This is a genomic window from Williamsia herbipolensis, assembly GCF_036153515.1.
GTDB classification, from domain to species: Bacteria; Actinomycetota; Actinomycetes; order Mycobacteriales; family Mycobacteriaceae; genus Williamsia_A; species Williamsia_A herbipolensis.
On the sequence record NZ_CP108021.1, the window covers coordinates 1,843,515 to 1,958,857 of the forward strand.

At 67.0% G+C, this 115,343-nt stretch carries 98 protein-coding genes (2 of these 98 cut by a window edge); 38 read left to right on the top strand and 60 right to left on the bottom strand.

The window, feature by feature from the left end; translation table 11 throughout:
• Positions 1-616, top strand: the 3' portion of a protein-coding gene (locus OG579_RS08285) for a helix-turn-helix transcriptional regulator (protein ID WP_328858739.1). The gene continues 233 nt to the left of window position 1, outside the view; the window shows 616 of its 849 coding nt (coding positions 234-849); its start codon lies off the left edge, out of view; the stop codon is at positions 614-616.
• Between the two features lie 55 nt (positions 617-671).
• Here the strand turns inward: OG579_RS08285 and OG579_RS08290 are convergent, their stop codons facing one another.
• The 4 genes from OG579_RS08290 to OG579_RS08305 all read right to left on the bottom strand — a co-directional run bounded on the left by OG579_RS08290 (position 672) and on the right by OG579_RS08305 (position 2,706).
• Positions 672-1,319, bottom strand: a complete 648-nt coding sequence (locus OG579_RS08290) for a cytochrome b/b6 domain-containing protein (protein ID WP_328858740.1) — start codon at positions 1,317-1,319, stop codon at positions 672-674.
• Positions 1,291-1,992 (bottom strand): molybdopterin-dependent oxidoreductase, encoded by a 702-nt coding sequence (locus OG579_RS08295; RefSeq protein ID WP_328858741.1) that lies wholly within the window; start codon positions 1,990-1,992, stop codon positions 1,291-1,293. The genes OG579_RS08290 and OG579_RS08295 overlap by 29 nt, the downstream gene beginning before the upstream one ends.
• 7 nt (positions 1,993-1,999) lie before the next feature.
• Positions 2,000-2,191: a hypothetical protein gene (locus tag OG579_RS08300; protein WP_045823869.1), complete on the bottom strand. Its 192-nt coding sequence runs from the start codon at positions 2,189-2,191 to the stop codon at positions 2,000-2,002.
• Positions 2,192-2,268: 77 nt separating this feature from the next.
• The gene (locus tag OG579_RS08305; protein WP_045823870.1) at positions 2,269-2,706 is read right to left on the bottom strand and encodes a MarR family winged helix-turn-helix transcriptional regulator; all 438 of its coding nucleotides are present in this window, start codon (positions 2,704-2,706) and stop codon (positions 2,269-2,271) included.
• A gap of 78 nt (positions 2,707-2,784) precedes the next feature.
• On the opposite strand from OG579_RS08305, the gene OG579_RS08310 reads away from it, so the two are divergent.
• Both OG579_RS08310 and OG579_RS08315 read left to right on the top strand, forming a co-directional pair.
• Positions 2,785-3,933 (top strand): AbrB family transcriptional regulator, encoded by a 1,149-nt coding sequence (locus OG579_RS08310; protein WP_328859193.1) that lies wholly within the window; start codon positions 2,785-2,787, stop codon positions 3,931-3,933.
• On the top strand, positions 3,930-5,186 hold the full coding sequence (locus OG579_RS08315) for a saccharopine dehydrogenase family protein (RefSeq protein ID WP_328858742.1): 1,257 nt from the start codon (positions 3,930-3,932) through the stop codon (positions 5,184-5,186). Before OG579_RS08310 ends, OG579_RS08315 begins: the two co-directional genes overlap by 4 nt.
• A gap of 15 nt (positions 5,187-5,201) precedes the next feature.
• On the opposite strand, the gene OG579_RS08320 is transcribed toward OG579_RS08315, so the two are convergent.
• Together OG579_RS08320 and OG579_RS08325 are read right to left on the bottom strand one after the other, a co-directional pair.
• On the bottom strand, positions 5,202-6,647 hold the full coding sequence (locus tag OG579_RS08320; RefSeq protein WP_408068813.1) for a sugar transferase: 1,446 nt from the start codon (positions 6,645-6,647) through the stop codon (positions 5,202-5,204).
• 191 nt (positions 6,648-6,838) lie between these two features.
• The gene (locus OG579_RS08325; RefSeq protein ID WP_328858744.1) at positions 6,839-7,456 is read right to left on the bottom strand and encodes a PaaI family thioesterase; all 618 of its coding nucleotides are present in this window, start codon (positions 7,454-7,456) and stop codon (positions 6,839-6,841) included.
• A 63-nt stretch (positions 7,457-7,519) separates the two neighbouring features.
• Between OG579_RS08325 and OG579_RS08330 the strand changes: the two genes are divergently transcribed.
• Positions 7,520-8,455, top strand: coding sequence for a 1,4-dihydroxy-2-naphthoyl-CoA synthase (locus OG579_RS08330; RefSeq protein WP_328858745.1), 936 nt, complete (start codon positions 7,520-7,522; stop codon positions 8,453-8,455).
• A 295-nt stretch (positions 8,456-8,750) separates the two neighbouring features.
• Positions 8,751-10,265, top strand: a complete 1,515-nt coding sequence (locus OG579_RS08335) for an HNH endonuclease signature motif containing protein (protein WP_328858746.1) — start codon at positions 8,751-8,753, stop codon at positions 10,263-10,265.
• A gap of 113 nt (positions 10,266-10,378) precedes the next feature.
• Here the strand turns inward: OG579_RS08335 and OG579_RS08340 are convergent, their stop codons facing one another.
• From OG579_RS08340 to OG579_RS08355, 4 genes are all read right to left on the bottom strand, one after another.
• A complete protein-coding gene (locus OG579_RS08340) occupies positions 10,379-10,897 on the bottom strand; it encodes an arsenate-mycothiol transferase ArsC (protein WP_328858747.1) in 519 nt (172 codons plus the stop codon).
• Positions 10,898-10,925: 28 nt separating this feature from the next.
• Positions 10,926-12,320 (bottom strand): sugar transferase, encoded by a 1,395-nt coding sequence (locus OG579_RS08345; RefSeq protein ID WP_408068814.1) that lies wholly within the window; start codon positions 12,318-12,320, stop codon positions 10,926-10,928.
• Between the two features lie 231 nt (positions 12,321-12,551).
• Positions 12,552-13,388: an ABC transporter permease gene (locus tag OG579_RS08350; protein ID WP_328858749.1), complete on the bottom strand. Its 837-nt coding sequence runs from the start codon at positions 13,386-13,388 to the stop codon at positions 12,552-12,554.
• Positions 13,385-14,290: an ATP-binding cassette domain-containing protein gene (locus OG579_RS08355; RefSeq protein WP_328859194.1), complete on the bottom strand. Its 906-nt coding sequence runs from the start codon at positions 14,288-14,290 to the stop codon at positions 13,385-13,387. The genes OG579_RS08350 and OG579_RS08355 overlap by 4 nt, the downstream gene beginning before the upstream one ends.
• Positions 14,291-14,415: 125 nt before the next feature.
• On the opposite strand from OG579_RS08355, the gene OG579_RS08360 reads away from it, so the two are divergent.
• Positions 14,416-14,958, top strand: coding sequence for a YdcF family protein (locus OG579_RS08360; RefSeq protein ID WP_328858750.1), 543 nt, complete (start codon positions 14,416-14,418; stop codon positions 14,956-14,958).
• Positions 14,959-14,996: 38 nt separating this feature from the next.
• Here the strand turns inward: OG579_RS08360 and OG579_RS08365 are convergent, their stop codons facing one another.
• The 7 genes from OG579_RS08365 to OG579_RS08395 form a co-directional block, all read right to left on the bottom strand.
• Positions 14,997-16,781, bottom strand: a complete 1,785-nt coding sequence (locus tag OG579_RS08365) for a DUF4012 domain-containing protein (protein WP_328858751.1) — start codon at positions 16,779-16,781, stop codon at positions 14,997-14,999.
• Positions 16,778-34,666, bottom strand: a complete 17,889-nt coding sequence (locus OG579_RS08370) for a non-ribosomal peptide synthetase (protein ID WP_328858752.1) — start codon at positions 34,664-34,666, stop codon at positions 16,778-16,780. Before OG579_RS08370 ends, OG579_RS08365 begins: the two co-directional genes overlap by 4 nt.
• A gap of 11 nt (positions 34,667-34,677) precedes the next feature.
• Complete coding sequence (locus OG579_RS08375) at positions 34,678-36,114, bottom strand: polysaccharide biosynthesis tyrosine autokinase (protein WP_328858753.1); 1,437 nt, start codon at positions 36,112-36,114, stop codon at positions 34,678-34,680.
• Between the two features lie 118 nt (positions 36,115-36,232).
• The gene (locus tag OG579_RS08380) at positions 36,233-37,297 is read right to left on the bottom strand and encodes a glycosyltransferase family 4 protein (RefSeq protein ID WP_328858754.1); all 1,065 of its coding nucleotides are present in this window, start codon (positions 37,295-37,297) and stop codon (positions 36,233-36,235) included.
• Positions 37,298-38,709: 1,412 nt separating this feature from the next.
• Positions 38,710-39,735 (bottom strand): CgeB family protein, encoded by a 1,026-nt coding sequence (locus OG579_RS08385; RefSeq protein ID WP_328858755.1) that lies wholly within the window; start codon positions 39,733-39,735, stop codon positions 38,710-38,712.
• Positions 39,736-41,011: 1,276 nt separating this feature from the next.
• Positions 41,012-41,932 carry a glycosyltransferase gene (locus tag OG579_RS08390; protein ID WP_328858756.1) on the bottom strand — a complete coding sequence of 307 codons (921 nt, stop codon included), beginning with the start codon at positions 41,930-41,932 and terminating at the stop codon, positions 41,012-41,014.
• A 217-nt stretch (positions 41,933-42,149) separates the two neighbouring features.
• Entirely contained in the window at positions 42,150-43,424 is a 1,275-nt protein-coding gene (locus tag OG579_RS08395; RefSeq protein ID WP_328858757.1) for a glycosyltransferase, read from the bottom strand.
• 1,104 nt (positions 43,425-44,528) lie between these two features.
• Between OG579_RS08395 and OG579_RS08400 the strand changes: the two genes are divergently transcribed.
• Positions 44,529-45,500, top strand: coding sequence for a GDP-L-fucose synthase family protein (locus tag OG579_RS08400; protein WP_328858758.1), 972 nt, complete (start codon positions 44,529-44,531; stop codon positions 45,498-45,500).
• A 7-nt stretch (positions 45,501-45,507) separates the two neighbouring features.
• Positions 45,508-46,713, top strand: a complete 1,206-nt coding sequence (locus OG579_RS08405; protein WP_328858759.1) for a glycosyltransferase family 4 protein — start codon at positions 45,508-45,510, stop codon at positions 46,711-46,713.
• On the opposite strand, the gene OG579_RS08410 is transcribed toward OG579_RS08405, so the two are convergent.
• Positions 46,679-47,506: a class I SAM-dependent methyltransferase gene (locus OG579_RS08410; protein ID WP_328859195.1), complete on the bottom strand. Its 828-nt coding sequence runs from the start codon at positions 47,504-47,506 to the stop codon at positions 46,679-46,681. The genes OG579_RS08405 and OG579_RS08410 overlap by 35 nt on opposite strands.
• A gap of 52 nt (positions 47,507-47,558) precedes the next feature.
• Here OG579_RS08410 and OG579_RS08415 point away from each other — a divergent pair, with 52 nt between their 5' ends.
• Complete coding sequence (locus OG579_RS08415; RefSeq protein WP_328858760.1) at positions 47,559-48,428, top strand: glycosyltransferase family 2 protein; 870 nt, start codon at positions 47,559-47,561, stop codon at positions 48,426-48,428.
• Here the strand turns inward: OG579_RS08415 and OG579_RS08420 are convergent.
• The 4 genes from OG579_RS08420 to OG579_RS08435 form a co-directional block, all read right to left on the bottom strand.
• Positions 48,354-49,154, bottom strand: a complete 801-nt coding sequence (locus OG579_RS08420) for a WecB/TagA/CpsF family glycosyltransferase (RefSeq protein ID WP_328858761.1) — start codon at positions 49,152-49,154, stop codon at positions 48,354-48,356. The two genes, OG579_RS08415 and OG579_RS08420, sit on opposite strands and share 75 nt — an antisense overlap.
• Positions 49,151-50,407: a polysaccharide biosynthesis protein gene (locus OG579_RS08425; protein ID WP_328858762.1), complete on the bottom strand. Its 1,257-nt coding sequence runs from the start codon at positions 50,405-50,407 to the stop codon at positions 49,151-49,153. Before OG579_RS08425 ends, OG579_RS08420 begins: the two co-directional genes overlap by 4 nt.
• A gap of 73 nt (positions 50,408-50,480) precedes the next feature.
• Entirely contained in the window at positions 50,481-50,927 is a 447-nt protein-coding gene (locus OG579_RS08430) for a serine O-acetyltransferase (RefSeq protein ID WP_328858763.1), read from the bottom strand.
• 83 nt (positions 50,928-51,010) lie between these two features.
• A complete protein-coding gene (locus OG579_RS08435; protein WP_328858764.1) occupies positions 51,011-51,823 on the bottom strand; it encodes a glycosyltransferase in 813 nt (270 codons plus the stop codon).
• Positions 51,824-51,913: 90 nt separating this feature from the next.
• Here OG579_RS08435 and OG579_RS08440 point away from each other — a divergent pair, with 90 nt between their 5' ends.
• Positions 51,914-53,236, top strand: coding sequence for a hypothetical protein (locus OG579_RS08440; RefSeq protein WP_328858765.1), 1,323 nt, complete (start codon positions 51,914-51,916; stop codon positions 53,234-53,236).
• 35 nt (positions 53,237-53,271) lie between these two features.
• Here the strand turns inward: OG579_RS08440 and OG579_RS08445 are convergent, their stop codons facing one another.
• The gene (locus OG579_RS08445) at positions 53,272-53,790 is read right to left on the bottom strand and encodes an acyltransferase (RefSeq protein ID WP_328858766.1); all 519 of its coding nucleotides are present in this window, start codon (positions 53,788-53,790) and stop codon (positions 53,272-53,274) included.
• Positions 53,791-53,855: 65 nt separating this feature from the next.
• Here OG579_RS08445 and OG579_RS08450 point away from each other — a divergent pair, with 65 nt between their 5' ends.
• Positions 53,856-55,157 carry an AAA family ATPase gene (locus OG579_RS08450; protein WP_328858767.1) on the top strand — a complete coding sequence of 434 codons (1,302 nt, stop codon included), beginning with the start codon at positions 53,856-53,858 and terminating at the stop codon, positions 55,155-55,157.
• On the opposite strand, the gene OG579_RS08455 is transcribed toward OG579_RS08450, so the two are convergent.
• Positions 55,121-55,819, bottom strand: a complete 699-nt coding sequence (locus OG579_RS08455; protein ID WP_328858768.1) for a class I SAM-dependent methyltransferase — start codon at positions 55,817-55,819, stop codon at positions 55,121-55,123. The genes OG579_RS08450 and OG579_RS08455 overlap by 37 nt on opposite strands.
• A gap of 322 nt (positions 55,820-56,141) precedes the next feature.
• On the opposite strand from OG579_RS08455, the gene OG579_RS08460 reads away from it, so the two are divergent.
• Complete coding sequence (locus OG579_RS08460) at positions 56,142-56,816, top strand: SGNH/GDSL hydrolase family protein (protein ID WP_328858769.1); 675 nt, start codon at positions 56,142-56,144, stop codon at positions 56,814-56,816.
• 32 nt (positions 56,817-56,848) lie between these two features.
• Here the strand turns inward: OG579_RS08460 and OG579_RS08465 are convergent, their stop codons facing one another.
• The 3 genes from OG579_RS08465 to OG579_RS08475 form a co-directional block, all read right to left on the bottom strand.
• On the bottom strand, positions 56,849-57,658 hold the full coding sequence (locus tag OG579_RS08465; RefSeq protein WP_328858770.1) for a class I SAM-dependent methyltransferase: 810 nt from the start codon (positions 57,656-57,658) through the stop codon (positions 56,849-56,851).
• Between the two features lie 68 nt (positions 57,659-57,726).
• Entirely contained in the window at positions 57,727-58,641 is a 915-nt protein-coding gene (locus tag OG579_RS08470; RefSeq protein ID WP_328858771.1) for a sialate O-acetylesterase, read from the bottom strand.
• Positions 58,642-58,675: 34 nt separating this feature from the next.
• Positions 58,676-59,728, bottom strand: coding sequence for an LLM class F420-dependent oxidoreductase (locus OG579_RS08475; protein WP_328858772.1), 1,053 nt, complete (start codon positions 59,726-59,728; stop codon positions 58,676-58,678).
• A 123-nt stretch (positions 59,729-59,851) separates the two neighbouring features.
• Between OG579_RS08475 and OG579_RS08480 the strand changes: the two genes are divergently transcribed.
• From OG579_RS08480 to OG579_RS21970, 3 genes are all read left to right on the top strand, one after another.
• A complete protein-coding gene (locus tag OG579_RS08480) occupies positions 59,852-60,259 on the top strand; it encodes a VOC family protein (protein ID WP_328858773.1) in 408 nt (135 codons plus the stop codon).
• Between the two features lie 153 nt (positions 60,260-60,412).
• A complete protein-coding gene (locus OG579_RS08485; protein ID WP_328858774.1) occupies positions 60,413-60,580 on the top strand; it encodes a hypothetical protein in 168 nt (55 codons plus the stop codon).
• 29 nt (positions 60,581-60,609) lie between these two features.
• Entirely contained in the window at positions 60,610-61,242 is a 633-nt protein-coding gene (locus OG579_RS21970) for an SGNH/GDSL hydrolase family protein (RefSeq protein ID WP_408068815.1), read from the top strand.
• A gap of 13 nt (positions 61,243-61,255) precedes the next feature.
• On the opposite strand, the gene OG579_RS08490 is transcribed toward OG579_RS21970, so the two are convergent.
• A complete protein-coding gene (locus OG579_RS08490) occupies positions 61,256-62,791 on the bottom strand; it encodes a hypothetical protein (RefSeq protein WP_328858775.1) in 1,536 nt (511 codons plus the stop codon).
• A 1-nt stretch (position 62,792) separates the two neighbouring features.
• A complete protein-coding gene (locus OG579_RS08495) occupies positions 62,793-63,080 on the bottom strand; it encodes a hypothetical protein (RefSeq protein WP_328858776.1) in 288 nt (95 codons plus the stop codon).
• A 227-nt stretch (positions 63,081-63,307) separates the two neighbouring features.
• Here OG579_RS08495 and OG579_RS08500 point away from each other — a divergent pair, with 227 nt between their 5' ends.
• Positions 63,308-64,486 carry an NADH:flavin oxidoreductase/NADH oxidase gene (locus OG579_RS08500; protein WP_328858777.1) on the top strand — a complete coding sequence of 393 codons (1,179 nt, stop codon included), beginning with the start codon at positions 63,308-63,310 and terminating at the stop codon, positions 64,484-64,486.
• A gap of 37 nt (positions 64,487-64,523) precedes the next feature.
• On the opposite strand, the gene OG579_RS08505 is transcribed toward OG579_RS08500, so the two are convergent.
• Entirely contained in the window at positions 64,524-65,234 is a 711-nt protein-coding gene (locus OG579_RS08505; RefSeq protein ID WP_328858778.1) for a cutinase family protein, read from the bottom strand.
• A gap of 618 nt (positions 65,235-65,852) precedes the next feature.
• Here OG579_RS08505 and OG579_RS08510 point away from each other — a divergent pair.
• Genes OG579_RS08510 through OG579_RS08520 form a run of 3 tightly spaced genes read left to right on the top strand, consistent with a single transcriptional unit; the run spans position 65,853 to position 67,719 of the window.
• On the top strand, positions 65,853-67,088 hold the full coding sequence (locus tag OG579_RS08510) for an inorganic phosphate transporter (RefSeq protein ID WP_045823954.1): 1,236 nt from the start codon (positions 65,853-65,855) through the stop codon (positions 67,086-67,088).
• Between the two features lie 33 nt (positions 67,089-67,121).
• Positions 67,122-67,406 (top strand): hypothetical protein, encoded by a 285-nt coding sequence (locus tag OG579_RS08515; protein WP_328858779.1) that lies wholly within the window; start codon positions 67,122-67,124, stop codon positions 67,404-67,406.
• Positions 67,407-67,413: 7 nt separating this feature from the next.
• Positions 67,414-67,719, top strand: coding sequence for a DUF3349 domain-containing protein (locus OG579_RS08520; protein ID WP_328858780.1), 306 nt, complete (start codon positions 67,414-67,416; stop codon positions 67,717-67,719).
• A gap of 3 nt (positions 67,720-67,722) precedes the next feature.
• On the opposite strand, the gene OG579_RS08525 is transcribed toward OG579_RS08520, so the two are convergent.
• The 3 genes from OG579_RS08525 to OG579_RS08535 are packed head-to-tail and all read right to left on the bottom strand — an operon-like array spanning position 67,723 to position 70,408.
• Complete coding sequence (locus tag OG579_RS08525; protein ID WP_328858781.1) at positions 67,723-68,553, bottom strand: sulfate ABC transporter permease; 831 nt, start codon at positions 68,551-68,553, stop codon at positions 67,723-67,725.
• Positions 68,534-69,388, bottom strand: coding sequence for a sulfate ABC transporter permease subunit CysT (cysT, locus tag OG579_RS08530; protein ID WP_328858782.1), 855 nt, complete (start codon positions 69,386-69,388; stop codon positions 68,534-68,536). Before cysT ends, OG579_RS08525 begins: the two co-directional genes overlap by 20 nt.
• Complete coding sequence (locus tag OG579_RS08535; protein ID WP_408068767.1) at positions 69,389-70,408, bottom strand: sulfate ABC transporter substrate-binding protein; 1,020 nt, start codon at positions 70,406-70,408, stop codon at positions 69,389-69,391. It abuts the gene before it with no gap.
• Positions 70,409-70,894: 486 nt separating this feature from the next.
• Between OG579_RS08535 and OG579_RS08540 the strand changes: the two genes are divergently transcribed.
• From OG579_RS08540 to menE, 3 genes are all read left to right on the top strand, one after another.
• Complete coding sequence (locus tag OG579_RS08540) at positions 70,895-71,242, top strand: hypothetical protein (protein WP_328858783.1); 348 nt, start codon at positions 70,895-70,897, stop codon at positions 71,240-71,242.
• A gap of 112 nt (positions 71,243-71,354) precedes the next feature.
• Positions 71,355-71,690 carry a DUF3349 domain-containing protein gene (locus OG579_RS08545; RefSeq protein ID WP_328858784.1) on the top strand — a complete coding sequence of 112 codons (336 nt, stop codon included), beginning with the start codon at positions 71,355-71,357 and terminating at the stop codon, positions 71,688-71,690.
• Entirely contained in the window at positions 71,687-72,844 is a 1,158-nt protein-coding gene (gene menE / locus OG579_RS08550) for an o-succinylbenzoate--CoA ligase (RefSeq protein WP_408068816.1), read from the top strand. Before OG579_RS08545 ends, menE begins: the two co-directional genes overlap by 4 nt.
• Before the next feature lie 2 nt (positions 72,845-72,846).
• Here the strand turns inward: menE and OG579_RS08555 are convergent, their stop codons facing one another.
• Positions 72,847-73,044: a hypothetical protein gene (locus OG579_RS08555; RefSeq protein ID WP_328858786.1), complete on the bottom strand. Its 198-nt coding sequence runs from the start codon at positions 73,042-73,044 to the stop codon at positions 72,847-72,849.
• Positions 73,045-73,157: 113 nt separating this feature from the next.
• Between OG579_RS08555 and OG579_RS08560 the strand changes: the two genes are divergently transcribed.
• Both OG579_RS08560 and OG579_RS08565 read left to right on the top strand, forming a co-directional pair.
• A complete protein-coding gene (locus tag OG579_RS08560) occupies positions 73,158-73,430 on the top strand; it encodes a hypothetical protein (protein ID WP_328858787.1) in 273 nt (90 codons plus the stop codon).
• 286 nt (positions 73,431-73,716) lie between these two features.
• Entirely contained in the window at positions 73,717-74,109 is a 393-nt protein-coding gene (locus tag OG579_RS08565; RefSeq protein WP_328858788.1) for a hypothetical protein, read from the top strand.
• Between the two features lie 6 nt (positions 74,110-74,115).
• On the opposite strand, the gene OG579_RS08570 is transcribed toward OG579_RS08565, so the two are convergent.
• Entirely contained in the window at positions 74,116-74,763 is a 648-nt protein-coding gene (locus OG579_RS08570; RefSeq protein WP_328858789.1) for a nitroreductase family protein, read from the bottom strand.
• Between the two features lie 320 nt (positions 74,764-75,083).
• Here OG579_RS08570 and OG579_RS08575 point away from each other — a divergent pair, with 320 nt between their 5' ends.
• The 4 genes from OG579_RS08575 (at position 75,084) to OG579_RS08590 (ending at position 78,421) form a co-directional block, all read left to right on the top strand.
• Positions 75,084-75,761 (top strand): response regulator transcription factor, encoded by a 678-nt coding sequence (locus OG579_RS08575; protein WP_055793055.1) that lies wholly within the window; start codon positions 75,084-75,086, stop codon positions 75,759-75,761.
• On the top strand, positions 75,728-76,951 hold the full coding sequence (locus OG579_RS08580; protein WP_328858790.1) for a sensor histidine kinase: 1,224 nt from the start codon (positions 75,728-75,730) through the stop codon (positions 76,949-76,951). The genes OG579_RS08575 and OG579_RS08580 overlap by 34 nt, the downstream gene beginning before the upstream one ends.
• Entirely contained in the window at positions 76,948-78,021 is a 1,074-nt protein-coding gene (locus OG579_RS08585; protein ID WP_328858791.1) for a hypothetical protein, read from the top strand. Before OG579_RS08580 ends, OG579_RS08585 begins: the two co-directional genes overlap by 4 nt.
• A 133-nt stretch (positions 78,022-78,154) precedes the next feature.
• A complete protein-coding gene (locus OG579_RS08590) occupies positions 78,155-78,421 on the top strand; it encodes a LuxR C-terminal-related transcriptional regulator (protein ID WP_055793850.1) in 267 nt (88 codons plus the stop codon).
• 3 nt (positions 78,422-78,424) lie between these two features.
• On the opposite strand, the gene OG579_RS08595 is transcribed toward OG579_RS08590, so the two are convergent.
• Positions 78,425-79,765, bottom strand: coding sequence for an LCP family protein (locus OG579_RS08595; RefSeq protein ID WP_328858792.1), 1,341 nt, complete (start codon positions 79,763-79,765; stop codon positions 78,425-78,427).
• Positions 79,766-80,444: 679 nt separating this feature from the next.
• Entirely contained in the window at positions 80,445-80,660 is a 216-nt protein-coding gene (locus OG579_RS08600; RefSeq protein WP_328858793.1) for a hypothetical protein, read from the bottom strand.
• A gap of 214 nt (positions 80,661-80,874) precedes the next feature.
• On the opposite strand from OG579_RS08600, the gene OG579_RS08605 reads away from it, so the two are divergent.
• The 3 genes from OG579_RS08605 to OG579_RS08615 all read left to right on the top strand — a co-directional run bounded on the left by OG579_RS08605 (position 80,875) and on the right by OG579_RS08615 (position 83,401).
• Positions 80,875-81,435, top strand: coding sequence for an HNH endonuclease signature motif containing protein (locus tag OG579_RS08605; protein WP_328858794.1), 561 nt, complete (start codon positions 80,875-80,877; stop codon positions 81,433-81,435).
• Between the two features lie 140 nt (positions 81,436-81,575).
• The gene (locus tag OG579_RS08610) at positions 81,576-82,580 is read left to right on the top strand and encodes an ATP-binding cassette domain-containing protein (protein WP_328858795.1); all 1,005 of its coding nucleotides are present in this window, start codon (positions 81,576-81,578) and stop codon (positions 82,578-82,580) included.
• On the top strand, positions 82,577-83,401 hold the full coding sequence (locus OG579_RS08615; protein ID WP_328858796.1) for an ABC transporter permease: 825 nt from the start codon (positions 82,577-82,579) through the stop codon (positions 83,399-83,401). The genes OG579_RS08610 and OG579_RS08615 overlap by 4 nt, the downstream gene beginning before the upstream one ends.
• Here the strand turns inward: OG579_RS08615 and OG579_RS08620 are convergent.
• Positions 83,398-86,679 carry a BTAD domain-containing putative transcriptional regulator gene (locus OG579_RS08620; RefSeq protein ID WP_328858797.1) on the bottom strand — a complete coding sequence of 1,094 codons (3,282 nt, stop codon included), beginning with the start codon at positions 86,677-86,679 and terminating at the stop codon, positions 83,398-83,400. The two genes, OG579_RS08615 and OG579_RS08620, sit on opposite strands and share 4 nt — an antisense overlap.
• 182 nt (positions 86,680-86,861) lie before the next feature.
• On the opposite strand from OG579_RS08620, the gene OG579_RS08625 reads away from it, so the two are divergent.
• Positions 86,862-87,731 (top strand): 1,4-dihydroxy-2-naphthoate polyprenyltransferase, encoded by an 870-nt coding sequence (locus OG579_RS08625; RefSeq protein ID WP_328858798.1) that lies wholly within the window; start codon positions 86,862-86,864, stop codon positions 87,729-87,731.
• Between the two features lie 60 nt (positions 87,732-87,791).
• Here OG579_RS08625 and OG579_RS08630 read toward each other — a convergent pair whose 3' ends face one another.
• From OG579_RS08630 to OG579_RS08655, 6 genes are all read right to left on the bottom strand, one after another.
• Complete coding sequence (locus OG579_RS08630; protein ID WP_328858799.1) at positions 87,792-88,619, bottom strand: Clp protease N-terminal domain-containing protein; 828 nt, start codon at positions 88,617-88,619, stop codon at positions 87,792-87,794.
• A gap of 36 nt (positions 88,620-88,655) precedes the next feature.
• Positions 88,656-88,895 (bottom strand): hypothetical protein, encoded by a 240-nt coding sequence (locus OG579_RS08635; protein ID WP_045823907.1) that lies wholly within the window; start codon positions 88,893-88,895, stop codon positions 88,656-88,658.
• Between the two features lie 72 nt (positions 88,896-88,967).
• Positions 88,968-91,535, bottom strand: coding sequence for an FtsX-like permease family protein (locus tag OG579_RS08640; RefSeq protein ID WP_328858800.1), 2,568 nt, complete (start codon positions 91,533-91,535; stop codon positions 88,968-88,970).
• Positions 91,536-92,216, bottom strand: coding sequence for an ABC transporter ATP-binding protein (locus tag OG579_RS08645; protein WP_328858801.1), 681 nt, complete (start codon positions 92,214-92,216; stop codon positions 91,536-91,538).
• Positions 92,213-93,340 (bottom strand): L-cysteine desulfhydrase Cds1, encoded by a 1,128-nt coding sequence (cds1, locus tag OG579_RS08650; RefSeq protein ID WP_328858802.1) that lies wholly within the window; start codon positions 93,338-93,340, stop codon positions 92,213-92,215. The genes OG579_RS08645 and cds1 overlap by 4 nt, the downstream gene beginning before the upstream one ends.
• A complete protein-coding gene (locus OG579_RS08655) occupies positions 93,337-93,717 on the bottom strand; it encodes a DUF4229 domain-containing protein (RefSeq protein WP_408068768.1) in 381 nt (126 codons plus the stop codon). The genes cds1 and OG579_RS08655 overlap by 4 nt, the downstream gene beginning before the upstream one ends.
• A gap of 212 nt (positions 93,718-93,929) precedes the next feature.
• Here OG579_RS08655 and OG579_RS08660 point away from each other — a divergent pair, with 212 nt between their 5' ends.
• The 3 genes from OG579_RS08660 (at position 93,930) to OG579_RS08670 (ending at position 95,206) form a co-directional block, all read left to right on the top strand.
• Entirely contained in the window at positions 93,930-94,172 is a 243-nt protein-coding gene (locus tag OG579_RS08660) for a BldC family transcriptional regulator (RefSeq protein ID WP_328858803.1), read from the top strand.
• Positions 94,173-94,328: 156 nt separating this feature from the next.
• Positions 94,329-94,619: a hypothetical protein gene (locus OG579_RS08665; RefSeq protein WP_328858804.1), complete on the top strand. Its 291-nt coding sequence runs from the start codon at positions 94,329-94,331 to the stop codon at positions 94,617-94,619.
• A gap of 155 nt (positions 94,620-94,774) precedes the next feature.
• Positions 94,775-95,206: a helix-turn-helix domain-containing protein gene (locus tag OG579_RS08670; RefSeq protein WP_045823913.1), complete on the top strand. Its 432-nt coding sequence runs from the start codon at positions 94,775-94,777 to the stop codon at positions 95,204-95,206.
• Between the two features lie 87 nt (positions 95,207-95,293).
• Here the strand turns inward: OG579_RS08670 and ccsB are convergent, their stop codons facing one another.
• From ccsB to hemL, 6 genes are read right to left on the bottom strand one after another with little or no spacing between them, the layout of a single operon-like run.
• Positions 95,294-96,292, bottom strand: a complete 999-nt coding sequence (gene ccsB / locus OG579_RS08675) for a c-type cytochrome biogenesis protein CcsB (protein WP_328858805.1) — start codon at positions 96,290-96,292, stop codon at positions 95,294-95,296.
• A gap of 5 nt (positions 96,293-96,297) precedes the next feature.
• A complete protein-coding gene (gene resB / locus OG579_RS08680; RefSeq protein WP_328858806.1) occupies positions 96,298-98,001 on the bottom strand; it encodes a cytochrome c biogenesis protein ResB in 1,704 nt (567 codons plus the stop codon).
• Positions 97,998-98,804: a cytochrome c biogenesis CcdA family protein gene (locus OG579_RS08685; RefSeq protein WP_328858807.1), complete on the bottom strand. Its 807-nt coding sequence runs from the start codon at positions 98,802-98,804 to the stop codon at positions 97,998-98,000. Before OG579_RS08685 ends, resB begins: the two co-directional genes overlap by 4 nt.
• Positions 98,801-99,439 carry a TlpA family protein disulfide reductase gene (locus OG579_RS08690; protein ID WP_328858808.1) on the bottom strand — a complete coding sequence of 213 codons (639 nt, stop codon included), beginning with the start codon at positions 99,437-99,439 and terminating at the stop codon, positions 98,801-98,803. Before OG579_RS08690 ends, OG579_RS08685 begins: the two co-directional genes overlap by 4 nt.
• The gene (locus OG579_RS08695) at positions 99,436-100,065 is read right to left on the bottom strand and encodes a histidine phosphatase family protein (protein WP_045823918.1); all 630 of its coding nucleotides are present in this window, start codon (positions 100,063-100,065) and stop codon (positions 99,436-99,438) included. The genes OG579_RS08690 and OG579_RS08695 overlap by 4 nt, the downstream gene beginning before the upstream one ends.
• Positions 100,065-101,435: a glutamate-1-semialdehyde 2,1-aminomutase gene (hemL, locus tag OG579_RS08700; RefSeq protein WP_328858809.1), complete on the bottom strand. Its 1,371-nt coding sequence runs from the start codon at positions 101,433-101,435 to the stop codon at positions 100,065-100,067. Before hemL ends, OG579_RS08695 begins: the two co-directional genes overlap by 1 nt.
• 195 nt (positions 101,436-101,630) lie before the next feature.
• Between hemL and OG579_RS08705 the strand changes: the two genes are divergently transcribed.
• Positions 101,631-102,899 carry an EAL domain-containing protein gene (locus OG579_RS08705; protein WP_328858810.1) on the top strand — a complete coding sequence of 423 codons (1,269 nt, stop codon included), beginning with the start codon at positions 101,631-101,633 and terminating at the stop codon, positions 102,897-102,899.
• A gap of 6 nt (positions 102,900-102,905) precedes the next feature.
• Here OG579_RS08705 and OG579_RS08710 read toward each other — a convergent pair whose 3' ends face one another.
• The 9 genes from OG579_RS08710 to OG579_RS08750 all read right to left on the bottom strand — a co-directional run bounded on the left by OG579_RS08710 (position 102,906) and on the right by OG579_RS08750 (position 111,582).
• The gene (locus OG579_RS08710; RefSeq protein WP_408068769.1) at positions 102,906-103,409 is read right to left on the bottom strand and encodes a GNAT family N-acetyltransferase; all 504 of its coding nucleotides are present in this window, start codon (positions 103,407-103,409) and stop codon (positions 102,906-102,908) included.
• Position 103,410: 1 nt separating this feature from the next.
• Positions 103,411-104,382, bottom strand: a complete 972-nt coding sequence (locus tag OG579_RS08715) for an ABC transporter substrate-binding protein (RefSeq protein WP_328858812.1) — start codon at positions 104,380-104,382, stop codon at positions 103,411-103,413.
• Positions 104,383-104,421: 39 nt separating this feature from the next.
• On the bottom strand, positions 104,422-105,222 hold the full coding sequence (locus tag OG579_RS08720) for an amino acid ABC transporter ATP-binding protein (protein ID WP_045823921.1): 801 nt from the start codon (positions 105,220-105,222) through the stop codon (positions 104,422-104,424).
• Positions 105,219-106,115: an amino acid ABC transporter permease gene (locus OG579_RS08725; protein ID WP_328859198.1), complete on the bottom strand. Its 897-nt coding sequence runs from the start codon at positions 106,113-106,115 to the stop codon at positions 105,219-105,221. Before OG579_RS08725 ends, OG579_RS08720 begins: the two co-directional genes overlap by 4 nt.
• Before the next feature lie 191 nt (positions 106,116-106,306).
• On the bottom strand, positions 106,307-107,104 hold the full coding sequence (locus OG579_RS08730; RefSeq protein ID WP_328858813.1) for an SDR family oxidoreductase: 798 nt from the start codon (positions 107,102-107,104) through the stop codon (positions 106,307-106,309).
• A 74-nt stretch (positions 107,105-107,178) separates the two neighbouring features.
• A complete protein-coding gene (locus tag OG579_RS08735) occupies positions 107,179-108,483 on the bottom strand; it encodes an HNH endonuclease signature motif containing protein (RefSeq protein ID WP_328858814.1) in 1,305 nt (434 codons plus the stop codon).
• 202 nt (positions 108,484-108,685) lie between these two features.
• The gene (locus OG579_RS08740; RefSeq protein WP_328858815.1) at positions 108,686-109,066 is read right to left on the bottom strand and encodes an HIT domain-containing protein; all 381 of its coding nucleotides are present in this window, start codon (positions 109,064-109,066) and stop codon (positions 108,686-108,688) included.
• 184 nt (positions 109,067-109,250) lie between these two features.
• Positions 109,251-109,985, bottom strand: coding sequence for a GNAT family N-acetyltransferase (locus OG579_RS08745; protein WP_328858816.1), 735 nt, complete (start codon positions 109,983-109,985; stop codon positions 109,251-109,253).
• A 64-nt stretch (positions 109,986-110,049) separates the two neighbouring features.
• The gene (locus OG579_RS08750) at positions 110,050-111,582 is read right to left on the bottom strand and encodes a PucR family transcriptional regulator (RefSeq protein WP_328858817.1); all 1,533 of its coding nucleotides are present in this window, start codon (positions 111,580-111,582) and stop codon (positions 110,050-110,052) included.
• Positions 111,583-111,741: 159 nt separating this feature from the next.
• Between OG579_RS08750 and OG579_RS08755 the strand changes: the two genes are divergently transcribed.
• Together OG579_RS08755 and OG579_RS08760 are read left to right on the top strand one after the other, a co-directional pair.
• A complete protein-coding gene (locus OG579_RS08755) occupies positions 111,742-113,145 on the top strand; it encodes an aminobutyraldehyde dehydrogenase (protein WP_328858818.1) in 1,404 nt (467 codons plus the stop codon).
• An 80-nt stretch (positions 113,146-113,225) separates the two neighbouring features.
• Complete coding sequence (locus OG579_RS08760) at positions 113,226-115,157, top strand: primary-amine oxidase (RefSeq protein WP_328858819.1); 1,932 nt, start codon at positions 113,226-113,228, stop codon at positions 115,155-115,157.
• Positions 115,158-115,190: 33 nt separating this feature from the next.
• Here the strand turns inward: OG579_RS08760 and OG579_RS08765 are convergent, their stop codons facing one another.
• Positions 115,191-115,343: the 3' portion of a zinc-binding dehydrogenase gene (locus OG579_RS08765; protein WP_328858820.1), read on the bottom strand. 882 nt of this gene lie beyond the right edge of the window; 153 of the gene's 1,035 nt are visible here — the last part of the coding sequence; its start codon lies off the right edge, out of view; it ends in the stop codon at positions 115,191-115,193.

The window sequence follows — 115,343 nt, forward strand, 5'->3', positions numbered from 1 at the left end:
TCCCGAGTCCGAGCACCTCCATCTTCTTGCCGGCACCGCCCCGAACCGACCAAATCTGCACTCTCGAGAGGTGCGACCGAGCATCGTGGAACTCCTGCATCGCATTCCGGCGACCGCGGGGTTCGTGATGTCCGCGGCATTCGACGTACTCGCCTGGAACGATCTCGCCGCGGCGCTGATGGAGAACTTCGCCGCCCGGCGCCCAGACGACCGGAACCTGGCCCGAAACGCCTTCGTGCCGCGTGCGAGCGAGGACGAGCCGCTCTACGGCATATCCGACGCAGCCGAATTCCGACAGAGCGCTGTGATGGAACTGCGCACTGCGTCGGCTCGCTATCCCGACGACCCCTCGATCCGAGCGCTGGTCGACGAACTACGCAGCGGCAGTGACGAATTCGCGCGTCTCTGGGACCGCAACGACGTGCAACCACCATCGATGCTCACCAAGACTTTTCGTCACCCCGTCGTCGGCGAGGTCACCCTCGACTGCAATGTCCTGCACCTCGCCGACTGCGACCAGCGCCTGGTGCTCTACACAGCGCCCGTCGGATCTGCCGCCGCCGAGAGCCTTGCGTTCCTCGGAGCGCTCGGCGCAGACAGTGTCGCAGCCCGCTGACCCACGGTGACGACACCACGTGGCGCCGAATGCGCACCGGCGATCTACGCCCTACTCATGAGGGGTCGGAGTCGGGCGTGCTGCGACCGACACCCATCTCCCGCGCCCACTCGCCGTGTTCCTTGCGGGCCCAGCTCGCCGAGACGCGACCGGTGCGCATGCCACGACGCGCCTCGGGGTCACCGAAGGCGAAGGCCATGTGTCCGAGGACGAGCAGTCCGACACCGAACGCGAACCAGTCGTGGGCGAAGGTCGCCCCGGTGCGATACGAGAGACCCACCAGCGACGGGAAGTACATCAGCACCCCGGTCACGAAAAGCACGATGATCGACCCGGCCGACAGGGCACCGTTGAGCTTCTGTCCGGCGTTGAACTTCCCCACCGGGATGGTGCCGTCGCGACGCGTCTTCGACCGCAACCACCGACGGTCGGTCGGCGCGAAACGGTTCAGCCGACGCAGGTCGTCGCGATACGACGACGACGCCAAGCCCACCAGGATCGGCACCGGAAGCGCGAAACCCGCGTACACGTGCACGATCTCGACGATCTGTCGGTGCCCGACGAGCACCGCCAACGACGAGACGTACAGGATGGCCGCGGTCACGATGCACGCGATCATCAGCACTGCGACCGTGCGGTGCACCCAGCGGGCGGTCGGGCCGAAGCGGGGGACGTCAGTCGTCGATGGTGCCGTCGAGGTCATACCCGCGCCTTTCCCAATAGCCGGGGATCTCCTGGGTCGTCAGCTCGATACCCGACAACCACTTCGTGCTCTTGTAGCCGTACTGCCCGCCGACGTACATCCGCACCGGGCCGCCGTGGTCGTGCGTGACGGGGGCGTCGAGCATCCGCAGCGCGACGATCACGTCGTCGCCTCGCGCCTTGTCCATTGGCAGGCTCTCGGTGTACGTCCCGTCGAACGAGCGGAAGCGCACCGCGGTCGCCGTCCGCTTCGGGTCGGCGCGGTCGAGCAGCGTCGACAGCCGCACGCCACTCCAGGCGACGTCGGGCACGGTCCAACCGGTCACGCAGTGGAAGGTCTGGGTGAACGCCGTCTGCGGCAGCTGCGCGAGCTGCGCCATCGTGTACTCGGCCGGTGTCGCCACCTCGCCACCGACGCTCAGCCGATAGTCGGTCGCCGACTTCTCCCGCACCGATCCGACGACGGAGTAGAAGCGGAAGTTGTTGCCCAGCGGCAGCAGCGCGAGAAGGCCGGTGGGGTCGCGAACCTGTGCCGGCGCAAGCAGTTTCGAGAGTCCGTCCTGGGCGGCGGGTCCGGCGACGATGCCGAGTCCGCCGAGTCCGATCAGCCCGAGGATCACCCGGCGACCCACCGGCGTGCCGGTGGTGCGGGTGTCCCGATCGGGCGAGTCCACGAGGTCGCTACCGGAGCTTGCCGCGCACACCGACCACCACGAGCGCGAGACCCACGATCACGATGATCGGCCCGAGCACCGACCACAGCACGGTGTCGCTCATGGCGCTGCCCTCGAGCACGCCGAAGCCCTGCAGGGCGAACACGAGTCCGAAGAGCGCGAGGACCACTCCGACGACGGCGACGATGGGTTTGCGCATGTCGTCGAGGGTACGCGTGCGCCGCAGGGGCTCAACCGATGTGAACGACGGCCCAACTGGCGGGGTGGGGTCGGGCGTCAGCGACCGCGGTCGCTGGCGAGGCGTTCGAAGAGGGGGACGCAGAGCATCATCAGCCCGCGTTCGGTGTCGTCGAAGTTGTCGGCGAACGATTGCGCGAGCCAGGCGTCGCGCTGGGCGCGGTCGTCGAGGATGAGGGCGCGGCCTGCCTCGGTGAGTTCGACGAGCTGCCGCCGACGGTCGACAGGATCGGTGCGACGGACGATGAGACCGCCGTCGTCGAGCTTGTTCATGCTCACCGTGAGCGACTGCACGCGGACGTGCATCCGGTCGGCGAGTTCGGCGACGGTGGTGGTGCCCGATCGATCGAGATAGCCCAGCACGGTGATCTGTGTAAGTGGGAGGCCGTGGTCGGGTCGATGGGTTCGCGCGGCGCGCGCAACGGACATGATCGCCTCGCGCAGACGGGTCGCCGCGGCGACGTCGATCGTGGTCATGGCAAGACAATAGTTGACATTTACCGGCCAGTCACGGGTTTACATCGCGGTATTACCAAGCATAGTCTTGGCATCATGGTGTGGCGCTGGCTCGGACTGATCGTGGTGACCGCGGCGGCGACCGTGGTTCTGGACGAACTGTCGGTGCCGTCGGCGGCCCTGTTCGCGGGGCTCGTGGTGGCCGCCGCCCTCGCGCTCGCGGGTCTCGCCCCGCGCGAACGGCACCTCTCCGACGGCGCGGGGACGAAGCCACCGCTCCCCCGTCCGATCGGCATCGCCGGGCAGGGCGTGCTCGGCGTCTACATCGGCACGATGGTGCAGCCGTCGGTGCTGGCCGGCCTCGCCGACTCATGGCTCCCGGTGATCGTGATCGCACTCGGGACGCTGGTGTTGTCGGTCGCGGGCGGGGCGCTGCTCGGCCTGCACCGGCGCGTCGACCCGCTCACCGGGTCGCTGGCCCTCGTCGCGGGCGGCGCATCCGGTCTGGTCGCGCTCACCCGCGAACTCGGCGGCGACGAACGGATGGTCGCCGTCGTGCAGTACGTCCGCGTCGGTCTGGTCACCGTGAGCCTGCCGATCGTGGCGACCACCGTGTTCGGGGCGCACACCGGTTCGGCGACGTCCACGCACTCGGCGTCGGCAGGCGATCAACTCTGGGGCCTGCTCCTCTGCGCCGGCGCGATAGCCGTCGGTATCACCGTGGGTCGCCTGATCCGACTCCCGGCCGCCGGCCTGCTCGGACCGCTGATCGTCACCGTCGTCGCCGAGCTGACCGGCGTCGCGGGCAGCGCGGCGGTCCCCGTCGTGCTCGTGACGGCCGGATACGCGGTCATCGGGTGGCAGGCCGGTCTCGGCTTCACCCAGGAGAGCCTGCGCGCGATCGGTCGCGTCCTCCCCCACGCCGTCGTCCTCATCGTCCTCATCGGCGTCGGCAGCGCGGGACTCGGTGCGGCACTGAGCGTCTGGACGGGTGAGTCGATGTTCGACGGGTACCTCGCGACGACACCCGGTGGCATCTACGCCGTGCTGGCCGCGGCCGCGGCGTCGGGATCCAACATCACCTTCGTGCTCGCATCGCAGATCGTGCGCGTGCTGCTGATGTTGTTCGTCGCCCCGTTCGCCGCGCGGCTGTACAACCGCTGGCGGCTCCGCCGCGACAACCGCAGGGCCGGGCAGCCCGCGCTGGTGTCTGCGGCCGACGAGCCGGTCTACCCTCATGTGTCATGACCGATTCCTCTCGTGAGTTCGATGTCGTCGTGTTCGGGGCCACCGGTTTCGTGGGCGTCCTCACCGCCGATTACCTGGCCCGGCACGCTCCCGCAGGCACCCGCATCGCGCTGGCCGGTCGCAGCCAGGACAAGTTGACGAAGGCACGCAGCACCCTGCCCGCCTCGGCGCAGGACTGGCCACTCATCGTCGCCGACGCCGATTCCGCATCGTCGCTCGATGCGATGGCCGCCCGCACCCGCGTCGTCTGCACCACCGTCGGCCCCTACCTGAAGTACGGCGAGCTGGTGCTGGCCGCCACGGTGAACGCCGGATCCGATTACGTCGACCTCACCGGCGAGGTGCCGTTCGTGCGGTACTCCATCGACAAGTTCGGCGAGCAGGCCGAGGCGAACGGTGCGCGCATCGTGCACTCGTGCGGGTTCGATTCGGTGCCGTCCGACATCGGCGTCTACCTGCTCCACAAGGCGGTGTCCGAGGCCGGCGAGGGCGAGCTCACCGACACCACCCTGGTCGTCAGCTCGTTCGCGGGCGGCGTCTCCGGCGGCACCGTCGACTCCATGCGCGTCATCGCCACCGAGGCCCGCAACCCCGAGACGCGCCGCATCCTGCTCGATCCCCAGGCCCTGTCGACCGGCCCGGGCGAGCACCGGCTGCGCACCGCGGTCAAGCAGCCCAGCGACGCCATGATCGTCAAGGGTTCGAGCATCGACCCGTCGATCAAGGGCACGCTGGCGCCGTTCGTGATGGCCGCACACAACACCCGCATCGTGCGCCGCACCAACGCGCTGCTCGGCAACGCCTACGGAGCGAACTTCCGCTACGGCGAGGCGATGGCCGTCGGTAAGAACCCGGTGCTGTCCGCTGCGACCGCGGGTCTGGTCAGCGTCGGGCTCGGCGGGTTCCTCGGCCTCATGGCGATGGCTCCGACCCGCAAGGTCCTCGATCGCATCCTGCCCAAGGCGGGCGACGGACCGAGCGAGAAGACCCGCGAGAACGGCCATTTCACCGTCGACGTCTACACCCGCACCACCACCGGCAAGCGCTTCAAGTCCCGCGTCAAGGCTCAGGGCGACCCCGGCTACAAGGCGACCGCGGTCATGCTCGGCGAGAGCGCACTCACCCTGGCCCTCGACCGCGACAAGCTGCCGAACCGCACCGGCGTGCTCACCCCGGCAGCGGCCATGGGCGACGCCCTCGTCGACCGCCTCCGCAGCGCGGGTCTCACCCTCGAGGCCGGTCCGCTCGCCTGAGACGGCGCGCGGTGGTCAGTACGCGCCCGAGCGACCGATCACCGCGCGCACGGTCCGCCACACGATCATCGCGTCGGTCATGGCCGACCAGTTCTCGACGTAGGTGAGATCGAGCCGTACCGACTCCTCCCACGACAGGTCCGATCGTCCCGACACCTGCCAGAGCCCGGTGATCCCGGGTTTCACCAGCATGCGGCGCACCACCGGCCCCTCGTACCTCTCCACCTCGGCGGGCAGCGGCGGGCGCGGGCCGACCAGGCTCATCGATCCGCCGAGCACGTTGAACAGCTGCGGCAGCTCGTCGAGGCTGAAGCGCCGGATCACCTTGCCGACGCGGGTCACCCGCGGGTCGTCGCGGATCTTGAACAGCAGCCCCTCGCCCTCGTTGAGCACCGAGAGGTCGGCGAGGCGTGTGTCGGCACCCACCTCCATCGACCGGAACTTCCACATGCGGAACGGCACGTTGTTGATGCCGATGCGCTCGGCCTTGTAGAACACCGGCCCTCGGGAATCGAGCTTCACCGCCACCGCGCACGCCACCATCACCGGCGCGGCGAGCACCAGGGCCGTGAGCGCACCGGCCTTGTCGACGAGGACCTTGGCCAGTCGGTTCGCGCCGTGATAGCTGGGCTTGTCGACGTGGAGCAGCGGCAGTCCGGCGACCGGACGCACCAGCATCCGCGGTCCGGCGACGTCCATCACGCCCGGGTCGACCAGCATGTCGACGTGGAGACCCTCGAGTTCCCAGGACAGTTCGCGCATCGCCGAGTGTCCGAGCACCTCGGCCGAGGTGACCGCGACGGTGGTGGCACGCGACTCCAGCACTGCGCGGCGCGCCTCGGTGAACTCGCCGAGCACCGGCACGCTGCGCGCGCCCACGTCGACGGTCTCGTACCGCGAGGTCTCCTCGGGTGACACACACACTCCGACCACCTCGAACCCCAGGGACGGATTCCGGTCGAGGTGGGCGATCAGCGGGCGCGCCGAGACGGCACTGCCGACCACCACCACGTGGCTCATGCACTTGCGGTGGCGACGCTCGCGCATCAGCACGACACGCAACAGGAGGTGGGTCAGCAGCAGCAGACAGGTGCCGAGCGGGAACGCGATGGCAATGAACCCGCGGGCGATGTTGAGCTTGAAGAGCAGGTCGATGATCGCCAGCACCCCGAACACCAGGAAGCTGGCCTTGATCACGCGACTGAACTCCGCGGGCCCGGATCCGAGGATGCGGAGGTCGGCGACACGGCACACGTTGAGCGTGGCGATCCAGAGGAAGCTCACCAGTCCCGAGACCATGAACACCGGCGCCTGCGTCGATGCGACGGGCACGGTTGGGCTGATCCCGAAGCGGATCACCTGGGCGGCCACCACCGCGATCACGACGACGACGGCGTCGGCCCACAGCAGGCGGGTCCGGTGCCGATCGGCCCATGTCTGCATCCGTTGACGGGTCTGCATCCGCTCGCGGGAACCGATGTGCGCCGTCGACCGGGCTCGTTCGGATCCCGTCTTCACGTCTGACGTCACTTGGCTCCCCCCAGACACCCGCTCGCGCGAATCGCTCGTCCCACGCAATTCACTGATGACGGTATTTCACCGAGGCGCCCGTGTCGCGCCGACGACCGTCGATTGGAACGATCGGATGAAGGTCAGGGTTGTCCGGGGTTCAGTGCGATGAACAGTCCGTCGGCCTCGGCGCAGAGCCGGTCACCGTCGCGCATCTGGGCGGCGACGAAGATCTTGCGGCCGTCGACCTTCGTCACCTGCGTGGTCACCGAGAGATCGGTGTAGAGCGGCGTGATCGACCGGTAGTTGACCGTGAGATACGCGGTACGGGTGACCTTTCCGGTCGCCAGGGCACCGGTCATGCCGAGCAGGTCGTCGAAGGCGGTGCCGATGTAGCCGCCGTGCGCCGCGTTGTTGCCGCCGAGGTGGAACCGCGTGAACCGCAGTGTCGCATCGACTCCCGTCGCGTCGGCACGGTTCACCAGGTACGGCGGCAGCGTGATGTTACCGCGCGCCGGCAGGTCGATCCTGGTGCCCGACGGCGAGTTCCACTCGTCGATGGCTACCGCCTCGAGCTTGGCGTTGATCGTCGCCAACTCGTCGATGAGGTCGTCGACCAGCTCCTCGGTCGGCATCGCCGCCCGTACCCGGTCCATGAACAGACGCGCCGACTCCACGAACTCGCCGTAGCGCGGGCCGCCCTTGTCGACGCTGATCGCCATGTCGGTGCGGAAACCGCCCTCGTGCTGCTCATCGGTCATCTGCGCAACGTTATCGACCCAGGTGAGAGAGCCGGACAGGGGCCACCACTACGGTGGGAAACCATGAGTGACGACTCCGGGAACCCCTTCACCGCTGAGCACTGGAGCGCGGTGAGCGGCTTCGACGACCTCACCGACATCACCTATCACCGCCATGTCGGTCCGGGTCGCGAGAACGGCATCGTGCGAATCGCTTTCGACCGCCCCGAGGTGCGCAACGCGTTCCGGCCGCATTCGGTCGACGAGCTGTACCGCACCCTCGATCACGCCCGCCGCAGCCCCGACGTGGGCACCATCCTGCTCACCGGCAACGGCCCGAGCGCCAAGGACGGCGGATGGGCGTTCTGCAGCGGCGGCGATCAGCGCATCCGGGGCCGGTCGGGCTATCAGTACGCCGGGGGCGAGACCACCGACACCGTCGACACCGCCCGCGTGCAGGCCGAGGGCGGTCGGCTGCACATCCTCGAGGTGCAGCGGCTCATCCGCACCATGCCGAAGGTCGTCATCGCCGTGGTCAACGGCTGGGCCGCCGGTGGCGGGCACTCGCTGCACGTGGTGTGCGACCTCACCATCGCCTCGCGCCAGCACGCTCGGTTCAAGCAGACCGATGCCGACGTCGGCTCGTTCGACGCCGGCTACGGCAGCGCCTACCTCGCCAAGCAGGTCGGTCAGAAGTTCGCGCGTGAGATCTTCTTCCTCGGTCGCGCCTACGACGCCGAGACGATGCAGCGCATGGGTGCGGTGAACGAGGTCGTCGACCACGCCGATCTCGAGGACACCGCCATCGAGTTCGCCCGGGCGATCAACGCCAAATCACCGACGGCACAGCGCATGCTGAAGTTCGCGTTCAACCTCACCGACGACGGGCTGATGGGCCAGCAGGTGTTCGCCGGCGAGGCCACCCGCCTCGCCTACATGACCGACGAGGCCGTCGAGGGCCGCGACGCCTTCCTCGAGAAGCGCGACCCGAACTGGGACCCGTTCCCCTACTACTACTGACCGGTGGCTGACTGTCCGGCGGCTGTGCTGACTGTGCGGAAACGGCCGTCGAGTGTGTGACCCGCGGTTGCTGACTGTGTGGAAACGGTCGTCGAGTGTGCTGACAGCTCACCGTGAGCCGACGACGAGACAACGCACACTCGGCGTCCGGCTTCCGCACCGTCAGCGGCAGTAGAACGCAACCACCCACCCGAAATACACTCACGTTCAACACTATTCACGATAATCAATCATCCACACCTCGAACACGCGTGCTAGAATAAACGTACAGTCACACCTGGGGAGGGGGCAGTCAGTGAGCGATCTCGTGGCGAAATACGCTGCCCTGCAAGCCCTGGTGAAGGAGATCGCGAGAGAGACCTCAGACGCCCACGACGACGAGACCGTCGCACAATTGGCGATCGACCACCACACCGTTGTCCGCCAATTCGAATCCATCGGCAACCAGCGAATTCTCGAGGTCTCCGACCGCGACGCCCACCGCGCCGTCGGATGCGTGACCGTCACCGAGTTCCTGCAGACCAAGCTGCGCATCACCCACCCCAAGAAACGGCTACAGGCGGTGCAGGCGTTGGAACCCATGCACGCGATGACCGGTGAGAAACTGCCACCCGTCTGCCCGAACACCGCTCGCGAGTTGGCCGCCGGCACGATCGGCCCCGATCACGTACACGCGGTGTTGGACGTGTTGAAGAAGATCCCCTCGGCCGTCGATGTGGAACAGCGGGCGCGGGCCGAGGAAGTCCTGGCCGAATTCGCGACAACGTTGACGCCCAAAGAGATCACCGCCGCCGGTGTCCGGATCCTGGCGCACCTCGATCCCGACGGAACCCTCACCGACGACCGCGACCGCGCACGGAACCGGAAACTGAACCTCGGCTGCCAAGACAGCCAGTTGATGTCGAAACTCACCGCCACACTCGATCCGATCACGCGGGCCCTGTTCGATGTGGTGCTCGCCAAGTGGGCGGCGCCGGGGATGAACAACCCCGATGACGAGCTGTCCCCGATCGGTGACGGCAGTGACATCGACTCCAACCTCCTCCGCGAAGCTGCGGATCGGGACCATCGATCGCAGAGCCAACGGAACCACGACGCGTTCAAGGCCCTCTTGCATGCCGCGGTCAACGGTGGCCTGCTCGGCGGCTCGCATCGTGGATTGCCGCCACAGATCATCGTCTCCATCACCGACGCACAGCTCCGGGAGCACGCAGGCGTCGCACGCACCGCCACCGGTTCCGACCTCCCGATCAGCGACGTCGTGAAACTCGCTGCCGACGCCCAGCCGCATCTCGCTGTGTTCAGTGACGTCACGAACGAACCGCTGTTCTTCGGCCGCAATCGTCGCCTCGCCTCACAGGCGCAACGGTTGATGGCCTTCGCGCAGTACAAGGGATGCAGCAAAGACGACTGCACGACGCCGTTCGCACACACCGAAATGCACCACGCCGAAGCCGACTGGGCCGACGGCGGAAACACCGACTCTCCGCACCTGGCACCCGCCTGTGGTCGACACAACCGGGCCGTCGGCAGCGAACCGTATCAGTGGAGCACCGAAAAGATCGCCGACGGCCCCGACCGCGGCCGCTACGGCTGGCGCCGCAACGCCGACCCACCCGAGACCCTTCGCGCCAACCAGCTCCACCGCATCGACGAACTGCTACAACAGCATTCGCCCGACATCGTCGAACCGCGACCGCCAGTCAGCGACATCGAACACCAGCTCGCCCAAGTCGCAGCCGAGCGGTTACCGCGTGCCCCGCGCAACGACATCACCTGGCCACAGGACATGGGCTTCGACGCAGCGTGAACGCGGGGTGATCCGGCGAACGCGGGTTCCCCGGCGCCCGCGTCCACCGATTCGCCCCGCGAACGCTGCCATCGAGGTCGGGAGACCGATGGGCGCGGCGCACCCGACGCCGTTCAGCCGCGCAACCACCCCGCCAACCGGTCGATGAGTGGATCGAGTTCGGCGGCGAGGGTGTCGAAGGCGACGGGCGGTTGATGCATGGGGTCGGCGATGTCGAGATCGTCGCGGTTGCGGTCGGCGGCGATCTGCGGGGTGGAGGTGAGCGCTCCCCCACCGGCGATGTAGGTGTCGAGTTCACGCAGGGTCACCACGCGGCGCCACGACATCGGCGCCGAGGCCGTCGCGTGGTCGCGATGTTCACGCGACAACCCGATCACGAGGTCGGCGCCGGCCACGAGGTCGGCGGTGAGATAGCGGGCACGGAAGTCGTCGACCGATCCGATGCCGCGCTCGCGCAACACGCGCTCGGTCTGGACGTGCATCGGATAGTCGGTCAGGGCCGCGGTGCCTGCGCTCGTCACCGAGAATCCGGCGCCCAGGCGATCGGCCAGCAAGTACTGCGCCATGGGTGACCGGCAGATGTTGCCGGTGCAGACGAACAGGATTCGGGTCGGGACCACCGGCGCGCTCATGCCCGCGACAGTAGCGGTCGCACCGCGCTCAGTACGCGCCCGAGCGACTCACCACCGCACGTAACGTCCGCCACAGGATCATCGCGTCGCTCATCGCCGACCAGTTCTCGACGTAGCTCAGGTCCAGCCGCACCGATTCCTCCCAGGTGAGATCCGATCGCCCCGACACCTGCCAGAGGCCGGTCATACCGGGCCGCACCAGCATCCGGCGGGCGATCGCACCGTGGTACCGCTCCACCTCCTCGGCCAGCGGCGGTCGAGGACCGACGAGGCTCATCGACCCGCCGATGACGTTGAACAGCTGGGGCAGTTCGTCGATGCTGAAGCGCCGGATCACCTTCCCGACCCGGGTGACGCGCGGGTCGTCACGGATCTTGAACAGCGCGCCGGCCCCTTCATCGAGGTCCGCCAGATCGGCTTTCATGCGGTCGGCGTCGGTCACCATCGACCGGAACTTCCACATCAGGAACGGTTCGTTGCCGAGCCCGATACGTTCGGCGCGATAGAACACCGGGCCACGGGTGTCGACGCGAATCGCGATGGCGCACGCCACCAGGATCGGCGCGGTGACGACCACCAGCAGCGCTGCGCCGATGCGGTCCAGCATTCCCTTCGCGAACCGGTTCGCTCCCTTGTAGCCGGGTTTGTCGATGTGCAGCAGCGGCAGACCCGCGACCGGTCGCATGCTCATGCGCGGTCCGGCGACGTCGAGCAGGCCCGGCGCCACGACCATGCTGACGTCGAGCCCCTCCATGTCCCACGAGAGTTCGCGCATCGCCGAGTGGCCCAACGCCTCGGCGGAGGTGACCGCGACCGTGCTCGCACCGGCGAGTTCGACGACCGCGCGGGCGTCGGCGAACTCCCCCAGGATCGGCACCGATCGCGCGTTGACGGCGACGGGACCGATCACCATCGACTGCGTGGGCGGCACACACACCCCGATCACGTCGTAGCCGAGTTCGGGGTTGCGGTCGAGGTGCTCGATGAGCGGCTGCGCGGTGGCGAGTCCGCCGATCACCAGCAAACGGTCGAGATCGAGTCGGCGACGCCGACGATGGGTGAGCCGCGATCGCCACAGCCAGTGCGACGCGAGCAGCAACAGGGTCCCGACCGGGAACGCGAGCGCGACGAACGACCGCGCGATGTTCAGCACGAACAGCAGGTCGACGATCGCCAGGGTGGCGAAGGTGAGGAAGCACGCCGAGACGATGCGGCTGTACTCGGTGGGCCCGGCCGCGATCACGCGACGGTCGAGGCACTGGCGCATCCGCAACATCACCAGCCACGCCGCAACGATCCCGACGCTCACGAGCCCGACGGGAACGTGCGCACGTCCGACGCGGTCGTCGAACGAGATCGGGCCGTAGCGCAGCACCTGCGCGCCGAACACGACCGACACCACGATCAGCGCGTCGGTGATCATGACGCGCCGGATGTAGCCGTCGATCCACGGCGTCTGCCGGGCGGCACTGCGGGCCACACGCGCCCGGGCGTTGCGTCGGGCGCGTGCGCGGCCCTTCGCGGGGACAGGCGCGATCTCGACCCTGCCCTGTGTCACTCACACCACCTCCGGTAGGTGCCCCGACCGATGGTCAGGGTAGGCCCCTCCGGTCGCGTCGACCCTGGCTTTCGTGGACTCTCGTGCAGGTGCGCGTCATCGGGTGGCCGCCCGCCGCAGCAGCCGGGCGGTCACCGGCACCATCACCGCGACGATCACCGCCGAGCAGATCAGTGTGTACGCCTGCGCGTGATGCGACGCCCACGTGGCCGGCTCCCCGACGAGGGGGTTCACCGAGATCGGGTTGCCGAACCCCTGCCGGAAGCTGCGTGCCACCGCCGACACCGGGTTCCAACTCGCGATCACCTCCAGCGGGCCGGGCAGCAGGCGCGACGGGATGAACGCCGACGACACGAAGCACAGCGGGAACACGATGATGCTCAACGTGCTCTGCGCCGCGGTCGCCGTCGCGCTCAGCACGCCGATGATGACCGCCACCCACGACAGCGCGTAGCCGAACACCAGGGCCGTCGCGTACGAGCCGATCGCGAACAGCGCGCCGTCGGAGATCCGCCACCCCACGGCCAGGCCCGCCAGCGACATCACCGTCAGACCGATCACGTTGATGACCACGTCCGACGTCGTGCGCCCCACCACCATGCCCAGCCGCGACATCGGCAGAGCCCGGAATCGTTCGGCCATACCGGAGTTGAGGTCGGCGTTGAGTCCGATGGCCGTGAACCCGAAGTTGAAGACCACGGTCTGCGCCATGATCCCGCCGATGAGGAACTCGCGGTACCGGTCGCCACCGAGGGCGTCGCCGAACACGTAGGAGAACGTCAGCACGAACATCAGCGGCTGGAACACCGCCGCCAACACCATCTGCGGGGTGCGGATCAACGTCACGAGGTTGCGTCGGATCATCACCTCGCAGTCGACGGCGAACGGGATGGGTCCGCGACCGCGCGGGCCGATCGCTGTCGTCGTGCTCACGGTGGGCTCGATCCGGCGGTCAGGCGCACGAACACGTCGTCGAGGGTGGGTGTGGCGGTCGCGGTGTCGAGAACGGTGATCCCGTCGGCGGCCAGCGCGATCACGAGCTCGGCGACGGCGCGGCCCGGGTCGTCGGCGGCGACCACGAGCGTCGTCGGGCCCGATCCGGGGAGCACCGTGTGGCCGAGTGCACCGAGGGTGGTGTCGGCCCGCGAACGGTCGGTCTCGGCGACGGTGAAGGTGACCGTCGGCGTCCCGACGTCGGCTTTGAGCTGCGAGGGCGTCCCGCGCGCGATCACCTCGCCGTGGTCGATCACCGTGACGGCGTCGGCGAGGTGGTCGGCCTCCTCGAGATACTGGGTGGTCAGCAGCACGGTGCTGCCCGCGGCCACCAGGTCACGCACGGCGTCCCACAATCCGAGGCGACTGATCGGGTCGAGGCCCGCGGTCGGCTCGTCGAGGATCACCACGGGCGGTTGCGCGACGAGCGCCCCGGCGAGGTCGAGGCGACGTCGCATCCCGCCGGAGTAACCGCCGACCCGGCGGCGACCCGCCTCGGCGATGTCGAACTGCTCCAGGAGATCGATCGCTCGGCGGCGTGCGCCGCGGCGGGTGAAGCCGGCCAGTCGCGCCACCATGGTGAGGTTCTCGGCGCCGGTCAGCATCGGGTCGACCGCGGCGAACTGCCCCGACAGGCCGATGAGGCTGCGCACCCGATGCGGGTGGGCGGCGGCATCGACCCCCGCGACGGTCACCGAACCCGACACCGGCGTCAGCAGGGTCGAGATGACCCGGACCGCGGTGGTCTTGCCTGCGCCGTTCGGTCCCAGCAGCGCCATCACGGTGCCGCGCGGCACGGTGAGGTCGATCGAGTCGAGCGCGGTCACGGCACCGAACCGCATCACGACCTCGCGGACCACGATGCCCGCGGCCTCGTCGACGTCGGCGTCACTCACCCGCGCACCGGGGTCCTGTGACGCCGGTCATGCACGCGGCGCTCGGTGCGCGGCGTCGATAGTCTCGAACCATGCGGCGGCACTGGCGAAAGATCGTGCTGTGCCTGCTCGCCTTCCTGGTGGTGTTCGGGGTGGCGGGCATCCCGGTGTACGTGTTCCCCCAGGTGGCCGACAGCCCACGCAAGGTCGACGTGATCATGGTGCTCGGTGGCCGACAGGACGGGCGCGAGGACTACGGCATTTCGCTGGCCGAGCGAGGACTGGCCTCGACCGTCCTCATCTCCGACCCGTACGACGAACCCGACGAGTACATGGACGCCATCTGCGATGCGCCGCATCGGGTCCGGGTGATCTGCTTTCGCCCGTCGCCCAAGACCACGCGGGGCGAGGCACGGTTCCTGCGCGATCAGGCGAAGGCCAACGGGTGGCGTTCGGCGATGGTCATCACCTTCACCCCGCACGTCACGAGATCGGACTACATCGTCTCGCGGTGCTTCACCGGCGACCTCGTGATGGTGAACTACACCTCGCACATCCCGATCTTCTACTGGGCGTACATGTACCTCTACCAGACTGGCGGGTTCATCCGCGCCGCCCTGCAGAACGGCTGCTGAGCCCCCGATCACGCTGCACGTCTCCGGCACTGGGGACATCAACGGCACTGGGGCACGTTCACGGTCACGGCCGGCTGATCGACGAGCGGCTGCACCGGGACCACGGCGGCCCCCCGGGCCGAGGTCGGTTCCAGGTACGTGTACTTCACGACCGCGGTGGCGCCGGGCTTGATACGCAGCTGCGTCATCACGTGCAGATGCCCCAGTTCGGTTCCGGTGCCGTACAGCGGGGACTCGCCGTCGACAGTGATCGTCTGCAGCACCGCTCCGTTGGTGAGGTTGGCGGTGACGTTCGCGTAGTTGGTGCCCGGTCGGATCCGTTTGTCGGGGTTGCCGAGTCCGCCGATCACGTACGCCGGTAGCGACAGATCGGTCGCGGTGTTGGTGAGCGACACCGTCAGCGTGCTCTGGCGCATGTCGCCGGTGCACGCGCCGGATTCATAGCGCACCGATCGGCGCAGGTAGTAGTCGATTTTGTTACCGGCCAGGTTGCCGACCGTCACCTCGGCGTACGGCGCACCGGTCTGCTGCACCTCGTGGGCGAGGCCCGAACTCGCGAGGAGCGCCTGCTCGTCGGCGCGGTTGCTGTAGACCATGAGTCGGCGTTCGTGGACCGCGCGGCCCAGCGCCTCGAGCACTCCGCCGGTGTTGCCGCGGGCGGTCGTCAGGGTGGTGATGGCCTTGCTCGCGATCTCCTGCAGGTAGGCCTTGCGGGCGGGGTTGTCGCCGCCGAAGCGCTTGTACGAGCTCGACAGCGTGATGTCGACGACGTTGTCGCCGGTGATCTGCTCGCCGTCGGTCAACGTGATCGGTCCGGTCGCCTTCAGCAGGTAGCTCAGCGCGATGGGGTCGGTCGCCAGGGCGCCGTCGAGCGGTGTCCCGGTCTGCTGGCGCCACATCGACATCCAGATCTGCGCGGCGTACGGGAAGTGCGAGCTCACGTTGCTGTTCCGGGAGTCGACATAGGGCCGATTGATCGCGTAGTTGGTGTCGAACTCGGCGCCGAGGTCGATCGGTCGTGACGGCGCACGCAACGTGGTGTTGGGGCCCAGGTTGTCGACGTTCACCCGCCCATCGCGTGCACTGATCACACCGTAGGCGCCGAGAAGCCCACCGGTGGCGCGGGATTCGGCCGGGGTCTGGAAGGCGAAGAAGTAGCGTCGCACCCCGTTGTTGCCGAGCATGGGTGGCAGCAGTTTCGCGGCGGTGTCGGTGCCGCGGATGAAGCGGCTCGTCTTCGTGGTCTGTCCGACCAGTTGGTCGCGGGCGTCGGAGACGGTGGAGAACCACGACCCGTCGATACCCGCGGCACGGGTGTCGATGCGTTCGGCGGCGTCGGCGATGGTGCCCAGCTTCGTCTCGTTCTGGGCCAGCAGCGTGGTGTTGATGCCCTTGTCACCCGTGCGCAGGTTCGTCGGGTCGAGAGTGGTCGCGAGATCGGCGATGGGAGTGAGCACCTCGCGGGACAGGTCGGCCACCACGTCGGAGATCTGCGACACCGAGTCGAGAGGGTCGCCCAGCCACGGGACCGCCGCTGCGGCCGACCACACGATGTCGTGCGTCTTCGATCGCGCCGACTCCGACGACGACTGTGCCTGCGCAGCAGCGGCCTTCGCCTTCGCGACATCGCCGTCGAGCACCGCGGAACGGGCCGCGGTCGCCTGGGTGCGCGCGGTCTCGAGATCACCCTTCGCCTTGTAGGCGAGGTAACCGAGGTACAGCACCGCGATCACCAGCAGCGCCACGAGCAGCCCGACCACCAGCAGGATCCGACGACGCCGTCGCCGCGGGCGGGCGGGTGAGGCCTCTGTGGATGCCGTCATCGGGGTCCCCTCGTCTCGGTCGTGTGATCGGTACCGGTGAGCATGTCACCGATCGCGCGCATCGTCGCGGGCTCGCCGAGATCGGCGTGGACGGCGTCGATGTCGTGCCGCGTGACGCGGCCGGTCAGGGCCGGTCGCCAGCGGTCGACGGCGATGTCGTTGGTGTCGGAGGCGACGACGAGCACCGTGTGGGTGATCGCCGTCGGCGCCGGGATGAAGTCGGCGGCCGAGGCGGCGATGTCGGTGATGCGGCGGGCGTAGGCGTCGAATCGTGCGGCGTCGACGGCGCGCAGGGCGTCGGCGATGTCGGGGTCGATGGTGATCGCGCCCTCGCCCGCGGCCGACACGTCGACACCGGTGCGGCCGTCGACGAGTACCAGCAGCTCCACCGTCTCGCCGGCGTCCACCACCTGATGCGCCATCGCGTGCGCGATCTGCCCACCGAGCGACCAGCCGCCGAATCGGTAGGGACCGTGTGGCTGTCGCGCGCGCACGGCGGCGAGGTGCTCGGCGGCGAGTGCCCCGATGGTCGAGGGCGACGTCTGTGCGTTGTCAAGCAGGTCGGGAAGCTGCAGGCCGAACACCGGGCCGCCGACCTGGTCGGCGAGCGGACGGTACATCGACGCCAGGCCGCTGGCCGGGTGCACCAACCACAGTGGTGTCGGCGAGGATTCGCCGACATCACCCAGGTCGAGGACGTGGACGAGCTGGGCGGCCACCTCGGCGGGGAACACACCGGTCGGGCCACCGTCGATCATCCCGGTCTCGATCAGCCCGCCGTCGATCAGTGCGGCCAATTCGGCCGGGGTGGGGTGCGTGAACACCGCGGTGATGGGGACCGAGACGTCGAGGCGTTCACGCAGGGCCGCGGTGATGCGGGCGAGCTGCAACGACGTGCCGCCGACGGCGAAGTAGTCGTCGACGACACCGATGGACGGGTGGCCCAGGGTCGCCCGGAACACCTCGAGCACCGCGGCCTCCGTCGGAGTCTGCGGCTCGCCGCCGCGGACGGTGTCCCACTGCGGCACGGGCAGTGCCGCGATGTCGATCTTGCCGACCACGGTCAGCGGGATCCGGTCGATCTCGATCACCTGCGCCGGCACCATGTGCGCGGGCAGCACCCGTGCGGCGGCGGCGCGGAGGTCCACGGGGTTCTCGCCGGGTACCACGTAGCTCACGAGGACGTCGCCGGCCGGTCCGGCGATCACCGCCGTGACCGCCTGTGCCGCACCGGCATCGGTGAGCACGGCGCTCACCTCGCCCGGTTCCACGCGCAGGCCGCGGATCTGACGTTGGTTGTCGGCGCGACCCTCGAACGCCAGGCCACCCGGCGTGCGACGAACGCGGTCGCCCGTGCGGTACATGCGTTCGCCGGGCGACCCGACCCCGGGTGGCGTCGCCACGAAACGCACCGCGCTCAGTGCTCCATCCCGATAGCCCTGCGCCAGAGCCGGTCCCAGCAGGTACAGCTCGCCGATGCAGCCGTCGGGGACGGGTCGCAGGTGGCTGTCGAGGACGATCGAGCCCATCGTCGGGAAGGTCTCCCCGATGAACGTCTCGTCGGGTGTCGGTGACGGCGGCGCCCACCGCGTCGCGAGGATGGTGGTCTCGGTCGGCCCGTACACGATCTCGAACCACCGCGGTTCGCCGCGCCGGGTGGTCGTCCATCGACGCGCCAGGTCGGGTCCCACCACGTCGCCACCCACCCAGAGGGTGCGCAGCGCGTCGAGCCGATCGGGGTCGAGGGTGACCAGCACCGCCGGGGTGATGAAGGCGACGGTCGCGCCGGCGTCGGCCAGTGCCGTGGTCATCGCGTCGCCGCTGACGGTGTCGGCGTCGATCACCGCGAGCGTCGCACCGGCCGAGGCCGCGAACAACGATTCCATCAGGGCGATGTCGAAACTCGGTGTGGCCGCGTGGGCGACGCGATCGCCGGCCTCGATGCCCAGTAGCGCGGGGTCCGCGTACAGCGCCAATCCGCGGTGCGTCATCTCGACGGCCTTGGGGCGACCCGTGCTGCCCGAGGTGAACACGATGTAGGCGGGCGCGTCGACGAGAACGGGCTGGGGTCGTCCCACCGCGCGCGGCGTGGAGGGTCGCGGCACCATCGGGATCAGTCGGTCGTCACCTGCGGTTCCGGCGGGAACGATCTGGGCGCGGGCGTCGGCGATGGCAAGCATGCGCTCGATGCGCGCCGCGGGGTAGCGGGGGTCGATGGGGGCGTACACCGCGCCCAGTCGCGCCACCCCCCACATCGCGACCACCGATTCGATGGACCGCACGAGTCGCACCGCGACCACGTCGCCGGGTCGCACCCCCTGGGCATGGAGCGCCTCGGCGACCGCATCGGCCCACTCCTCGGTCTCGGCATAGGTGAGACTCGTCGTCCCGTCGTCGAGGGCGATCGATCCGGCGTGTGCGCGTACCGCGCGGTCGAGGACGCCGGCCAGCGTCACCGGCTCTCCCGGGGGCAGTGGGGCGGCGAGCGCTGCGTGACCGGCGATCTCACGATCGGACCGCACATCGATCGCGTCGACGGTCCCGGGTCCCGCAGTGCGCGCGGGGTCGAACGCCGCGGCGATCTGCGTGACCGCGCGGCGCCACCGCGCCAGGAGCTCGGCGGCGGTACCACGGTCGAACAGTGCGGTCGCATAGGTCACCGTGGCGACGAGACCCCCATCGGTCACCGAGAACGTCACCTGTAGATCGAACTCCGAGTCGGCGCTCAGCGAGCCGTCCCCGAGAACGTCTCCGATGCCGGCCGGAAGGAGTGGGCCCGCGGCGTCGACGAGCGAGAGGAGGACCTGCACCAGGGGATGCCGCCCGGCGCCGCGAGGCGGGTTGACCGCCGCGACGAGGTCGTCGAATCCGATCACGGTGTCCTCGAGTGCGGCGGTGGCGACCGACCGGACCTGGTCCAGCGCGTCCCGCAGACCCGTGCCCGGCCCGATCCTGGTGCGCAGCACCGCCGTCGAGACGAACATGCCCACCATGTCGGCGGTCTCACCGTGGCGCCGCAGCGACACCGGCGTACCCACCGCGACATCGTCGGTGGACGCCCACTGCCCGAGCACCAGGGCCAGGGCGGCATGGATCACCGCGAACCGGGTCAGTCCGGTGGCGGCGCAGACGCCGTCGATGTCGGTCACGATGTCGGTCGGGAAGTCGGAGGACACCGTCGAGGTGCGCAACGACCGCTCGGCGACACGGGGCCGGTCGGTCGGGATCTCGAGCACGCCGGGGTACCCGTGGAGCGTGGCGACGAGCCGGGCCCGGTCGGCGGCGCGCACCGACATCGGCACCGACTGCTCGGCGAGTGCCCACTGCGGGTAGGTCACGTCCAGCGGCGGGAGCCACCGACCGGCCAGCGCGAGATGCAGGTCGGCGGTGAGGACCTGCACCGACTGACCGTCGAGCGCGGCGTGGTGGGCCACCATCACCAGGAACGCCCCGACCGCCGAGCGCACGATCGCGACACGCACGGGCGGTTCGGCGGTGATGTCGAAAGGCGCACCGAGGTGGATCCGCAGATGCGGTGGCGGGGCGAGGAGCGCGTCGGCGAGGGGCTGGGCGCCCAGATCGACGGGGAGGATGTCGGGGCGCCACGACCGCAGCACCCGCTGGTACGGCTCGCCGGTGGCCTCCGACACGGGGTAGTGCGTGCGCAGCGGGGCGTGCCGGTCGATGACCGCGACCACCGCGGCGGTCACCGCGATGTCGGTGATCGCGTCGTCGAGCGGTATCACCACCGGCACCGCGTAGACCGCGGTCGCCGACTGACCGCGTAACAGCCGGTCGGCGAACCAGATTCGGCGTTGCTCGACGCTCAGCGGCACCGAGATCGCGGCGCCGCTCTCGTCGGGGTGGGTGCGGATACCGATCGGCCCGTCGGCGACGACCCGACTCAGCGCCGCGCCGATCGCGCCGCCCGTATCCTCGTCGCCCTCGGTCTCCGCGACGCTCGCGGCGAGCGCCGTGGCCGTGGGGTGCGCGAACACCTCCGCGACCCGGATGCGACGGCCCGTGCGGCGCGCGAGCGCGGCGACCACCTGGGTGGTGGCCAACGACGTCCCGCCGAGGCCGAAGAAGTCGTCGTCGGCACCGATCTCGCCGACCGCGATGCCGAGGACCTCGGCGAACACCGTGCGCACCACGTCGACGTCGAGGTCGGCGTCCGCATCCGCCGCGGGCTCTGCGGGCGCCTCGGGTGCGGGCGTCTCGGCCCGGAGGCCGTCGTCGATCAGCGGGAACGGCTCGTGCGGGGCGCCGGTCGCCGCGGTCAGCAGGCGCAGGAGCTGATCGGCCATGGCCTGCGCGGTGGCCTCGGGTATCGCCGGTGCGTGCAGGACGATCAGTTCGAGCGCGCCGCCGGGGGCCGGGGCGATGACGACCTCGAGGTCGAACTTCGCGGACACCAGGTGATCGATGTCGCCGATCGGCTCGATCCGGCTGTCGCCCAGCGATATCCCACCCGAGGGATCGTCGGGGTCGCCGAGCGCCGGATCGAGCACGGCACGCGCCTCCTGCGCCACGACCAGCACCGACACCAGCGGGTCGTGGCGGCCGCGGTGGTCGGGGCGCACCGCGCGGGCCACCGCGTCGTAGGGGACGCCGTCGTGCGCCATCGCGGCGAGGTCGGTGTCACGGACGGTGCGCAACGAATCGTGCACGGTTGCTGCAGGGTCGAGCGCAGTCCGGAGCACCACCGTGTTGACGAACATGCCGACGATCGGTTCGAACGCCGGATCGGGGCGGCCGAGCACCGGCGCCCCGACGGCGACGTCGGGGCGGCCGGTCCACCGGGCCAGCACCGTGGCGACGGCAGCGTGCACGGCGTGGAAGACGGTCGCGCCGGCGTCATGGGCGATCGCGGCGACCGACGCCGCGAGGTCGGCCGGCAGCACCCCGGTCACCCGCCCTCCGATGGAGCCCGAGCCGTGGCCGGGCAGACGCGGCGGTTCACCGAAGCCGGCCAATTCCCCAACCCAGAATGCCATCTGGCGTGCGTACTCCGACTGCGGATCGCCCGCGTCGCCGAGACGCCCGAGCTGCCAGCGGGTCACGTCGATGTATGTCAGCTCCGGCACCGGCAGGTCGGTGTCGGAGGTGTACGCGGTCGCGAGGTCGGCGAGCAGCGTGCGCAGCGACCACCCGTCGACCGCCACGTGGTGCATCGCCACGGCCAGCAACCATCGCGGGCCGTCGGGGGTGACCACCTCGAACACCGCGGCCCGGAACGCCGTCGCGGCGGTGAGATCGATCGGGGTGGTGACGAAGTCGCGGACCGCGCGCTCCGCGTCACCGGTGTCGACGCGGATCAGGGCCAGCATCGCGACGTCGGAGGACGGCAGCACCACCTGGCGGGGCCCGTCGGGGGTGTCGGGGTACACGGTGCGCAGGCTTTCGTGCCGCTGCGCGACCCGGCGCACCGCACGCCGGATCCGTTCGACGTCGACCGGTCCCGAGATCCACGCGACCACCGGCACCGTGTACGCCGTCGATTCCGGATCGAGACGGTTGAGGAACCACATGCGACGCTGCGGGTAGGCCAGCGGGACGCTCGCCGGTGTCGGCAGGTGCACCGGGCGCACCCCGCGTACGTCGGTAGCGGGCATCGCGTCGAGGTCGGCCGCGAGGTCGGCGACGGTCCGCGCATCGAACAGCTGTCGCACGGCGACGTCGCGGCCGGTGGACTCCCGCAGCCGCCCCACCACCCGCGTGGCGCTGAACGATGTCCCGCCGAGGGAGAAGAAGTCCGATGCGGTGTCGATGGTCTCGGCGTCAACGCCGATCACCTGGGCCCACACCGCGACGATCGCGAGCTCGGTGGGTGTCTGCGCGGGTCGACCCGACGGCGTCGCCGGGGCCGGTAGAGCGCGTCGATCGAGTTTGCCGTTCGCCGTGCGCGGCAGCTCGCTGACCACGGTGATCAGCGCGGGGACCATGCCGCGCGGCAACACCTCTCGCGCGGCACGGCGGACGTCGTCGGCATCCATCGGGTCATCGGCAGTCTCGAGGACCACCCATGCGGCGAGCACGTCGACACCCGATGGCGTCGCGTACAGGTCGCAGACCGCGTCGCGGACACCGGGGATCGCGACCAGCGCGGCATCGACCTCGGCCGGTTCCACACGCAGGCCGCGGACGGCGAGCTGGCTGTCGGTGCGGCCGTGGGTGACCACGGTGCCGTCGGAGCGGCGGTGCGCGAGGTCTCCGGTGCGGTACATCCGTGCGCCCGGGGTGTTCGGGTCGGCGACGAAGCGTTCCGCGGTGAGATCGGGGCGTCCGAGGTATCCGCGGGCGAGTGACTCACCGCGGATGTACAACTCGCCGACGGTGTCGTCGGGGACGGGCCGCAGCCGCGCGTCGAGCACGGCGACCGACGATCCGGCGACGGCGGTCCCGATGTGCACCGGACCGGTGTCCATCCTCAGCGATGCGGTCACCACGATCGTGGTCTCGGTGGGCCCGTACAGATTCGCGAGCTGCCGTCGCGGTGACCAGGCGGCCGCGATGGCGGGCGGTATCGCCTCCCCACCGACCGTCATCCGCGTGACGTGTGGCAGCGCAGCCGGATCCATGGTCCCCAGCACCGCGGGTGTGCTGTAGACGGTGTTCACGCCGTGGCGGGTGATGATGTCGCGGAGTTCGTCTCCGCCGATCACCTCGGGTGGGCAGATCGCCATCTGCGCGCCGGCGGCGACGGCCATCATCACCTCGAGGATGTGGGCGTCGAACGACGGCGCGTAGTTGTGCAGCATCACCGACGACTCGTCCACCGACAGACCGTTCAGCAGTGTCGCGAGCATCGGCCCCACGCCCCGATGCGACACCGCAACACCTTTGGGCGTACCGGTGGATCCCGAGGTGAAGACGACGTAGGCGAGATCGTCGAGACCCACCGCGACCGGCGCGACGATCGGGTCGTGCGTCATCGCGTCGGTGAGGGCCAGCACCGGCGCGTCCACGGCGATGTCGGTGACCGGGTGGCCGGGTGCGGTGAGGATCGCCGCGGGCGCCGCGTCGGCGAGCACGCGGGTGCGTCGGGTAGGTGGGTCGGTGGGGTTCACCGCGAGGAACGCCGCACCGGCATAGCTGATCCCCCACGTCGCGAGGACCGACCACCGCGACCGCTGCGCATGCGAGACCACGATGTCGCCGCGCTCGACCCCCGCCGCACGCAGCGCACCGGCGATGGCCCGCGCGTGGGCATCGGCCTCGGCGTAGGTGATCCGTTCGTCTCCGTCGATCAGCGCGATCCGATCGGCATGCCGTGTCGCGGCGGCGGCCAGGATCCCGCCGACCGTGCCGTCGGCCACCCGGGGCTCACCCCACCCCTCCCCCGCCGACCGTGCCACAGTTCCCGTCGAGCGTGCCGACGTGTCGACCAGAACGTCCCCGACGGCCACATCCGGCTGCGAGAGAACCGCGTCGATCACGGTGGCGACATCGTCGACCATCCCCTGCGCGACGGCGGTGTCGACGGTCGAGGGTCGGTACACCAGCGCGATCCGCAGATCGTCGCCGTGCCGCGAGACCGAGAAGTCGAGCCCGAAGACGGTGCGCAACAACCCCGATGCCGCGAGGGCGTCGACATCGGTGGAGAGCGCTGCGCTGCCCGGCCGATCGGTCACCAGGTCCGACAGCACGACCGTGGTGAGTGCACGCCCGGCGGTGGTGCGGTCGGGGTCGGCGATGGCGGTGATGGCGGCGGCGGGAAGGTCCGCGTGGGCGAAGGCGTCGAGGTCGGTGGCGGTCACCGCGGCGAGTACGTCGGTGAACGGTGCGTCCACGTCGATGTCGGTGCGCAACGGCACCGTTCGCGCGAACATCCCCACGGTGTCGGCGAACGCCGCGGCGTTGCGGCCCGACGTCGCCGTCCCGACGACGATGTCGCGGGTGGAGCCGCGCCGGGCGAGCACCGAGGCGAGTGCGGCGTGCACGGTGATGAACACGGTGGTGTGCCGCTCGATCACCCACGCTGCCAATCGCGTCACCGTCTCGGCGGGCAGGAGCGCGACGGCGACCACCGCGGGTTCGGGTGCCCGTTCTCCCACCGTCGCCGCGACACCGGGAAGCCGGATGGGCTGCACCGACTCCGCGAACACACCGCGCCAGAAGCTCTGCAGATCCGCATCTCGTGCGGTGAGCATCGAGCGGTACCACTGGGTGTACGAGGCGAAGTCGAGTGGCGGCGCCATCGGAGGCGTCGCGCCGTCGACGAACGTCGCGATCTCCCTCTCCAGCACCGCGATCGAGCGTCCGTCGGCGGCTATGTGGTGCACGGCGGCGCCGATCACCATGCCGTACGGGGTGTCGGCGACGCGGATCCGCCACGGTGGCTGCGCGGCGAGATCGAACGGGGCGAGCAGATCCGCGACGATCGCCCCCGCATCGTCGACCACCACCGGGGTCAGATCGATGGTGACGGAGTCGAGGTCGACGAGTTCCTGGCGTGGACCGAGGTCGTCGACGGGATAGCAGGTGCGCAGGGCGTCGTGGCGTTCGATGAGTGCCAGGGCCTGTCGGGCGATCCGCTCACGGGAATCGGGATCCCGCAGCATCGTTGCGACATCCTCGTCGACGGGTACCGCGGTCACGAGGTGATAGCCGGTGTCCTCGGGATGCAGCGTCCACTCGAGCCAGATCTCCTCCTGCTGCGGAGTGAGCGGCAGTCGGTCGGGGCGGGGCATGGCGACCGGACCGGGCACGGTCACACCCACGTCATGCGCGGCGTCGACCACCGCGGCCAGCATCGCGACGGTGGGGTGGTCGAACACCGACCGCACCGTGATGGCGGCGCCGGCGACGTCGGACAGGGCGGCTGCGAGACGTGTTGCCGACAGCGATGATCCGCCGAGCGCGAAGAAGTTCGCGCCCGCGCCGATGCGCGCGACATCGGTTCCGGTCACCTCCGCGACGACCGCGGCGACCACCTGCTCCTGCGGCGTGAGCGGCCGCGACGCCGTCGAGGCCGTGTCCGCGGTTGCCAGCAGAGCTGCGGTGTCGACCTTGCCGGTCGGGGTCAGCGGCCAGCCGGGCACCGCCACGATCGACGACGGCACCGACTGCGCGGGGAGCACTACAGCGCAACGGGTTCGCAGTGCGTCGGTGTCCACGTCATCACCGATCACGAAGCCGAGCAGCGTCTCGTCGCCCGCGAGGAGTCCGGGTCGCACCACCACCCGGGCATCACGCACGCCCGGAAGGGCACGCAGGGCGGAGACGACCTCGCCGAGTTCGACACGGAATCCCCGGATCTGCACCTGCTCATCCGTGCGTCCCAGGTAGACGAGGCGGTCGGCGTCGATGCGACGCACGTGATCGCCGGTGCGGTACATCCGGGCGCCGTCAGGGGCGGCGACGAACCGTTCCGCGGTGCGGCCCGGTTCGTCGAGATACCCGGCCGCGAGTTGCGGGCCGAGGACGTACAGCTCGCCGCGCGCGCCGACGGGCACGGGCCGCAGGCGCGAGTCGAGCACCCGCAGCGACATCCCCGGCAGCGGTTGCCCGATCACACTGCGCTGATCGGCGGGATCAATGACCTGCTGGGTGAGATGCACGGTGATCTCGGTGATCCCGTACAGGTTCAGCAGCTGCGTCGCTTGGTGGCGCGCGGCCCAGGGCGCCAGGGTCGCGGGCGCCACCGCCTCACCGCCGAACACCACCCATCGCAGAGCGGGATGCAGGGCGGCGCTCTCGGCGATACGCGCGAACGCGGTCGGTGTCTGGCTCAGGATCGTGACGCCGGTGTCGTCGAGAAGCCGCGCCAGTACCGTCGGATCCCGCGCGGCGTCGGTGTCGACGATGACGACCGCACCGCCCGTGGTCAGCGGGCCCCACGTCTCCCACACCGAGAAGTCGAAGGCGGGCGAGTGCGACCACGTCCACACGTCGCCCGGACGGGGGTCGATCCGCGGAAGCGTCGCCGACAGCATCGACGCGAGGTTGTCGCGCGTGACCACAACGCCTTTCGGCGTCCCGGTCGACCCCGAGGTGTGCACGACGTACGCCGGCAGATCACCGGGCAACGACCGCACCCCAGCCGGGCTCGCACCGATGGCGGTGTAGGTCAGCACCCGCGACCCGAGGGTGGTGTCGCCGTCGGAGTCGGTCGCGGGCTCGATGGTGATCGGGAGGGCCGGCCACACCGCGTCGAGGATCGTCGCGGCACGCTCCGCCGGATAGGACGGATCGATCGGCACGTACGTCGCGCCCAGGTCGTGCAGCGCCACCGTCACCGCGAGCAGCGCCGCCGATCGACCCGCTGTCACCACCACGCGGGTCCCGGCACCGACACCGCTCTCGGACAGCGAGCGCGTCAGCTGATCCACCGCGGCGGCCAGCTCGACGTAGGTGACCGAGCGACCCGCGTCGATGACGGCGACCGAATCAGGCGAATTCCGAGCGTGTTCGGCGAACGCGCGCCCCGGGTCACGGAGCGGAGCACGGGACGGCCCGACGAGCGCGGCGCGATCGGCCGGTGGGAGCGCCTCCCGCACCGCGCGATCCGGACCGCCCTCGGCCAGTGTCTCGAGCATCGAGGCCACGCGGTCGAGGATCTGCTCCGCGACCGTCGTGTCCACGGTTCGTGTACCGACGGTGAGGACCAGTTCCAGCCCGCCGTCGCGGCGATAAGTGACGGTGAACTCGAGCGGCACGCGGGCGTGCGGCACCCGGATCGGGGTCACCGCACGCACGAACTCGGGGTCGCCGGTGGGCAACGACCCGGCGTCGAGGGTGTCCTCGGCGTAGGCCGCGATCACGTCGAGGAACGGTTGCCGGTCACCACCGTTCGCGGGTGCGACCGCGGCGACGAGGTCCTCGTACTCGATCGCGAGATCGCCGGTGGCCTCGGTGAGCGCCCGAGCACTCGCCGACACCGCCTCCCGCACCGACACGTCGGTGCCGACGACGCTGCGCAGCAACACCATCCGGACGTACATGCCGACACCGGCGAGGTCGGCGGCGGTGTCGCGACCGGCGGTGGGCACCGCGATCACCACATCGTCTGTTCCGGCGATCGAGGCGATCACCCGGTTCACCGCGACATGGACCACGTGGAACGGTGTGACCCCGCACGCGTCGGCGAGCGCGACCACCTGATCACGCACCGTCGACGACAGCGTGGTCTCGAGGTGCGCTGCGGGCTCGGGACCCGACCCGTCGACACCGACGGCCGGTTCCGGCAGCGACATCTGTGTGGGCGCACCGTCGAGCGTGCGGCGCCAGTGATCGATCACCTCGTCGGACACGGGGCCCCGCGCGGAACGCCGACGGGCGAACACGCTGTAGGGCTCAGCGGGTACCGGCCACACCGGCGAGACACCCTGAATCCGAGCGGCGATCGCGGTCAGCATGTCGCGCCCGAGGATCTGCACCGACCACCCGTCGGCGACGGCGTGGTGGGCGACGATCACCAGCACCCGATCCGGCTCGTCGGCGTCTGTACGACCCGAACCCTTGTGCCCGCGCACGTCGAAGAGATGCATCCGCCAGCCCGGCGCGGCCCCGAGGTCGAACGGGGTGCGGGCGGCGAGAGCCGCGGCGGCGTCCACATCGGACACCTGCTGAGAACCGCTGATCGCTCGGTCGACGAATGCGGTGACATCGGCGACCGACAGCACACGCGCCCGCGGCGTCCCGTTCGAGTCGACGAGAACGGTCCGCAGGATCTCGTGCCGGGCGATCACATCGATGGCCGCGTCGCGCAGAACATCGACGCCCACAGCAGCATTCAGGTCGATGCGCAGGGGGAGGTGATAGACCGTCGACGCCGGCGACACCCGGTGCAGGAACCACAGCCCACGCTGTTGCGCCGTCGGGGCGTACTCGATCGGACCGTCGCCGCCACCGTCGATCGCTGCGACGGGCGACAGGGCAACCGGTGACTGGGCGACCACCCGGCTCAACGCGGCCACCGTCGGCGCGGCGACGATGTCGCGCACCGCGGGTTGGCGGCCGGTTGCCGCGGCGAGCCCGACCGCGATGTGCATGTACGACAGCGAGTGTGCGCCCAGTTCGAGCAGCGACAGACCGGTGTCGAGGTCGGTCTCGGCCAGTCCCAGCACGCCGGCGACGACTGCTCGGACCGCCGGGAGATATCCGTCCACGTCTCGGCCGGTGTCGACCGACTGCCCGGGCGTCGGCTGCGGGAGGGCGGCGATGTCGATCTTCCCCGACGGCGACAGTGGCCACGCGTCGACGAGAACCACGCGCGTCGGCACCGCGTGCGCGGGCAGGGTCTGCGACACCGCTGCGCGCAGGGACGCGGGGGTGATGTCGTCGCCTGCCGGGATCACGTGGGCGATTAGTGTGCCGCCGTCGACGCGATCGCGGTCCGCCACGGACACGACGGCGTCGGTGACGCCGGGTATCGCGCGCAGGGCGGCGGCCACCTCGCCGGTCTCCACCCGGAACCCCCGCAGTTGCACCTGGTCGTCGGATCGTCCGAGGTACTCGAGCTGGCCGTCGTGGGTGCGTCGGACCATGTCTCCGGTGCGGTACATCCGCGCGCCGCCGGGTGCGGCGACGAATCGCTCCGTGGTCTGCGCGGCGGGCCCGAGGTAGCCGTCGGCGAGATGCGCACCGGCGATGTACAACTCGCCCCACACGCCGGTGGGGACCGGCGCCAAGGTGGTGTCGAGGACGCTGATCGCCATCCCCGGTAACGGGTCACCGATCAGCGAGCGACGTTCCGACGTCACGGCCACCGGTGTCGAGGTCACGTGCACTGCCCCTTCGGTGATCCCCCACATGTTGGTGAACGCAGTGGTGTTGCCGACGGTCGCGGCGAAGCGCCAGAAACGGTCGAAGTAGAGCGCCGAACCGCCGAACACCACCCGCCCGAGAGCGGTCGCGCCCTCGCCCACGCGGATCGCCTCGGCCGCCAGCGCCGCGAACGCCGCCGGCGTCTGCGACAGCACCGTGATCCGCCTGTCCTGCACGAAACGCCACAGAGCAGTCGGGTCGCGCACGGTGTCGACGTCGGCGAGCACCACGCTCGCCCCGACACGCCACGGCGCGAGGATCTCGAAGACCGAGAAATCGAAGGCGAACGAGTGCACGCAGCTGAACACGTCGTCGCGCGTGTAGCTCGCGGCCACGCCGTCGAGCATCGCGACCACCGCGCGGTGACTCACCGACACCCCCTTGGGTCGGCCGGTCGACCCCGAGGTGAAGATGACGTACGCCTCCGCGCCGGCGGGCAGGGCAACGGGGGTCCACCCTCCCCCGTCGCCGACCACCTCGTCGAGCGACACCGTCGTGTGCGCACCGAGGTCGGGAGTGTCGCCGTCGACCACCACGAGCGCGGGCGCAGCCCTGTCGAGAATCGCCGCGATCCGCGCCGCCGGTAGCTCGATGTCCACGGGAACGTAGGCCGCACCGGCCATCTGGATCCCGAGCTGAGCGATCACCGCGCGGGCACCGCGTGGGAGGGCGATCGCGACCCTGTCGCCGGCACGCACACCGCGGGAAGCCAGGTCTGCGCCGATCGCGCGCGCCTGCGTGATCAGTTCGTCGTAGCTGTAGCGCGTGTCGCCGTCGATCAGCGCCGGCGCCGTGGGGAACGCGTCGGCGGCGGCCGCCACCACGTCGACAACGGTCCGCTCGTCCACCGATGCAGGGATGGCTTCGAGACCGGCCCCCGGTCCCGGAACCAGCTCGTGCAGACGCGCCTCCGGGTTCGCTGCCGCACGACCGAAGGCCCGGACCACCGCGTCGACCATGGCGGCGGCGGTCTCGTCGTCGATCAGCGCGGCGTCGTGGGTGAGCGCCACCCGTAGCCCGTCGGTGGTCCGATCGAGGTTCCACTGCAGCGGGACCCGCGCGTGACGTGCCGGCTCCTCCGACACCTCGATGTCGAGTCCGAATGTTTCGGCGGCACCGTGCGCGCGGTCGGTGGAGCGGTAGCTGATCAACACATCCGACAGCGGGGCGATGGTCGGCGAACGCCGGGGTTCGCAGATGCGGGCGACATCAGCGGCGGGTAGGTCGCTGTGCAGCAGGGCGTTCCGGACCGTGGTCTCGGTTGTCTCGAGCACGGTGGAGAACGGGGCGCCGGGGTCGAGTTGCGTCCGGATGGCTACGGGGTTGACGAACATCCCGGCGGCAGGTCGTGCGGGCAACAGGTCGCGGCCGGAATGCACGGTGGCCAGCGTGAGGTCGAGACTCCCCGTGAAGCGGGCGATCACCGAGGCGACGATCGTGTGCGCGACGGCGTAGGTGTCCCCCGCGAGGTCGGTGGTCGCCACCGTCGCCGAGACCTGGCGGGCGCCCGTCTCGTGGCTCGCCGAGGGCGACGGCAGACGCGGTCGCGGCGGGAGGTCACGCAGCTCATCGCGCCAGAACTGAAGTTGCGCAGCGTATGTCGACCCCGGATCGGATGGGCTGCCCAACGCAGCGGCGATCATCGCCGTGGCGTCGGCGTACTGGATCGGGTTCCCGGTCCAGTGCGGTGCCGCGCAGCGGAGTCGCGCTGCGTACGCGGTGGCGAGGTCGGTGGCGAGCACGTCGATGGACGCATCGTCGATCAGCGCGTGGTGCACCGCGATCGCGATGACGAGTGCGTCGCCGTGCTCCCGCACCGAGATCTGTGCCGGCACAGAGGCGGTCGGGTCGGTCACCGCACGCGGGTCCGGCAGGACCGTCTCCACCAGGATTCCCGCGATCGCGTCGGCGGTGGGGAGCACGTCCTGCCAGAGCTCACCGGACACCCCGACCCGCACCACGGTGCGCAGGATCTCGTGGCGCTCCACCACATCGGCGATGGCCGCGCGCACCGCACCCGCGTTGCCGGCGGCGCCGCGCAGCGTGACCGATCCGACCAGCACCTCGGCCGTTGAGGTCGGGTCGAGCCGCACGGAGACGACCATCGCCGTCTGCTGCGCGGAGGCGGGCGGATGGTCGGGACGCGGGGGTACATCGCTAGCCGACAACGCCGAATCGATGCGGCCTGCCAACTCCCGCAACGACACCGACGTCAGCACGTCGCGCACGGTCACCGATGCCCCCGTGCGCTGCACCAGCGTGGCCGCGACCTCCACCGCGTTCAGGGATGTCGCCCCGAGGTCGACGATGTCGGCGGCCACCGACGGGTCGTCGACCCCGAGCACGTCGGTGACCACGGAGGCCACCACGAGTTCCGTTGGTGTACTGGGCGCGACGTACGGCACGTCGGGGTCGAGCCGCGGAAGGGCGGCGACGGCGTCGCGATCGATCTTGCCGGTCGGGGTGAGCGGGAGGTGATCGACGATGGAGATCCGTGACGGCCACATCGCCGGTGGCAGGCGTTCGGCGAACAGGCGACGTAGCGCAGGTCGCACGGTGACGGGATCGGAGGTGACCACCGCAAGCTCGAGCGTGCCGTCGTCGACGAGGGCGACCGCACCGTCGACCGCGTCGATCAACGTTGCCACCGATTCGATCTCCGCGAGTTCGATACGGACGCCGCGGATCTGGACCTGGTGGTCGCCACGACCGAGGTAGGTGAGGCCGGTCAGGTCGTGGTCCCACGCGACGAGGTCGCCCGTGCGGTACATCCGTTCGCCGAGCGCGGTCGGGTCGGCGACGAATCGCGCGGCGGTCGAGGGGGTGTCGGCGAGGTATCCCAGCGCCAGCGACGGACCCGACACGTACAGCTCGCCGAGTGCACCCGGCGGCACGGGACGCAGCCGGGCGTCGAGGACATGCACGCGAGTTCCGGTGATGGGTGCACCGATCGGTGGCGCGAGCGCGGTGTCGGCGAAGGGCTCGATTCTCGCGGCGGTGGCCATGATGGTGGTCTCGGCCGGGCCGTACAGGTTGTGCAGGGTGCGCCCTGTGGCCCACCGAGCAGCCAGGCCCCCGGGGAGGGGCTCGCCGGCGGTCATCAGGGTGGCCAGCACGCCGTGTTCGAGGTGGTCGGGATCGATGGTCGCGAGCACGCTCGGGGTGATGACGGCGTGGGTGATGCTGTGGTCGTTGAGGAATTGCGAGAGCTCTGGGCCCACGAGGGTGCCGGGCGGCGCCGGCACGATCGTTCCGCCGATGGCGTCGGCGAGGATGTGCTCGAAGATCGACGCGTCGAACGATGCGGCGGCGAGTTGCGCCATGCGCGCACCGGGATCGATCCCGAAGCGCGACCGCAGGTCGGCGGTCAGGGCACCGATCCCCCGCCTCGGTACCACCACGCCTTTCGGCTCACCCGTGGTGCCGGAGGTGAACACGATGTAGGCCGGTGCGTCGAGCGGGGCCGCCGAGGGGCCGACTCCGGATTCGATCAGGGGTGCCATCTCGTCCGCGGTGACGATGGCCCGCGGGCGAACCCGATCGAGGATCTGCTGTCGCCGGGTCGCGGGGAGGTCGGGATCGAGGATGAGCATCGTCGCCAGGCTCGACAGGCCCGCGCGGATGGCGCGGCTCAGTTCTGCGCCGCGGGGGATCTCGATGGCGATGGTCTCGCCGAGTCGCGCGACGTCACCCGGGGGTGGCGAGGTGTCGGTGGTCTGCGCAGGCTCGGGGGTCCACGTCGGGCCCGATACCGATGCGAGAGCGGCGTGTTCGGTGTCGGTGAGCAGGGGGACGTCGGCGACGAGGGTGTCGGGTGCGTCGAGCAGTTCTCGGCAGATTGTGTCGAGAAGGCGCAGGAATCGGGTGTGGTGGCCGCGGGCCTCGCCGAGGGTGTAGCGGTGCGGGTTCGCGTCGAGGTCCATCTGGGTGGCGACGGATCCGTCGGCGGCGACGCGTGGATAGACGGTGAAAGCGAGATCGTCGACAGGGCCGGCGCTCACGATCTGCACGCCGCCGACGGCGTCACCGAAGCGGATGGTCGGCTCGGCGAGCATGAGATTCAGGACGGGGCCGGTGACACCGGGGGTGGTGGGCACAGGGGTACCGGCGGCGGCGAGGTTGCGCCGGATGCCCTCGTATCGGTAGCGCTGGTGCCGGAGGGCGCCGAGCATTGCCGACTGTGTCGCGCGCAGTGCGTCGCGGACCGTCGTGGTGCGGTCGAGCTGTGTCCGGATGGGGACCACGTTCGAGACCGGAAGGCGGGTGTGTCGGAGCGCCGCGACGGTGCGGGCGGCGACCGGGAGCGCGAACTGGATGTCGTGGTGTCCCGTCATCCGGGCGAGATAGATCGCGAGTGCGGTCCCGACGACCGCGGGCATGGTGGTGGTGTGCGCGGCTTGCACCTGTCGGAGGAGATCGGAGGTACCGGGTGCGACGATCTCGGTGAGGTGATGAGTGCGCGTCGACATCGCGCCGGCTCGGCGGCTCAGGGTCGGCGGTGGTGGTGCGCCGGCGAGGGTGTCGAGCCAGTAGCTGCGGTCACGCTCGCGCCGTGTCGATGTCAGGTAGTCGGCGTCGGCGCGCAGCGCGGGCCCGAAGTCCTCGGCCGGTGGGTAGTCGGGGGTGCGGCCCTCGACGGCGTCGGTGTAGCACTGCCCCCACTCGGCGAGGAGTTGCAGTGCGGCGCCGCCGTCGGCGACGAGGTGGTGACCGCGCATGTAGATGAGGTGGCGGTCGTCGGCGATTCGCACGACCGCGAACAGGGCGGTGCGGTCGCGGGCGGGGTCGATGGGGGTTGCCGCGTCGGTGGCCATCCAGTTCTGCGCGGCGGAAATGGGGTCGGGTTCGGCACGGAGATCGAGGTCGACCTTCGCGTCGCTGAGGGTGGGGTCGTACACCGATTGCATCGACTCGCCGGCGGTCTCGAAGCGCAGATACAGCGTCGGTATCCGGGCGACGAAGGCACGGCCGACGTCGTCGAGAAGCCCGGCGTCCAACGGGCCGACGAGATCGAGGTAGTACGCGACGTTGACCGACCCGTCAGGCAACGCCCCCTGCAGATCCCACAGCGCCTGCTGGGCCCGGGTCAGCGGTTGCCGCTGCGCGCCAGGCACACTCGTTCTCCTCAGTGCTTGGGCTTGCGTTTCGGTTCGAGAACCTGCTCGATCGCCTTCGGCTCCCGGTTCCTGCCGAACAGCGACTTCTTCTGCGCCGGGTTCACGGCGTAGTAGCCGTATCGCCCCTTCGAAGTGGGCGCTTCGGTGAGGACGAAACCGATGACCGCCGTGCCGCTGTTGGTCAGCTGGTCGTGCGCGTCGGAGAGATCGCCGAACCTGGTGCTCCCCGAACGGGCGACAAGCAGGATGCCGTCCACCCATTGGGCGAGAACGGCGGCATCGGTGACCGGCAGCACCGGCGCGGAATCGACGATCACGTAATCGAACGAGGTGGCGAGTTCCGAGAGCGTCGTGCCGGCTCGCTTCGAGGCAAGTAGTTCTGCCGGGTTAGGCGGGCGCGGGCCGGACGCGAGGACCCACAACCCGTCCACGGCACTGGGCTGGACGAGGTCGGAGAGATCGCCGTCGCCACGAAGAGCGTTCGTGAGACCGATGTCGCCGAGAAGCCCGCTGCGGGTGTCGACCTGAGGACGGCGAAGATCCGCGTCGACCAGTACGACTCGGTTGCCGGCCTCCACCAGGGCTGCCGCGAGATTCATCGCCGTGGTGGTCTTGCCCTCCACAGCGATCGGGCTCGTGACGAGGATGATCTTCGGCGGACTGTCCACGTTGGCGAACGCCAGGTTCGTGCGGATCTTGCGGAAGGCCTCGGCCGATGGCGTGGCCCCGCCCTTGAAGTCGATCAACCCGCGCTTCTTCAGCAGCTCATCGGTGGGGATCGAGCCCAGGACGGGAGTGTCGCTCACGCCCGCGATATCCGACTCATCGCGGATCTTGTTGCTGAACCGCGCCCGCGCGAGAACCCCGAGGACACCCAGCAGCAACCCGACCACGACGCCGAGACCCACGTCACGAGTGGTCTTGGGTGTGACGGGCGAATCGCTGGCATCGGCCGGCGTCACGAGTGTCAGTTTGGCGAGGGGTTGACCGCCGCCGCTCGGGGTCTCCAGACGGGATACATAACTCGTCATGGCGGTCGAGATCGCATTGGCCAGCTTCTCCGCTTCGGCCCGATCCTTGTTCACCGCCGAGATGTTGAGGAGGACTGTTTCCGTTGTCGATGTGGCAGACACATCAGCCTTGGCGTCCTCCACACTGAGGTCGAGGTTCGCGCTCTGTAGCGCTTGGCGCACGACCGCATCCGAGTTGACCAGCTTGGTATACGAGGTGACCCTCTGCTGCGACGCCAGCGATCCTTGATAAGCAGTCTGAGAATTGTCGTCCGTGCCCGACGTGACGTACATCGTAGCGGTCGCCTGATAGATCGGAGTTTGCAGTACGCAGTAAATCCAAGCAAGCAAACCAATGGCAAGCGCCGAAACCGCGATCATCAGCCATCCACGCCTGAGCGAACCCAACACGCCTTCCAGCGAGGCACGTTCCACTGACAAGGTATGTGTCTGGGTCATATTTCGAATCCCATCCGAGAGCGTCTGCTAGTAGCGAACCGTAACATCACGAGTCTTTCACCAACCCACTGGCTTCGTCGGATATTGCGCCGACCTAACCATCTCTAGATGCACGGTAAAGATCCGAATGATTTTTCGCGACGGAACTCCATTCGTGGGAGAGAGCGAAGGCCCGGCACGACTCACGGGTAGGCGCACCCGACGCAACAACCGCCGAAATTCTGGAAGCGAGAGCCTCTGGACTGCCTGGGTCGACCAACAACGATGAATCAAACTCCTCTAAGGCTTCCACTAGACCGCCAAGCCGCGAAGCCACCACCGGAGTACCGCAAGATAGCGACTCGAGAACCACCATACCGAAACCCTCTAGTGCAATCGAAGGAACAACGGTAGCGTCGTGTGTCTGATATAGCGTCACTAGCTGCCGATCGGAAACCTTACCCGCAAAATGAACACGGCCCATCAAGCCTAGTTCTGACACCAAGCCCTCGAGCGAACCACGCTCTCGCCCATCGCCCGCAATCGTCAGGGTGGCGGACGGATCCATATGCGGTAATGCCCGAATAGCAACATCGAGTCCCATTCGAGCATCGAGACGCCTCACTGCAAGCAAATTTGTTGCAGACAGGCGAGGCTTATCGAACTCCCTGTAGAAGAACCATTCGGTGTCCACACCCGGCTTAAGAATGTGGATCTTTTCACCCTCTACCCCGAAATGTTCGACGAGGTAATCCCGAAAAAATTCACTCAATACGACGATAATGGTCGACCTCGAATAGACAAATTTTTCAATCAGCCGTTTGAACTTGAACGAATTTAATCGACGCGGCTTCGCAATCCGCGACTCGGCATACCACGGGCCGTGAAAATGCGAAATGAAGGTATAGCCCGACTTCCTGCCCGACAGCGACCGACCGAGGATGTAGGCGAGCCCGTAGAACGAAAAATGACTATCTACGATCTCGCTTCGATCGTCTAAGCCTTTCCGGAGGTAAAAAACCACCCGCTTTGCAGTCCCGACAACCCCGGCGCGCTTAACCGTAACATGATCCGACCACCTGATAACGCGGGTGTCCCAATCCGGCATGCGCTCAAACTCCTTGCACAAGGCTGCGAAGTATCTGTTCAGACCTCCGGGACGAAACGCAACACTTTCCATCCCAATCATCGTAAGCGTCGGCATCTCGACACCGCTCCCGTCTCAGGTTCTGACTTGGCGCTCCGGCGCAAAGTCTTCTAATTTGCGATATACCACTCGAATCGATCCCCCACGCGGATACTTCATGCCTCGCGACTGGCACAAAAATGCGATCAACCCAATGATCAATGCCGCCTGGACCGACTTGGACAGGTCTTCTGCCACCCCGAGAAATCCCCTCTCAAATAGACCGGACTGCGCCGCGAATCCTACCGCGATTAATTGGAGGATTAAAGTGCCGCTACACACCCACCTTGCAGTCAAGAGAGTAAGGAGGACCAGAATAAGACACACAACAACACAGCCTACGTACCCGAGCAAGACGTAACCCTCAGCGATTGGCCCCTCAGCCAACGAAACCGACCCACTGCCGCCTGGGATCGATTGTGCGCGTACTTGAACCGCCCACGAAGCTCCTGCCAGAGGTTTGTCGTAGCCCAGCAGAATGTTTGGAATACCGCCTGTAAAGGCTCTCTGCAGATATTCCCCAAGAGAAATCCAATTACCCGGACGCGCCGACCAAGCATCCGTTACTGCAGACAAGAGATCGAACCGACGCAAAAGTGGGCCTAGCCAACTGACCCAAACGGGGTATCGATCATCGACTGCCGATAAAGTGGCTGACGTAGAATTCGACTGCTTGACAGACTGAAGAAGAGGAAAGATAGCAACCACAAAAACAACACCAAGGGACGCAATGAGGAAACGTCTATACGTCCAGCCCTGCCGGGCGAACCTTATTAGGAGCGACAACGCAATTGCAATAGCTGGCGTCTTTGATTCCGAAAGCACTGACCATGTCAGTTCTACACTGAACAGCATGCCATAGATTAGAAATGAATCTCGCTTCGATTCAGGAAGTAGAAATATGGTGATATACGCGGCCGCAGAGGACGCAACTATGGTGCCTAGCTGAACGATCGAATTATCCAGTCCTGCGTAGTCGAGAGCTCGCGCACCTAAACCTCCGGCCCAACAGATCCAAACACCAACGAAATGTCCACCGTCTATGGTGCGAGCCGGTGGGTCACCGACGTCGGTTACCGGGGGAGCTACCAATCTACAGAAGACTGCAATCGCAACCGTTGTGGCCAATTCGCCAACCGCGACAATTATCAGCAACTGACTGAGGGCAAAATCGTAACCTAAGCGAAACAACCTAAAATCAGCAACAGGATCTCCCCGACCCGGGATCGGTTCAACCACTAATAGAACCGCCGACCGCAATATATAGCCCAAGAATACGTAGGCTATTTGACACAGAACCAAGATGCGTGCAACTCCGTTGGCTTGACGCGTTAAACGGAACTGCAGGTAAAAGAGTGCCAGAATAAAGGTAATCAATAACCAGCATGCAGAAGCGTTCGAGTGCACTATTTTGACCTCTGCCCAATCAAAGAATCGCGGATCTCACTCCAACGATCTGCGTAGGTGTTACGTCCCTCAACGACCCGTCGATAGCCGTCGATCCTGACTCTCCTTGCCCACTCGACATCTACTCGCAATCTCTCGAGGATCTCGAAAAGCTCATCTTCGGTCGAGTACAGGAACGCTTCTGAACCGTCTTCCAGGATTTTTTCGTGCTCCTCAGTACGCGGCCCGACAAATAGACCACCCGCCGCCGGTACTTCGAACGACCTGCAGGTGTGCTGGTCTCGATTATCGGAATTAAGGAGGACAAGGTTTGCGGATACTCGGGAAATCGCGCGTGAATACATTGCTCCGTAAACGCCGGGGTGCACTTTTGGCGAAAAATTTAGCCCTCCGAGACGCGCTCGCCGCCAACCCGGGCCGGCCAAATAGAATAATTCACCGTACAGTGTGCACAAGCTATCGATTGTTTTCTCCCGATCCGGCCGATAGTTACCGATGAAGCCGGATAAAAAATCAAAATGTTCCACATCGCGATACCTAAAATGCAGCTCCGGATCGTAAGCGCTCCACACGAGCAACGGGTTCAATACACCACGCGCCAACAGTTCAGGTACATTATGCGACTTGGTGGTGATAACCGCATCCCAGAGCGACTCGTGTTCCAAGTAATCAGTTGAGACGTTCTGAGCATTAGAAACGTCATCCGCACTGTAGTGCACTTTAAGCGGTACGCTCAGACTATGCAGTCTAGCCTGGGGCAAATTGATCGCTTTGAAAGCAAAGACACAATCCGGACGGAAACTTTCAACCGCGCTCTCGACATCGCTCATGACGCGTTCGACCGCACTCCTCGACGGTCTACCGCCCAGCAGTTTGCGATTAATACGCGCGAATGACCAGCCCGTGAGATTTGAAATCTTGGCCGAATCAACTGTGACGACTTCGTCGCCAGACCGAATAATTCCATCTCTCATCGATCGGGAGTTGCTGCCGTAGACATCGGATCCAATAAAGAGAACCTTCATCGTGTTACTTCCTCAGACTCACGCGCTCTCCTGGGTCGCAAACTTGCCACGCGAGCGAAGGATACAACGAGCGCAACAACTGCTGCCGACCACTCACCTAGCAGGACAGCGTGCAGGATTTCCCATGATCCTAGGCTGCCCCAGCTTATTGCGAGTGAGGTTGCAGTGGCCACGGCACCCACGACAGATACCAGCAACACGTCGATCGTCAGCCCGCGGATAAGCAATACATTAGTACTTGCCATCGAGGTTATCGCGGCTGCTGGTAAAAGGAAGATAGCCGTACGCCCCAGAGCAACAGCAGTCTCGTATGATTGGCCGAAAAGAAGATGATTGAGCACAGGCATCGAAACCCACAGTCCGGCGGCCACAGCGCTTGCAACGAAAGCAATTGCAATAAACATTAGTGCAGTCTCACTTGCGCTGCTCGGACGGTTGGTAAGCCGGTTCGAAAGCCGGGGAAAAAGGGCTATCACCATTCCGTCAATAGCGGATTGAACCGCTCTAATTAGTCGATCAGAGGCTGAATACACCGCGAGCGCGGGGAGAGCGACCGCGCCGGCGATGAAAGTTGCTATTCCGGGGCCGTATGAATTTGCTAGAAATTTCGCAGTAACCGATGGTAACCCCAGAGAGAAGATTTTCATGTAGCCGCCTCGTGCGCTCAGACCAGGGAATCCGCAAAAGAACCAGGTCAGTGTCATCGTCGTTAGACCGCCGAGTGTCAGGGCAAGAGCCACAGCAACGGCACTAGGCCAGTACACGATCGCAACGAAGGTAGACCCCAGGTATGCTGCCCTGCCGGTCCACTGAGCAGTAAGCGATCGAATGAATTGCCCGCGGCTCACGAGGACCCAGTCCTCCGACATCGAAGAAATACCGCCGGCGAGCAGCCCAACACTTATGGCGATGGTGCCCAATGCTGCTGCTGCTGCCGCCGATAGGGCACACATGCTCGCCAGCAACGCCAAACGTAGAGTAAAGTATTGCTGCCTGATCTGATTGCCTCCGGCAGTATCTACCAAATGGAGACGTGCTCCCAACGCTAACGATATCCCCCAATCGCAGATTATCGATCCATAAAAATATGCGCCCGTAACGACGGCATAAAGTGCAAATTCGTCTGCAGATAAGGATCGCGCGATCAACGGGAGTGTTACGAGTGTGACAGCAAACTGGCCGTATCGCCCTAAGATGACTGCCGTAGAGTCAAAGATGTACGAACTTAGACGCCTCAGACTCGTCGGTCCGCTTTTGCGAGCGATAGAGGAACCCACTAAGTTTGGCTATCGCATATTACGGAAATGAATTCCTCGTACTTCACAGCCAGGATTGCCGGCGCGTACTTGGCCGATTCTGCTAAAGCATTCCTGCCAATCTCGGATGCGAGGACCTTGTTCTCTATAATCTCAAACATTGCCGCACTGAGTGCCGCTGCGTTTCTAGGTTCGTAAAGGATACCGTTTTCTCTGTGTTGAATCGTCTCCATCGGCCCCCCCTCGCGTGCTGCGATTACCGGTAGACCCATCGCCATTCCTTGAACTATAACTTGACCGAAAGGCTCGGGGATGATCGAAGAGTGTACCAGGCAGTTTACTTTCGCCAGGCTGCCATAGACATCGTTCACGTGCCCGTCGAAAAATACGGAATGTTCGAGAGACATTTCCGAGACCTTTATTTTAAGCTGATCCCGATAACCTTCCTCTCCAAACAGGGCGTCGCCGATAAAGCGCAGTTTTGCTCCGGGATATTTTGCTTGCACGTCACGAAACGACGCTAGCGCAAGCTCCTGCCCTTTCCATGGCGTTATTCGGCCCACGACGGCAAATGTGAATTTTTCAGACTGCGGCAGTTCTCGCGAAATAATGCCGGGTACTGCAGCTGGGCTGGCGATGACTGCGGTCCTGACGTGCGCATGCGGAACCGTTTCCAAGGTTGCGTTGGAGTTGGCGATAATTCCGTCAGCAGCAACGCGCGCCACCAACTTGATCATCGAGATTCCAATCCGGTTCATGAAATCTACCGTCACCCTATCGCGAAGATGAAGGATATAGTTGTTTCTTAACCAGGCAAGGCTCAAAAATACAAGTACGTGGGCCTTCATTGAGTTGCTTATCACAACGCTGGGCTTGGCCGCTCGAATGTACTTTCTGATCCGGAACGCCACGACAAGGCTGTCGAGGATTTGCAAGGGCACATGCCACTTCCTGCCCAGCGCGTTCCGGGACGCGCCCCCCGTTCTCGGATTAAGCGGGATCACGACAGTATTTATACCTCGTGCCCGCAGCCTCTCGACTAAAGGGCCGTCTTCCGTGAGTAGAACCGTTGTCTCAAATGCACGAAATTCAGGAAGAGTATTTAGAATTGCTATCTCCGCTCCCGACATTCGCGCGCAGTGGTTCACCATGACTACCTTATTCATTGACGCTCTTCTCGAGTATCTCTTTCATTTGCTCAGCAAAGTGCGCTTCGCCAAACTTCTCGCGAGACGACCGGTGAATCCCGGCGTAGTTCCAGTCAGCGCCAATCGCTGCGCGTATGCTCGAAGCGAGTTCCCTGGCGTTTGGATTATTAAAGAATAGGCCATTTACCCCCTCCACGATATTGTCCAACGCCCCGCCAGCTCGGAAGGCGACGACCGGAGTACCCATAGCGAGAGACTCGATGACGCTAATGCCAAAGTCGTCTTCGCTCGGAAATATTAGCGCTTCCGCTGAGGAGTAATATTGGTGTAGCGTCTCCCGCTCAACCCACCCAGCGAAGGTGACGTTTGATGGCGACTTCGATCTAATGCGCGGCGCATCGCGCCCATCGCCGACCACCGTTAGATGAAGCTCGGGTAGCATATTCATCGCTTCAATCAGAAGGGTCAGCCTTTTGTAGGGTTCAGTTATGCGTCCGACCCACAGAATACCGCTACGCTGACTCTGGGTAGCGGTCGCTATAGGTGATGGCATGCGGACTGGTGGTGCAATGATTGGTACGTCGTAGCGACCATAGAATTTTTCTATTCGACGTTTAACTGCCCGGCTTGTGGCGACGAAGGTTTTGACCGACTTTGATGCTTCCAGGTCTCGCTTCCGCAAAAACTTGCCAAAAGCCCCAGTCGCCATAGACTCCACGACAGACGTATTGTCGGCGTAGATCTCGGCGTTATTCCATGCTTGACGCAGCGGGGCGTGGCAGTAGACCACTTTCGTGCCTGTGCACTGGAGGTGGTGGCAAAATGAATAGGACGACGCGAGAAGGTTTCCCTCGACCGGGCTCCTTCTTCCGACAATGGATGGGTACCATGGCAATAGATACCGAAAGTTTTTCTCGGTAACGGATGCGGGTAAGATGCGTTTCGGATCTTGCGCCAACTGGTCGGCGACCTGACCATCACCAGCCAAATAGATCATCTCAGAACTCGGCACGACATGCTCAGCCAAGGCTGCGGTTACCAGTTCGGCACCTCCAAATACGAACGCGAAATCATGCGCCAACGTCCATTTTTGGCTGAGCCCGTGTGCTCGATTATTAGGGGCATGAGCGGCCGGCGAGGTCGCTAGGGTCTGGTGGGGTGCGTCGGTCATTCCAATCCGTATCTGACAGCGAGACGTGCGGCCACTTTTAAAAAAGGGTGAGTTGTTGGACGGTGTCCCGGGTTCATTAATTTGGACTTCGAGGCCGCCATCGACCAGGTCCATCTGTGATCCTTGATATTGACTTGTGAAGAGTTAATCTCTACTAGACTTCCAGTGGACAGATACCTCGCAGACCTTCTGATGAGCGTCCACGCGACACTTGGCGCTCGATTGTGCCGAGTCGCTATAGGATTCTGCGAAGACCCCACTCTGGGTACTCCGCTCTGAGGGTATGGCATCGCGCGCAGGGTGTCGCGTCAAGTAGAACGTTCGTATGAATGTTCGTTCGGGCACCGGTTCGACGCGTGTGAGTTTCACTAAGCGAATGCTGAATTGTCGATATTTGATTCCGGCGCGGTTGGGCCTGGATTTGATTCCACTGGCGCCCAATTCTTCGCAACACCAGCGGCCCCAGAGTCTCACCGTCTTTGCGTCCCGCGGTGTGCCTACGCAGGGCGAGACCGGTAGCGGTGGGACGGGCCACACACTGACAGCACACTCACGGAAGAGCTCTGGCGCCATACCTCCGAGCCTCGCGGAGGGACGAGTTGTCGACGAAACACGCCGACCGCGTCGCAGACCGCTATCAAACCTGGGTGTAAGCGGGCGTCCCGAGTCCGGTTGGTCCGTCGCACAGCACTTGGACGAGATGCGATGGCGGTCTCGGTAGACCATTTCGCTGACGGGCCCCGGTCGAAGGCTATTTGCCGTCTCGTCAGCTGCTGACAGCGGGGATTGGATTTGCCGGGTGTGGTAGTCGAGCTGGGCATCCCGACCAAAGACGTTGGCTGTGGTAGCGATCGAACTCATCAGGCCGCGTTGTGGACGGCGCTTGGGTACCGGCCTAGATACAGCGCTATCGGTGTGGCGTGTCGTCGCAGGTCAGGCCAATTGCTAATCGCAGGTTGCATTCAAAGAGACGTGGCGTGATCGCGCCGTTTCGGCCCTCAGAACCGTAATCCCTCTTCGAGAGCCGCTTTGCCACATCGTGAATCGATGGCTCACCCAGTTCGTTACTCAAAATTAAGCTCTGTTAGAACGCATTGCAAATGACTCGCAAGTTAATGTTCGAAATTCGCTTTGCCGAACAGGGGCGAGAATTGCGTCATAGACTTCGTTACAGTTTTCCGTGATCCGCACGGGACAGGTGCCTCGAAGGTCAAGCTCATGGACTCAGCACTCTTCGCCGATCGGGCAGTCTCCTCTGATGCCCGCGTGTATGTCGCCGGCCACCGTGGGCTCGTGGGCTCCGCGGTGTGGCGGGCGTTTCAGAGCCGCGGCTTTACGAACCTGATCGGTCGGTCGCACGCCGAGCTCGAGCTGACAGACCGCGCTGCGGTTTTCGACTTCTTCGCCACTGAGCGACCCGACGTCGTTGTGCTCGCCGCGGCAAAGGTCGGCGGGATCATGGCGAACAGCACGTTCCCTGTCGACTTCATCAGCCAGAACCTGCAGGTCCAGGTCAATGTGCTCGATGCCGCTCTCCAGCACGGGGTTGAGCGCCTGCTGTTTCTCGGCTCCACGTGCATCTACCCCAAGTTCGCCGAGCAGCCGATTCGCGAAGACGCACTCCTCACAGGCCTACTCGAGCCGACCAACGACGCTTACGCCATCGCCAAGATCGCCGGCATCCTCCAGGTACAAGCCGTTCGCCGCCAGTACGGACTGCCATGGATCTCGGCCATGCCCACCAACCTCTACGGTCCGAGCGACAACTTCTCTCCCACCACCTCCCACGTGCTCCCGGCCCTGATCCGCCGCTACGAGGAAGCACGCCTGTCCAACACCAAGAGTGTCGTCAACTGGGGCACCGGTACGCCGATGCGAGAGTTCCTCCACGTCGACGACATGGCAGCAGCGTGTCTTCACCTGCTCGACACATACGACGGACCGCAACAGGTGAACGTCGGGAGCGGGAAGGACCTCCCGATCAAGGACATCGCCACCATGGTCGCCGAGGCCGTCGGCTATGTGGGTGCCACCGAATGGGACACCAGCAAGCCCGACGGCACCCCGCGAAAATTGATCGACGTCAGCACCCTCCTCGGGAGCGGCTGGGAGCCGACCATCGACTTGCGAGAGGGACTCCGGTCCACCGTCGAGTGGTTCCGCGCGAACGAAAATGCTCTCCGGACATGACGACTCCGTGAGGATTGCCATTGTTCACTCCTTTTATGCGAGTGCTGTCCCGAGCGGAGAGAACGCCGCAGTGGAACTGCAAGTTGCAGCCCTTCGACGTGCGGGCCACGAGGTACACCTTCTCTCGCGGAACACGGATGCAGAACGGGGCCGCAACCCCAGGACCTATGCGGCGCGAGCCGCGGTCAACACGCTGTCGATACGGGGTGCCAGCTCGGCGCCCGATTTTTCTGAGATCAACCCGGACATCATCCATGTCCACAATCTCCACCCCAATTTCGGGGACACCTGGATCGACGGGCACCGCGCCCGGGTGGTGAGCACTCTGCACAATTATCGCCCCGTATGCGCCAGGGGCACCCTGTGGCGGGACGGACACGACTGCTTTCGCTGTCCCGAGTCCACCTCGCTTCACGCACTCCGTCACCGGTGCTATCACGATTCTCGGATTGCCACCCTTCCGCTGGCGATCGCGTCTCGCGAACACGGAAGACACTCGCGAGTAATAACCCAGTCCGCGCACAACATCGTGTTGAACACAGGTGCGCTCTCGATTTTTCGGAACTACTTCCCCGGAACGCCGTTCAGCGTGATACCAAACTTCGTTGCATCACCCTCGTTCAGAGAAATCGCACCGCCGCCGACAACCAAATTCCCTCGCTGGCTGTTCGCCGGCCGCCTCTCCTCTGAGAAAGGCATCCAGTGGCTGTTGGAGCATTGGCCGCCGGACACTGCACTCCTCGTGGCTGGCGACGGGCCCGAGCGACCGGTGGTCGAAGAGCACGCCCGGCGCCCGGGAAGCCTCATCAGCTACGTCGGAAGTCTTTCTCGCGCAGAACTCGACGCGTACATGGAATCGGTCACAGGAGTGATCATTCCCAGCCTCTGGACTGAAGGCCTACCCACGGTCGCCCTCGAAGCACAAGCCTGCGGCACGCCCGTGGTCATCTCCAACAAATGCGCCAGCGCAGACCAGATCACCCGCCACGGCGGAGGCCTGCAGTTCGACCCGACCGAAGGAATTCGGGGACTCTCGGGGTCGATGTCGCAGATCGCCGGCAGTCGTGGTCAGTTCAGCCGTTGCGCCCGGCAGACATTCCTGGACCACTTCAGCGAGGAAGTGTGGGTGCAGCGGATCACCGCCCTGTATTCAGACATACGGCGCCGCAACGAAAGACCTACGTCGGCTGATCGACTCGGCGGCGCGCCGTGATCCCGAACGTGTTGTGCGGAAACCTGGCCCCGCCGACTCGCTGCATCGCGATCGACTGGGTGGAGAAATAGGTGGTCAACTGGACGGTCTCGAACAGCGGTCGGGCCAATCGCATGATCGCCTCCTCGTCTACGCCTTGGCGGACGACGTGATACTCGACGAGATCAGCGATCTCGGTGTCGTCGTACGTTCCGCGGAGACGCCGAAATCGCGTCCTCAGCCCTTGTCGCAGATTGCCCTGCGCGAGTCTCCAGACAAAATAAGATCCCACCGAAAGCGCCCGCGCGCTCTTCCGCTGGCGTGGGTACCACAGGGGGTCCTGAAAGGTCAGGAGATCGCCGTCGGCAGCCACCACGTCTCGCATCAACGAGGCGAGGGCATCCTCGTAATCGGGAATGTGGTGAATCACCGAGATGAGCAGGATCAGGTCGAATTTGGAGTCCGTCTCGAATATTCGCCGACCGTCGGAGTCGTGGATCACCGTCACCCGATCATCGTCGCGGTAACGTTCCGCCAGATGCTTGTAGCTGGGTGCAGACATCTCGGTGACAGTGACCTCGGCACCGGCCTCGAGACTCGTATCGGTGAAAGTTCCGTGCCCAGCACCGATTTCAAGTACCCGGCACGAACCAGCCCGAGCAACGCGTTCGGCTATCACGTCCGTGATCTCGCTCGCGATAGTCTGCATCAGTGAAGCGTGCCGCAGGTGGGGACTTCCTACAACGTAGTCATGCCCTTCACCGTGGTAGCTGTCCTGCGATTTCTCTACGGAATGACGCGCATCCGAAGACATCACCACGACCTCCTCTAGCGACGCCCCCGCAGATGGGAAATGTTAGCACTCAATGATTCCCGACGCCCCACTCGTCTCGATCATCACCCCCGCTTACAACGCCGAGGGGGTGATCTCCGCATGTCTTGAATCAAGCCTCGAACAAACACATTCCAACTGGGAGCACATCGTCGTCAACGACGGTTCCACAGATGGAACCGGCCAGGCGGTCGCCGACTACCTGTCAGATCCTCGTTTCGTCTATCGCAGCCTGCCGGCGAACGTTGGACCGGGCGCCGCAGCCAATGAAGCCCTACGGATCGCGCGCGGAAGGTACGTGGCCGTTCTCGATGCGGATGACGTGGCGTTACCCCGTCGATTAGAGCGTCAGGTCTCTGTACTCGAGAACTCGCCCGTCGTCGTCGGGGTGGGCTCGCACCTGCTCGAGTTCGGGGCGTGGGGCGGCCCGCAGCTCTCGACGTGGCCAACAGATCCCGCGACGATCCGCCGTCGGCAGCAGAGATCCTTGATGCCGATTGCCCATCCTTCGGCCATGCTGCGGACTGACGTTGTGCGACGAGTCGGCGGGTACGACAGCCGGTGTCTTCGCTGCCAGGACCTCGCCCTGTTCATCAAGCTGGCCGATTGCGACTTCGCCTGTCTCGACGAGGCCCTCGTGATGTATCGAACAACGCGACCCGTGCAATTCTCCTACGTCCTGAACGAATTGCAGTATGCCTCCTTGGCCCGCTCGCGAAACACGGTCGGATCGGCTCGCTCCACACCGGTGAGGGTCAACGCACGCTCGCGGGTGATGACCACCATGGCCGCCGTTGTCGCCTGGGCGGCCCGCAGGCGTCACGAAACCTCATCCCAATCGGCGGCTTGTGAACGCTCGACACCGATCCAAGAATGCCTCGCGCGCGACGAGGGTGACGAATAGGGGAATGCCGATCAGGTAGCGCCGCCACAACCGCCGAGGCTCTGCAGCCAGTCGAAACGCCCACTCGAGTCCGAGACGGCTCAATACGGGCGGCGCTTCCTGCACCGTTCCGGCCACGAAGTCGAATGCCGCACCGACAGCAAGACACATCACGCCGGCCTCCGCGCTGATACGCGACGCCGCGAAGTCTTGCTTGGGGGTTCCGAGTGCTATCCACACCAGATCAGGTTGCGCATCAGCGATTTCGCTTGTGCAGCTGCGCACGAACTGGTCGGTGACGTCGCCGAAGGGTGGCGAGAACGTGCCAGAGATCTCGACGCCAGGTAGATGGCGATCGATTGCTTCGCGCAGCGCGGCCATCGTCTTCGGGGTCGTTCCCAATAGAAAGTGGGATAGCCCCTCTTTCCGGCCGGCGTCCAGGACATCGAAGAACAACGAAGGTCCCCGAATCTGGTCTCCGGCCGCGGCAGCACCGTGTGCCCGCATGCACCACCAGATGGGCCGTCCGTCGGGGTACGTGACACCCGAGGAATTAAGCAGCTCCCGATAGCGGGGGATCCTCGACGCCATCACGACCGTGTAGGCGTTCGCGAAGCGAACAGCCACAGCAGACCCCGCCTTCGCCGCGGTGACGACATCTGTGACCGCTCGCGCGCGGGTCGACGCGACGAATTCGACACCACCGACCGCAATTCGGCGCAAGGGGGGCACGCCCGACGAGGTCATCGAGCGCCCTGCCTGCGGGCGACATGACGGCAGGCGAGCAGATACGTGGGCACCAACTGCACCACACCGACCACCAATCCCGCCACCGCAAATGCACCCGCCGCGCCGTATGGACCAGCAGCCCAAACTGTTCCGGCAACAGTCAGAGCGCCCGCCACCGCGACGAGAACGGCCTGTGCTGCGAGTCCGCGAAAGTCGGTCAGGACCATTGCCGACGGTTGGTGCGCAAACAACACGATCAAATAGACGCACGCCGCCATGAGAGTCGCCACCGGAAGGCTGATCGCGCCTCCGAGCAGCCATCGGCCGATCACCGTCACGGTGCACACGAGAACGACCGCGCCGGCCACTCCCAGCAGGGCAAACACAGCTATATGGCGCCGAAGAGATCTCCCTGTCAGCAATTTGTCTGCAGCGCGATATTCCGGCCACATTGCCTGTCCCGCGACCGTTGCGATCGAGTACAGCGGGATCAGGTACTGAGCGACCACCGCATATTGGCTCAGCTCGGCGGCCGAGGAGTTGTGCGACAGCACGACTCGCTGCGACTGAAACGCAAGGGCCAGCCCTACCGAGATGACCAGGTACGACAGCGACGACGAGAGCACTCCCCTGCCCAGCCGTTTCCCACCGGCCCTCGGAGCTGCCCGCAACAACTGCAAGTCGAGTTCGGCGCGAGCGCGCCGATCAGTCCACCATGCCACCGCGAAGGCACCGACCGCAGGCGCCACCGCCAGAAGCTGAGGTCCCTCGAGCATGAACACGAGCGGCAGGAAGATGACGAGCTGCACGATCGGCCCGAACACCGAATACTTCACGACATCGCTCATGCGGCCGTCGCCCTGCAGGATCCTGGGACCGACCCCAAAGGGTATGGAAACACCAATCACGGCGACAACGAGTGAGGCGGCGATTTGCGCAGATCTCCCGCCGACCACCCCGCCTAGAATCGCCGGCCACTGCCCGCTCACGCACAATCCGACTGCGACCATCACGATCACGGCCGCAATCAGCCAGAGAACCCGTCGGATCGAATCATGCACGGCAACGAAAGCGGAACGATCTATCGCACCGGATCGGAAGTCTGTTGTGGCGTTGATGAGCACAGCCCCCAACCCGAGATCGGCAAACGACACCGCGAGTATCAGCGTGGCCAACAGCGAATAGAGCCCATAGGAGTCTGGGCCGAAACGAGCGACGATCAACCACAAGGCGACTGTCGCGACTGCGGCGTTCGCGGCGAGGCTGATCACGCGGAAACCGCTCGACTTCGCTGCACTCGAGACAAGCCGGGTGGGGGCGCCGACGGCTACAGGAGGCACCTCGCTATCCGTGGCCATCGTGCTCTCGGCGGACGATCTCGCGGGCGGGGTTCCCCACCACGGTTGCACCGGGTGCCACGTCATGCACTACCACCGCACCTGCCGCGATGGTTGCTTTCTCACCAATCGAGATGCCGCCCAGGATAATCGCACCCGCGCCGATGGAGACACCATCACCGATTCGCGGTGACGGACCGCCTGGGCGCTGATGCCCGATCGTCACCGCATTGCGCAACGTGACGCCGCTACCGATCACCGCCTCGTTGTTGATCACGATTCCGAACCCGTGGTAGATCGTCAGCCCGGGGCCAATTGTGACCTTCGGCCGGATCTCCATTCCCAGAACGAACTCGGTCAGGACGCGGTGGCAGGCAATGGGAGCCCAAGAGATCGGTCGCGGCGAGGCGCGATCGCCCATCAACCATTGGCACACGCGGAGACTCAGCAGCACGAGCCTCGCCCGCGGGTCACGTCGATTGGCCGCGAAGTCCGACCTCAGGTAGCTCGTAGCGTCACGAAGCGTCAATCGGGCGGTCACGGGGCACCCGATCGCGACACCAGGCGCGACATGCGGTTGGCCGCCACTGAAATGGCGATCAACACCTCAGTGATCGCTCTGTCCCGTAGCAGCGACCCCTCGACGAGGTCGGTCGAGACCCGCGCTGCGCGCATCGCCAGATAGTGATCGCGGATCGACATGGAAGTCCCCGCACCGGTGGTATCGAAATCACAGATGAGTTCGGGCACGAGCAGAGGTGGTGTGACCACTGCGCACCGAAGTAAATGCAACTGGTCGGCAGCCAGGCCGAAGTCGACATCGTAAGCACCTACCCGACGTTGTAGATCTGTCGAAAAGAAGCACGCCTGGTGAGGAAGAGATTTACCGCCGAGTGCAAATCGGCGAAGACTGAAAGGGGCATATCCAAATAGTCCGACGACGTCACCGGCTCCGTCGACCTTCCGTGCGAAACCGTATCCCCAACCGTCGAACCCGTCACCGGTCGCAGCCAAGACCCATTCGACCGCTCGGGGCGATCCGAATGTGTCACCGGCGTGTAGCAGCCACAACAGGTCCGTTTCAGCCATCGCGATGCCCTTGTTCATGGCGTCGTACCGGCCGCCATCAGCCTCGGAGACCCATCGAAAACCGCCGAGATGCTCGATGTGCTGGGCATGCTCGAGGAGTTCGGTCGTACCGGGTCCGGATGCCCCATCGATCACCACGTGATCGATCACATCGACAGTTGTCTGACCCCTGACGCTCGCGATCGTCTTGGCAAGTCCTTCGGGATCGTCACGCACAATTGTGACCACGGTGATTCGCGCCGAGGACAAACGGTCGGGCACGCCGTCTCCTCTCCGTAACGGCGCTCAACGCCATGATCAAGCGTGTCACATCGACGCCGTCGACGCGTGAAATGTGCAACCCTTTCCGTCATGGATTCGACGGCCACTTCAGCGCATGCTGGAATGGCGCGGGCAAGAAGATTTCGATCGCGAATCGAAGCCACCGGCTTTGACGACGCCCGCGGCTCTCGAGGACATGTCTCGCTGCCCGTTGTTGCCCGCATCGTTGCTTTCGGACTGCCGATCACCGTCCCCGGACTGTTCACACTCACTGCCGGCCCGCTGCTGGCCGCCCTTCTGTGGCCAATTCTCACTTCGCGAAGTCGGCCCGGCCCCAGGCTGCTCACGCCCGTGGGACTCGCGGTGTACGGGTGCGTGGCTTCCGGCGGCGTCCTGGCGTTGCTCTCGGGCGCACCTGCGGCATTTCGCAGGGTTGATCAGTGGAATGCGTTGGGGCAAGCGATCGTTCTGGTCAGTTTCGGCCTGATCGTCATCGCAGCATTTTGGTGTGTCGAGGCCACCGGCGTGCGGTGGACGCTCGCGATGTTCGCACTGGGTTTCGCCGTGAACGTCGGACGCGTCCGCGTTGGGCAAGTCGAGAACCTCTGGAAGTACGGACTCGGCCTGGCCGTGGTCGTAATCGTGCTGGTCGGCATCCCACGAGCACGAATCGGTCTCCAGGTAATCGCCTGTCTCGTCTTGGCGGCCTTCTCGGCACTCAACGACACGCGAAACATCACCGGAGTGCTCGTTCTCGCGGCCGCGGCCACTGCGGTGAGCCCCTTCATGCAGAACCGGCGAGCGAGCGCCATGAAATTCATCGTCAGCGTTGTAGGGTTCGCGTCCGTTGCCTACGGGGCTTTCACAGCAATTTCTTGGGCAATAGCGAGGGGGTGGTTCGGCGAAGCGATCGCGACTCGCCAGGAGATTCAACAAAGAGCGTTCGGCGCTTTGGGTGGGCGCACAGAATACGGCGCCTTCTTCTCGATGTTCTTGCACAAACCGATGGGCTATGGGCTCGGGGTATTTCCGTCGATGAACGACATCGAGGTCGGGAAAGAGGGCCTCGATCGGTACGCGCGCGGTGCAGGCGGTGCATACGTCGACGACTACCTTTTCGGGGGCAACATCGAACTCCACTCGATAGCGGCCGACCTCTGGGTACAGTGCGGCCTGGTCGGTCTCGCTGTCGCGGTGGTCGCCGGCCTCGTCATCGTGGCGGCAATGGCTGATTTCTCCGCCTCCAGCGTCGATGTGGGACCCGCAGTGCTGGTGTACGTGGCGGGGCAGGCACTGTGGGATCTGGCGTTCTCACCACTCATAGCCAACTACTCGTCCTTCGCACTCGCCGTTGCCATAGCTCTGTTCCTGCGCAGAGGACGCGCCCTGGCGGGGCCGTCGCCCGTCACGTGACGAAAAGCGAACGTGCAGATGTGATTTCAAGAGATTTAGCTGATCGACCGCTTGGCAACCGCGGGCACCCCTGCATAAAGGGTGTTCGGCTCGCAATCAGACGTCACGACACTTCCCGCTGCGATGACAACCCCTGCGCCGATGCGGACACCGGGCATGATGATCGAGCGCGCTCCTATCCAGGTGCCCTTCTCTATGACAGTCGTGTGCCGGGTTGGATCGGCGAACCCCACCCGACTGTCGGAACCGGCTATTGCGTGGTCGTACGTCACCACCATGACTTCGTAGCTCAGACCCACATTCTCCTCGAGAATCACCTCGCCGCCGAGATCGAAGAAGCAGCGATGGTTGATGTAGCAATTCGGTCCGGTGGTCAGCCCGGTGCGGGCTCCGAGGAACACGCCGGTGTTGATGGTCGTCGACGGATGAATCCTGTGGCCGAGAAGGTTGTACAACCGGGGGCGAAGGCGAACCGGGATCATGTGGCTGCCGATGAACGAATTGGCGAACACCGCGAGGGCCGTGTCGACGACGTAGCGAGCGAGCTTTCTCATCGAACGATTATGAGCCACGGCGGTCTCGGGGACGTCTTTACTGTCCGGCAACAGGTGCCGCGGGCGTGAAACGGTTCCAGCAGCGGCCAACCGACCGCCTTTCACGGCGTCTCGTCCTGATCATCACCGGGGCGATCACCTTCGGCATTGGTGGAGGTGCGGTCGCGGTGGTCCAGCAACCCGACTACACCGCGGAGTCGCTGACGTATGTCGCCGTCGCACCTGCACAGCCAGGTGACAACTTCGGCGACTACGCGGGACTTCTCGATTCTCAACAACGGGCAGTCACGTTCGCCCGACTGATCAGCTCTGGCTTAGTCGCGGATGCCGTACACGAAGCGATTGGTGGCGAACGGAGCACCGACGAAATCAAGCGGTCTCTCGGAGCTGATGCACGCGCAGGCACGTTGCTCATCACTGTGATGGCGAGTGACCGCTCTCCCACGATGGCCGCGCGCCTCGCCAACGAAGGCGCCCGCGCCCTGATCTCCGTGGTGGCCCGACTCGGGGGCGCACCGAGCGGTGTTTCCGACTCAGGACGGCTGAGGCTGGTGCAACAGGCGCAGATCCCTAGGAGCCGGGCCGGCCCTCCACTTTCGCTGTGGGTCGCCGTCAGCGCCTTGATAGGTGGCGGGTTCACCGCCGTCGTCGATCATGTAGCTCGGCGCAGACGGCGACGCATCCGGTCGACAGGGGATGTCGCTGCGGTCGTCGACGGACTGGTGATCGAGATCGCTTCTAGACGCCGTAGCGATCGACAAACGATCGTTGATTTCTCCACTGATGACTCGTCGCAAGCTGAGCAATTTCGTCGACTCCGACTGGCCGTGTCGTTTCAACCCACCGTCGGAACCAATTCCGTGGTCGCAGTGGCCGGTTCACAGGGCGACGAGGGTGTCTCCACCGCTGCGATCTCACTTGCCGCGGCGTTCGCCGACGCCGGATTCCGTGCGCTACTCGTCGACGCAGATGTACGAACAGATGAAACCGACCGCGCCGAATGGGATGTCGGGCTGACTGATTGGTTCGGGACATCGGCCCCGATCGAAGACTACGTGCAGGCAACAGCGCTGTCGCGCTTGTACATATTGGCGTCAGGCGGCCCCGCGCTCGCACCCTCCGCACTCTTGTCGTCTGCAGCAATCAAGCGCTCGCTGACTCACCTGAGGGACCTCTTCGACGTCATCATCATCGACTGCCCTCCCTTGACAGGCTATGCGGGCTCACGCGGTCTCATCGACTCCGCTGACTGCTTCGTACTCGTAGCCCGAGTACGGCGGACCGAAAGGGCCGCGCTCGCCGAGGCCTACACAACGTTGCGTACAGCCGGTCAATCAGTTCCCGGTGTCGTGCTCGGCGACTTCTGAACGAACCAGTGGCCGCCGAAGCGAATGGACACCATCGACTTGACCAACCCAGCGGCACGCTCGGTCCAGATATCGCCGTCCGGAAAGTAGTCGCGCATCTGAGTCATCCCCAACAACTCGACCTCAGCCACGTTGTCGATTGCAGTCTGGCGATCCGCGGTCTGCATGTTCCCGATCTTCCACAGTTGAGTAGCGCGAACACGCGCCTCGAAAGGCAAGAATTGCAAGCCCGGGAACATCCAATGTGGCTCGATCGGGAAGTAGCGGTAGGGGGTCTGCACCCAGTAGGAGTCGCCGATTCTTGAGATGACGTCGGCCAATTGCTGTCGCCGGGAATGGCCGCCCACATGTTCGATGAGGCTGTTGGACACCACCAGGTCATAGCGCTGGGACATCACAGCCGACGGAGGGGCGCACGCGTCACCGAGCACGACGACCTCGCCGGCAACAGCAGTCGCAGGCACCATGTTCACAAGAGTCAGGTGTCCTGGCCGAGACGGGGCGTTACGCCAGTAGTCCGGTGTCCCACCGAGATCGAGCACCCGCATGTCCGCGACGTCAGGAAACGTCTCGGCGAACTTCAGCCAGCGCCTCTTCCTCGCCCGATAAGACAGCGAGCGCGGGTTGTTTGCGTCGACCAGACGCGAACTCAACCGATCCATACATAGATCCTGCCGTATCCAAGACTCGCGAGCGCTGAATCGGGCCTCATCGCTCAGTCACCGACGGATCGCCGACCCACGGCACCATCCAGCGAGCCGGTGTCCGGTTCTCATCTGACCTGTCTTGAGCTGCGCCTGAAGTGTCCAGAGGAACTGTGTGGTTTGTTTGGCGTACAGATGTCGGGCTGTCGAAAGGCTCCGAGTGGGTGACGATTCATCTATGCGATCTGGCTTCGCCGCGAGGCGGTGGGCGTCCCGAGTTGCAGTGGTAGCCTGCGCCGCCGCTCTGTGTGCGGGAGTCACGGTTTCGAAGGTCCGAGATTTGGGTGCACCCTTTGCGTCGCTCTCTGCTGCGCAAATCGAGGAGCTCACCGACCCGTGGGCCGGACAGGTTCACGCGTTGGCCTTCGGCGACTCGTACTTCACCGGCTCCGACGGGGTGAGGCGGTCGCAGACATTTGGCCGGATCGCGCTCAACGGACTCGGCTACACCGTCACCCAGTCCGGCCATGGGGGAACTGGATACGTTGTCGAGTCACGCGTCGACGGATGGCCCAACTTCGTCAGTCAGCTGAGCGACTCCGCGCTCGGCGAGTTGCCAGTGCCGCCGATCTCGGTGGTGTTGCTCGAAGGTGGGGTCAACGATGCTCTGAGCAACGTGCCTGCCGCTCTGATACGAACCAACGCGGCTTGGGTGATGGCCAGCCTGCGGGATCGCTACCCTCTTGCGAAACACGTCGTCCTCGGTGTCCCACCCGACCGTGCGGGTCGCCTGACCGGCCCCCGCGCCGCGATCAATGTCGCGATCCGTGACGCAGCCCTCGCCACGCGATGGACCTTCGTCGACATGCGCCAATTGATCACGCCCACAACCGCATCAATGATCATCGGACCGGACCGACTCCACCCGACCGTCGAGGGACATCAGAAGCTGGCGGCCCTGTTGTCTGCACAGCTTGCGAAGGTCGGCGTCGCACCCGTCATGCCCCCGCGATGAGCACTCCCTCACGGCGGGTCTGGCCCGCGACGTCACGCCCGGAAAATCGAACGCGGCAGATCACGGTTGCGGCGATGGATCACCGCGATCGAATCGTAGAACTCGATCTTGCCCACGATGGTGGTCGCGAACGGGACCTGAATCGCAGTTTCCCGCTTCGTATCTCCCGCGTGGAAGAGTTGCTCCCCCACGGTCGAGAAATAGTGGGCGTGCATCGCGTCGATGAGCGATGTGGTGAAGTCGACGAACGTCGCCGGTTGGTCGGCATGTGTCCACCAGTAGTTGGCGTGGATGTCCTCCACCATGTAGGCCCCGCTGTCCGCCAACGCATTCGGGAACAGAAAGGTGAACGAGTCGATGATGTGGGAGTTGACGTGGGAACCGTCGTCGAGGATCACGTCGAAGGGGCCGAATTCGTCGATCACACCCCGGAGGAATGCCGTGTCCTGCTGGGGGCCGATGCGCACGTAAATGTTGCGATCCGGGTCGTCGAACGTCGCACAGCCGGGATCAATGTCGACACCGACGATCAGCGAGTCCGAGTGAAGGTACTTCCGCCACATCTCGAGCGATCCACCGCGAAAGACGCCGATCTCCAACATCCTGATCGGTCGATCTCGCAGCGGGGCGAGCACGGCGTCGTAGGCCTCGAAATACTGCGACCACTTGTGCACGTCATGCGACGACTCGAAGATCGCGGCGGTCTCCCCCACCAACGGATTGTCGGTGGCCTGCCACGAGACCGGGCGGCCGAGATCGGGCCCGAGAACGCGACGGAGCTTGCGTTCACGGAGTCGGTTGCGAGCCGCGACGCGGAGGAATGGGAGTGTGTTCCTGTCCATTCCGCGACCCTAGATCCGAGCGAGCTGTACGAAGGTACGTTTAAAAACTCCGCTCGCGCCGTTCTCGCTCAGCTGCCTGCGGAGGTCATCTCTTGGTACGTGCTGAACATTCGCCGACCGATGATGCGGCCTGCTTCGGCCGTGAAGTGCGGATCCTCGGCGACGCCGGGGACACCAGGCGACCCGTTGAGCATGCCGTCGGGCGGCTCGACGAATCGCGCGTTGGGATGTCGGTTGGGGGTGTCCTTGTGGACGGCGTCGATGCCGGCGAGTTTCGGCGGACCGAATCGCATGTACTCGGGGCTCAGGCCTCCGAGGATGAACGGCACCGGTCCGTACCGCACGCGAAGCGTGGCGATCAACAGGTCGAACTGCTCCTGGTAGAGCTCCGCCGGCGTGAGCGGACCGTCGGATTCGCCCTGGTGCCACAGGATTCCACTCAGCGGCTGTCCGCTGAACTTCAACGCCGAGTCGATCTGCTTGCAGGCGTACTTGAACAGGTTCACGCGCACGTCGGTGTTCGCTGGGTTCCACGAGTAGCCGTTCTTCGGCCAGAACGACGTGTCGCCCCGCGCCGTCGGCACCAGGAGCACCGGCTTGGCCGACGCGTCGGCGAGCAACGAGCCGAACTCGGTCGCGAAACCCACACCGTTGGTGGGCACCTCGTGCAGCAGCGGATCGATCGCGGCGAGCGGCTTGCGTCCGCGGTACCGCCCGCACCCCGGCCACTGGTGCACCCGGGGATTCGGCGGAGTGGGCGCGGTGCCCCCGACCTCGATACCGGCACCGGCCGCGTTCGACTGACCGAGGATCGCGATCACCGTGTACGGCTCGTCGAACGGCTCGACCGGCGTCCCGGTCGCGATGGCTTTCTTCACGATGGTCTTCGCCCGCATCAGCATCCGCAGCTTCAGCGGATAGTCGCCGTGGATCGCGCGGTCCTCGTCGTAGGTGCGCAGTTCGGGATCGAACGGTGACGGCATCGAGTTCCTTCGCGAGGTCGGGCGGCTGACGTGACTAGCTGATCATCTCTTTCAGGAGCCGAACCTGCTGAACGTTCGCCGCATGGTCGACATCCATCGGCGTCGCCAGGGCCATCGTGACACCGCCCGCCTCGAACGCCTGGACGCGGTCCTTGACCTCCGACGCCGATCCGATCAGCGAGATCTGACGCACCAGATCGTCGGGCACGGCGTCGGCGGCTTCCTGCTTCTTGCCGTCGAGGTAGAGGTCCTGGATGGTTTTGGCCTCGTCGACGTAGCCGTACCGCACGGCGAGATCGTTGTAGAAGTTCTTTCCCCGGGCACCCATGCCGCCGACGTAAAGCGCCACCTGGTGCGAGACCAGCGCGCGGGCGTTGTCCTTGGCGGTGTCGTCGTCGCTGATGAGCAGCGCGGTGGTCACCGAGATCTGCAGCTCCCCCAGCTCGGCGTCGCGCTTGGCCTTCCCGGCCTTGAGCGGCTCACCGAACGCGGCGTCGACGTGGTCGGGGTGGAAGAAGATCGGCTGCCACTCCTCGAACTTCTCCGCGGCCAACGCGACGTTCTTGGGTCCGATGGCGGCCAGAGCCATCGGGATGCGATCGCGGATCGGGTGGTTGATGAGCTTGAGCGGCTTGCCGAGCCCGGTGCCGCCGTCTTCCTTGGTGAGCGGAAGCTTGTAGTACTTGCCCTCGTACTCGACGCGTTCGCGCTTCCACACCTTGCGGCAGATGTCGGCGTATTCACGGGCGCGGCCCAGCGGGGCGTCGTATTTCACGCCGTGGAAACCCTCGATGACCTGCGGGCCGGAGGCCCCGATGCCGAGTACCGCGCGGCCACCGGAGATGTAGTCGAGGCCGGCTGCGGTCATCGCGATGTTCGTCGGCGTGCGGGTGAACAGCGGCAGGATGCCGGTGGCGAGCTCGAGGGTTTCTGTCTTCGCGGCGATGTAGCCGAGCTGGCTCACCGCGTCGTAGCTGTAGGCCTCCGGGACCGCCACGCGGTCGAGGCCGGCGGCCTCGAACTCGAGCAGGTTGTTGATGGTCTCGCTGAAATCTCCGGCGTAGTTGATGCCCATACCGATTCTCATGCGACTGCCCTTCCTCGACGTTGAGGTCGATGATGCCCGACGCTCCATCCGCGTCGATCGTCACCCGCGACCATAACTCGACTTATGCTCGATGTCTCGAGGTTCACCCGGTAGACAGTCCACATGGAGATCTTGAGTGCCCGCGTCCTCCTCCGTCCGCGCGATCCTGGGACGACGTTGGCGTTCTATCGCGACACCCTTGACCTGGCCGTCGCTCGCACCTACCCCGGTGGGGTGGTGTTCTTCGCCGGATCGACGCTGATCGAAGTCGTCTCGCACATGACCTCCGACGGCAGCGAGTTCGCAACTGCCCTATGGCTGCAAGTGCGGGACATCGAGGCGACACAACGCGATCTCGCATCCGCCGGCGTGTCGATCACACGTGAGGCGCGGACGGAACCTTGGGGCCTGAAGGAGATGCACGTTTCGGATCCCGACGGTCGGCAACTCATCTTCGTTGAGATCCCGGCCGATCACCCGCTGCGCGCTGATCAGCGCGCAGTGAAACCCGAGATCGCCTCGCGCACATAGCTCTCGTTATGGGCGGGGACCTAGTCGGCTGAACGTGCGCGTGCCTCACCGAGCTGACGCTGAGCTTCCGAGCTGTCTCGCTGTCGTACGTCCGGTCGACAAATGCCGGTTTGGTCCTGCAACAGCGTGGGTCTGTCCGGCATAGTTTGAACCATGACCGACGCGGAGAAATTGCCGTACGTTGCGATCGCAACCGTCCAAGGCATTGAGACGCAGCAAGCATGGTCGATCGTCGATCGCCACAGCTTCACCGGCGACGTGCGGGCGGATGCCGACGCCGTGTACGCGGCAGCGACACGCCAGGCGTGGCCGCGTCCGTAGTGGTGACACGCCGCCGCCTGCTGGGGCTAATGGTGCTTGCAAGTGTTTTGCTGATCTCAGCGTGTACGGAGACGCCACCGGCTGCTGATCGGGCGGACACCACGCCAGCACACCGCGCCGCATCCGTTCTGTTCTACGGCGACTCGCTAACCGTCGGCACCTTCGCCACCTCTGATGTCGCCACGTTCCGAGGAATCGTGACCACCGCAGCGATCGGCCCCACCACAACCATCGCCAAAAAGGGGGTTCGGGTAGGTGGGTTCCAACGCGACCACCCCTGGCCCCCACCTGGGAAGCAGTTTGATCTAGTGGTTTTCGAACTGGGCACCTACGACGTAGGCAACACCGACCCAACATTGTACGAGCGGGCCTATGAGCTCCTAGCTCAGTCGGTTGTCTCGCTTAGCCCAAGCGCGCAGCTTATTTGTCTCGGCCCGTGGCGACCGGCGAGCGCTGCACAGGCTATTGCCACCGCCACCGAGAAGGCCTGCAGCGTGGCCGGCGGAAAATACATCCCGCTGTCCCCGCTATTCGCAGTAGCCACCAATCACGCAGTCGCTGGCGAAAAAACACCGACGGGTGTGACGGATTCGTTTTCGCCAAACGACGCTGGTCACCGGGCCATCGCAGACGCGATCCTACGTGTCGTCCATTTCGCCTAACACAGCGAGAATGTCAGGCTGCGAAACGCAGCGGAGCGACGAACGGAAGGGTCGGTATCGCCATCGCGGCGTGAGCAATCCGACCGGGGTGCACCCCATCAACCGCATATACATCCACCGCCATCGCCGCGGCCGACACAGCGGTCACCGGCGTGCCCTGCAACACGACCGTCGTCGAGTTGGTGACGGACTTGATGTACGTCGACAACATAGCTCCTGATGCCCCTGCGCCCGCGATGTTGACCGACGCTCCGACATCGGCGGAAGTGAACGCTCCCGTCACCGACGTCACCGTCGTGTTGTTCGCGGTGATCGCCGCATCGGTCACGACTCGGCCAGCCGCTTTCCACCTACCCGAGTTCGTGGCCGACTCGACCGTTGCGGCGACGTCGTAGACGTAGTCGAGCGGATGGCGGGGATCGTCGATCGTCACCGCTCCCGCCGTACCCACCGCGAGGTAGGTGCCCGCCGTGAGGTCCATCGGCGCGCCAGCCTTCAGCCAGGTGTTGAGGGTGACCCGCACCGAGTCGTTTGGATCGATGGTCTGATTTGCAACCGTCGCCCACATGTCCGTCGAGGTGGTGTTGGGGGTGATCGTGGTCTGCGCGACCGGCAAGCCACGGACCGCGCCGAGGTTCCACAAGGTGATGAGAGCGTTGGCGATGACCGACACCGACGACCCGGCGGTGATGTCGTTACGTCCCATCGTGCAGATCATGTGAGTGCAGTAGTCCAGTGACCACGCCCGAAAGTGCGCCGAGAGAGCGGCCTGTACTGCGGTTTCGCCGAACTTTCCCATCCACATGTGTGGAACTTGCCGGTTCATCGCCCGCACAAGGAAACCGTTGTCGTAGGCGGTGTTTCCGGCGGCGAATGCGGTCGCGGAGTCGCCAGTTCCAATGCCGATGCTGTCGGTCACGATGCCGAGTGCGCAGATGTCGGCGTTGGTGATCCCGAGGATCGCGACCGGCGAGAATGCGCCGGCTGTCGAGCTCGCGGGGGTACTCGGCAGAGTCTCCTTCTGCTGCTTGTTCGTCAGGTCGGTGCCGGGTGCTCCGATCGACGACCCCTCACCGTTTGTGGCGTTGAGGGTGAGGCCGATAGGCCACTGTCCGCCCGATCCGCACGACACGTAGGTGCGTGACATGAGCCCCAGCTGATAGGCGTAGGGGTCGAGGGTGATCCCGGCCGGGTCGCTGACGATGCGACCACCGGGTGGCAGGGACGCAGTGGCCGCGCCGAGGAACGGAAGCTCGTACCCCTTGCCGCCCCATTCGAGGCTCGCGGCCACCGAAAGTGTTGAGGGGCCCAGGAACCGGCCGGCGAAGTTCGCGTAGATCGCTCGTAGCCCGTATGCCGTGAGACCGGGGATCAGGGCGTGCTGGACCCGGTATGTCGCCGAGGTCTGGGTGTTCGGGGAGAAGTACGTCGAGGGGCCCAGGTTGTTGCCGCGGGTCGCGATTGGGCGCAGCGCCTTCGCTGTTGAGCGCTTCAACGGGTACCGCTTTTTGGCGTCGGCCTGAGCCATGCCGAGGGTCACTGCATCCATGTCACGCCGCCGTCACTGTCGAAGAGGTGGGTCGCCCGGACGCGTCGTAGGTCCACGTCTTGACCTTGCCCATTCGGGTCTCGGTCGCGACGGTGCCGTCAGCGTTCCAGGTGTAGCTAGTGGTGATGCCGCCCTCGGTGGAGGTGGCGATCGTTCCGTCGGAGTTGTAGGAGATCCCGTCGGCGAGCAGCGTTGCGCGCACCAGGTTCCAGTTCGCCGCGTTGTACGACGACCCCGAGGTGAAGTCGGCCTTGGCCGAGACAACGTCGCCTGTCGGCACGAGCACCACGAACCCAGCTGTGTACGCCGTATTCGCCTGCCAGCGCGGGGCATAAGTCCGATAAATAGCCGTCTCGGCCTCACGCCGCTTCCCTTAGCGTGGTGAGCACACGGTTACCGAATGCAGCCCACGACGTAACGCGGGTGATGCCGACGGTTGGTCAACTGGACTCACCGCGGATCCCGACGGCGTGAGACGCGGCCAATCGTTGCCGCACTGATCCACAGGGGGATCGCATGCCCAATCTCTTCTCGCCCTACACGCTCAAGGGCGTCACTCTTCGCAATCGAATCGTCATGTCGCCCATGACGATGTACCGCTCCACCGACGGGAAGATGGACGACTTCCACGTCAGTTACCTCGGCGCCCGCGCCGCCGGCGGCTTCGGGCTGGTTTTCCCCGAGCAGGTCGCCATCACGCCGGACGGTCGTACGTCGACCACCTGCTCGGGAATCTGGAAGGACGACCAGATCGAGGGTCACAAGCGCGTCACCGACACCATCAAGATGTTCGGCGGCGTCGCGGCCATTCAGCTCGGCCACACCGGCCGCAAGGGCAGCGAGGTACCGAAGTACAAGACCATCGACGGGTACCCCGGCGGATCACAGCTCCCACCGGATCACCCGCAGGGCTGGACCTGCCGTGCGCCGTCGGCCATCCCCTACGGCGGCGACCACTCGTTCCCGGTGCACGAGCTCACGAAGGACGAGATCAAGGATCTGTACAAGAGCTACGCGGACGCGGCGCTGCGTGCGGTGGATGCCGGCTACGAATGGCTCGAGATGCACTATGCGCACGGCTATCTCGGCGCGAGCTTCTTCTCGCCGCTCGCGAACCAGCGGACCGACGAGTACGGCGGCAGCCTCGAGAACCGGACGCGGTTCCACCTCGAGGCGCTCGACGCAGTGCGTGAGGTGTGGCCCGCCGAGTATCCGTTGACGATGCGCCTCGGGGCCGATGATCTGAACCCCGACGGCACCCAGTTCGAGGACGCGATCACCGCGATCGGGTGGATGAAAGAGCACGGCCTCGATCTCGCCGACATCTCACTCGGCTTCAACACCGACGATATGCGCAACAACCCGATGGGCAAGCAGGCATTCATGCTCTCGCGGGCCGAGCGCCTGAAGTCCGAGGTCGACATCCCGATCGCGACGAGCTGGAATCTCGGAGTGCCGGAGAAGGCCGACGAGGTGATCCAGAGCGGGATCATCGATCTCGCGTTCCTCGGCCGCCCGGCCCTGTCGAATCCGCACTGGCCGGTGTGGGCTGCTCGCGAACTCGGCTACGACAACCCGTTCGAGCTCGTCCCCGACGACTGGCGCTGGTGGCTGGAGAACTTCCGCGGCCACGAGCCCAGCATCGGGCTGCCTGCTGCCGCCGATACCGCCCTCGACGAGGAGTCCGCCGCGTAACCCGTTGGCACGAGCCACCTCCTACCCAATCTCGGCATCAGATGGCAGTGAGACCGAACGCCCGGTTGTACTTCTCGGTGGCCCATCGGATGTCGCTGCGAAGGGTCGAGGCGAGGACCTCGAGCTCGGTCCGCGCGAGCGGCGGTGTGGTGGCCGACGTCTGGAACTTCGTGGTGTCGGCGAGGTAGGTCGTGTGCGGGTGGCCGGTGATGTCGGTGCCGACGCGGAAGTCGCACACGGGGTCCCTGGCGTGACAGACAGACATCCGCCGAACGCCGGGGAGGGCATAGAACGCGTCGGCGCTCCGATCATCGACACCGCTGACGAACGCGCCGACCGGGTTCTGCCACACGCCTTCTCCGCCGTCGCCGGTCCCCGTGACCCCGTCGGCGCCGGGCTGCTGCAGGGGGTCGCCCATCAACAGCGCCGCCGCTACCGCTGACCGTTTTGCCAGTTCGACCGCTACTCCGTGCGCGACCGCCGCGCCCTGCGAGAACCCGACGAGCACGGCCATCGGCGCGCACCCGGGGCTGCCCTCGGATCGCGCGGTGTCGTATGCGGCGACTGCCGTCGCGACCCCGGATGCCACCGACCGACCGAAGCTGCGGTGTCGGATCCCGTCTGCGGTGCCGACCGCCCGATAACCGCTTCCCACCGAAAGAACCGGGACCGCGCGGATCGCCGTCTGATCGCGGTACGTGGCGGTGAGCAGCCGACTGAGCGTCGCGCCCTCCCAGCCGTCGGTCACCATATCGCCGTATCGCTGGGGGCCGATACTCCCGTCACCGCTCCCGCGGATCGGGATCACCACCGCCGGCGCGCACGACAGACTGCTTGCCTTGGCCGGAGCCGCGGGATTGGCGAGGAGGCACGTTACGGAGAGCCCGACCACAGCCGCCGCCCACAAGCGCATCCTCCACCGCACACCGCCGATGATGCCGCACGACTTCTCGGCCAGCCCACGCCTCAACTCGGCGACAAGAAACGCTTGATCACGCGTCGATCAGTCCCGGGTCCACGTGCAGGCCGCGCAGGTGCATTCGGGTTCCGGGGCCGGGCGACGCCGTCGCGGGACTCGGTCACCGTCGCCGACCCGCGGCGCGATCAACGCGGCCACCAGAGCGACGAACCGATGCACGAACATCCCTCCACAATCCTCCGTTCAACCGACAATTGCGAGTAACAAATCGGTCTCTCAGTAACTCTTAAGACCCACCCGGCTGGCCGCCATTCACTTACCAGCGATTCGGCCAGATGAACAATCGGTAAACGCCGGCTGTAGTAAGCACAAAGCGCCTGGTCAGACCGTGAGTAACAGTCACGATCGCATGGACATTAACGCTTCGCTAGCACCACAATGAGCGCCATGAGCGCAGAGATGCTGATCCTGGTGCTGCTGGTCGTCACGGCACTGGGATTCGACTTCACGAACGGCTTCCACGACACCGGAAACGCGATGGCGACCTCCATCGCAACCGGCGCATTGAAGCCGAAGGTCGCGGTGACCATCGCGGCGGTACTGAACCTCGTCGGCGCCTTCCTGTCGGTTCAGGTCGCGGCCACCATCACCAAGGACGTCCTCAAGATCCAGCAGACCAAGGGCCCGGGCGCGGGCGACCTGGTCAGCGGTCTCGACGGCCAGAAGGCGCTGGTCATCATCTTCGCCGGCCTCATCGGCGGCATCCTCTGGAACCTCTTCACCTGGCTGTTCGGCCTCCCGTCGAGCTCCTCGCACGCGCTGTTCGGCGGTCTGATCGGTTCGGGCCTCGCCGCCATCGGCACCTCGGGCGTCAACTGGGAGGGCATCACCCAGAAGATCATCATCCCGGCACTGCTGGCCCCGGTGATCGCGCTCATCGTCGCGGCGATCGGCACGTGGCTGATCTACGCCATCACCGCGAAGATCGTCGACTCCAAGAAGGAGGGCGGTTTCCGCACCGGTCAGATCGCGACCGCCTCGCTGGTCTCGCTGGCGCACGGCACCGGTGACGCACAGAAGACGATGGGCGTCATCGCCCTCGCCCTCATCGCCACCGGTCACCTCTCGGCCGGCTCGGTCAGCGAAGGCCTGCCGGTCTGGATCGTGTTCTCGTGCGCCATCGCGATCGCTGCGGGCACCTACCTCGGCGGCTGGCGCATCATCCGCACCCTCGGCAAGGGTCTCGTCGAGATCAAGGCGCCTCAGGGTCTCGCAGCCGAAGCCTCCTCGGCCGCAATCATCCTGACGTCGAGCGCCGCCGGCATGGCCCTGTCGACCACCCACGTCGCGACCGGCTCCATCCTCGGATCCGGTGTGGGCAAGCCCGGCGCGTCGGTGCGCTGGAGCGTCGCCGGCCGCATGGTCGTCGCCTGGGTGACCACCCTTCCGCTCGCCGGACTGGTCGGTGCCGCCACCTTCTACATCGCGAACCTGATCGGCGGTGCCCCCGGCGCCATCGTCATCTTCGCCATCCTCGTGGTGCTCGCCGGCTACATGTACTGGCGCGCACAGCAGCAGAAGGTCGACCACAACAACGTCAACGCCGAATGGGACGAGTCGTCGAACACGGTCATCCCGGCCGAGATCGCCGCCGAGTCGCCGTCCACCGTCGGCTCACGCTGATCGCCGGACACACAGAGAACCAGGGAACCTGAGATGGAAACCTTCGAAGCGATCTTCAAAGTCCTCGTGATCGGCCTCGTCCTCGGCGCCGGACTGCCCGCCCTGTTCGCCATCGGCCTGCGCCTCTACGCCGCCGGCTCCGGCGACGTGAACGCCGACGGCAGCACGTCCACCTCGAATCCTGCTCTGCGGGCTGTGGGTATCGCGCTGTTCGTACTGATCGCGGCGGTGATCGTGGTCGGGATCCTCTGGATCACCCGCACCACCATCAACTACCACTTCGGTGTGAATCTCTTCCCCTTCGCACCGGTGAAGTGAGCTGATCATGGCAGAGAGCAACACCTTCGAATCGATTCTCGGCTGGCTGCGCGAGGGCTACCCCGAGGGCGTGCCGCCCAAGGACTACTTCCCGCTGCTGGCGCTGCTCAAGCGCTCGCTCGACGAGGAGCAGGTCACGCGCGCGATCCTGACGGTGTTCAAGGAGCACGGCACCGATGATCCGGTCACCGAGGACCAGATCCGCGGCGCGATCCACAAGGTGATCGAGATCGAACCGAACCCCGAGGAGATCAACCAGGTGGCGTCCCGCCTGGCGTCCGTCGGGTGGCCGCTCGCGGCCCCCGCTCGATAGATCTCAGCCGGCCTGTTCGGTTTCCCGCTCGCCGTTCTCGACGCGGCGGGCGAGGAGCGTCATCACCAGGATGATCACGATCGCCACGAGCATCAGGGTGGTGGACGCGGCGTAGGCGCCGTACTCGTTGCCCTGCTCGAAACGCCCGTACACCAACAATGTCAGCGACTGCGAGATCCCGGGCTGGTTCGACGACACGAGGATGACGGCGCCGAACTCGCCGAGCCCGCGTGCAGCGGTCAGCACCATCCCGTATCCCAGTCCCCATCGGATCGCGGGCAGCGTGATGCGGCGGAAGATCTGGAGGGCGTTGGCGCCCAACGTCATCGCCGCCTCCTCCTGTTCGGTGCCGATCTCGAGCAGCACCGGCTCCACCTCGCGCACCACGAACGGCAACGTCACGAACACCGTGGCGAGCACCATCCCGGGGACGGCGAAGATGATCTGGATCCCCCAGTTCGACAGGAACCCGAACCACCCGTCGACTCCCCACACGAGGATGAGCGACACACCGACCACCACCGGTGACAGGGCGAACGGCAGGTCGACGATGGCCTCCACGATCGCTCGGCCACGCCATTTCCCGCGCGCGAGCGCCAGCGCGAGCAGCACGCCGAAAACGCCGTTCAGCGGGATCACGATCGCGATGATGAGCAGCGACAGATCAAGCGCCGAGATGGCGGCCGGCGAGGTCACCGAATCGATGAACGCACCGACACCGGGTTCGAACGTGCGATAGAGGATGAGCCCGAGCGGGACGATCAGCAGCACACCGATGTAGAACAGCACGAACAGCCGACTGACGGTGGTGTACCTAAGCCACGAACGTGTCACTGGGCGCTTCCTTTCGAGCCAGGCGCGACGCGACGATTCGCAGCACGAACAGCACCACGAACGAGACCACCATCAGCACCACCGACACCGCCGCCGCGGCCGCCGGGCTGTCCTGCTCGATGAGCGAGCGGATGTACTGCGAGGAGACCTCGGTTTTGCGCGGGATACCGCCACCGATCAGCACCACCGAGCCGAACTCGCCGATCGCGCGCGAGAAGGCCAGTCCCGCGCCGGAGAGCAACGCGGGCGCCAATGCCGGCAGGATCACCGACCGCGTGATCACGAACGGCCGCGCGCCCAGTGTCGCCGCTGCCTCCTCCACCGACTTCTCCAGTTCGAGGATGACCGGTTGCACCGAGCGCACCACGAACGGCAGTGTGACGAATAGCAGCGCCACCATCACGCCGTACTTCGTCTGTTGCACATGGATACCCACCGGGCTGGTCGCGCCGTAGAGGGCGAGGAGCACGATGCTGGCCACGATGGTCGGCAATGCGAACGGGAGATCGATCAGCGCGTCGACGAACCGCCGGCCGGGGAAGTCGTCACGCGTGAGGGTCCACGCGATCTGCAGGCCCACCACGGCGTTGATGACGGTGACGACCGCCGAGGTCAGGAACGTGACCTCGAACGCCGAGATCGCCGACTCGGTGGTGATCGCGTCCCAGAACGGCCCGATGCCCGACCCGAGTGCGCTCGCGACCAACGCGGCGATCGGCAGCAGCACGATCACGCTGAGCCACAGCCCGCCCGCGCCGATCCCGAGAGCGGTGGAGATGCCGAAGCCCCGCCGGCGCGCTCGGCGCACCCGCGGGGGCTTCGTCGCGAGGGTCATCTAGCCGGTGGCCTGGGCGTAGATCTTGGTGAACTGGCCGTTGGTCTTGTCGAACAGATCCGTGTCGACCGAGGTCCAGCCACCGAGGTCGGCGATGGTCCACGTCTTCGCGATGCTCGGGAAGTCCGATGCCGTCGCGGCGGCCACGGTCGGATCGACAGGACGGAATCCGGCCTCGGCCCACAGCTTCTGGGCGTCGGCGGAGGTCACGTAGTCGACGAACGCCTTGGCCTGGTCTTTGTGCGAGCCGTTCACCACGGCAATGGGGTTCTCGATCTTGAAATCGACCGACGGGTCCACGTAGTCGACGTTCTTGCCCTGACGCTGCAGGTTGATGGCCTCGTTCTCGTACGAGATGAGGACGTCACCGGTGCCCTGGGTGAACAGGGCCGAGGCGTCGGATCCCGATGCGGGACGGGTCTTCACGTGATCGCGAACCAGGCTCTGGATGAAGTCGACGCCCTTCTGCTTGTCGGCCCCACCGTTGCTCACGGCCGCGTACGGCGCGAGCAGGTTCCACTTCGCCGAACCCGAGCTACGCGGATCGGGGGTGACCACCTCGACGCCCGGCTTCAGCAGGTCGCTCCAGTCACGGATGTTCTTCGGGTTTCCCTTGCGCACCACCAGCGACACGACCGAGGTGAACCCGATGCCTTTGTACTGCCCGGCGTTCCAGGAGGCATCGACCTTGCCCGCCTTCACGAGGCGGGTCACGTCCGGCTCCACCGACAGTGAGACCACGTCGGCCGCCAGGCCGGAGACCACCTTGCGCGACTGGTCGCCGGAGGCGCCGTAGCTCTCGTTGATCGAGATCCCCGAGCCGGCGCTGGTCTTCTCGAACGCCGGGATGACCTTGGCGAATCCCGGCTTCGGAACGGAGTAGGCCACCAGCGACAGTGAGGTGCCGCCTGCGGGCTTCGCGCTCTCGCCGCTCACGTCGCTCGATCCGCCGCCGCAGGCGGAGAGTCCGACGGTTGCCGCCACGACGATGCCCGCCGCGATCATGGATTGTGCTCTCATCATTCCTCCGGTGCTTCCGATGACCGAACAGTGCGTCTGTTCGCAGCGAGGGCCGAGCGGTGCGTGACATCCGAAGTCGGCAGAGTGCCGCCCGCGCAATGACATCCGGAGCGGATCGCCGTTGTCGACGGCTCCGCGAACTGACCCCCGCGTTGTTCGTCGAGAACAGTAGCGGCGAGGTGGCCGCGGCTCTCTGCACGTGAGCGCACTCCCCTATGGGCCACCCCTGTACTCGACGAGGTCGAACTGACCTCGGACGCAAAAGCGCAGGCCAGGGACCCTACGGACCTCTCCTTGGACGGTGCCCCTGCAGCGGCACGACGAGTCGAGAAGACTAAAAATCATGTCGCGCAGAACTTTTCGGCATACCTATCGAAAAGAACATATCGGACACCACCCGAATCGCGCTGCGGCGAAGTCTTGGAGATCGCCCACGAGCGGTGATACCTCTTGTGGTCCGCAGACCCGAGCGCAGGAGGCGATTGGATGGGGAAAGTCCTGTGGCTAACGAACTTCCGTAACGTACCCGAGGATCGGGGAGTCGACAACGAGAGCGACGGGGCGCCGACTGTTCGCATCACCGACAACCAGCGGGCGCAGGCCGCGCAGTTCTCTGGCCTGTTGGCCGAGCACGCCGAGGCGTTGCGGCAAGAACTCGCCGCCCTGCGGGGTAGGCCCGACGCCCAGTCGCAGAACCGAAGGACTTTTCTCTTCGGGGAGCTCCGCGAGGTGGAGCGGCTCACCGGCGACCTCCACGCGCGATGGGATGCGACCGCCGACCCGACGCCGAGTACGGATCTCGACGATGCCACCGACCTGCCCCGGCAGGGCTGATCGCGCGTTCCCACAGCTGTGCCCCCGTACGGGGATGTGGGAAGATCGACGCCATCGGCGTGCAGGGAACAGCGCCGCCTGACACCTCGTCCATGCATGCCGGGAGGGACCCATGGACCGACCGCAACTGATGCGCTCGATCATGAACTGGTTGCGCGCCGGATACCCCCACGGCGTCCCGCAGCAGGACTATGTTCCGCTCATGGCCCTGCTACGCCGACAGCTCACCGACGACGAAGTGCACGAGATCGCTGACCTGCTCGTCGCCGAGGTCGACTCCGACCCCACCCATGAACCGATCAGCCGGGTCGATGTGGGTGTCCTGATCACGAAGGTGACCGACGAGATGCCGTCGGACGCCGATGTCGAGCGGGTGCGTGCGCTCCTCGCGAAGACCGGGTGGCAGTTCGACACCGATCAGTCCGGCGAGAACCCGGGCCCGTCCTGAGAACCCTCGCCACGCTCCCCCTGCCGTCGGGGCCGGCGGTGCTCGATGCGGTCGACGATCTGCACGCCATCATCGACGGGACGATCGCTGCGCTCCCCGTACCGGCCGGCGATCCCCGCGAGATCGAACGACTCGAGTCGGCCCTGGGCGCCGGCGAGCAGATCGACGACGACATCGCCCTGGTGATCGCCACCTCGGGCACCACCGGCGTCCCCAAGGGGGCGCTCCACACCGCAGCCACCCTGGCCGCGTCGGCGGCCGCCACCGATGCGCGGCTCGGCGGGCCGGGCGGTTGGCTGCTCGCGTTACCGGCCCACCACATCGCCGGGCTGCAGGTGCTGTTGCGGTGCCTGCGGGGCGGCTTCACGCCAGTCGTCATCGACGTCGCCCGTGGTTTCGACCCGGCAGATCTGATCCGCGGCATCGACGCGATCGAGGGCCCTCGTCGGTACACCTCCCTGGTGCCCACCCAGCTCATCAAGGTGCTCGACGACCCGAATGCGACCGCGGCACTGCGAGAGGTCGACGCGGTGCTGGTCGGTGGTGCCGCGACCCCGATCCTGCTGCAGCAGCGCGCAGTCGACGCCGGGATCCCCATCGTGCGCACCTACGGGATGAGCGAGACCTGCGGGGGATGCGTGTACGACGGCGTCCCTCTCGACGGTGTCGGCATCGTGCTCGACTCGGCGAACGCCGACGGCGTCGGACGGGTGATCCTGCGTGGACCGATGGTCGCTCGCGGATATCGGAATGTGCCGGACCACAGCGCGTTCGCCGTCCCCGGCGAGTACCGCACTGACGACCTCGGCCGTCTCGACGACGGCGTTTTGTCGATCATCGGTCGGGCCGACGAGGCCATCACCACCGGCGGCCTCACCGTGGTTCCCCAGGTCGTCGAAGCCGCGATCCTCAGCGATCCCGCGGTTGCCGAATGTGCCGTGTTCGGCCTACCCGATGAGCGCCTCGGCGAGAGAGTCGTTGCGGCAGTGGTCCCGTCGACCGGCGCCACCATCGACCCCGAACGCGTGCGCGCCGTCGTCATCGAACGGCTCGACCGGTCCGCCGCACCGCGCGACGTCCACATCGTCGACGGGCTCCCGCTCCGCGGACCGGGCAAGGTCGACCGGGCCGCGCTGCGGCGGTCACTGAGCTGACGCTAGTACACGCCCCCTGCGCGGATGCGCAGCACTTCGTCGACCCCGGCGATCACGGCGTCACGGTCCACGTCGCTCAGTACGTCGACGCACGCGAACTGTTCGGTGCTGCGCGAGACCGCGTCCTCAAAAGTCAGGATGTCCGCCGGTAGGTCGCCCCGCCTGATCCGGTCGTCGATGTCACCGATGATCCGCGCCACCGTCTCTGTCCAGTGGGCATAGGTCATGAACCCCCCTCTCCCCAGCCGCGATGCTAGCGATCCGCAGAATCGGACACAAGTCGGTCGCGCTTCACATGCAGCACACTGGTCACATGCCCATCGCGCCGGACTTCTTCTATGCGCTGGTCGTCATGAACCTGCTGTTCGTGACGGCTGCGTGGTCGCTGGCCCGGCCCGGCATGGCCACCTCGGCGATCCTGACGACCGTCGCGGTCGTATGGGTGCTCGCGAACGGACCCATAGAGGGTCACGTAATCCTCAGCTTCACCCTCCACCACGGTGTCACCGAATCGGACCTGCTGTCCGTGATCGCCGTTGCGATCGCTGGAGTCGGCGTGTGGCGCGTACGACGTTCGCGAATCTGATCACGTCGGTCACACGTACGACAAGGTCTGTCGCGTCGGAGAGTCGTCAGTTAGCGTAACGAGCAAATACCTCATCTTCGGGAGCGCTGCCGTGAACAGAACACTGCGATCGACCCTCACGACGACCTGCATCGCCGTCACCATCGCGACAATGTCAGGTGCCGTAGCGACTGCGAAACCCGCACCGCCGCAGCCCCTTGTCTCGCAACTGCAATCGCTCACGGGAATCAGCCCGAACGCCGACACCACGCCCTCGTTCATCCGGAACTCCGGCACCGTTGCGCACGTGACGTCGGTCGGCAACACGGCCACCATCGTGTTCACCGCACCCGACCGCGGCGACTGCGGCGGCGGGGTGGTGAAGGGGACCTACGAGGACCTCCTCAATCTCCCGCCGACACCCGAGTCGCTCAACTATCTGGCCGACATCCCGGGACCCGATCTCTTCCAGTTCTATTCACCGAGCGTGATCGGCTCGAAGTACTACCCCACGATCCCGCCCGAGCAACTCTCACCGCATACCGTCGTCGCGACTCTGCCCCCGGGGCAGTACACGGTGTTCACCTTCTGCAGCATCATCGGACCCGACGGCGAGACCACGCCAGGCCTCAGCAAGTACTACGCCGACGAGTTCACACTGCCGTCGGCGACGCAGACCCCCACGTTCGGTAGTTCCTGACCGCCGTCACCAGCGATCGACGTGCAGTACCTCGTCGAGGTCGGCGCGCGGGGCGGGCTTGAAGGTGTCGCCGGTGTAGTACGCGGTGGGCAGAAGGGCTCCCTGGTGGAAGCCTGCGGGGATGTCGAGGATCTCGGCGACCTCGGCTTCGCGGTTGAGATGCAGTGTCGTCCAGGCCGTTCCGAGTCCGCGGGCGCGTGCAGCGAGGGCGTAGCTCCACACCGCCGGCAGCAGTGATCCCCACAATCCCGCCTGGTTGCCGGCGGGCAGGTCCTTGCCCGCCTTGATGCACGGGATCAGCAGCACCGGCACCCGGCCCATGTTCTCCCCCAACACCTCCACGCTGGTGCCCACGCGGCGCTGCACCTGCGAGCGAGCGGGGTCATCGGCGAACAGCTTCGCCGCCGACGCCTGAGACGCCAGGTACTTCTCGGTCTCCTGCCGATAGATCTCCCCGACCTTCGCGCGCTGCTCGGCGTCGGTGACCACCACCCACTGCCAGCCCTGCCGGTTCGAACCACTCGGCGCCTGCAACGCCACCTCGAGGCATTCGCGGATCAGTTCCATCGGCACGTCGCGATCGAGGTCGAGGCGCTTGCGCACGGTGCGCGTGGTGGTGAGCAGCTCATCGGGGTCGAGATCCAGAATCGTCATACGCCCACAGTGCCAGGCCGATCGCCGAGCCGGTCGGGCACTGCGGAGACGCACGGTGCAACATAATCCGAACCCGGAAGCCACTTTTTGTGAGAAGGCACAGTGTTCGTGTAGTTCGTTCTCACTACACCGGGGCTCCTTCGCCGGGTACAGGCGGCTTGTCGCAGGTCAGCGGGCGAGAATCGTCCCGTGATCTCGATGACGCTGCGCACTCACGGGCGGCTTCGCACGCGCCTGCCCTATGAACACGCGATTGCCACCGGTCACCCCCGCTGTCACCCTCGATGCACGGCGGCAGGAGCGTCCGGGACAGGCACCCGATGACCGACAGCGCATCGGGAACTGCCGGTCAGCCCGCCCGGATCGGAGTCATCGATGATCACGAGATCGCCATCCTCGGGCTCAAGGCGATGATGGAGACCACCTCCGACCTCGCATTCGTCGGCGGCGGCGCAACGGTGAAAGAACTCCTCGCGATCACCACCGACCTCGATCTCGCGGTGCTCGACCTGCGCCTCGACGACGGCAGCTCCCCACGCAAGAACGTCGAGGAACTGCGCGCCCACGGCATCGAGTGCCTGGTGTACACCTCGGCCGAGGAGGCCTACCTCGTCCGGTCTGCCGCTGCCGCAGGCGTTCTGGGTGTGGTGCGCAAGTCACCGCGCGCCGTGGAGATCCTCGAGGCCATCCGTGCCGCCGTGCGCGGCGAGACCATCGCGACCATGGACTGGGCCGCCGCCATCGACGCCGACGAGGAGTTCGTGGAGGTCAACCTCAGCCCTCGTCAGCGAGAAGTGCTGGAGCTGTACGCATCCGGGGAGGCCAACGCCCGCGTGGCGAAGCTGACCGGCCTCTCGGTCGACACCGTCAGCCAGTACCTCGGCCGCATCCGCAGCAAGTACGCTGCGGCCGGACGTCCCGCCCCGACGAAGACCGACCTCTACAAACGCGCAGTGGAGGACGGATGGCTACCGATGCCTCGCCGGCCCCGCGACTGACCGACCGCTCGGCGCGGACCGGCGAACGAACACCCGGCGACGCCGAACTGCGCATCACGCGGCAGTTCGCGATCTTCGTCGGCGCCGGTTACCTCGCGTACGGGGCATTGTGTCTGGGAAACATCGCGAAATCGTTCGAGTACATGGCGGGCTGGTGGGCGTTCGGTGCACCGATCGTGGTGTTCGGCAGCGGCATCGCCGTCGGCGTCGTCGCGGCCGTCAACGCGCGACACCTGGTGCGCCCCGCCATCATCGTGGCCGTCATCGCCTATCTCGTCGCGGCCCTGCTGGTTCCGGTGGCGTGGAAGAACGGGATGTACAGCGACGAGCGGGGTCTGTGGTTCTCGCAGTTCCCGGGCCTGGTGGGTGTCGCGATCGGTGTCGGCTGGCCGCGGGGACGGGCCCTGCTGTATCTCCTCGTACTCACCACCGTGGCCACGTTCATGTCGCGGGTCGTGCGGCCGTCGGACCTCGTCGTGCCGCTGGGCCCCGACCTCGCTTTCGCCTTCGCCTACTCGATGACGTTCACCGCCGCGGTCATCATCGGTGCACGAACGGCCCGACTGCTCGACGAGACCCGCGCGGACGCCTTTCACCTGGCCGCACGCGCCGCCGCTGCGCGCGCCCGCGAGTCCGAACGCGCCCGTTTCGACGCACTCACCCACGACGGCGTGATGACGGCGCTGCTCGGCGCCGCCCGGATGGGCAACACCGATTCCCTGCGGTCACTCGCCTCGAACACGATCGCCGAACTCGGTGTGGAACAGAGCGCCTCGTACTCCGTGCCCGCCTCCGCGGCCATCGCCCAATTGCAGAGTGCCGTCACCGACATCGACGACACCGTCGCGTTCACCGACACGCGACACCCTCCGCTCGGTCTCACCACCTACCCCCAGGATGTGGTGCGCACGATGTCGGCGGCGATGGCCGAGGCCGTGCGCAACGCGCTCCGCCACGCCGGCGCCGATGCGGTCATCGCTGTCGAGGTCACGGTCTCGGCGAATCGGCTGAACATCGAGATCACCGACAACGGAGTCGGATTCGACCTCGGCCGGGTGCCACCGCATCGTCTCGGTCTCGCGGTCAGTGTGCGCGGCCGGATGGAGCAGCTCGCAGGAGGCCAGGCCACCATCGACTCCGCGCTCGGACACGGTACCCGCGTCACCCTCACGTGGGCCCGGCCGTCATGACCATCGCCTCGAGCACACGACTGACCGCCGAGGATCTCCGCGACGCGGGTTCGCTCATCGGCCTGCACACCACGGGAGCGAAACTTCTCACCGCGTTGTACATGGTGCTCGTGTCGGCCGCGATCTTCTTCGTGTCCCCTGGCGACGCCACGTCCGTCATCGGCACCGCTGTGTCCTTGGTGGTGTTCGGGGCGGCGACGGCCGGCATCGTCGTGGCCCGCCAGGACCCGTTGCCGTTGCGCGCCGCGATCCCCATGGCCTGTGCAGGTGCTGTCGGATGCGGTATCGCGCTGGCCACCCTCGATGTGTCCGCGAGGGCTGCCACCCTCAACTGGATGCACGGTCTGGGCACCGCGGTGCTCTGTTTCCTCTGCGTGCGTGGTCGAACGGCGCTCGCCTGGGCCGGAATGGCTCTCATGCTGGCCGCCTACCTGGTGGCGGCGATCGTGGGACCGGCGCGTGTCGGGGTGGGGCCGCAGGTCACCCTGATCGACGTCGCGCCGCTGTCGATGGCGACGGTGTTCAGTCTGACGTTGCGCCCCAGCGCGACACTGATCTTCGATCTCCGACGGTCGGGCGCACGACGCAGCGCGGAACTCGCCGCTCAGACCGCCGCGGCGGCCGAGCGCGACGCGCAGCTCGCCGAACTCGACAAGCTGGCGCGACCGATGCTCGACCGGATCGCGGCCGGCGACGAGCTGACCCCCGCCGAGCGGGAGACCTGCGAGCTGCTGGAGGCGCACCTGCGGGACCGGCTGCGCGCGCCCGGACTCGCGACGCCGGAGGTGGCCGACGCCGCACGTGCGGCCCGCAGCCGAGGCGTCGAGGTGATCCTCCTCGACGACGACCCCCTGCGGTCGGCCTCGGAAGACGCCCTGGTGCGGGTACGAGAGGCGATCGTCGACGTCCTCGAGTCGGCGACATCGGGTGACGTCCGCGTGCGGCTTCTGCCGCCCCATCGATCGGCCATGGCGTCGATCGTGAGGCGCGACGGCGGCGACATGTACCGCCGCGATTTCGGTTCCGACGGCATCGAGATCGTTCGCTCGACGATCGACGTCGACGCCTGATTGCGTGCCCCATCTAATGGTGACCCCGGTTTGGGGGACACCAGATGATGTGTCTGTCCGATGTCGGTACGGCTTATTACCGTTATCTCATCGCGTCGGAACCGTCGACGCCCCCGTGATCGGACACACCACCATGACCGCAGTTCTCGATCCCTCGCCTCTGCGAACCCTGACCCCTCCGGCGCTGAGTGACCGCGAGAAGGAGGTGCTGCGCGCATGGGTTCTCGCCGACAGCAAGGTCGGCGTCGGCAAGCGGCTCTACATCTCCGAATCGACGGTCAACACCCACATCACGCGCATCCGCGCGAAGTACGCCGCCGTGGGGCGCCCGGCGCCGTCGAAGGCCTCACTGCTGGCGCGCGCTCTCCAGGACGGCATCGTCGACATCACCGAGCTCTGACCGTCAGTTCACGCAGGGCACTCCCGATGCCGTGCTGACGACGGGCGCGCCCTGATCGGGGGCCGGATCCTGCGACGTCGGGTCTGCCGTGTCGGTGCTCGGGGTGTCGCTGCCCGAGGTGTCGGAGGTGGATTCGAGTTGCTTGGTGGCGGTCGCGGGCGGTTGCGGCGGGGTGATCCCGAACGCGGTCTGGACCTGGCTTCGGATCGCAGCCGGGTCGACGATGTTGACGTCCTGGTTGTCGACGGTGTCGTACCGGAGGACCGGCAGCGTCCGGAACGCGAGGTTCTGGCCGGAGATGTCGCCGATGCGGTGCGCGTAGTCGACGATGTCCCAGCCCGACGACAGCACGATGTCGCGCTGCGCCACCGTCACCAGCGCGTTGAGTTTGTCCAGGTCGCCGAAGATGCCCGACGACTGCAGTGAGTGCGCCACCGAGATCAGGAACGCCTGCTGGCGGTGGGTGCGATCGAGGTCGCCGTTGTCGAGTCCGTGTCGCTGCCGGACGAAGGCCAACGCCTGCGACGCGTTCAGCGTGTGCACCCCGGCGCTGAAGTGGGCACCCGAATAGCTGTCGGACACCGCGTGATTGAGACACACCTTCACGCCACCGAGGGCCTTGGCGATGTCGTAGAAGCCGACGAGGCTGACCTCGGCGAACCGGTCGATCGGCACCCCGGTCAGTTCACGCACCGTCTGCAGGGTCTCGGCGCGACCCGCGTCGCGGCCGTCGGTCTCCAGGGTCGCCTGGTCGGTGACGCCCTCGTCGACGAGCTTCTGTTCGGCCTGCGCCTTCATCAGGCCGTAGGCCTCTTTGATCTTCGCGTGGTCGTACCCGTCGATGCCGTGGACCGCGACGTAGTCGTCACGCGGGATCGAGAACGCCACGATGTGCTGACCGTCGGCGGGCACGTGCACCAGGATCAGGGTGTTGGTGTTGTAGCCGCCCTCCTCACCGTCGCCGGCGTGCAGCGCGGACAGCACCGACGCCGGTAGGTCGTTGCCGTCGCGGTCCTTGCGCGAGTCCAGCCCGATCAACAGGATGTTCTCGGCGCTGCCCGTCGACTTCGGCGCCCCGGCCAGCACATCGGACGTGTGGAACCCGCCGCCGATGTGTCGCGACTCGCCCCAGGCCAGTCCCGATCCGAGCAGCACCGCGGCCGAGGCCAGAGCGACGAGAGGACGCCCGAGACCACGACGGGAGCGCCGCTGCGGCGCGGGACGTCGGGCCGTGCGTCGGTGGTGTCGCGGGGGTACCCGGGCGATGACCTCGGTCGGCGCGTCACCGATGTGACGACGGCGCGCGGAGGCGCCGGAGTATCTGCGTGAACGCTCGGGTGGCATGGCTGGTGTCCCACTGTCGATCAGGTGGCCCGATCCAGTGGGTCGGTCGCGTGCGAACCACCGAATGTATCGGAGGGATCGACCCTCGGCGACTCGCGCAAACACCGGATACGTTGCGAAACAGACGCTTCGGGCGATTCCGTGGCGGTCGCTCGTCGAGCCCGACCCACGCGTCGATCGGGCATCTATTCGCATCGATCGGGCATTTGACGCCGTCGATCGGGCAGGTGTCTGCACAGCCTGTGGATGACGCGGCGCTCGCTCCCAATTCGTGTCGGTGCCGTGCGGTAGCGTGATGATCGGGGGCGTCGCCCGTGCGCAATCTGATTGCGTGTCAACAGTATTCGCCGAATCTGCGCTTGCGCTCCCGTTCGAACGTATGTACGTTCGAAGCATGACCGGGGGATCATTCATCGAACTCGTCGACCTGGTGGTCGACGAGTTCGGTTCACAGGGAACAGTTGTCGCCGATGTCGACGCCGAGATCGTCGCCGCCATCCGTGGTGTCGTCGCTCTCCGGGCGGTGGCCGATGGGGTGCTGGCGCGGTTGGCGTCCCAGGCCGAGCGCGTCGGGGTCGCGACACACTGCGGGATGTCGTTGCGAGAACTGTTGGTCGCCAACGGTGTCGCGCCGGCCGTGGCGTCACGGTTGATCCGCCTCGGACGGGCCGTGGAGGTCTTACCGGTGCTCGCTCGCCACTCCCGTGACGGTGGCCTGTCGGCCGAACATCTCGATGCGGTCGCGCGCGGAATCGAGCACGTCGCGCGCCGCACCGGTGAAGCACTCGATTCCGATGTGGTGTCGAACCTGGAGCAGCGGCTGATCGGGGCCGCGATCGCCGGCAAGAATCCCGCGGAGATCGTCCACGACGCCCGCGCCGCGGCGATCGCCCACTCACCCGCCGAGCCGCCCGTGGTACCGGCCGCCGAAGACCCGGCCCTCAACGAACTGGGCTGGTCGCAGACCGGCGACGGCCGGCTACGCGGCGAGTTCGACCTCGACGCGGTCACCGGCGAACGACTCATCACCGCCCTCGACTCGGCGTCACGCCCCCGCCCCGAACCCGACGGATCACCCGACCCGCGCGCGGCGGGCCGGCGACGTGCCGATGCCTTCGCCCAACTCCTCGAGGCCGGCACACGCGGACTGGCTCCCGAGGCCCTGTCAGGTCCGGCGTCCACCGAGTTGGTCCTCACGATCCCGCTCGAGGGATCGGCCCCCGCGGGGGGCAGCGCGCCTGAACTGGCTCGGACCGGTCTCCGACCTGTCGGCACGACTTCTGGCCTGCGACGCGAAAGTCCTGGGGATAGGGGTCGACCTCAACGGCGCACCCGTCTCCGTCGCCGCCGAGAAGCGGCTCTTCACCGGCGCGGCACGCAAGGTGATCCTCACCAGAGACCGGTGCTGCATCAAGTGCGGAGCGCCGGCGTCGTGGACCGACGTCCACCACATCACCCACTACGCGAACGGCGGCACCACCGTCGTCGACAACGGATGCCTCCTGTGCCGCCGCTGCCACGTCGCCGTCCACACCGCAGGCTGGGACATCGTCATGGGTCACGACCGACACCCCTGGCTCATCCCACCGGCGACGATCGACCCGAAGCGAACCCCGTTACCCGCTTACAACAGAAGAACGTTGACAGCGATGGAACCGGCCGCGGCGTAACGCCGTCCTAGAACCAACGCCCCGCCCACCCGCGGGAGCGGTACGAACATTGACAACTCCACAGTGAAACGGGGCCCCGGGCGACAGGCCACGACAGTCCGCGACAGCGTCACGACAGAGCGGTCGCGGACAGTCGTGGCATGACATCACCTCGCACCACCGACACGCCGGCCATCGAGGCCCGCGGGTTGGTGAAACATTTCGGAAGCACCCGCGCGGTCGACGGTGTCGACCTGGTCGTACCCACCGGATCGGTGTACGGCGTACTGGGCCCCAACGGCGCAGGCAAGACCACCACCGTCCGCATGCTCGCGACCCTTCTGCGTCCCGATGCCGGATCGGCACAGGTCTTCGGCCACGACGTGGTCGCCGAACCCGTGGCGGTCCGCTCGTTGGTCGGGGTCACCGGTCAGTACGCCTCGGTCGACGAGGACCTGTCCGCTCGCGAGAACCTCATCATCTTCGCGCGGCTGCTCGGCAAGTCCCGAGCACAGACGCGGACCATCGCCTCCGACCTCCTCGAGGAGTTCGGGCTCGAAGAGGCCGCGAACCGGCCGCTCAACGAGTTCTCCGGCGGTATGCGACGGCGGCTCGATCTCGCGGCCAGCCTGATCGCCGCTCCCCCACTGCTGTTCCTCGACGAGCCCACCACCGGCCTCGACCCGCGGACCCGCGCCCAGATGTGGGAGACGATCCGTCGCCTCGTGTCCGAGGGATCGACGGTGTTGCTGACGACGCAGTATCTCGACGAGGCCGATCAGCTCGCCGATCGGATCGCCGTGATCGACCGTGGAGTCGTGATCGCCGACGGCACGGCCGACGAACTGAAGGACTCAGTGGGCATCAACACCCTGCAGGTCCGCCCGATGTCGCCGTCGGACTGCATCGCGGCACTGGAGATCGTCGAGCGGGTCACCGGCGAGAAGGGATCGCTGAGCCCCGAGGCCGGACGCGTCACGGTTCCCCTGGCCCGGCCGGATGCGGTGTCGGACGTGATGACCGCCCTGGTCGCGGCGGACATAGCGATCCGCGAACTGTCCGTCGCCAAACCCAGCCTCGACGAGGTCTTCATGACCATCACCGGCAAGCCCGCCGACGGCACCGAAAGCGGTTCCGCCACCGAGTCCGAGGAGGACGCAGCATGACCACCCAGGCCCTCGATCGCCCCGCGGTCGCCTCGCGCGACACACGGTCGGTCCCGCGTTCGGTCGGACTCGCCGACACCGTCCGCCAGTCGTTCACCATGGGCTACCGCGGAATGCTCAAGATCCGCCACAACCCCGAGCAGCTGTTCGACGTCGTGTTCCAGCCCGTCGTGTTCACGTTGATGTTCACCTACATCTTCGGTGGAGCGCTGGCCGGCAGTGTGTCGCAATACCTTCCGATCATCATCCCGGGCATCCTCGTCCAGACCGTGATCACCACGTCGGTGGTGACCGGCACCCAGCTGCGTGAGGACATGAACAAGGGCGTGTTCGACCGCTTCAAGTCACTACCGATAGCGCGGACCGCTCCCCTGGCCGGCGCACTGCTCGCCGACGTCGTGCGCTACCTCATCGCCACGGTCATCACATTCGTGGTCGGTATCGCGATGGGCTGGCGCCCCAACCCGCTGGGCCTGATCGGCGCCACCGTCCTGGTCATCATCTGCAGCTTCGCGGTGTCGTGGATCTGGGCGCTGATGGGCATGCTGGTGAAGAAGGCCTCTGCGGTGCAGGGCTTCTCGCTGATGATCCTGTTCCCGCTCACCTTCGTCTCGAACGCCTTCGTGCAGCCCGAGACGATGCCGGGCTGGCTGCAGGCGTTCGTGAAGGTGAACCCGGTGTCGAACCTGGTGACGTCGGTGCGCGAGCTCACCAACAACGGTCACGTCGGCATCCACGTGCTGTGGTCGCTGCTCGGCGCGGCCATCCTCGTCGCGGTGTTCGCTCCGCTCACCGTGCGGGCGTACATGCGCAACGCCTAGGCGAGAGCACCACGCATGGTCTGCAGGATGGTCTCGGCGGCGTGCCGTCGGGACATCCTGCTGATCTCGGTGTCGAGTTCCTCCCAGACGTCGGCCGCCACCGCGCTCAGAGACCGGGCCGTCGTGATGGCGTGGTCGAGGATGGGGAAGTCGAGGCGCGCGCGCGAACGGACGCCGAGCAGGTGCAATCGCGCCGCGGTCACCGACCCGGCGTCGCGGCTCGCGACGGCGGTGGCAAAGGCGACCGCGCAGGCGCCGATCTGCGGGATGTCCTGGTAGCCGGAGGGTTCGAACTGTGCGGCCACGAAGTCGCCGAGCATCGGCAACCGCTCGTGGGCGGCGTCGATGTTACCGGTCAACGCAGCCATCGTCACCGATGAACTGAGGACGAGCAGCATCGTCGGATCCGCCGTCGCGCCCGCCAGGCCGCCGAGCACCTGGTCGAGAACGCGCACCGCGATCGCTCCCGCCATCGCGGGGTCACCCTCGGCGTGGGCCAATTCGGCGCTCGCCATCATCAGCGTCCCGACCGCCTCGGCACCCCCCGCCGGCACCGGCTGATCCACCGTCCAACCATCGGAGAGTTCGGCCACGATCTCGCGTGCGCGGTCGATCTCCCCGATGCCGAGGAGACTGCAGGCGAGGTAGATCCGGACCTGGACGACCTCGTCGACGGAGCCGAGCTCGGTGAGCAACTCCACGGCCCGGGTGTAGCTGTCGACCGCATCGCCGTAGCGTGCGCTCTGACCGTGAATGTTGCCGATCTCCATCGCGCCGGTGGCGGTGATCCAGAGGTCGCCCCGGTAGACGGCCAACCTCTGGGCGTCCATCGAATCGCGGAGCGCGCCGCTGAGGTCACCGACGTTCTCCCGGGCGTTCGAACGTACCGAGAGCGCGATCGCCCGGACCAACGGAACCGGGGACCGGGCACCGCGGGTGAGGATGCGCAGACCGCTGTAGGTGGTGCGCGACAACAGGATCGCGCTCACGAAGTCCGCGGGCAGCGCCATCACCTCGTCGGGGTGGAAGATGGCGCGTAGAGCGACGCGCGCCCGCGCCAGCAACCGCATGTCGGGCTGGATCATGATGAGATGGCCGGCGACCATCAGGAGGGCGACCTGCCACAGCTCGCGTTGGTCGTCGGGGAGGTCGCGCGGCGGTCGGCCCAGCAACCCGATGATGCGGGGCGCCCAGTTGCGGACCTCGACGTGGAGTCCGCGTGCCACCCACCCGGATGTCATCACCGGGAACACCGCGACCACGGCCGCCACCGCATCCGCGGGCCGCTCGGTGACGTCGATCTCTGTGCAGCGCCGCAGGATCCACACGATGTTGTCGTTGTCGGCGACCACATTCGCCATCGCGGCCGCCTGCTCGCCCGTGTCGTAGAGGGCGCGGGTGTCCCTCGCCCACCCGATGGCCCAGCGGATCATGGCCGCGTCGACGTCGTCCGCCTCGCCCGACGCGAGCAGTTGTTCCTCCCCGAATTCGCGCACCATCTCGAGCATGCGGTAGCGGATGTGCCCGTCGACCTCGGTCACCGTGAGCAGCGACTGGTTGACCAACTGTTCGAGGACGTCGTCGACCAGGGTGAGACCCGCACCACCGGCCACGACGACATCGGCTGCGGCGACGGTGAACCCGGCCGGGAAGCGGCACAGGCGCCGCAGGGCCGCCCGGGCATCGCCGTCGAGGAGGTCCCAGCTCCAGTCGATGACGGCGTGCAGCGTCCGGTGCCGCCGCGGCGCGGTGCGGTCGGCGGTACGCAGCAGGCTGAGCCGACCACGGGCGAGGCGCTGCGACAGCAGACGGGCGATCTCGGGGACGCTCAGGGTGCGCACCCGCGCGGCGGCGAGTTCGATGGCCAACGGCAGGCCGTCGAGATCGCGGCACAGCTCGGCGACCACGTCGAGATCGATGGCCACATCGGAGCGGACGGCGCGCGCTCGCGCGACGAACAACTCGACCGCCGGGGAGTCGGCGACGTCGCTCGACAGCGGAGCCAGCCGGTGGATGACCTCGCCGGGCACCATCAGCGGCGCCCGCGAGGTGGTGAGGACGGTGAGGTCGGCGACGGCACCGATGAGGTCGGTCACGACCTGCGCACTGCCGTCGATGATCTGCTCGCAGTTGTCGAGCGCGAGAACGGCGTTGCGTCCGACGAGGGTGTCGGCGAGGCGGTCGGCCAGGTCGCCGACGGGGATGCGCGGTGCACCCGACGGGGTGAGCTCGGACTCTCCGACACCGAGCGACGCGGCGATGGCCGCCACGACGTCGTCGTCGTTGCGCACCGACGCCAACTCGACGAGGTAGATCGTCCGGCCTGCCTCGGCGATCCGGCGGCCGACGGCGTGCACCATGCGGGTCTTGCCGGCGCCGCCGGGTCCGGCGATGGTGACCACCCGATGTCGGTCGATCGCGGCGAGGACGGCGGCGATGTCGTCTGCGCGGCCGAGCAACTCGTTGGGTTCCGACCGCAGCCCGACGGCACGGGTGGAGACCGACGGCCGCGGGATCACCGTCGGCGGTGGCGTCAGGACCGGGGCGGGTGCTGGGGTGAGCAGCTCGCGATGCAGTGCCTCGATCTCGGCGCCGGGGTCGACCCCGAGCTCGGCGGACAGCGCACGACGCAGTCGGGCGTGCATGGCGAGGGCATCGGCGGTGCGGCCCGACGCCGCCAACGCGCGCATGAGGAGCAGGTGCGCGGGTTCGTCGAGAGGGTCGCGTTCACAGAGGTCCCCGGCGATGCGACGGGCGGTCTCGTGGTCGCCGGCCGCCGACGCCGCGGCGGCCCGCGCCTCGTCGAGGCGGCGACGCAGATCGTCACCGAGAGTGCGCAACTCGCCGGCGAGCGGATCTCCGCCGGGGGTGTCGGGGCCGAGGTCGTCTCCGGGGACACCGCGCCACAGGGCGTCGGCCTCGGCCAGCGCATCGGGGGTCGCGACGGCCGCGAGTGCTCGTGCCCGGTCGACGTCGAGGGCGTCGCCGTTCAGGTCGAGGCGGTAGCCGTTGGCCGCGCCGGCGAGCATGCCCGACGGCAACACCTGTCGGAGACGGGAGATCTGGGTGTGCAGGGCGGCCTGCGGCGACTTGGGGCGGTCGTCGCCCCACACGAGGTCGATGAGGGCAGACGCCGAACGGACACCGCCACGGGCCAGGGCGAGGGCGACGAGCAGGCGCCGGGCCCGGACACCGGGGACCTCGACCATCCCACCGTCGGTCGCGACCGCGACCGGACCGAGGAGGCCGATCGTCACCGCCGACGCGTCCACCGACACCTCACCTCTCCGGCCGTCTGTTCGGCGCAATCCGCTCGTAGCGCCCAGATGTCCACAGTAGTGGCGACCACCTGCGACGACTCGTCACCCGTACAGCGGTTCGGGCAAAACGGACCGCACGCGTCGGCCGCACATCGAACCACCGCCGAGTGGCGCCACGGGGGTAGGTCAAGATTGTCGACATGGCTACCCCCAAGCAGTGGTTCGACGGTGCGCGGCCGCGCACGTTCCCGAATGCGATCGCCCCCGTGGTGGCGGGCACCGGCGCGGCGGGCTGGCTCGGCGACGCGGTGTGGTGGAAGGCGCTGCTGGCGCTCGCGGTGTCGTTGTCGCTGATCGTCGGGGTCAACTACGCCAACGACTTCTCCGACGGCATCCGCGGCACCGACGACGACCGCGTCGGACCGATGCGTCTCGTCGGGTCGAAGGCCGCCCCCGCGGTGGCGGTGCGCAACGCCGCGTTCGCCGCGTTCGGTCTGGCCGCGGTCTGCGGTCTGGTCCTGGCACTGAGCAGCGCCTGGTGGCTCGTCGTCGTGGGCGTCGTGTGCATCGCGGGCGCCTGGTTCTACACCGGGGGCACGAAGCCGTACGGCTACGCCGGCCTCGGCGAGGTCGCGGTGTTCGTGTTCTTCGGGCTCGTCGCGGTGCTGGGCACACAGTTCGTGCAGGCCGAGCGGATCGACTGGGTCGGCGTGATCTGCGCGGTCGCCGTCGGTTCCTACTCGAGCGCCGTGCTCGTCGCGAACAATCTGCGCGACATCCCGTCGGACACCGTGTCGGGCAAGAACACCCTCGCGGTCCGCCTCGGCGACACGCGCACCCGCACCACGCACCTGGCGTTGGTGGCCCTGCCGTCGGTGCTCAGCCTCGTGCTGGTCATCGCGACGCCGTGGGCGCTGCTCGGGCTGATCGCCGCACCGTTGGCCTGGCGGGCCAACGCACCGGTCCGCGGCGGCGCACTCGGGCCGGCGCTCATCCCGGCGATCGCGCAGGCCGGCATGGCGATGGTGGCGTGGGCCCTGGCGACCGCGGTCGCGTTGTTCCTCGCCTGAGCAGACGACACGACACTGCGCCCGCGAGAAGCTCGCGGGCGCAGCATGGTCGGTCACGGATCAGACGGTGGCGCTCAGGGCGTCGCGCAGCTTCTCCGGGGTGGTGACCGACTCGATCAGTGCGCGGGAACGCTTGTCGTCGGTCTTGAGGATGCCGAGCAGCACGTGCTCGGCGGTGATCCGGTCGCTGTCCGACTCGCGGGCGATCTGCACGGCGTTGGCGATCGCGGCCCGCGCGTCGACCGAGAACCGCGGCCGACCGAACGGGCCGCCCCGTCCGCGGGGACCGCGCCGGCCCCGGCCGCGCTCCCACGGGCCATCCGCGCTGTCGGGATCACCCAGCGGGCCCCCGAAACCACGACCCGGGACATCGCCGCGACCGGGGAACTCGCCACCGGGGAAGCCGGGGCGACCGAACGCGTCGTGCGGGTGGCCATGGCCGTGGCCGTGTCGGTGACCGCGGTGCCCGCGGGGACCGGAGTCCTCGCCACCGCGCCGCGGTCCGCCACGACCGCCCCGCCCGCGACGGTCGGCACTGCGCTGCGACCAGCCGTCGGTGATGTCGGTGCCGAAGGCGTTCTTGATCGCCGTGGCGACCTTGTCGAGGTCGATGCCGACGGACTTGAGGGCCTCGCGGTCCTCGTCGACCTGTGACGCGTCGGCGTCGTCGCTGTCGTCGGCGTCGCCGCGCACCTCGCGGACGGTGTCGCGGGCCGCGTCGAGCGTGAAGCCCTCGGCGGTGAGCCGGGTGAAGATCGGGGCGCGTGCGTTGCACAGCATCCCGAGGATCAGGTGATCGTTGCCGAGTTGGGTGTGCCCGAGGTCGGCGGCCTCCTCCATGGCGAAGGACAGGATGTGCCTGTTCTCGCGGGTGAAGTGTTCGAACATGATGTGTCTCTTCTCAGTCGTGTGGTGGATGTTGATTCAGTCCCTCTCGCGAGCCGAGTGCTTCTGATGCACGGCCTGGCGGCTGATCTGCAGAACCTCTGCGATCGCCTGCCAGCTCCATCCCTGCTCGCGGGCACTGGCCACCTGCACCTCTTCGAGGCGGTCGGCCAGAGTTCGCAGGGCGCGCACCGCGGCCAGTCCCTGTGCGGGATCTGTGCTCGCCGCGGCCGTGGTGATGGTGTCGTTCTGTTCGGTGTCCACGTCGTCGCTCTGCATGGTGTCAGGTTAAGTTGACACTCACGGAGTTGTCAACATTTATTGACAGGCGATATTTCGGCGGCCGGTCCGCTACTCGTCGAGGACGGCTTCGCTGATGTTCATCCGCGCGGCACGCGCGGCGGGCAGGAAGGCGCCCGCGGTGCAGAGAACGAACGCGACGACGACGTAGAGGATCGTCGAGGCCTGCGGGTGGTACCCGATGTCGACCGAGGTGGTGGTGCCGAGCACGCGATCGCTCACGATGTGGAGCAACTCGCCGCTCGCGACGCCCAGCACCGCCCCGACCGCGGCGATCGAGGCCGCCTCGGCCAACACCATCCGCGACACGAACTGCCGCGACGCACCCATCGCGCGCAGCACCCCGAGTTCGCGGCGCCGTTCGATCACCGACAGCAGCAGCGTGTTGAGCAGGGCGATCGCGGCGACCAACGCCACGATCCACTGGATGGCGACGGTGAACGCGCCTGACTGTTTGACCGAGGCCCGCGTGGCGTCGAGGGTCTCGGCGCCGCTGTAGACGAACACCGGGTGCGACGGGTCGGCGTCGGCCTGCGCGGCCGCGTTCACCGCGCGACGCACCTGTGTGCCGTCGACCCCGGGGTCGTACCGCACCTGCAGGAAGGTGTTGCCGGGCCGCTGGAACCATTGCGACAGAAGCTGATCGGAGAGGGCGGCGGTGCCCGAGTCGAGGGTCACGTAGTCGACGGTCTGCAGAATCGGCAGCTCGTGGAACCCGGTGGGGGTCGCGAGTCGGAATCGGTCACCGACACCCAGTTTCAGCGTCCGCGCCAACACCTTCGACACGACGACACCCTCGCCGGCGAGCACCCGGCGCAGCACCTCCGGCGAGGTCTTCTTCACGTACGGGGCCTGGATACCCGGCGCGAGACCCTGGACGAGGATGCGCGCCTCGCCGACGTTCACCGTCGCCCACTGACCACCGACGACCGCCGCGACACCGGGTACCGCGGCGACACGTCCGGCGACGCCCGAGTCGAGGATCGGTCCGCTGGGGATGTTCTCGACCGGCTGCGAGGAGACGTAGAGATCGGGATCGGCGAGACCGTCGAGCGCACCCGACACCGATCCGACGAGATCGTTCATCGCCCCCGACGTGCCGACGCCGACCGACACCGCGACGGTCACCGTCATCAGCGTCGCCCAGGCACGGCGCGGGGAGCGTTCGGTGTTGACCGCGGCGAGCGTCCCCGGGCCACCGAGCCGCGCGGCCAACGCCGTGACCGCACGGATCAGCGGTCCGGTGACCGCGAAGAAGAACAGGAGCGTCCCGATGCTGGTGAGCACGGCGCCGCCGAACACGAGTCGCCCCTCGACGGTGTGCGCGATGAGCCACCCCGCCCCGACGAGCCCCAGACCGCCGATACCGGCGAGCCACACCAGCGGACCCGGGCCGCGGTCGCGGGCGAGCACCTCACCGGGCACCATCGCCTCGATCGGCGACAGCGCGAACACCGACCGCGCGGCGAGCATACTGGCCGCCACACACGACGCCACACACGCGATGACCGCGATCGGCCCGACGTACCAGGGCAGGTGGTAGCCGACCGTCGCGCCTACGGCCTCCGACGACACCTCGGGGAGTCGGCCGATGATCCACCGGCCGGCGAGCACCCCGACCGGGATGCCGATCAGGCCTCCGACCAGTCCGAACAGGGCGGCCTCGCCGATGAGGTCGCGGACGAGTTGCCCGCGGCGCCCACCGATCGCGCGGACCATCGCCAACATCTGTCGCCGCGAGGCGACGGCCATGTTCATGGTGTTGAACACGAGGAACGCGGCGATCACGAGGGAGATGAGGGCGACGAGCAGCGTCGAGTCGCGGGTCACCGAGCTCGCCGTCTCGACCTGGCCCGCCCGGTAGTCGGGACGGTTCACCGCGGCACGCCCGGCGACCACCCGCTCGATCGAGGCGCGCAGAGCGGCCTTGTCGACGCCGGGCGCCGCGCCGATGAGGATCGAGTCGAGGCGGCCCTGCTTGTCGGTGAGCCGTTGCGCGAGTGGCAGATACGCCGCGATGAACCGGCCACCGTTGATCGGTTTCGCCGCCGCGCTGTCGATGACCTCGATCACCGTCAGCGCGACGCCGTCGATCGTCACCTTCTGCCCCGCGGTGAACCCGAGGCCCGGGCCGACGGCGATCGACGTCGAGGCATCGGGGCGGTTCGGCGACAACGCCTGTCCCGCAACCGATCCCCCGGCGAGCACCTGGCGCAGGGCACCGCCGAGACCGAGGATCGACACGTCGGCGCCGAGCACGGTGACGGGTTTCGCGTCGAGGTAGATGGTGTCCTGGATCAGCGGCGCCACGGTCGACGCCTGCGGCACCTGCGCACGGATCTCACCGACGAGCGATTCGTCGAGGCCGCTGTCGCCAACGGAGGTGACGTCGAGATCTGCCGTTCCGGCGACCGTCGCCGACAGCTCCCGCACCGAGGCGGTGATCGACCCGTAGGTGCCGAGCACGGCGACGAGCAGCGTCGACGACACCGTGATCACCATCAGCGAGGTGATCACCCGCAGACGGTGGCTGCGCAGCTCGCGCAGGTTGAGCACCCGCACCCGTGTCCACGTCGCGACCGGATCGAACCGACGTCGCGCTCCCCCGCCTCCCGACATCTACGCGTCTATCCGCCCGTCGCGGACGGTGACGGTGGTGTCGGCGAACTCGGCGGCTTTCGTGTCGTGGGTGACCATCAGCACCAGTCGCCCCGAGTCGTCATGGGCGAGTTCGGCCAGCAGTCCGAGGATCGCCGCACCGGTGTGCGAGTCGAGGTTGCCGGTCGGTTCGTCGGCCAGCACGATCCGCGGATCCATGATCAGCGACCGCGCGATCGCGACGCGCTGCATCTGCCCGCCCGACAGCTCCGACGGCCGGTGACCGGCGCGGTTGCCGAGCCCCACGCGGTCGAGCAGCGCCACCGCGTCGGCCTTCGACCTCCGCAGCGACGTCCCGTCGAGCAACCGGGGCAGCGCGACGTTCTCCCACGCCGACATCGTCGGCACCAGGTTGAAGAACTGGAAGATGAAACCGATGGTGCGCCTGCGGAACTCGGACTGCTCGTCGTCGGACAGCGAGCCGATGTCGGAGCCCGAGACCACGATGCGACCCGAATCGGGGGCGTCGAGGGCCCCGATCACGTGCAGCAGCGTCGACTTGCCCGCACCCGAGGGCCCCACCACCGACACGAACTGACCGCCGTCGAGTCGCAGGGTGAGGCCGTCGAGGGCGCGGACGGTCTCCTCACCCATGCGGTACTCCCGCACGAGGTCGGTCGCCTCGATCGCGGGTGCGGTCATGCCGGCCACCGACCGTGGGTCCAGAAGTCGTCGAGCACGGCGCGCGACTCATCGAGCGACCAGCCGCACCCGGCGACCCACTCGTCGTCGAAGTAGGTGTCGCCGTACCGGTCGCCGCCGTCGCAGAGGAGTGTGACCACGCTGCCGCCGGTGCCCGCGGCGAGCATGTCGGCGATGACGGCGAACGCGCCCCACACGTTGGTGCCCGTCGACCCGCCGACGCGGCGGCCGAGGTGATCGGAGACCAGCCGCGCGGTGGCCACCGACGCCGCGTCGGGGACCCGCAGCATCGCGTCGATCACCTGCGACACGAACGACGGCTCCACCCGCGGTCGCCCGATGCCCTCGATCTTCGACCCGATCGCTGAGGTCACCGTTCCGTCGCCGGTGGCGTAGGCCGGGTGGAACACCGAGTTCTCGGGGTCGACCACGCACAGCCACGTGGGGTGGCGGCGGTAGCGGATGTAGCGGCCGATGGTCGCCGAGGTGCCGCCGGTGCCCGCGCCGACGACCACCCATGTCGGGATGGGGTGACGCTCGAGGCTCAGCTGCTGGTAGATCGACTCGGCGATGTTGTTGTTGCCGCGCCAGTCGGTGGCGCGCTCGGCCATCGTGAACTGGTCGATGAAATGCCCGCCGAGCTCCTCGGCGAGGGCGGCCGCGGCGGTGTACACCTCCGACGGCGAGTCGACGAAGTGGCACCGACCGCCCTGACGCTCGATGAGCGCGACCTTCGCGGTGGAGGTGCTGCGCGGCATCACCGCCACGAACGGCACCCCGATGAGCGCCGCGAAGTAGGCCTCGGAGACCGCGGTGGACCCCGACGACGCCTCGATCACCGGCGTCGTCTGCGTGATCCAGCCGTTGCACAGCGCGTAGAGGAACAGCGAGCGCGCCAGGCGGTGCTTGAGCGAACCCGTGATGTGGGTGCTCTCGTCCTTCAGATACAGGTCGATGGCGGTGGGCTCGCCGTCGGCACCGACGAACCTCGACCACTCCGGCAGCGGGAACCGCACGAGGTGGGTGTCGGCGCTGCGGGTGGCGTCGGCCTCGATCAGCCGGATCGCGGTGTCGACCCACTCGCGTGACGCCCGGTGGTCGACCAGCGGGCCCCCCGACGTCACGATCGGGGGTCGCCGGAACCGTCGGGACGCGGCGATCCCTGCAACCGCGCCTGCAACGCGTCGCGCTTGGCGCGGCGGTCGGCGTCGACCGCGGAGATGGCGGAGTTGACGTCGGTGCGCAGCCGCTTGAACAACAGCATGCCCAGCGGCAGCGCGATCACGACAGCGAAGATCGCGGCGACAAGGATCGGCACGTCGACCCCGGCGAGGTGTCCCACGCCGTAGATGATCGCGGCCAACACGATGACAAGGCCAAGGCGCGCAACGGTGTACAGGATCAACGCCGTCGCGAGACCGCGTCCGGCACCGACCGCCGCGGCGTCCGAGGGGGCACCCGTGGGAGCCGGCTGGGGAGCGGATGAGTCACGTTCGTTCACCCTGTCAGCCTACGTCGAGAGGGCCCTGCGCCCGCGATGCCCGATTTTTACCATTGATTTACCAACAGCTGACCGTTCGAACACCTTGGATTCTCGGTGTAACCATGTTGTCGGGCAGCGAAACAACAGTTTCATCGGTCACAGCCAGATCAGATGCCCACCACCGCCGATCTCGGTCGACGGTCGGGGGCCCAGCACGAGGAGAACGACACATGACTGCAGCATTCAACGCCATGCCCGGGGACGCACTCCCGACGTCGATGCCGATCACCCCGCGGGTGGCCAGTCAGCACACGCTGACCCCCGGACAGGTGGCGGCGATGTTCAACGTCAACCCCAAGACCGTGGCCCGCTGGGCCAGCTCCGGCCTGCTGGGCGCCATCCGTACCCCCGGTGGTCATCGCCGGTTCCGCGAGGCCGATGTCGTGGCCCTGCTCAACCGCAAGACCGACTGACCTCTCTCGCACCACTCGACGAGCCCGCGGGCCGCATCCGGACTCACCCCCGGGTGCGGCCCGCGTTCGTCGTCACACCGGGCCGCGGTCGGCCTGCGACCAGCATCGACGGCCCGATTCGTCGGACTCCCGTAACGTGGACCTACCCATACGTTCGTGGAGGTTCTCGTGGTCGTCGTCGTTGCCCTGGTCGTCGCGATAGGTGTCGCCTATCTGGTGTGGAAGGCGTTCGGGCCGGACACGACGACGCGTAGCGCACCGACGTCGTCCCGGCGCGGACCCATCGGCCCGGACGACGACCCCGATTTCCTGCTCGACCTCGGTCACGATCGTCGCACCCCGCGCAGCCCGCGACGCGACACGAACGGCACCGATCCGACCGGCGACGACACGGTCACTCCCCCGGCCCCCGACGCCGACGATCCGCGCCCCGGAACGGGCTCCTGATCGATGTTCGGCTCGTAGTACCTGATGAACGACCACTAAAGGTAGAGTTCACCGAAGAAATAAAAGCAAGGTGGACACATTCTTGTCCGCACGGTGAGTTCAATCTGCTGCGAAGGTGATCTGGTCGGTCATCTTCTCTAGATCGGGGAGCACGAATGACCACGACGAGCGACGTTCACACAGCCCGGTCTTTTGCCGAGAGTCTCAATGAACTGTTCGATACCGTTCGCGATGAGAACGGAATTCCCTACACGGGGAAAAAGATCGCGCTGAAGGCGAATCGACTCGGTTACACCCTGAGCGACGCCTACATCTCACAACTGCGCACCGGTAAGGCCAAGACACCGTCTTTCCGCACGGTGGAAGCGATTTCGCGCGCGTTCGAGATCAGCGTAACCTACTTCCTGTCCGATCCGGACGAGGATCTCAAGCGGGTTGAGCAGCAGCGCGAATACGTCGCGATGGCCGCCGAGACCGGCGCCCATCTCGCCGCGTTCCGGCACGGCGAACTGTCGGTGTCGACCATCGACACCATCATCGAATTGCTCAAGGTGGTTCGTCAGCAGAATCTGCGCGACGGAGAGTAATCCTTCGCTCGCACACACAATCACAGACAGGTGTGGCCCGGTCTGATGGACCGGGCCACACCTGTTTCGCTAGCAGCGCGAAATGATTTACAGCCCCGCGTAGGAATGCAGTCCCGACACCACCAGGTTGATGATGAAGAGGTTGAACAGCATCGCCACGAAACCGGCGATGTTGATCCACGCCGCCGAGGTATTGCGCCAGCCCGCGGTCGCGCGGGCGTGCAGGTAGGCCGCGTAGATGATCCAGGCGATGAACGAGACCGTCTCCTTGGGGTCCCAGCCCCAGAAGCGTCCCCAGGCCGACTCGGCCCAGATGGCGCCGCAGATGACGCCCAGGCCGAACAGCGGGAACGCGAACACGACGGTCTTGTAGGCGAGCCGGTCGAGCGCCTGCGCGCTGGGCAGCCGGTCGAGGATCCGCCCGCCGATCCCGTTCCCCGCCTCGGGGTAGCGCAGCTTGATCAGGTACAGCGCGCTGGCGACACCGGAGACGAGGAACACCCCGGACCCGACCGACACGATGGAGACGTGGATGGCGAGCCAGTAGGACTTCAGCGCGGGCACCACGGGCGCGGCCTGCGTGTAGAGCCACCGGCCCGCGATGAACATCAGCAGCGCGACCGGGACCAGCACGAACGACAGCAGCGGTCGGTTCTCGGGGCGGCGCAGCACCACGATGCCGGCGACGACACCAGCCGCGCACGACAGGCTGATGAACTCGTACATGTTGCCCCAGGGCATGCGGTCGGTCGCCAGACCACGGATCACGATCGACGCGATGTGGGCCAGCGCGCCGACGATCACCACCGGGAACGCCATCTTCGCGATGCGCTCACCGAACGGGGTGCGTACCTGCGGACCGATCTTGCCCGGCGTCCGCACGTCGGTCACGGGACCGGGTATGCGGACGTCGTTGCCGCCACCCGCCTTGACCAGCACGTTGGCCTCGGCCGCGGCCGGAGCGGCGGCGGTGGTGCGCGACGACGCGAGGGCGGCCAGGAACATGATCATCGCCAGCACGTACAGCGTGAGCGTGGTGCCGAAGAGCAGGTCGGAGTACCGGGACAGGTTCTCGTCGATGTTCACAGGTGTCACCTTTCGCCGGTGCGCGTGGTGCGTGCGCCGGGTGGGTCGATCTCGAGGAGTCTGCGGACGAGGTCACCGAAGCCCTCGCCCCACCCGGCCTGATCGGTCCGGGCGAGACCCGCCATCTCTACTACTGTAAGTCGTTTGTCGGTCGCGGCGGAATCCAGGCGCGAGGAATCCGCGGGGGTGATCCGCGCCCACACCCGACGTCGCTTGATCAGCAGCGACACCAGCAGCCCGACGAGCATCGCGATCGCCGAGATCAACACGTACTGCTGCGCGGGGTCGTGGCTGACCTGCAGCGACACCCACTGCTGGTAGCCGTCGAAGCGGACGGTGGTGCCGTCGTCGATGGTGCTCGACTGCCCGACCGCGAGGTTGACCTGCGCCTTCTGCAGCAGCCGGCCCTGGTTGATGAGGTTCTGGTCGAGGGAGTAGACGTTCTGCGGGCGCCCGGTGTCGAGGCCGGTGTCGCCCTTGTAGATGCGGATCGCGACCTGCGGGTCACGCGCCTCGGGGAACGACGACGACAGCAGCGAACCGGTCGCGCCGGTGAGCAGCGCGGTCGGTGCGAACAGGCCCTCCACGGCGATCTGGTTCTTGCGGCGGACATCGGCGTTCGGGTACAGCCCGGCGGGGGTGTCGAAGCGCGCGGCACCCGACGACAGCAGCGTGACCGCCTCGTTCGGGGTGAACGGCACGGTCTGGGTGCGCTTCTCCCCGCCCGGGAAGGTGACGGTGAAGGTGGGCGCGTAGCCGTGGCCGAGGAGGTAGACGCGGTCGCCGGCGACACGCAGCGGGTCGTTGACCTTCAGGGTCGCCGATTTGGTGCGGTCGTCCTCGAGGTCGGAGCCGGCCTGGTAGTCGACGCGGGCGGAGTACATGTCGGCCTGCCCGCTGGGCAGGTACTTGGCGGTGAAGTCGTCGACCTGCACACAGAACGGCGCGAGGTCGGTGCCGTCGACGAGGTTGCCGCCGCGGAACGAGTCGTAGACCGCGGTCGAGGTGTTGCACAGGCCCTGCTGGCCGTCGGCGACGAGGATGCGGGTGCCCTCGTAGCCCCACATCTTCCCCGCGGCGATCGACACCAACAGCGCGAGCAGCGCGAAGTGGAACACCAGGTTGCCGAACTCGCGCAGGTAGCCCTTCTCGGCGGAGATCTCGATGATCTCGATCTGCTCGCCGTCGGGCCCGGTGACACTGCGGGTGGTCCGGATGCGTCGCCAGCCGCGCAGGTTGCCCATCACGCGGTCGGCGATCTCGGAAGGCGCACCGTCGACCTCGTGGCGGTCGTGGCGCGGCAGGCGGGTGAAGTTGCGGGGCGCGGCGACCGGTGTCGCACGCAGGGCCTTGCCGTGCTCGATGAGGCGCGGGGTGAGGCAACCGACCAGCGAGATGAACAGCAGCACGTAGATCGCGGTGAACCAGACGCTGGAGAACACCTCGAAGAACTGCAGGCGATCGAGGATCCGGGCCGGCAAGCCGTGGTCGTCGATGTAGGCCTGGGTCTTCTGCGAGTTCAACGAACGCTGCGGCAGCAGTGCGCCGGGGACGGCGGCGAGCGCCAGCAGGAACAGCAACGCCAGCGCGGTGCGCATCGACGTCAGCGAGCGCCACAGGTTGCGGGCGGGCCACAGCAGGCGTCGTTTCCACACCGGCGGCGGTGACGACGCGGCGGGGGTCGCGTCGCGGACGATGGTGTCGGTCATATCGGTAACTCCGTATTGGTGACGAACGCGTCGCGCACCCAGGTGACGAACGAGTCCCACATACCGGTGACGAGTGCGATGCCGACCGCGATGAGCAGCACGCCGCCGACGATCTGGATGGTGCGGGCGTGGCGACGCATGAAGCCCACGGCGCGCAGTGCGCTGGCCGACCCGAACGCGAGGATGACGAACGGCAGGCCGAGCCCGAGGCAGTACGCGATGATCAGGGTGACCCCGCGGACGGCCGTGGAACCCTCTGTCCCGCTGGCGGTCGCGATGACCGCGGCCAACGTCGGACCCAGGCACGGCGTCCAGCCGAGCGCGAACACCGCGCCCAGCAGCGGTGCGCCGACGAGGTTCGACACCAGCCGCGGATGGAATCGGGCGTCGCGCTGCAACATCGGGACGAGACCGATGAACACCAGGCCCATGGCGATGGTCACGACACCGCCGATGCGTTGCAGCACATCGCGATTGAGCACGAACGCCGATGTGATGCCGAAGACGGTGGCGGTCGCGAGCACGAACACGACGGTGAACCCGAGCACGAACAGCAGTGCGGCACCGGCCACCCGGGCCCGGCCGGTTGTCTTCGGTTCGCCCGCGCGCACCGGCGGTGCCTCGGCGCCGACGAGCCCGGCGAGATACGACAGGTAGCCCGGCACCAGCGGCACCACGCAGGGCGAGGCGAACGACACCAGTCCGGCGAGCGCGCAGGCGCCGAGCGCCAGGAGGATCGGGCCGGTGCTGACGGTGGAGGCGAAGGTCTCGCCGATACCCGAGGCCAGCACCACGGTGCTCACGACGGCACCGTCGCCGTCGAGGGCGTCGATGCCTGGGGACCGTCGTACGGCTCGGCGGCCAGGCGACGGACCAGCGGTTCGAGTTCCTCGGCGGAGATCGTCCGCAGGAACACCGCGGCCGCGCGGTGGTAGCGGTCGAGGACGACGGTGGTCGGGACGACCGAGGTCGGCGTGGTCAGGCGGACCAGCGTGCGGCCGGGGTAGTCGAAGATCGAGGGGTAACTGATCTTGTTGTTGGCGATGTAGTCCTGCGCGTCGGTCTGATTGTCGCGGAAGTTGATGCCGAGGAACGCGACGCCGAGGCTGCGGGTCCGTTCGAAGGTCTGCTCGAGGTCACCGACCTCGGCGCGACACGGCGCGCACCACTGTCCCCACACGTTCACCACCACGACGTCGCCGGTGAAATCCGACAGCGCGAGCGGGCTGTTGTCGACGACGTTCTCGCCGCGCAGGTCGGCGACGCGTTTGCGCGCCGACGGCGGGTCGTAGGTGATCGAGGTCTGACCGTTCGGCGAGACGAACTCGAAGGTGTCGCCCTGGGCGACGGCGTCGTCACCGGTACCGCAGCCGGCGAGGACCACCACCAGCGCCACGATGGCCGCGAGCACCGCGCCTGTCTTCACAGCTGGGGTCACGCCCCCGTGGCGAGGGGGTCGGACGCGCCGGCCGGCTCGGAGTACACGATGTCGACGAGGGCGTCGCCGTCGTAGAGGAGGCTGGTCAACGAGGCCAGCGAGCACTGGCGACGTCGCGGGTCGTGCCACAGGCGCTGGCCCTCGAGGAACCGGCGCAGCGTGTAGACGGGCAGCTGGTGGCTGACGCAGACGGCCTCGTGACCGCGGGCGGCGTCGCGGGCCTTGGTGGCGACGGCCAGCATGCGGTGCGCGAGCTGGATGTAGGGCTCACCCCACGACGGCGTGAACGGGTCGCGCATCTTCGGCCAGTGCCGCGGGCGGCGCAGGGCGCCGTCACCGATCGACACCTTCAGACCCTCGAAGACGTTCTCGGCCTCGATGAGGCCCTCGTCGGTGATGATCGACAGCCCGTGGCGCGCGGCGATGGGGGTGGCGGTCTCCTGTGCGCGCTGCAGCGGCGAGGCGAAGACGGCGGTGATGTCGTGGTCGGCGAGCTCGTCGGCGACGCGGCCGGCCTGTCGGGTGCCGGTGGTCGACAACCCGAAATGCGGCAGACGGCCGTAGAGGATGCCGTCGGGGTTGTGCACCTCGCCGTGTCGCATCATGTGCACGATGGTGCGCTGCATCAGTGGAGCTCCTCGCCGGACGTGGCCGCGGCAGCCGCGGCGGCCGCCGCAGGCATCGCGTCGGCCAGGACACCGAAAGCATCCTCGTCGAGCGCTGCCGACACAAACCACGCCTCGAACGCGCTGGGCGGCGGGTACACCCCGCGTGCCAGCAGCGCGTGGAAGAACGGCGCAAACCGCCAGGTCTCGCTGCTCTTGACCGCGGCGTAGTCGGTGATCGCCACCTCGGGGGTGGAGGTGAAGAACACACTGACCATGTTGGCCGCGTACTGCACGCGGTGGCCGACACCCGCGGCGTCGAGCGCACCGGTGATCAGGTCGCCGAGGCGGTGGGAGTTGGCGTCGAGTGCGGCGTAGACGGCGGCGTCGGCGGTGCGCAGTGTGGCCAATCCGGCGGCCACGGCGACAGGATTCCCCGACAGGGTGCCCGCCTGGTAGACCGGCCCGGCCGGCGCCAGATGGCCCATGATGTCGGCGCGACCGCCGAACGCAGCCGCGGGCAGGCCGCCGCTCATCACCTTGCCGAAGGTGTAGAGGTCGCCGGCGACACCGTCGATGCCGAACCAGCCCGACGGACTCACCCGGAACCCGGTCATCACCTCGTCGACGATGAGCAGCGCACCGTTGCGGGCGGTCAGCTCCTTGAGTCCGGCGTTGAACCCGGGGCCCGGGGCGATGGCACCCATGTTCCCGGCGGCGGCTTCGGTGATCACGCAGGCGATGGTGTCGGGGTTCTCGGCGAACGCGGCCTCGACCGCGGCGAGGTCGTTGTAGGGCACGACGATGGTGTCGGCGGCCTGGGCGCCGGTGACGCCGGGCGAGGTCGGCAGACCGAGCGTCGCGACGCCGGAGCCGGCGTCGGCGAGCAGCGCGTCGACGTGACCGTGGTAGCAGCCCGCGAACTTGATGATCTTGGTGCGGCCGGTGAAGCCGCGGGCCAGACGGACCGCCGACATCGTGGCCTCGGTACCGGAGTTGACCAGTCGCACCCGTTCGACGGGCGCGACGCGTCCGATGATCTCCTCGGCGAGTTCGATCTCGGCCTCGGTCGGGGCACCGAACGACAGGCCGGTGGTCGCGGCGCGCTGCACGGCCTCGACCACGGTCGGGTGGGCGTGGCCCAGGATCATCGGACCCCAGGAGCTGATGAGGTCGATGTAGGTGGTGCCGTCGGCGTCGGTCATGCGACAGCCCTGCGCCGAGGTGATGAACCGCGGTGTGCCGCCGACCGCCGAGAAGGCACGCACCGGCGAGTTCACCCCGCCGGGGATGACACCACTGGCCCGCGCGAACAACTCGGCCGAACGGGCCGTCGAGGCCGGTGAGCCGTCGGTGGTGGGTGCTGCGGACGAGGAGGGGGGCGGGGTCACCTCCCCAGTGTTCCAAACTTTTCTCCCCCGCCGCCGTGAGGCCGGTCTCCGCCCCGGCGGGAGCACCCACTCGGCGGTGTCGGTGGAACGTGCGATTGCGACACGCGCCGACGTGCACGTTCTTGCGCGACCGGTCGCCGACAACGATGATCAACAGTGGTTCGGGAGACCGGCTAGAGACAGGCGTGACCTGCGATGACCTACGACCACCGGCGCGCCGAGCGCGCCCTGGCGTCTCCGGTCGTGCCCGTGTTCCAGCCCATCGTCGACCTCTCGACCTCCACGACCGTCGGGTACGAGGCGTTGTCGCGCTGGCCCGCCGAGCCCGACGTCTCCCCTCTCGAGGTCTTCGACCATGCGCGCAGGTCGGGGCGCCTCGCCGAACTGGACTGGGCCTGTCGCCGCGCCGCGGTCGTCTCGTCGCTGCGTGAGGGTCTCGTCCGCCCGCTGAGCGTCTTCATCAACGTGGAACCCACGGCGCTCGGGACGTCACCGACGTGGCATTTCCCCGGGGACCGGTTCCGGGAGATCACGAGCAACGACCTGCAGATCATCATCGAGCTGACCGAGCGCGACGTCCTCGCGAACCCGGCCGCGGTGATGGCCACCATCGACTGGGCCCGCGAGCGCGACTGCGGCATCGCTCTCGACGACGTGGGCCCGAACCCGGAATCGTTGGCGCTGCTGCCGCTGATCCTCCCCGACGTGGTCAAGCTCGACCGGCGGATCATCACCGACCCGACGGCGCCCGGTTCCGACGACACCATCTCGTTCGTCATCGACTACGCCGCGGAGACCGGTGCCCACATTCTCGCCGAGGGCATCGAGGACGAGGGCGACATCGCCGTGGCCCGAGCGGTCGGCGCGACCCTGGGCCAGGGTTTCCTGCTCGGACGCCCCGGCGACCCATCGACGGATCCGCCGCTCGCCGACCCGCACCGCATGATCCGGCCGTTTTCGGCCGGTCCGCCGCCCCTGCAGGCGCCGGCCGACATCCTCGATCGGCTCCCGACCCAGGTCATCGACTACGCGACCATCATGCGGGTCTTCGATACCGTGACCTCGTTCGGCGACCAGCTCTTCACCCCCGGGTGCATGGTCGTCGCGGTGCAGAACGCCGACGCATTCCAGACCCGGTTCGGGCACCAGTACGCCGAGTTCGCCCGCAAACACACCCTCGTCGGGGTCGTGGGGGCCGGCGAGTTCGACGTGCCCGGCGTGCGCGGTCCGATCGGCCCGAACGTCGGCTTCTCGGGCCAGTTCGCGTTGGCGATCCTGACCCAGAACTACGCCGCCACGATCGTCGCCCGCGACCTCGGCGACAGCGGGCCCCTCGCCACGCGCCGATACGCCTGGTACTACACGCACGACCGGTCGGCCGTGCGCGACGTCGCGCGGTGCATCGTGTCGCGTCTCGCCCCGCGCTCGTCGCCCACCCCCGTCGCGGCCGCCCCGCAGAGCTGACACGGGTCAGTCACCGACGGCTCGCGACACTGGTCCGGTCATCTTCTCGAACGGGTGCGGGACATGCTCCACGGACGGGGCCGTCGGATCGAACAGGGCGGTGTAGCCGGCCGCGAGATACAGCGCGTCGGCTTCGGGCTGGCGCCATCCGGTGGTCAGATAGACACGGCGATAACCGAGTTCGGTGATCGCGCGCTCGAGTTCGGCGAGAACCCGCCGGGCCAGACCCTGGCGCCGATGGGCGGCCGAGGTCCAGATCCGTTTCAGTTCGGCCGTGTCGTGGTCGTAGCGGCGAAACGCCCCGCCGGCGACGACCTCGTCGCCGCGCAGGAGCACCACGAGCGCGCCGTCCGGCGGCGCGAACTCCGCGGCCGGGTAGTCGACGAGCTCGGAGTACATCGTCTCCGCGGACCCGCCGTAGCGGGTGCTGTACTCGACGGCCAGCTCGGTCAGCAGCGGCTGTGCTCGGGCGTCGGTCTGGTGCACCCGGACGACGGTGAGGTCCGGCACATCAGGACTTCTTGGGCAGGCCGGGCGGATTGATGACCGAATTCTTCACTCCCTCGTTGTCGAGGCCCCAACGGTCGAGGACCTTCTTGTAGTCACCGTTGGCGATCACGTGGTTGAGGGCGTCGTTCACCGCCTTGATGACTCCGTTGCCCTTCTTCGTCAGCACCGCGATCTCGCCCTGCAGCGCGTCACCGGCGCCGGAATAGGTCGCGATGATCTTGGTCTCCTTCTTGCTGGCCACGTGGAACACCGCCGACGGGTTGGGTCCGAGGTAGCCGTCGATGCGCTTCGAACTCAGAGCCAGGTAGTAGTCGGCGGCGTTCTGGTAGTAGAAGATCTGCGCCGGCTCGCGCCCCTCGGCGACGTTCTGGGCGTTCCAGTCGACGAGCAGTTGCTCCTGGTTGGTCCCGGAGCTGACGCCGATCTTCTTGCCCGCGATGTCCTTGCGGTCCTTGTAGGTCCAGGTCGAGTCCTTCGGTACCTCGAGCGCGAGGTTGTCGAGCCGATAGGTGGCGAAGTCGTATTTCTCCTTGCGCTCCTCGGTCACCGTCACGTTGTTGACGAACAGATCCACCTGGTTCGAGTCGATCTTCACGAAATTCTGCGCCCAGTCACCGTTCGTACGAACCACTTTGAGTCCGAGGACGTCGCCGATGAGGTGCGCGAAGTCGACCTCGCTGCCGATGACCGTCGCGTTGTCGGTGGCGTAGAACGCCAACGGTGGCGTGGTGCCGACCGTTCCGGTGACGCGCAGGGTGCCGCTGTCCCGGATCGCCGCGGGCAGCTCGGCGGCGATGGAATCCACTTTGGCGGTGGTGATCCGGCCGGACTGCTGCGGCGACAGGTCGAACGATTGGCCGTCCTGCGCGGTCAGGGTGTTGTCGGTGGTCAGCTCGCTGCACGCCGTGGCGAGCAGGGCGACGACCGCGAATGCGGAGAGGGCGGACGCGAGGCGGCGGGTGGGCCTGGACATGGAACTGCTTTCTCGGAGGGCGACATCGGAGGCGGATGGTCAGAGGACGTGCGAGAGGAAAGTCTTTGTCCGTTCGTGGACTGGATTGTCGAAGACCGCGGCGGGAGAACCCTGTTCGACGACGAGCCCGCCGTCCATGAACACCACCGAGTCGGCGACCTCGCGGGCGAAGCCCACCTCGTGGGTGACGATCACGAGGGTGGCGCCGTCGCGGGCGAGTTGGCGGATGACCTCGAGGACCTCGCCGACGAGTTCGGGGTCGAGCGCCGAGGTCGGTTCGTCGAACAGGATCACCTTGGGTCGCAACGCCAGGGCGCGGGCGATGGCGACGCGCTGCTGTTGGCCACCGGAGAGCCGTCGCGGATAGTCGTGCGCCTTGTCGCCGACGCCGACGCGTTCGAGCAACTCGCGTGCCTCGCGTTCCACCTCGGCGCGGTTACGCTTCTGTGCCGACAGCGGGGCTTCGACGACGTTCTCCAACACGGTCAGGTGCGGGAAGAGGTTGAAGTTCTGGAAGACGAAGCCGATCTGGGAGCGCTGCCGCAGGATCTCGCGGGGTTTGAGCTCGTGCAGCCTGCGTCCCCTGAGGCGGTAGCCGACCAGCTCGCCGTCGACGCGGACGACGCCGCTGTCGACCTTCTCGAGGTGGTTCAGCGTGCGGAGCAGCGTCGACTTGCCCGAGCCAGAGGGGCCGAGGATCGCCGTGACCTCCCCGGGGCGCACAGTCAGGTCGACGCCCTTGAGCACCTCGAGCGTTCCGAAGGATTTGTGGACACCCCTGGCCTCGATGGCGTACCGCGAGTGCTCGATTGCCGCGGTGACGGGTGCAGTAGTGGTCATCGGGTCGCTCCCCGTGGTGAGAGCGGCAGCTCGGCGAGCTTGGCGCGGATCTGTTGGATCGGTGTCAGCGGCACGGTGCGCAATGCGCCTTTGGCGTAGTGCCGTTCGACGTAGAACTGCACGATCGACAGCAGCGAGGTGAGGATGATGTACCAGACGGTGGCGACCATGAGCATCGGTACCACGCGTCCGCTGCGACCGTAGATGACCTGGACCTGGTAGAAGAGCTCGGCGATCGCCATCACGGACACGATCGAGGTGCCCTTGAACAGGGAGATGACCTCGTTGGCCGCATTGGGCAGGATGCCGCGCATGGCCTGCGGGAGAACGATCTTGACGAACTCGCGTCGCTTCGGGATGCCCAGGGCCGCGGCCGCCTCGAGCTGCCCCTGGTCGACCGAGATGATCCCGGCGCGCACGATCTCGGCGGAGTACGCGGCCTGATGCAGCGCGAGGCCGATGATCGCCGCCGTCGACCCACTGATGACGCTGTTCACGTTGAACGTGAAGAACGCAGGACCAAAGGGGATCCCGAGCGACAGGCTTTGGTAGAGGTAGGCGATGTTGAACCAGAACAGCAGCTGCACGATCAGCGGGATGGACCGGAACGCCCAGATGTAGAACCACGAGAGGACCTGCAGCACAGGGTTGTGCGACAGCCGGGCCGCGGCCAGCGCGATCCCGAGGGCGAAACCGATCAGGGTGCCCCAGAACGTGAGCTGGATGGTCAACCACAGGGCGGCGATCACCGACTTCGCGGTGAAGTATTCGCCGAAGGTGCCCCAGTCCCAGCCGGCGTTGGTCGCCAGACCGTGGACGAACTGCGCGGCCAGGATCAGCGTCACGGCACTGATCACCCATCGCCACGGGTGCCAGGTCCGTGCGACGGTCAGTTCTTCTGCCGCGACGGGAAGGTCGTCGTCGTCTGGTGCGGTATCGCGCGAACGCGAAGTGTCACCGGGTATTACAGCGGTCACGTCGTTGTTTCTCCATTCAGGACTGGGGAGAAACGTACGTGCGGACCGGATGCACCGCGATATTTCCAACCACCGCGATTCGAGCGGCGCGGGCGCCGGCCTCGACGTCAGTAGTAGACGGGCCCCGGCACGCCTCCACCGGCCGCGATGGCGTCGCCCGTGATCGCGATGCTGCGCGGCGACGCGAGGAACGCGACGACATCGGCCACCTCGGAAGCGTCGACGACGCGTCGTATCGAGTTCGTCGCCAACTCCGCCTCGAGGTCCGCGAGTGGAACACCCTCGCGCTCCGACCGTTCCGCGAGCCTGGCCTCGAGTCGTTCGGTTCTGGTCAGACCCGGATGGACCACGGTGACGTTGACTCCGTGCGGCCCCAGTTCATCGGCGAGGTTCTTGGTCAGCGCGGACACACTCACGTTGCGAATCGTCTGGGCGATCGAGTTCGCCTGCCGCGCGCCGAGTCCACTGATGTTGATGATGCGACCCCACCCCTGCTCGATGAGGTGCGGAGAGACTGCACGTGCGGTGCGCAGGTAGCCGAGGACCTTGATCTCGACCTCTTCGCGCACCACGTCATCGGTGATCGAGTCGAAGTCGGTGGGCTTGCCCGAGCTCCACGGGGTCGCGGCGGAGTTGACGAGGATGTCGACGCCTCCGAGTTCGGCGACGGTTCGTTCCACCAGACGGTCGACCGACTCCTGACCACCCGTGTCGACGGTGATGCCGATGACGCGACCGCCGGTCTGCTCGGTCAGTTCGGTCGCCGCGGCGTCGAGTGCCTCCCGACCACGCGATGCGATCACGACGCTCGCGCCCTCTGCCGCGAGCGTTCGCGCGATGGCCCGACCAATTCCGCGACTTCCACCTGTGACGATCGCTCGCTTACCGTTCAGCTGCAGATCCATGGGTCTCACACTATGGAGTTGTCAATGTTCGTGCCGCTCCCGTGGGTGGGCGGGGCGTTGGTTCTATGACGGCGCTATGCCGCGGTCGGTTCCATCACGGTCAATGTTCTTCTGTTGTAGGCGGGTAGCGGCTTCCGGTGTGGGTCGACGCCGGCGGGTGGGATCAGCCAGGGGTGGCGGTCGGTGCCCATGACGATGTCCCAGCCGTCGTGGTGGACCGCGGTGTGACAGGAGCGGCACAGGAGACATCCGTTGTCGACGGCGGTCGGTCCACCATCGGCAAAATGAATGATGTGGTGGACGTCGCACCACGAGGCGGGTGCCCCGCATTTGATGCAGCAGCGGTCGCGCAGGAGCACGACTCTGCGGGCAGCTCCGGTGAACAGCCGCGGCTCGGGTGCCGTCACCGACACTGGCGCGCCGTTGAGGTCAACTCCGACGCCGGTCACCCGAGCGTCGCAGGACAGCAGTTTCGCGGACAGCTCGGTGATTGGCCCCATCCACGTCAACGAAGCGGTACCTGCGGTCACAGTCGCAGCGTCGACGTCGGCGTGGACGGGGATGGTCACGAGGATTTCGGTGCGTGGCGCCCCGGACAGGGCGTCGGGACCGAGTCCGCGGGTCCCGACCTCCAGTAGCTGTGCGAACGCGTCGGCGCGGCGGCGTGCGACCGGTCGTGGATCGTCGGAGCCGTCGGGCTCGGGGCGGGGGCGTGATGCGGTGTCGAGGGCGGTGATCAACCGTTCGGCGGTCAGCGTATCGAGGTCGAATTCGCCGCGCAGGCGCCCGTCGCCACCGGTGTTCCAGCCGAGCTCGTTGAGGGTGGTGTCCTCAGCGGCCGGTATCCGATCCGGGTCGTCGTCGGGATTCTCGGCACGCATCTCGATTGCCGCTGCCCGGGCCCGATCGGTGATCTCGACTGGCGTACTGCCGGCGACTGCGTATCCGATCAGACTGCGTTCCACCTCGCCGATGGCCTCGGAGTCGATCGTCTCACCGGTCCGCCCGACGACATGTGAAACCCCGCGGGCGACAGCATCGAGATGTTCAGCTGACAGGGTGGCATCGCGACTGTGCCGAGCGAGGCCCGGCAGCACAGCGATGGCACGCCCGAGACGGATCACCCTCGCCGCAACAGCGGACGCGACACCATTGGCGCACAACAGCTCCCGTAACCTCATGCCGGCGCGTTTGGCAGTACCGGCACGTTCGGCCTGATCACTCAGACGTGCGAGCAGGTCGTCGGCGACCGCTCGCAGCGCGACAGCACCCCGGATGCCATCGACGATCAGTTCGTCGACGTCGTCGACAATTGTTTCCCTGCAGCCGAACTGATCGACCAATTCGTTGGCGATCTCGGTCAGTGTCCCCCGACTCATGCCTCTATCGTACACACGTTCGAACAGTGTGCAACCATTAATTGTGGTGAATGTTGTTGAGCGTGAGTGTATTTCGATTCTTCAGCCCACAGGGCGAGACACGCTACACCCCTCCTCTGACAACACTGGCTACGCAGCAGGAGTTGTCCACAGCCGAGAACCGGCGACCGGACAGCTCGGCCTCGACGGGGACCGCCGAGGATCAGGGGGAATGCGATCGCAGCCGATCACAGAGCGAGACCAGCTCTGCCGCGGTGACCCGCGGACGTTCGGACCACGAATCCACGTCGGTCCAAGCAACGGTGTCCGGCGTGCCCCGGGGCCGGACGAAGACATGCTGGTGAACGTGCGCCACACTACGTCCGGCGATCAGGGAGAAGACGAACTGCGGGTGCAGCTCTCGTTCGAGCGCGCACGACATGCGCCACGCAGCTCGCGCGACGGCCGCCACCTCCGACTCGACCAGCGACGGCAGCCCGGCTGCGTGCCGTCGCGTCTCGATGACGAGGTAACCCGGAACGTACATTCCGTCAGTCGGGGACAGCCGATGCGTGACCACAACCTGTTCGTCGCTGTAGATCACCGGGCAGCTCAAAGACCCGACACCCCGGCGCTTGTCGCAGATCGCACACGCAGTGGGATCAGAACCGGGAAGCGTCACCGATCTCGATCACTCGCGCCCGCTGCGCACGGTCGCGACGGTGTGTGCCCGATCGCATCGGCCACCGACTCGTACACCCCGGAGGCGGCGGCGTTCTCGATCGACGTCATCCGCGCGCACGACCGGCGGGCGTCCGCACCGCCGTGAGCACCGAGCGCTTGCGGAGCGTGAACCCCAGCGACTCGTAGAGACGGATGGCGTCGTGGTTGTCGGCGCGGGCGTGCAGGAACGGGATCTCACCGCGCGACCGGATGCCGTGGCCGACGGCCCGGACGAGTCGGGTGCTCAGACCGCCGCGGCGGAACCTCGGATCGGTGCAGACGGCACTGATCTCGGTCCAGCCGTGGGGGTGCATGCGCTCTCCGGCCAGGGCGACCAGATGGCCGTCGTGCAGGAATCCGAGGTAGGTGCCCATCTCGATGGTGCGTGTCCGGAACGGGCCAGGTTCGGTCCGGGCGACGAGGTCGAGCATCGCGGGCACGTGGTCGCCGGTGAGGACGACGGCCTCGGGGTCGGGCGCGACCTCGAGCCCCGCACCCTCGAGCTGTACCGACCCGAACTCGCCGAGAACCTCCCATCCCGGTGGCGGAACGTACGGACCCCGCAGCGCGACCCGTGTGGACGGGCCGACCAGTGCAGCCAGGTCTGTCCAGTCCTGATCGTCGAACTCGGGCGGGTGCCCCACGAAGGCCGCGACCTCGTCGTCGTATCGGGCGATCCGCCCGGACCACTCGGCGAAACGTGCGTGTTCGCCGCGGAGCGATGAGCGGACGGGATCGTCGAGCGGGTGGATCGTCGCGTCGTCGACGATCGTCGTCGCCGGCGCGGCGTCCGCGGTCACCGGATACCCCTGTCCTGCACGATGTCACGCTAGGAACCCCGGTGACCTGTGCCCACCGTTGCGATCAGCGTGATTCTCGTCCGGCGGGCGGTCGGTCACCGCTGAGGAGGATGAGCAGCAGCTCGGCGCGGGTGCGGGCGTCGGCGAGATCGACACCGAGGAGTCCCTCGATCCGGGAGACCCGCTGTCGCAACGTGTGTCGGTGCACACCGATGGCCGCGGCGGCTGACTCCCAGTGGCCGTTGGCCTCGAGGTAGCGGCGCAGCGTGGTGACCAGGTCGGCACCGCCGGCGGCACGCACCTCGAGCAGCGGTCGCAGCCGGATGTCGTGGAGTCCGCGCAGGCCGTCCTGGACACCGTCGATCGCGAGCACCGATCGCGTCGTCACCAGGTCGACCACCTCGCCGTCGACGGCGGCACGTGCGGCCTGGCGGGCCTGCCCGGTCGATGCGGCGATGTCGCACAGGGCGACCGGGTCACCGAGACCGGCCCGCATCCGCAGACCCGCGGCGAGCGACTGCGCGGTCGTGGTGTCGTCGTCGCCGCGCAGCAGCACCACCACCTCCCGACCGTCCCGCGCACAGAACACCGGGCGCCACCTCTGCTCGAGCGCCGACGCGAGCTGACCCACCGCGTCGGCGGCCACCGTCGACGAGCGGAACTCGAACACGACCACCCGTACGAGACCGTCGTCGTCGGCTGCACGCAGGAGCATGGTCTCGGCGGTCGCGGGAAGGGTGTCCCCGCGTATCGCGAACCCCAGGACGTCGGCGTGCAGCTGCGCCCGTTCGGCGGCCACATCACCGGCACCGTTGTGCTGCAGGGTGATCAACGACGACGCGTGGCCGACCAGTACACGCTGCAGATCACCGAGCGGCCGGTCGCCGATCACCGCGAGATGCCCGACCACCGCTCCGCCGGAGCTGATGCGCTGCACGGTGATGGTGTGGTCGTCGGTGATGGTCACACCCGTCGCCGAGGCCGCGCGCGAACGCCAGTGGTCGGGTCCGAGGGCACGGCGCACGTGCGTCATCGCGACCGGATCGGCCGCACGTGGGCGACTGCACACGACGCGGCCGTCGCGATCGATCACCACCACGGTGTGGTCGAGTGCGGCGGCGAGCTCGCCGGCGAGTGCAGGGACACCACCGGCGATGACAGCCCGCGTCATCGCCGGCTGGCTACGCGCCGCCCGGGTGAACTGCGCGTAGCGATCGTCGGCGACACGGTCGAGCAGGGTGCGCGCGATGGCGGAGAACGGGACGGGCAGGGGCACCTCGAGCACCGGCAGGCCGAGATCGGCGCCGATCTCGACGAGGTCGTCGGGCACGGTGTCGTAGCCGAGCCCGGTCCCGAAACCGATCGCCGCGACACCGGCCTCGGCGAGGCTCGCGAGATATCGCGTGCGGCCGTCGCGGTCGTCAGGCAGCCGCATCCCCGTGGTCAGCAACAGCTCCCCGCCCGACAACCAGTCGGCGGCGTCGACAAGCTCGGAGGTCAGGGCGCAGTCGATCGGACGGTCGAGGCCGAGGCTGCCGGTGCACGATCGCAGGTCGAGAGCGCGTTGATCGAGGAGCCAGCCGACCGTCGTCGCCATCGGATCACCCCTTCGAACTGCGCGGACACCGTGACGGTACTCCGTTTCGTCCACTCGGGACGGTGGTGTGTGGACAGACTGTCAGGGACACCCCACCACCCACACGGGAAACACTGATCGACAAGCCACCCACCGTCGCCGCAGGAGGCAGCCACCCGCATGACCACACCGACCGTGCTGAGGAACTGGATCAACGGGGAGTTCGTCGATGCGACGGGCACCGACGTCATCGACGTGGTGAACCCGATCGACGAGTCCGTCGTGGCCCGCTCCCCCATCTCCGGTGAGGCCGATGTCGATGCGGCGATGGCGGCGGCGAAGGCCGCGTTCGCCTCGTGGGGCACCACCACCCCCTCGACGCGGCAGAAGGCGCTGCTGCGGCTCGCCGATGCCATCGAGGCCAACTCCGATCGGATCGTCGCCGCCCAGGCGCGCAACACCGGACAGCCCGACCAGCAGATCGCCGACGAGGAGGTGACCGTCGGCGCCGATCAGATCCGGTTCTTCGCCGGCGCCGCCCGCATGCTGGAGGGCAAGTCGGCGGGCCAGTACATGGAGGGCTTCACCTCCCACGTGCGTCGCGAACCGGTCGGCGTGGTCGGTCAGGTGACACCCTGGAACTACCCGCTGATGATGGCGCTGTGGAAGATCGGCCCCGCCCTCGCCGCGGGCAACACGATCGTGCTCAAGCCGAGCGACACCACCCCCGAAAGCACGCTGGTGCTCGCCGAGATCACCAAGGGCATCCTCCCGGACGGTGTCCTCAACGTCGTCCTGGGCAACGGTGAGACCGGTGCCGCGGTGGTGAGCCATCCGACGCCGGCCATGGTCGCCATCACCGGGTCGGTCCGCGCCGGCATCGCCGTCGCGGTGGCCGCGGCGAAGAACCTCAAGCGCGCGCATCTCGAACTCGGCGGCAAGGCGCCCGCGGTGGTGTTCGCCGACGCCGACCTCGAGAAGTCCGTGGCGCCGATCGCCGACGCCGCGTTCTTCAACGCCGGTCAGGATTGCACCGCCGTCACCCGCATCCTGGTGCACGAGTCGATCCACGACGCCTTCGTCGACAAACTCGTCGCCTACACCGCCGATGTCACCGTGCCCCCGCTGAACAACGTCAACCACTTCGGCAAGGTCACCTCGATCCTCGACTCCGTCCCACCCCACGCCACCGTCGCCATCGGCGGCAAACGCAAAGGCGACAAGGGGTTTTTCGTCGAACCGACGGTCATCACCGGCGTCCACCAGGACGACGACCTGGTGCAGCAGGAGACGTTCGGCCCGGTGGTGACGGTGCAGTCGTTCACCGACGAATCGCACGCGATCGACCTCGCCAACGGTGTCGACTACGGCCTGGCCTCGAGCGTGTGGACCACCGACCACGCCACCGCCACCCGCATGTCGACCGCTCTCGATTTCGGCTGCGTGTGGATCAACTGCCACATCCCGCTGGTCGCCGAGATGCCCCACGGCGGGTTCAAGAACTCCGGCTACGGCAAAGACCTCTCCGGTTACGGCGTGGAGGACTACACGCGCATCAAACATGTGATGAGCTCGGTCGAGTAGGACCGCCCAGAACCCCGCCTGCGCGGTCGTAACCCGGCCGCGCAGGCGTGTTTTCCTCCCACACCAGGAGCAGACCTCTCGTGACGCAGCACCCGCTCGATCCGCTCGACACCGACGAGTTCCGTTCGGTGACAGACATTCTCGCCGCAGCGCACGGCGTGGGACCGGGGTGGCGCTACTGCTCCATCGAGATGGCCGAGCCGAGCAAACCCGAGCTCTCCGCGTTCGAGTCGAACGGCACCGTGCCGCCCCGGCGGGCGCTCGTCACGCTGCTGGAATCGGCACGCAACGCCACGCACAAGGCCGTGGTGTCGCTGACCGACGGCCGCGTCGAATCGTTCGAACACATCCCCGGCGTGCAGGCCAACTTCACCGTCGACGAGTTCGAGGAATGCGATCGCGTCCTGCGTGCGCACCCCGATGTGGTCGCCGCTCTGGCCCGGCGTGGGATCACCGATCTCGACCTGGTGTTCATGGACACCTGGACCTACGGTGCCGCGGTGGCGCCGCCCGAGTACGCCGACCGCCGACTCGGCTGGTCGGACACCTGGCTGCGGTCGGAGCCCGGCGCGAACCCGTATGCGCACCCGGTGTCGGGGCTGCACTGCGTGATCGACGTGAACACGATGGAACTGTTGCGCATCGAGGATTCGTTCGACGGACCCGACGGGGCGATCGACCCGCCGGAGGTGATGGGCGAGTACGTGCCGTCGCTGATCCCCGAGCGTGTCCGGGCCCAGTCGCGGCGAGAACCCCTGAAACCGTTGGAGATCACCCAGCCCGAGGGGCCGTCGTTCACCCTCGACGGCAACCTGCTGCAGTGGCAGAACTGGTCGTTACGCGTCGGCTTCAACCACCGCGAGGGCATGACGCTGCACACCGTCACCCACCGCGACGGCGACCGCGAACGGTCGGTCGCGCACCGCATGTCGTTCGCGGAGATGATGGTCCCCTACCGCGATCACTGCGAGGACCACTACCGGCGCACAGCGTTCGACATCGGCGAGTGGGGACTGGGGTTCATGACCACGTCCCTGGAACTGGGATGCGACTGCCTCGGCGAGATCCGATATCTCGATGCGACCCTGCACGACAGCGCCGGTGAGCCGTACACGATCACCAACGCGATCTGCATCCACGAAGAGGACGACGCGGTGCTGTGGAAGCACGTCGACCACGACGCCGGCGCCGAGGTGCGACGCATGCGGCGACTCACGGTCAGCTTCCACGTGACCGTCGCGAACTACGAGTACCTGGTCTACTGGCGCTTCTACCAGGACGGCAACATCCAGTGCGAGGTGCGCGCCACCGGCATCATGGTCACCACGCCGATCGCGCCCGGCGCCGAGCACCCGCACGGCACGCTCGTCGACGAGCGCACGTATGCGCCGTTCCACCAACACTTCCTGGTGGCGCGTCTCGATCTCGACGTCGACGGCACCGACAACACCGTCGTGATGAGCGAGACCGAGGCCGAGCCGATGGGCCCCGACAACCCCTACGGTCTGTCGCTGGTGCAGCGCAACACTCCGCTGCGCACCGAGCTGCAGGGACGTCAGGACATGAACTGGGCGAGCCAGCGGGCGTGGAAGGTGGTCAACCCCAACACCGTCAACGGCCTGGGCACACATCCGGCCTACAAACTGGTGCCCGGCGATGCGATCCCGGCGATGTTCGATCCGGCCTCACCCATCTTCGCCCGCGCGGAGGTCATCGGCCACACCCTCTGGGTCACCCCGAACCGAGCCGACGAGCGTTGGCCCGCAGGAGAGTTCGTGAACCAGTCGGCCGCCGACACGGGGCTCGGCGCGTGGACGAAGGCCGACCGTCCGATCGAGAACACCGATGTCGTGCTCTGGTACGTGTTCGGCGTCCACCACATCACCCGGCCCGAGGACTGGCCGGTGATGCCCGCCGACACGGTCTCGTTCTGGCTCAAGCCCTTCGGGTTCTTCGACCGCAACCCGTCGCTCGACGTGGCCCCGTCACCGGGCGGTCGCTGCCACGGTTGAGGCCGTCGACGCGCCCCGGGCCGGGTTCAGCGGTCAGGGCGTGACGATGACCTTGAGTGCCTCGCGGTCGGCCATCTGCTGGTAGCCGGTCGGGACGTCGTCGAGGCCCATGCTCACGTCGAACACCTTGCCGGGCTCGACCTTGCCGTCGAGCACGTCGGGCATGAGCTCCTCGATGTAGGCGCG

Coding starts and splice junctions, on each gene's coding strand:
- OG579_RS08400 (WP_328858758.1), top strand. CDS start 44,529: ATGGACTCAGCACTCTTCGCCGATCGGGCAGTCTCCTCTGATGCCCGC.
- OG579_RS08545 (WP_328858784.1), top strand. CDS start 71,355: ATGGACCGACCGCAACTGATGCGCTCGATCATGAACTGGTTGCGCGCC.
- OG579_RS08615 (WP_328858796.1), top strand. CDS start 82,577: ATGACCACCCAGGCCCTCGATCGCCCCGCGGTCGCCTCGCGCGACACA.
- OG579_RS08670 (WP_045823913.1), top strand. CDS start 94,775: ATGACCACGACGAGCGACGTTCACACAGCCCGGTCTTTTGCCGAGAGT.
- OG579_RS08490 (WP_328858775.1), bottom strand. CDS start 62,791: ATGGATGCAGTGACCCTCGGCATGGCTCAGGCCGACGCCAAAAAGCGG.
- OG579_RS08695 (WP_045823918.1), bottom strand. CDS start 100,065: ATGCAGCGCACCATCGTGCACATGATGCGACACGGCGAGGTGCACAAC.
- OG579_RS08420 (WP_328858761.1), bottom strand. CDS start 49,154: ATGACCTCGTCGGGCGTGCCCCCCTTGCGCCGAATTGCGGTCGGTGGT.
- cysT (WP_328858782.1), bottom strand. CDS start 69,388: ATGACCCTCGCGACGAAGCCCCCGCGGGTGCGCCGAGCGCGCCGGCGG.
- OG579_RS08345 (WP_408068814.1), bottom strand. CDS start 12,320: ATGATCACCGACGCGCTGATCGTGGTGTCGGTCGTGTTCGGCGCGCAG.
- OG579_RS08705 (WP_328858810.1), top strand. CDS start 101,631: ATGACCTACGACCACCGGCGCGCCGAGCGCGCCCTGGCGTCTCCGGTC.
- OG579_RS08360 (WP_328858750.1), top strand. CDS start 14,416: ATGCGGCGGCACTGGCGAAAGATCGTGCTGTGCCTGCTCGCCTTCCTG.
- OG579_RS08325 (WP_328858744.1), bottom strand. CDS start 7,456: ATGACCGATGAGCAGCACGAGGGCGGTTTCCGCACCGACATGGCGATC.
- OG579_RS08440 (WP_328858765.1), top strand. CDS start 51,914: ATGGATTCGACGGCCACTTCAGCGCATGCTGGAATGGCGCGGGCAAGA.
- OG579_RS21970 (WP_408068815.1), top strand. CDS start 60,610: ATGGTGCTTGCAAGTGTTTTGCTGATCTCAGCGTGTACGGAGACGCCA.
- OG579_RS08455 (WP_328858768.1), bottom strand. CDS start 55,819: ATGGATCGGTTGAGTTCGCGTCTGGTCGACGCAAACAACCCGCGCTCG.
- OG579_RS08475 (WP_328858772.1), bottom strand. CDS start 59,728: ATGAGAATCGGTATGGGCATCAACTACGCCGGAGATTTCAGCGAGACC.
- OG579_RS08470 (WP_328858771.1), bottom strand. CDS start 58,641: ATGCCGTCACCGTTCGATCCCGAACTGCGCACCTACGACGAGGACCGC.
- OG579_RS08485 (WP_328858774.1), top strand. CDS start 60,413: ATGACCGACGCGGAGAAATTGCCGTACGTTGCGATCGCAACCGTCCAA.
- OG579_RS08300 (WP_045823869.1), bottom strand. CDS start 2,191: ATGCGCAAACCCATCGTCGCCGTCGTCGGAGTGGTCCTCGCGCTCTTC.
- OG579_RS08635 (WP_045823907.1), bottom strand. CDS start 88,895: ATGCAGAGCGACGACGTGGACACCGAACAGAACGACACCATCACCACG.
- OG579_RS08480 (WP_328858773.1), top strand. CDS start 59,852: ATGGAGATCTTGAGTGCCCGCGTCCTCCTCCGTCCGCGCGATCCTGGG.
- OG579_RS08290 (WP_328858740.1), bottom strand. CDS start 1,319: ATGACCTCGACGGCACCATCGACGACTGACGTCCCCCGCTTCGGCCCG.
- OG579_RS08500 (WP_328858777.1), top strand. CDS start 63,308: ATGCCCAATCTCTTCTCGCCCTACACGCTCAAGGGCGTCACTCTTCGC.
- OG579_RS08605 (WP_328858794.1), top strand. CDS start 80,875: ATGCCTTCGCCCAACTCCTCGAGGCCGGCACACGCGGACTGGCTCCCG.
- OG579_RS08305 (WP_045823870.1), bottom strand. CDS start 2,706: ATGACCACGATCGACGTCGCCGCGGCGACCCGTCTGCGCGAGGCGATC.
- OG579_RS08315 (WP_328858742.1), top strand. CDS start 3,930: ATGACCGATTCCTCTCGTGAGTTCGATGTCGTCGTGTTCGGGGCCACC.
- OG579_RS08580 (WP_328858790.1), top strand. CDS start 75,728: ATGGCTACCGATGCCTCGCCGGCCCCGCGACTGACCGACCGCTCGGCG.
- OG579_RS08640 (WP_328858800.1), bottom strand. CDS start 91,535: ATGTCGGGAGGCGGGGGAGCGCGACGTCGGTTCGATCCGGTCGCGACG.
- OG579_RS08750 (WP_328858817.1), bottom strand. CDS start 111,582: ATGGCGACGACGGTCGGCTGGCTCCTCGATCAACGCGCTCTCGACCTG.
- OG579_RS08320 (WP_408068813.1), bottom strand. CDS start 6,647: ATGCAGACCCGTCAACGGATGCAGACATGGGCCGATCGGCACCGGACC.
- OG579_RS08560 (WP_328858787.1), top strand. CDS start 73,158: ATGCCCATCGCGCCGGACTTCTTCTATGCGCTGGTCGTCATGAACCTG.
- OG579_RS08570 (WP_328858789.1), bottom strand. CDS start 74,763: ATGACGATTCTGGATCTCGACCCCGATGAGCTGCTCACCACCACGCGC.
- OG579_RS08510 (WP_045823954.1), top strand. CDS start 65,853: ATGAGCGCAGAGATGCTGATCCTGGTGCTGCTGGTCGTCACGGCACTG.
- OG579_RS08515 (WP_328858779.1), top strand. CDS start 67,122: ATGGAAACCTTCGAAGCGATCTTCAAAGTCCTCGTGATCGGCCTCGTC.
- OG579_RS08445 (WP_328858766.1), bottom strand. CDS start 53,790: ATGAGAAAGCTCGCTCGCTACGTCGTCGACACGGCCCTCGCGGTGTTC.
- OG579_RS08755 (WP_328858818.1), top strand. CDS start 111,742: ATGACCACACCGACCGTGCTGAGGAACTGGATCAACGGGGAGTTCGTC.
- OG579_RS08380 (WP_328858754.1), bottom strand. CDS start 37,297: ATGGAAAGTGTTGCGTTTCGTCCCGGAGGTCTGAACAGATACTTCGCA.
- OG579_RS08330 (WP_328858745.1), top strand. CDS start 7,520: ATGAGTGACGACTCCGGGAACCCCTTCACCGCTGAGCACTGGAGCGCG.
- OG579_RS08585 (WP_328858791.1), top strand. CDS start 76,948: ATGACCATCGCCTCGAGCACACGACTGACCGCCGAGGATCTCCGCGAC.
- OG579_RS08465 (WP_328858770.1), bottom strand. CDS start 57,658: ATGGACAGGAACACACTCCCATTCCTCCGCGTCGCGGCTCGCAACCGA.
- OG579_RS08595 (WP_328858792.1), bottom strand. CDS start 79,765: ATGCCACCCGAGCGTTCACGCAGATACTCCGGCGCCTCCGCGCGCCGT.
- OG579_RS08660 (WP_328858803.1), top strand. CDS start 93,930: ATGACTGCAGCATTCAACGCCATGCCCGGGGACGCACTCCCGACGTCG.
- OG579_RS08340 (WP_328858747.1), bottom strand. CDS start 10,897: ATGAGCGCGCCGGTGGTCCCGACCCGAATCCTGTTCGTCTGCACCGGC.
- OG579_RS08540 (WP_328858783.1), top strand. CDS start 70,895: ATGGGGAAAGTCCTGTGGCTAACGAACTTCCGTAACGTACCCGAGGAT.
- OG579_RS08625 (WP_328858798.1), top strand. CDS start 86,862: ATGGCTACCCCCAAGCAGTGGTTCGACGGTGCGCGGCCGCGCACGTTC.
- OG579_RS08575 (WP_055793055.1), top strand. CDS start 75,084: ATGACCGACAGCGCATCGGGAACTGCCGGTCAGCCCGCCCGGATCGGA.
- OG579_RS08520 (WP_328858780.1), top strand. CDS start 67,414: ATGGCAGAGAGCAACACCTTCGAATCGATTCTCGGCTGGCTGCGCGAG.
- OG579_RS08630 (WP_328858799.1), bottom strand. CDS start 88,619: ATGTTCGAACACTTCACCCGCGAGAACAGGCACATCCTGTCCTTCGCC.
- OG579_RS08395 (WP_328858757.1), bottom strand. CDS start 43,424: ATGGACCTGGTCGATGGCGGCCTCGAAGTCCAAATTAATGAACCCGGG.
- OG579_RS08730 (WP_328858813.1), bottom strand. CDS start 107,104: ATGGATCTGCAGCTGAACGGTAAGCGAGCGATCGTCACAGGTGGAAGT.
- OG579_RS08535 (WP_408068767.1), bottom strand. CDS start 70,408: ATGAGAGCACAATCCATGATCGCGGCGGGCATCGTCGTGGCGGCAACC.
- OG579_RS08590 (WP_055793850.1), top strand. CDS start 78,155: ATGACCGCAGTTCTCGATCCCTCGCCTCTGCGAACCCTGACCCCTCCG.
- OG579_RS08715 (WP_328858812.1), bottom strand. CDS start 104,382: ATGTCCAGGCCCACCCGCCGCCTCGCGTCCGCCCTCTCCGCATTCGCG.
- resB (WP_328858806.1), bottom strand. CDS start 98,001: ATGACCGACACCATCGTCCGCGACGCGACCCCCGCCGCGTCGTCACCG.
- OG579_RS08415 (WP_328858760.1), top strand. CDS start 47,559: ATGATTCCCGACGCCCCACTCGTCTCGATCATCACCCCCGCTTACAAC.
- OG579_RS08355 (WP_328859194.1), bottom strand. CDS start 14,290: ATGCGGTTCGGTGCCGTGACCGCGCTCGACTCGATCGACCTCACCGTG.
- OG579_RS08720 (WP_045823921.1), bottom strand. CDS start 105,222: ATGACCACTACTGCACCCGTCACCGCGGCAATCGAGCACTCGCGGTAC.
- OG579_RS08410 (WP_328859195.1), bottom strand. CDS start 47,506: ATGTCTTCGGATGCGCGTCATTCCGTAGAGAAATCGCAGGACAGCTAC.
- OG579_RS08385 (WP_328858755.1), bottom strand. CDS start 39,735: ATGAAGGTTCTCTTTATTGGATCCGATGTCTACGGCAGCAACTCCCGA.
- OG579_RS08735 (WP_328858814.1), bottom strand. CDS start 108,483: ATGAGTCGGGGGACACTGACCGAGATCGCCAACGAATTGGTCGATCAG.
- OG579_RS08365 (WP_328858751.1), bottom strand. CDS start 16,781: ATGACGGCATCCACAGAGGCCTCACCCGCCCGCCCGCGGCGACGGCGT.
- OG579_RS08645 (WP_328858801.1), bottom strand. CDS start 92,216: ATGACCGCACCCGCGATCGAGGCGACCGACCTCGTGCGGGAGTACCGC.
- OG579_RS08610 (WP_328858795.1), top strand. CDS start 81,576: ATGACATCACCTCGCACCACCGACACGCCGGCCATCGAGGCCCGCGGG.